Annotated in this window: 93 protein-coding genes and 10 pseudogenes (1 of these 103 running past the window's edge); 58 read left to right on the forward strand and 45 right to left on the reverse strand. The window is 59.2% G+C overall.

Translation table 11 applies throughout. The features are described 5' to 3' along the window. A partial coding sequence (locus tag J6497_RS11755; RefSeq protein ID WP_225704436.1) for a transposase occupies positions 1-283 on the forward strand: 283 nt, incomplete at its 5' end. A gap of 467 nt (positions 284-750) precedes the next feature. On the opposite strand, the gene J6497_RS11760 is transcribed toward J6497_RS11755, so the two are convergent. From J6497_RS11760 to aepX, 11 genes are all read right to left on the reverse strand, one after another. Further along, positions 751-1,119, reverse strand: a complete 369-nt coding sequence (locus J6497_RS11760) for a Rid family hydrolase (protein ID WP_225704437.1) — start codon at positions 1,117-1,119, stop codon at positions 751-753. A gap of 50 nt (positions 1,120-1,169) precedes the next feature. Further along, on the reverse strand, positions 1,170-2,276 hold the full coding sequence (locus tag J6497_RS11765) for an aminotransferase-like domain-containing protein (protein ID WP_225704438.1): 1,107 nt from the start codon (positions 2,274-2,276) through the stop codon (positions 1,170-1,172). A gap of 63 nt (positions 2,277-2,339) precedes the next feature. Continuing rightward, complete coding sequence (locus tag J6497_RS11770; RefSeq protein WP_225704439.1) at positions 2,340-3,140, reverse strand: class I SAM-dependent methyltransferase; 801 nt, start codon at positions 3,138-3,140, stop codon at positions 2,340-2,342. Between the two features lie 32 nt (positions 3,141-3,172). Continuing rightward, complete coding sequence (locus J6497_RS11775; RefSeq protein ID WP_225704440.1) at positions 3,173-4,324, reverse strand: NAD(P)/FAD-dependent oxidoreductase; 1,152 nt, start codon at positions 4,322-4,324, stop codon at positions 3,173-3,175. Positions 4,325-4,352: 28 nt separating this feature from the next. Beyond that, entirely contained in the window at positions 4,353-5,153 is an 801-nt protein-coding gene (locus J6497_RS11780; protein WP_225704441.1) for an SDR family NAD(P)-dependent oxidoreductase, read from the reverse strand. Continuing rightward, on the reverse strand, positions 5,150-6,748 hold the full coding sequence (locus J6497_RS11785) for a hypothetical protein (protein WP_225704442.1): 1,599 nt from the start codon (positions 6,746-6,748) through the stop codon (positions 5,150-5,152). Before J6497_RS11785 ends, J6497_RS11780 begins: the two co-directional genes overlap by 4 nt. After that, positions 6,745-7,350 carry a CDP-alcohol phosphatidyltransferase family protein gene (locus J6497_RS11790; protein ID WP_225704443.1) on the reverse strand — a complete coding sequence of 202 codons (606 nt, stop codon included), beginning with the start codon at positions 7,348-7,350 and terminating at the stop codon, positions 6,745-6,747. The genes J6497_RS11785 and J6497_RS11790 overlap by 4 nt, the downstream gene beginning before the upstream one ends. 30 nt (positions 7,351-7,380) lie before the next feature. Continuing rightward, complete coding sequence (locus tag J6497_RS11795) at positions 7,381-8,169, reverse strand: phosphocholine cytidylyltransferase family protein (protein ID WP_225704444.1); 789 nt, start codon at positions 8,167-8,169, stop codon at positions 7,381-7,383. 34 nt (positions 8,170-8,203) lie between these two features. Beyond that, the gene (locus J6497_RS11800; protein ID WP_225704445.1) at positions 8,204-8,584 is read right to left on the reverse strand and encodes a hypothetical protein; all 381 of its coding nucleotides are present in this window, start codon (positions 8,582-8,584) and stop codon (positions 8,204-8,206) included. A 25-nt stretch (positions 8,585-8,609) separates the two neighbouring features. Beyond that, the gene (locus J6497_RS11805; protein ID WP_225704446.1) at positions 8,610-9,800 is read right to left on the reverse strand and encodes an aminotransferase class I/II-fold pyridoxal phosphate-dependent enzyme; all 1,191 of its coding nucleotides are present in this window, start codon (positions 9,798-9,800) and stop codon (positions 8,610-8,612) included. A gap of 369 nt (positions 9,801-10,169) precedes the next feature. Next, positions 10,170-11,108: a phosphoenolpyruvate mutase gene (aepX, locus tag J6497_RS11810; protein WP_225704568.1), complete on the reverse strand. Its 939-nt coding sequence runs from the start codon at positions 11,106-11,108 to the stop codon at positions 10,170-10,172. Positions 11,109-11,840: 732 nt separating this feature from the next. Between aepX and tssA the strand changes: the two genes are divergently transcribed. The 16 genes from tssA to J6497_RS11890 all read left to right on the forward strand — a co-directional run bounded on the left by tssA (position 11,841) and on the right by J6497_RS11890 (position 31,587). Continuing rightward, positions 11,841-13,553 carry a type VI secretion system protein TssA gene (tssA, locus tag J6497_RS11815; protein WP_225704447.1) on the forward strand — a complete coding sequence of 571 codons (1,713 nt, stop codon included), beginning with the start codon at positions 11,841-11,843 and terminating at the stop codon, positions 13,551-13,553. Positions 13,554-13,587: 34 nt separating this feature from the next. Next, a complete protein-coding gene (tssB, locus tag J6497_RS11820) occupies positions 13,588-14,079 on the forward strand; it encodes a type VI secretion system contractile sheath small subunit (protein ID WP_225704448.1) in 492 nt (163 codons plus the stop codon). Positions 14,080-14,113: 34 nt separating this feature from the next. Continuing rightward, on the forward strand, positions 14,114-15,598 hold the full coding sequence (gene tssC / locus J6497_RS11825) for a type VI secretion system contractile sheath large subunit (RefSeq protein ID WP_225704449.1): 1,485 nt from the start codon (positions 14,114-14,116) through the stop codon (positions 15,596-15,598). Positions 15,599-15,613: 15 nt separating this feature from the next. Continuing rightward, positions 15,614-16,030 (forward strand): type VI secretion system baseplate subunit TssE, encoded by a 417-nt coding sequence (gene tssE / locus J6497_RS11830; protein WP_225704450.1) that lies wholly within the window; start codon positions 15,614-15,616, stop codon positions 16,028-16,030. A gap of 4 nt (positions 16,031-16,034) precedes the next feature. Beyond that, positions 16,035-17,783, forward strand: a complete 1,749-nt coding sequence (gene tssF, locus J6497_RS11835) for a type VI secretion system baseplate subunit TssF (protein ID WP_225704451.1) — start codon at positions 16,035-16,037, stop codon at positions 17,781-17,783. Then, a complete protein-coding gene (gene tssG, locus J6497_RS11840) occupies positions 17,747-18,733 on the forward strand; it encodes a type VI secretion system baseplate subunit TssG (protein ID WP_225704452.1) in 987 nt (328 codons plus the stop codon). Before tssF ends, tssG begins: the two co-directional genes overlap by 37 nt. A 650-nt stretch (positions 18,734-19,383) precedes the next feature. Continuing rightward, positions 19,384-21,132: a type VI secretion system-associated FHA domain protein TagH gene (gene tagH / locus J6497_RS11845; protein ID WP_225704453.1), complete on the forward strand. Its 1,749-nt coding sequence runs from the start codon at positions 19,384-19,386 to the stop codon at positions 21,130-21,132. Beyond that, positions 21,132-21,641, forward strand: coding sequence for a type VI secretion system lipoprotein TssJ (gene tssJ / locus J6497_RS11850; RefSeq protein ID WP_225704454.1), 510 nt, complete (start codon positions 21,132-21,134; stop codon positions 21,639-21,641). The genes tagH and tssJ overlap by 1 nt, the downstream gene beginning before the upstream one ends. Before the next feature lie 74 nt (positions 21,642-21,715). Beyond that, positions 21,716-23,056: a type VI secretion system baseplate subunit TssK gene (gene tssK, locus J6497_RS11855; protein WP_225704455.1), complete on the forward strand. Its 1,341-nt coding sequence runs from the start codon at positions 21,716-21,718 to the stop codon at positions 23,054-23,056. Between the two features lie 93 nt (positions 23,057-23,149). Continuing rightward, positions 23,150-23,929, forward strand: a complete 780-nt coding sequence (gene icmH / locus J6497_RS11860) for a type IVB secretion system protein IcmH/DotU (protein ID WP_225704456.1) — start codon at positions 23,150-23,152, stop codon at positions 23,927-23,929. Between the two features lie 96 nt (positions 23,930-24,025). Then, positions 24,026-27,544: a type VI secretion system membrane subunit TssM gene (gene tssM, locus J6497_RS11865; RefSeq protein ID WP_312010282.1), complete on the forward strand. Its 3,519-nt coding sequence runs from the start codon at positions 24,026-24,028 to the stop codon at positions 27,542-27,544. Then, on the forward strand, positions 27,541-28,092 hold the full coding sequence (locus tag J6497_RS11870; protein WP_225704457.1) for a hypothetical protein: 552 nt from the start codon (positions 27,541-27,543) through the stop codon (positions 28,090-28,092). The genes tssM and J6497_RS11870 overlap by 4 nt, the downstream gene beginning before the upstream one ends. Positions 28,093-28,130: 38 nt before the next feature. Continuing rightward, a complete protein-coding gene (locus tag J6497_RS11875) occupies positions 28,131-28,976 on the forward strand; it encodes a serine/threonine-protein kinase (protein ID WP_225704570.1) in 846 nt (281 codons plus the stop codon). Continuing rightward, positions 28,915-30,498 carry a type VI secretion system Vgr family protein gene (locus J6497_RS11880; RefSeq protein ID WP_225704458.1) on the forward strand — a complete coding sequence of 528 codons (1,584 nt, stop codon included), beginning with the start codon at positions 28,915-28,917 and terminating at the stop codon, positions 30,496-30,498. Before J6497_RS11875 ends, J6497_RS11880 begins: the two co-directional genes overlap by 62 nt. 22 nt (positions 30,499-30,520) lie before the next feature. Then, positions 30,521-30,880 (forward strand): hypothetical protein, encoded by a 360-nt coding sequence (locus J6497_RS11885; RefSeq protein ID WP_225704459.1) that lies wholly within the window; start codon positions 30,521-30,523, stop codon positions 30,878-30,880. A gap of 194 nt (positions 30,881-31,074) precedes the next feature. Further along, a complete protein-coding gene (locus J6497_RS11890; protein ID WP_225704460.1) occupies positions 31,075-31,587 on the forward strand; it encodes an Hcp family type VI secretion system effector in 513 nt (170 codons plus the stop codon). A 1,719-nt stretch (positions 31,588-33,306) separates the two neighbouring features. Here J6497_RS11890 and J6497_RS11895 read toward each other — a convergent pair. Continuing rightward, on the reverse strand, positions 33,307-33,531 hold the full coding sequence (locus tag J6497_RS11895; protein ID WP_225704461.1) for a hypothetical protein: 225 nt from the start codon (positions 33,529-33,531) through the stop codon (positions 33,307-33,309). A gap of 861 nt (positions 33,532-34,392) precedes the next feature. Here J6497_RS11895 and J6497_RS11900 point away from each other — a divergent pair. The 7 genes and pseudogenes from J6497_RS11900 (at position 34,393) to greA (ending at position 40,809) form a co-directional block, all read left to right on the forward strand. Further along, a complete protein-coding gene (locus tag J6497_RS11900; protein WP_225704462.1) occupies positions 34,393-34,596 on the forward strand; it encodes a hypothetical protein in 204 nt (67 codons plus the stop codon). A gap of 239 nt (positions 34,597-34,835) precedes the next feature. After that, positions 34,836-35,229, forward strand: a pseudogene (locus J6497_RS11905) (2-oxoadipate dioxygenase/decarboxylase family protein). 105 nt (positions 35,230-35,334) lie between these two features. Beyond that, positions 35,335-36,901, forward strand: a pseudogene (gene amaB / locus J6497_RS11910) (L-piperidine-6-carboxylate dehydrogenase). Positions 36,902-36,914: 13 nt separating this feature from the next. Then, the gene (locus J6497_RS11915; protein WP_225704464.1) at positions 36,915-38,162 is read left to right on the forward strand and encodes a pyridoxal phosphate-dependent aminotransferase; all 1,248 of its coding nucleotides are present in this window, start codon (positions 36,915-36,917) and stop codon (positions 38,160-38,162) included. Continuing rightward, a complete protein-coding gene (locus tag J6497_RS11920; RefSeq protein ID WP_225704465.1) occupies positions 38,162-39,445 on the forward strand; it encodes an NAD(P)/FAD-dependent oxidoreductase in 1,284 nt (427 codons plus the stop codon). Before J6497_RS11915 ends, J6497_RS11920 begins: the two co-directional genes overlap by 1 nt. A 573-nt stretch (positions 39,446-40,018) precedes the next feature. Then, complete coding sequence (locus tag J6497_RS11925; RefSeq protein ID WP_225704466.1) at positions 40,019-40,330, forward strand: helix-turn-helix domain-containing protein; 312 nt, start codon at positions 40,019-40,021, stop codon at positions 40,328-40,330. Continuing rightward, complete coding sequence (greA, locus tag J6497_RS11930) at positions 40,327-40,809, forward strand: transcription elongation factor GreA (RefSeq protein WP_225704467.1); 483 nt, start codon at positions 40,327-40,329, stop codon at positions 40,807-40,809. The genes J6497_RS11925 and greA overlap by 4 nt, the downstream gene beginning before the upstream one ends. A 376-nt stretch (positions 40,810-41,185) precedes the next feature. Here greA and J6497_RS11935 read toward each other — a convergent pair whose 3' ends face one another. The 3 genes from J6497_RS11935 to J6497_RS11945 all read right to left on the reverse strand — a co-directional run bounded on the left by J6497_RS11935 (position 41,186) and on the right by J6497_RS11945 (position 43,437). Beyond that, complete coding sequence (locus tag J6497_RS11935) at positions 41,186-41,833, reverse strand: tetratricopeptide repeat protein (RefSeq protein WP_225704468.1); 648 nt, start codon at positions 41,831-41,833, stop codon at positions 41,186-41,188. Positions 41,834-42,205: 372 nt separating this feature from the next. Next, positions 42,206-42,862 carry a DUF3540 domain-containing protein gene (locus J6497_RS11940; protein ID WP_225704469.1) on the reverse strand — a complete coding sequence of 219 codons (657 nt, stop codon included), beginning with the start codon at positions 42,860-42,862 and terminating at the stop codon, positions 42,206-42,208. Positions 42,863-42,879: 17 nt separating this feature from the next. Continuing rightward, positions 42,880-43,437, reverse strand: a complete 558-nt coding sequence (locus J6497_RS11945) for a hypothetical protein (RefSeq protein ID WP_225704470.1) — start codon at positions 43,435-43,437, stop codon at positions 42,880-42,882. Positions 43,438-44,420: 983 nt separating this feature from the next. Here J6497_RS11945 and J6497_RS11950 point away from each other — a divergent pair. Continuing rightward, positions 44,421-44,612: a hypothetical protein gene (locus tag J6497_RS11950; RefSeq protein ID WP_225704471.1), complete on the forward strand. Its 192-nt coding sequence runs from the start codon at positions 44,421-44,423 to the stop codon at positions 44,610-44,612. A gap of 1,183 nt (positions 44,613-45,795) precedes the next feature. On the opposite strand, the gene J6497_RS11955 is transcribed toward J6497_RS11950, so the two are convergent. Continuing rightward, positions 45,796-46,317: a hypothetical protein gene (locus tag J6497_RS11955; protein WP_225704472.1), complete on the reverse strand. Its 522-nt coding sequence runs from the start codon at positions 46,315-46,317 to the stop codon at positions 45,796-45,798. Between the two features lie 1,681 nt (positions 46,318-47,998). Between J6497_RS11955 and J6497_RS11960 the strand changes: the two genes are divergently transcribed. Further along, positions 47,999-49,720, forward strand: coding sequence for an outer membrane protein (locus J6497_RS11960; protein ID WP_225704473.1), 1,722 nt, complete (start codon positions 47,999-48,001; stop codon positions 49,718-49,720). A 384-nt stretch (positions 49,721-50,104) separates the two neighbouring features. Here J6497_RS11960 and J6497_RS11965 read toward each other — a convergent pair whose 3' ends face one another. Beyond that, complete coding sequence (locus tag J6497_RS11965; RefSeq protein ID WP_225704474.1) at positions 50,105-50,347, reverse strand: hypothetical protein; 243 nt, start codon at positions 50,345-50,347, stop codon at positions 50,105-50,107. Positions 50,348-50,349: 2 nt separating this feature from the next. Then, positions 50,350-50,586 (reverse strand): annotated as a pseudogene (locus J6497_RS11970) (transposase domain-containing protein); the annotation flags it as partial. A 299-nt stretch (positions 50,587-50,885) separates the two neighbouring features. Here J6497_RS11970 and J6497_RS11975 point away from each other — a divergent pair. After that, positions 50,886-51,065: a hypothetical protein gene (locus tag J6497_RS11975; RefSeq protein ID WP_225704475.1), complete on the forward strand. Its 180-nt coding sequence runs from the start codon at positions 50,886-50,888 to the stop codon at positions 51,063-51,065. After that, a pseudogene (locus J6497_RS11980) lies at positions 51,052-53,015 on the forward strand (recombinase family protein). The gene J6497_RS11975 and the pseudogene J6497_RS11980 overlap by 14 nt, the downstream one beginning before the upstream one ends. Before the next feature lie 24 nt (positions 53,016-53,039). Here the strand turns inward: J6497_RS11980 and J6497_RS11985 are convergent. Both J6497_RS11985 and tnpA read right to left on the reverse strand, forming a co-directional pair. After that, positions 53,040-53,582 (reverse strand): annotated as a pseudogene (locus J6497_RS11985) (IS66 family transposase); the annotation flags it as partial. A gap of 15 nt (positions 53,583-53,597) precedes the next feature. Beyond that, positions 53,598-53,966: pseudogene (gene tnpA, locus J6497_RS42435) on the reverse strand (IS66-like element accessory protein TnpA); the annotation flags it as partial. 303 nt (positions 53,967-54,269) lie between these two features. Here tnpA and J6497_RS11995 point away from each other — a divergent pair. From J6497_RS11995 to J6497_RS12005, 3 genes are all read left to right on the forward strand, one after another. Continuing rightward, complete coding sequence (locus tag J6497_RS11995) at positions 54,270-54,479, forward strand: hypothetical protein (protein WP_225704476.1); 210 nt, start codon at positions 54,270-54,272, stop codon at positions 54,477-54,479. A 141-nt stretch (positions 54,480-54,620) separates the two neighbouring features. Next, positions 54,621-54,845: a type VI secretion system contractile sheath domain-containing protein gene (locus tag J6497_RS41910; protein ID WP_225704571.1), complete on the forward strand. Its 225-nt coding sequence runs from the start codon at positions 54,621-54,623 to the stop codon at positions 54,843-54,845. A 630-nt stretch (positions 54,846-55,475) separates the two neighbouring features. Continuing rightward, positions 55,476-57,293 (forward strand): hypothetical protein, encoded by a 1,818-nt coding sequence (locus J6497_RS12005; RefSeq protein WP_225704477.1) that lies wholly within the window; start codon positions 55,476-55,478, stop codon positions 57,291-57,293. 220 nt (positions 57,294-57,513) lie between these two features. Here J6497_RS12005 and J6497_RS12010 read toward each other — a convergent pair whose 3' ends face one another. The 6 genes from J6497_RS12010 to J6497_RS12035 are packed head-to-tail and all read right to left on the reverse strand — an operon-like array spanning position 57,514 to position 65,535. Further along, positions 57,514-59,289: a tetratricopeptide repeat protein gene (locus J6497_RS12010; protein WP_225704478.1), complete on the reverse strand. Its 1,776-nt coding sequence runs from the start codon at positions 59,287-59,289 to the stop codon at positions 57,514-57,516. 5 nt (positions 59,290-59,294) lie between these two features. Continuing rightward, positions 59,295-59,957: a DUF3540 domain-containing protein gene (locus J6497_RS12015; RefSeq protein WP_225704479.1), complete on the reverse strand. Its 663-nt coding sequence runs from the start codon at positions 59,955-59,957 to the stop codon at positions 59,295-59,297. Positions 59,958-59,977: 20 nt separating this feature from the next. Further along, positions 59,978-60,994: a hypothetical protein gene (locus tag J6497_RS12020; RefSeq protein ID WP_225704480.1), complete on the reverse strand. Its 1,017-nt coding sequence runs from the start codon at positions 60,992-60,994 to the stop codon at positions 59,978-59,980. A gap of 34 nt (positions 60,995-61,028) precedes the next feature. Continuing rightward, entirely contained in the window at positions 61,029-61,436 is a 408-nt protein-coding gene (locus J6497_RS12025; RefSeq protein ID WP_225704481.1) for a DUF4150 domain-containing protein, read from the reverse strand. Positions 61,437-61,439: 3 nt separating this feature from the next. Further along, positions 61,440-62,516, reverse strand: a complete 1,077-nt coding sequence (locus J6497_RS12030) for a pentapeptide repeat-containing protein (protein WP_225704482.1) — start codon at positions 62,514-62,516, stop codon at positions 61,440-61,442. Further along, a complete protein-coding gene (locus tag J6497_RS12035) occupies positions 62,506-65,535 on the reverse strand; it encodes a DUF2169 family type VI secretion system accessory protein (protein WP_225704572.1) in 3,030 nt (1,009 codons plus the stop codon). The genes J6497_RS12030 and J6497_RS12035 overlap by 11 nt, the downstream gene beginning before the upstream one ends. On the opposite strand from J6497_RS12035, the gene J6497_RS12040 reads away from it, so the two are divergent. Both J6497_RS12040 and J6497_RS12045 read left to right on the forward strand, forming a co-directional pair. Further along, positions 65,425-65,652: a hypothetical protein gene (locus J6497_RS12040; protein WP_225704583.1), complete on the forward strand. Its 228-nt coding sequence runs from the start codon at positions 65,425-65,427 to the stop codon at positions 65,650-65,652. The two genes, J6497_RS12035 and J6497_RS12040, sit on opposite strands and share 111 nt — an antisense overlap. 695 nt (positions 65,653-66,347) lie before the next feature. Next, a pseudogene (locus tag J6497_RS12045) lies at positions 66,348-67,721 on the forward strand (alpha,alpha-trehalose-phosphate synthase (UDP-forming)); the annotation flags it as partial. 1,341 nt (positions 67,722-69,062) lie between these two features. Here the strand turns inward: J6497_RS12045 and J6497_RS12050 are convergent. Beyond that, a complete protein-coding gene (locus J6497_RS12050; protein ID WP_225704483.1) occupies positions 69,063-69,245 on the reverse strand; it encodes a hypothetical protein in 183 nt (60 codons plus the stop codon). Between the two features lie 335 nt (positions 69,246-69,580). On the opposite strand from J6497_RS12050, the gene J6497_RS12055 reads away from it, so the two are divergent. Beyond that, a complete protein-coding gene (locus tag J6497_RS12055; RefSeq protein ID WP_225704573.1) occupies positions 69,581-70,306 on the forward strand; it encodes an autoinducer binding domain-containing protein in 726 nt (241 codons plus the stop codon). Positions 70,307-72,142: 1,836 nt separating this feature from the next. Next, complete coding sequence (locus tag J6497_RS12060; protein WP_376708198.1) at positions 72,143-73,213, forward strand: cytochrome-c peroxidase; 1,071 nt, start codon at positions 72,143-72,145, stop codon at positions 73,211-73,213. Positions 73,214-73,892: 679 nt separating this feature from the next. Here J6497_RS12060 and J6497_RS12065 read toward each other — a convergent pair. After that, positions 73,893-74,633 (reverse strand): outer membrane protein, encoded by a 741-nt coding sequence (locus J6497_RS12065; RefSeq protein ID WP_225704484.1) that lies wholly within the window; start codon positions 74,631-74,633, stop codon positions 73,893-73,895. A gap of 405 nt (positions 74,634-75,038) precedes the next feature. On the opposite strand from J6497_RS12065, the gene J6497_RS41915 reads away from it, so the two are divergent. Next, complete coding sequence (locus J6497_RS41915) at positions 75,039-75,341, forward strand: N-acetylmuramoyl-L-alanine amidase (RefSeq protein WP_225704485.1); 303 nt, start codon at positions 75,039-75,041, stop codon at positions 75,339-75,341. On the opposite strand, the gene J6497_RS12075 is transcribed toward J6497_RS41915, so the two are convergent. The 7 genes from J6497_RS12075 to J6497_RS12105 all read right to left on the reverse strand — a co-directional run bounded on the left by J6497_RS12075 (position 75,250) and on the right by J6497_RS12105 (position 81,767). Beyond that, a complete protein-coding gene (locus tag J6497_RS12075; RefSeq protein WP_225704584.1) occupies positions 75,250-75,468 on the reverse strand; it encodes a hypothetical protein in 219 nt (72 codons plus the stop codon). The two genes, J6497_RS41915 and J6497_RS12075, sit on opposite strands and share 92 nt — an antisense overlap. Positions 75,469-75,647: 179 nt before the next feature. Then, on the reverse strand, positions 75,648-75,956 hold the full coding sequence (locus J6497_RS12080; RefSeq protein WP_225704486.1) for a hypothetical protein: 309 nt from the start codon (positions 75,954-75,956) through the stop codon (positions 75,648-75,650). 894 nt (positions 75,957-76,850) lie between these two features. Then, the gene (locus J6497_RS12085) at positions 76,851-77,141 is read right to left on the reverse strand and encodes a hypothetical protein (RefSeq protein WP_225704487.1); all 291 of its coding nucleotides are present in this window, start codon (positions 77,139-77,141) and stop codon (positions 76,851-76,853) included. Between the two features lie 393 nt (positions 77,142-77,534). Then, on the reverse strand, positions 77,535-77,966 hold the full coding sequence (locus J6497_RS12090; protein ID WP_225704488.1) for a hypothetical protein: 432 nt from the start codon (positions 77,964-77,966) through the stop codon (positions 77,535-77,537). A 206-nt stretch (positions 77,967-78,172) separates the two neighbouring features. Beyond that, on the reverse strand, positions 78,173-79,207 hold the full coding sequence (locus J6497_RS12095) for an LLM class flavin-dependent oxidoreductase (RefSeq protein ID WP_225704489.1): 1,035 nt from the start codon (positions 79,205-79,207) through the stop codon (positions 78,173-78,175). A 295-nt stretch (positions 79,208-79,502) separates the two neighbouring features. Further along, the gene (hisC, locus tag J6497_RS12100) at positions 79,503-80,621 is read right to left on the reverse strand and encodes a histidinol-phosphate transaminase (protein ID WP_225704575.1); all 1,119 of its coding nucleotides are present in this window, start codon (positions 80,619-80,621) and stop codon (positions 79,503-79,505) included. Between the two features lie 432 nt (positions 80,622-81,053). Continuing rightward, positions 81,054-81,767: a MerR family transcriptional regulator gene (locus J6497_RS12105; protein WP_225704490.1), complete on the reverse strand. Its 714-nt coding sequence runs from the start codon at positions 81,765-81,767 to the stop codon at positions 81,054-81,056. A gap of 395 nt (positions 81,768-82,162) precedes the next feature. Between J6497_RS12105 and J6497_RS12110 the strand changes: the two genes are divergently transcribed. Next, complete coding sequence (locus tag J6497_RS12110) at positions 82,163-82,324, forward strand: hypothetical protein (RefSeq protein ID WP_225704491.1); 162 nt, start codon at positions 82,163-82,165, stop codon at positions 82,322-82,324. Between the two features lie 385 nt (positions 82,325-82,709). Here J6497_RS12110 and J6497_RS41225 read toward each other — a convergent pair whose 3' ends face one another. The 3 genes from J6497_RS41225 to nodD1 form a co-directional block, all read right to left on the reverse strand. Then, positions 82,710-82,838, reverse strand: coding sequence for a hypothetical protein (locus J6497_RS41225; protein WP_283844415.1), 129 nt, complete (start codon positions 82,836-82,838; stop codon positions 82,710-82,712). 873 nt (positions 82,839-83,711) lie between these two features. Continuing rightward, positions 83,712-84,656 carry a LysR family transcriptional regulator gene (locus tag J6497_RS12115; RefSeq protein WP_225704492.1) on the reverse strand — a complete coding sequence of 315 codons (945 nt, stop codon included), beginning with the start codon at positions 84,654-84,656 and terminating at the stop codon, positions 83,712-83,714. A gap of 776 nt (positions 84,657-85,432) precedes the next feature. Continuing rightward, positions 85,433-86,377 carry a transcriptional regulator NodD1 gene (nodD1, locus tag J6497_RS12120; protein WP_225704493.1) on the reverse strand — a complete coding sequence of 315 codons (945 nt, stop codon included), beginning with the start codon at positions 86,375-86,377 and terminating at the stop codon, positions 85,433-85,435. A 482-nt stretch (positions 86,378-86,859) separates the two neighbouring features. On the opposite strand from nodD1, the gene J6497_RS12125 reads away from it, so the two are divergent. The 10 genes and pseudogenes from J6497_RS12125 to J6497_RS12170 all read left to right on the forward strand — a co-directional run bounded on the left by J6497_RS12125 (position 86,860) and on the right by J6497_RS12170 (position 97,312). Beyond that, positions 86,860-87,261, forward strand: coding sequence for a response regulator (locus tag J6497_RS12125; RefSeq protein ID WP_225704576.1), 402 nt, complete (start codon positions 86,860-86,862; stop codon positions 87,259-87,261). Continuing rightward, positions 87,258-87,890, forward strand: a complete 633-nt coding sequence (locus J6497_RS12130; protein ID WP_283844416.1) for a NodA family N-acyltransferase — start codon at positions 87,258-87,260, stop codon at positions 87,888-87,890. Before J6497_RS12125 ends, J6497_RS12130 begins: the two co-directional genes overlap by 4 nt. Beyond that, positions 87,887-88,546, forward strand: a complete 660-nt coding sequence (nodB, locus tag J6497_RS12135; protein ID WP_225704494.1) for a chitooligosaccharide deacetylase NodB — start codon at positions 87,887-87,889, stop codon at positions 88,544-88,546. Before J6497_RS12130 ends, nodB begins: the two co-directional genes overlap by 4 nt. Positions 88,547-88,560: 14 nt before the next feature. Then, on the forward strand, positions 88,561-89,916 hold the full coding sequence (nodC, locus tag J6497_RS12140; RefSeq protein ID WP_225704495.1) for a chitooligosaccharide synthase NodC: 1,356 nt from the start codon (positions 88,561-88,563) through the stop codon (positions 89,914-89,916). 24 nt (positions 89,917-89,940) lie between these two features. Further along, the gene (nodS, locus tag J6497_RS12145) at positions 89,941-90,540 is read left to right on the forward strand and encodes a nodulation methyltransferase NodS (RefSeq protein WP_225704496.1); all 600 of its coding nucleotides are present in this window, start codon (positions 89,941-89,943) and stop codon (positions 90,538-90,540) included. Between the two features lie 42 nt (positions 90,541-90,582). Beyond that, positions 90,583-92,292, forward strand: a complete 1,710-nt coding sequence (gene nodU / locus J6497_RS12150; RefSeq protein WP_225704497.1) for a nodulation protein NodU — start codon at positions 90,583-90,585, stop codon at positions 92,290-92,292. 9 nt (positions 92,293-92,301) lie between these two features. Then, entirely contained in the window at positions 92,302-93,216 is a 915-nt protein-coding gene (nodI, locus tag J6497_RS12155; protein WP_225704498.1) for a nodulation factor ABC transporter ATP-binding protein NodI, read from the forward strand. A gap of 3 nt (positions 93,217-93,219) precedes the next feature. Continuing rightward, the gene (locus tag J6497_RS12160) at positions 93,220-94,008 is read left to right on the forward strand and encodes a nodulation factor ABC transporter permease subunit NodJ (RefSeq protein WP_225704499.1); all 789 of its coding nucleotides are present in this window, start codon (positions 93,220-93,222) and stop codon (positions 94,006-94,008) included. Positions 94,009-94,417: 409 nt separating this feature from the next. Continuing rightward, positions 94,418-95,182 (forward strand): annotated as a pseudogene (locus J6497_RS12165) (sulfotransferase). A gap of 84 nt (positions 95,183-95,266) precedes the next feature. Further along, complete coding sequence (locus tag J6497_RS12170; protein WP_225704500.1) at positions 95,267-97,312, forward strand: carbamoyltransferase family protein; 2,046 nt, start codon at positions 95,267-95,269, stop codon at positions 97,310-97,312. A 155-nt stretch (positions 97,313-97,467) separates the two neighbouring features. Here the strand turns inward: J6497_RS12170 and J6497_RS41230 are convergent, their stop codons facing one another. Next, positions 97,468-97,893, reverse strand: coding sequence for a sulfotransferase (locus J6497_RS41230; RefSeq protein WP_312010283.1), 426 nt, complete (start codon positions 97,891-97,893; stop codon positions 97,468-97,470). A 365-nt stretch (positions 97,894-98,258) separates the two neighbouring features. Here J6497_RS41230 and J6497_RS12180 point away from each other — a divergent pair. The 7 genes and pseudogenes from J6497_RS12180 to J6497_RS12210 form a co-directional block, all read left to right on the forward strand. Then, positions 98,259-98,464, forward strand: a pseudogene (locus J6497_RS12180) (LysR family transcriptional regulator); the annotation flags it as partial. 596 nt (positions 98,465-99,060) lie between these two features. Beyond that, a complete protein-coding gene (locus tag J6497_RS12185) occupies positions 99,061-99,897 on the forward strand; it encodes an SDR family NAD(P)-dependent oxidoreductase (protein ID WP_225704501.1) in 837 nt (278 codons plus the stop codon). A gap of 216 nt (positions 99,898-100,113) precedes the next feature. Next, the gene (gene nifA / locus J6497_RS12190; protein ID WP_225704502.1) at positions 100,114-101,937 is read left to right on the forward strand and encodes a nif-specific transcriptional activator NifA; all 1,824 of its coding nucleotides are present in this window, start codon (positions 100,114-100,116) and stop codon (positions 101,935-101,937) included. Between the two features lie 764 nt (positions 101,938-102,701). After that, on the forward strand, positions 102,702-103,544 hold the full coding sequence (locus J6497_RS12195; RefSeq protein ID WP_225704503.1) for an electron transfer flavoprotein subunit beta/FixA family protein: 843 nt from the start codon (positions 102,702-102,704) through the stop codon (positions 103,542-103,544). Between the two features lie 17 nt (positions 103,545-103,561). Then, positions 103,562-103,978: pseudogene (locus J6497_RS12200) on the forward strand (electron transfer flavoprotein subunit alpha); the annotation flags it as partial. Between the two features lie 82 nt (positions 103,979-104,060). Beyond that, entirely contained in the window at positions 104,061-105,359 is a 1,299-nt protein-coding gene (locus tag J6497_RS12205; RefSeq protein ID WP_225704504.1) for an FAD-dependent oxidoreductase, read from the forward strand. A 370-nt stretch (positions 105,360-105,729) separates the two neighbouring features. Next, on the forward strand, positions 105,730-106,053 hold the full coding sequence (locus J6497_RS12210; RefSeq protein ID WP_225704505.1) for a hypothetical protein: 324 nt from the start codon (positions 105,730-105,732) through the stop codon (positions 106,051-106,053). 168 nt (positions 106,054-106,221) lie between these two features. On the opposite strand, the gene J6497_RS12215 is transcribed toward J6497_RS12210, so the two are convergent. The 5 genes from J6497_RS12215 to J6497_RS12235 all read right to left on the reverse strand — a co-directional run bounded on the left by J6497_RS12215 (position 106,222) and on the right by J6497_RS12235 (position 110,026). Continuing rightward, entirely contained in the window at positions 106,222-107,577 is a 1,356-nt protein-coding gene (locus tag J6497_RS12215; RefSeq protein WP_225704506.1) for an MFS transporter, read from the reverse strand. Between the two features lie 44 nt (positions 107,578-107,621). Next, positions 107,622-107,819 (reverse strand): hypothetical protein, encoded by a 198-nt coding sequence (locus tag J6497_RS12220; RefSeq protein ID WP_225704507.1) that lies wholly within the window; start codon positions 107,817-107,819, stop codon positions 107,622-107,624. Between the two features lie 181 nt (positions 107,820-108,000). Next, a complete protein-coding gene (locus J6497_RS12225) occupies positions 108,001-108,864 on the reverse strand; it encodes an NAD(P)-dependent oxidoreductase (protein WP_225704578.1) in 864 nt (287 codons plus the stop codon). A gap of 61 nt (positions 108,865-108,925) precedes the next feature. Next, the gene (locus J6497_RS12230) at positions 108,926-109,606 is read right to left on the reverse strand and encodes an HAD family hydrolase (protein ID WP_225704508.1); all 681 of its coding nucleotides are present in this window, start codon (positions 109,604-109,606) and stop codon (positions 108,926-108,928) included. A gap of 54 nt (positions 109,607-109,660) precedes the next feature. Continuing rightward, the gene (locus J6497_RS12235) at positions 109,661-110,026 is read right to left on the reverse strand and encodes a hypothetical protein (RefSeq protein WP_225704509.1); all 366 of its coding nucleotides are present in this window, start codon (positions 110,024-110,026) and stop codon (positions 109,661-109,663) included. Between the two features lie 742 nt (positions 110,027-110,768). On the opposite strand from J6497_RS12235, the gene J6497_RS12240 reads away from it, so the two are divergent. From J6497_RS12240 to J6497_RS12255, 4 genes are all read left to right on the forward strand, one after another. Next, complete coding sequence (locus tag J6497_RS12240; RefSeq protein ID WP_225704510.1) at positions 110,769-110,942, forward strand: hypothetical protein; 174 nt, start codon at positions 110,769-110,771, stop codon at positions 110,940-110,942. A gap of 368 nt (positions 110,943-111,310) precedes the next feature. After that, positions 111,311-112,446 (forward strand): IS3 family transposase gene (locus tag J6497_RS12245; protein WP_225704511.1). Its coding sequence is split into 2 segments (ribosomal slippage): positions 111,311-111,569 and positions 111,569-112,446, totalling 1,137 coding nucleotides; the frame shifts between segments, so codons are not numbered across the junction. A gap of 328 nt (positions 112,447-112,774) precedes the next feature. After that, a complete protein-coding gene (locus J6497_RS12250) occupies positions 112,775-113,953 on the forward strand; it encodes a GFA family protein (protein WP_225704512.1) in 1,179 nt (392 codons plus the stop codon). Between the two features lie 46 nt (positions 113,954-113,999). Then, positions 114,000-114,665 carry a 2OG-Fe(II) oxygenase gene (locus tag J6497_RS12255; RefSeq protein ID WP_225704513.1) on the forward strand — a complete coding sequence of 222 codons (666 nt, stop codon included), beginning with the start codon at positions 114,000-114,002 and terminating at the stop codon, positions 114,663-114,665. A 353-nt stretch (positions 114,666-115,018) separates the two neighbouring features. On the opposite strand, the gene J6497_RS12265 is transcribed toward J6497_RS12255, so the two are convergent. Next, positions 115,019-115,343 carry the 3' end of a M16 family metallopeptidase gene (locus J6497_RS12265; RefSeq protein WP_225704514.1) on the reverse strand. The gene runs 1,049 nt beyond the window's last position, so 325 of the gene's 1,374 nt are visible here — the last part of the coding sequence; its start codon lies off the right edge, out of view; it ends in the stop codon at positions 115,019-115,021.

Here is a 115,343-nt window from a genome sequence, read left to right on the forward strand (position 1 = left end):
TCTCGGCCTAACACCAAGACGTCATCAATCCGGTGAGATCGATCGCACTGGCCGCATCTCCAAACGCGGCGACCACCAGGTTCGAACTTATTTGTTCGAGGCCGCGAACGTCCTGCTGACCGTTGTCAGACGAGGTTCTGCGCTCAAGCGCTGGGGCAGCAAGCTGGCCAAACGCATCGGCGCCAAAAAGGCGAAGGTTGCCGTCGCGCGCAAAATGGCTGTCATCCTCCATGCCATCTGGACCGATGGCACCGAGTTCCAGGCAGAGATGCGCACCGCATGAACCAGTCTTAAACAAATCCAGATCCGCCCTCGGCGGAACATGCGTCCCTGCCGGGACGAAGGTGTTGGCAATCTCGAAGTCGTCCCTGCGGGCGGTTACGCGCACCGCGCTCTTCACATCGAGATGCCGCGCCTCCTGAACGCCACCATGCGGCGCTCCTGCATAGAGACGACCGCGGAAAGAACCATGAACCCGGCAGTGGATCATTTTTGTCTATCGGGGTTGACACCGTACCCGCGATTAAAGAACGGGCGACTATTAGTGCCCGACATGGGACGCCTAGGATATCACGCCCTGACGGCATCTCGGTTTAGAAAGAAAAATACACAGCAATTGCGAAGTTCGCGCTGCAACGATGGCAATGCAGGACACCTGCCGTCGTATCATCGCCGTTGGGGGCGCGTAGCCCGTTAAGGGGGAGTCCTTGACAATCAAGGAAGAGAACGCAGATTTCTCCGGTAAGTGCCTCAAACGAGCTTTGCAGCGACAACCGAGATCTCAACCAGAGTACCCGGCGACAAGGTCGCACCAACACACGCGCGCTGCGGCCAGTGATCCGGACTATTTCCAACCCAGTTTTTCCACTCTAGGTCGAAGTCCTTCTTGTCATCGAGATTTGAGAGCTGGACATGCGCGGACAGGAGATACCGCTTGTCCGTCTTGAAGTGCTCCAATACACGTTCAAGCTTCGCGAAGCTGGCAGATGCCTGACCTCTCAAATCGAGGGATTTATCATCGGACGTTGCCACAGCCCAGACTAAATTGCCAAACGCGGAGCCGGAGCTCCTACCAGGAGCGACTCCTGGAGTGCGCTCAATTGGAAAAGCTGTAATCATTCGCTCTCTTCCTCGAAGATACGTCTGCCGGTTCTGCGCGGACCAGCTCTCTAACACTGTGCGCCTAGACCGGCATTCAATTTGCGAAGACCAGTTCGCAGCGCCTCTTGGTCGCCAGCTGTCAAGGAAACACGAGCACCGTGTGGACCGCCGCTGTCAGCAACTTGAAATTCGTTCCACCCGCGAACGATCACGCCGCGCTGGCTTGCCCACTCGCCGATCGCTGCGGCATCGCGTAAGCCAGATGCCCCTTTGACCCAAACGTGAAGACTATTTGGGCTTGATTGGTACGAGACGTTGGTGAGTTCGTCCCGAAGGATTCTGTGCCGCTCCGCCATCTCGCCCCGAATTGCAGCCAAGATGCGATTGGCGGTTCCATCGGTAATCCAGCGCGTCGCGAGGATCGCAGTAATCGGCGAAGAAAACCACATCGACATCTTCTTGAATCGCGCATACACATTTTCCAATTGGCGTAAATCTGGCGCGACGAAATAGCCAACTCTCAGTCCGACGGAAGTAGACTTCGACATAGTAAGTACATACCACGTAGTGTCTGGTGCCAATGACGCAATCGGCGCATCCGCGTTTGGCGGGAGGAAGGCCTGTGCTTCATCCTCAATGATAGCTACGCCATGCTTTCGAGCAATCGCTACAATTTCGTGCCGTCTGTTGCTGGGGAGGATCGTTGCAGTTGGATTTTGTACAGTTGGAATCAGATACGCCGCCTTCGGCCGGTATTCCTCACAACACCGCTTGAAATCATCGGGAACCACGCCAAGTTCGTCAAGCTTGACAGACCTGGCCGTCGCGCCTACCAGATTGCAAAGTGTTCCGATTTGTGGATAGCTCAAAGCTTCCGTTAGCAGAACGCTACCGGGTGGCACTAAAGATGCGACGAGCATAAGTAGACTGTTCTGCGTTCCGTTGGTCACGACCACTCTACTTGGGTCAACCGCCGTACCTAGCCGTCCTTCGCACCAGATTGCGCCCGCCTCCCTATCTGCAAGGTCGCCTCCAAATCGGTGCTTGTGAAATGCTACGCCGGTCCTCTCATCCTGAGAAATCTCACGAAGGGATTCACCTAAGATATCCGAGACCGCTGTAAGCACTGGTGGGGTGGCGCGCACCAACTCCACCGTGTTATGTGAAATGCTCATCTGTTCCTCCGAAGGGTTCGAGGCGGCGGCGCGTCGTTCCTCTGTGCCACGTGGTCGCGGTTGCTACGGTCGAGATACGATCCGAGAAGTAAAACAGAACGTTCTCATGTTCATCGGTACCATCGTCTCGCCTTTAACGAGGTCGTATATTCTGTTCATGATCGTGTTGTACTCGTCTTTCGTCGTCTGCGCGGCAAGATCACGAACAGTTCGCCACGCGCGCACGTAATCTTCTGGGGTGTACCATCGTCGATGCGCAGCCTCGAGCCTTATGCAATCCCTGAACTCATGCCGCTCAAGGACTTCGTCCAGGTCCCGCATCAACTCCCGAATAATGGTTGGTGCTCGTCCTAACCCGGGCCGTATCTCATGAATGATCGCCTCGATCGCGCGAAAATGCGGGTCACGCTCTTCATCACGCAGATCCCACAAGACGGATATGGATCCTCCCGGTCTCAAAACGCGACGCGCTTCTGAGAGCGCGCGCGTTGTGTCCGCCCAGTGCAGGGAACTACCAAGGCAGACCCAATCGACCGCGGCGTCGTCCAAGCGAGTGTCTTCGGCTGTTCCCTTCATCCAGGTGAAATCAAAGCCCTTCGCTCTTGTTAGTCTCTCGCCTTCATCGCGCATTGCATCATTTGGCTCGATTGCGAAACCGCTTGCGCCGAGCTCTCCAAGCATCTCGGTAAGCTTTCCAGATCCGGCGCCTATGTCGGCGACTCGAGTACCCTGGATGCAAGCGACGACCATGCCGAGCGCGCGGACCAACCAATCGGCGTAGTTTGGGTAGATGTGATACTCAGCTGCGATCGATGTATAATCGGCCCATTGATGGTGCAAAGTTTGTGATTTGGTGGTGATCATCACCTATGATCCTTCACACTCGTGTCAGGTCTTCAATTCGCGACGTCTGCCGATGGAATGCGTTGGCCCAGCACGCCAGCGACGGACCGAACGGCCGCCTTTGAAAATCTCACATAGGCATAGCGCCCGAGGCGGGGATCGGTCCGCCCGTTGACCATTTCGTCTGCCAACAAACGTCCCACTAAGGGGCCAAGCGTCACGCCGCCGTGCATTACCGCGATATGAATTGTCGGGCATTCATCATGTTTTCCGAGGATCGGGAGGCCGTCTGATGGCATCGGTCGCGCACCGACCATCCATTTCCCATGCATCTCATCGAAGCGCCTTAGCCATCGGCGCCCCGCGCCGATAAGATCTAGGCGTTCCTTCTCCAAACGTTCATATAACGGCGCTGCGTCAGTGGCGGGGGCGACACCTGCCAGAAAACCTCCATGGTCTCCTGCCTTGATATGAAGATTATCGGCATAGATAACGTGGCGTTGGGTCTCGTCGCTCTTGGGAAACGATAGTTCAACGAGTGGTCCGGGCTCGGTTGTCAACGGAACCGGGCTCATGCCCGCCGATGTTAAGAGCGCATTCGTCTCATTGCCGACCGCCAATACGAGTCGATCGAATGCTGCCGTCCCCATGAGATGGGACACGACCAGCACCTGTGTAGCGTTGGCTCCAATTGCCAGAATTCGTTCGCGCCTAAATTCGACTGAGAAGCGTCTCTCGGATACACGCGCGAGGTGTTCACAGAGTGTCTTTGCTTCGATCCATCCCTCCTCGGGTATGAATACACAATCGGTCGCCAAATGCGTATTTACCAGCGGGGCGAGCTCGCCTGCGGATGAAGCCGTGAGATGTTGGGCGAGGCTGCCATTTTCACCTATGCATTTCGCTCTTTCGGCCAGTCTAGCGGCGCCGTTGTCGGAGGAGGCAAAGCGCAGTGTTCCAGTCACGTGAAGAAGCTGCTCACTTCCGACCTCGCGGGCGATCGTGCTGTGATACCTGATAGCGTCGAGCCGGAACTGCAGGTCGGGTTCAGGTTGGCCGAATGCATTCAAGCAAGCGAAGCATGTCGAGGAGACACCGTTACCAGGACTACCGATATCGAAAACCGTGACCTGCGCGCCCGCCTTACCGAGGTGATAAGCGATGGAGGTCCCAATAATGCCAGCTCCGACTACGCCGATTTTCATTGTCTTCTCCTTCCGACAAAGTGCTTTCTCAGGCGCTGGCTGTAAGCCCACCGTCCACATAGAGGATCTGACCGGTTACGAACCGCGACAGAGGCGATGCGAAGAAGTGCACCGTGCCAGCAACGTCGGCAGGAGTTGCCAAACGTCCGAGAGGAATATCCGCGACAGCCCGTTGAAAGGTCGCTGCGTCCTGAAGAGCCTTGTCGTTCTTCTGAGTGCGCACGGCGCCTGGCGCGACACCATTTACGGTGATGCCGTACGGCGCCAACTCCGTTGCCAGTTGCTTCAACAGAACAGCGAGCCCGCCTTTCGCGGCGCAAAAGGCGCTGTAGCCGCGGTTTCGGAAGCCGATCGATGACCGAACCGAGAGGAGGTGGATTTGGCTGCCGCCCGTTCCGGCTGTAACCTGCTGCGCAGCTACCGCCTGAGAAAGAAACATTCCGGCGCGCAACGTCCTGGTATAGACCTCATCGAAGGCGTCCTCCGTCACATCGAGCAGCTTCTGCTCCTTATTGAAGCCGACGCAATTCACCAGAATGTCAATCGAACCATATTGCTGCTTCAGAGAAGCAGAGAGATCTCGCACTGCGCCGACGTCGCACGCGTCGAGCTCGACACCTTGGACAGAGCAACCTTTGTTGCTTAGTTCAGCGGCAAGAGCTCGCGCCCGGTCGCCACTTCGTCCTGCAACAATGCCAGTTGCGCCCGCAATGGCCAACGTTTCGGAGATTGTTGTGCCAATCGCTCCGTAGCCGCCGACGACCAATGCCACTTTGCCGAGCAGGCTCATCGAATGCTTAAGCTGTATATTCACGTTCTGAACGGTCATTCCAGCCTCGCATGGGTTGGCGCGACAGCCGGCGTGATGCCGATTGACCCATCCCGGAACAGGGGGATACGTCTCGCATGCCATTCCGCAGAACCGTACTGTCCCTTGAAGACCGGCCCGAGATGCTCCTTTGCCGTGCCGCCGAGCCTGACCGCTCCGCTGATGGAGCCATCCTCTCCGACTTCCCCCTCGAACCCGTAGAAAAGCCAAATCGGTACCCGTTCGTGCACAGACTCGAAACGGAGTTGGCGGCCATGAACTTCACCGGATACAAAGCCGGAGGATGATCCTGTGTGATGGACGCCAGATATGAGCTCGCCGTTCTGCTGAGCGTCGAGATGATGCGTCGCCGAACCATGAAGGAATTGCATTTCGACGCACCAACTGCCCGAGATATCGATTTCTGCACGAAGCTTTGAGACAGGTTGAGCGATCGACTGGGGCTGACGAAATGCGGTTGCCAAAGCGCGACCGACGATCTCCGCCTCGTCATCGGAGAGATTCACGGGATCTAGTATGATCGAGGTCGGCGTGGACCAAAAATCGTGGATCAGGATCCGCGGTCGTTGCTGCAACAGCGCAAGCCTCAGGTCTTCCGCATCAAACGGAATAACACCTGCGTCCCAGATCACCTTGAGCCGAATAGCTGTCACAGAACCGGCCCAGGACAGCACTTCAGTCGTAACGCCTGGCAGCAAGCTGAGGTGGGCCTCAATCCGCTTCAATCGTGGAAGCCACTGGTCGCGCTCGTCTGTCGCCGATTGAAAATTGATCCAGCGATCGAGCGCGAGCAGGGCGCCGACCACCTCCTCCTTGCCCACCTTCATTGACCGGCCAAACGCTTGGTGAGGCGCTCCATTCCACCAGATCGCCTTGCAAAGCCGCTCCTTGCCAAGCACGATCGCAGTGGATTGTGGCGCACGGATATATTTGCCACCTGCGTAAACCACTAAGTCGGCTCCGTTCTTTATCCAGCGATCCGGCTTTCCAGGCGAAAGGCCGGCGGCATCGACAAGAATGGGCACACCGTGTGCGCGCGCGAAGGGGAGGAGCGAGCTTAGTGGCAATGCCGACGCATTGTCCTTGCGACCGAGCAGGCAGATCATCGCGACCCTTCCATCCAGGGCCTGCGCCAATTCCTCTGCCGTCGCAATGCTGACGATCTCGGCGCCCGCGACCCGGATCGACTGTTCGTAGGCAAAGCGTTGATCGGCCGGGATCAACACCTTGTTGCGTAGATCCGATGTTTCCGGCAACCGCAGCATCAGCTCCGGATTATTCCCGGCAATGCAAGCTGCAGTTGCTAACGCCAGCGTCGCCGCAGTGCCGGCGGTGATGACACCCCACTCGGCGCCGGTGAGTTCAGCCATCCTTTGACCCGCGGCTTCAGCGAGCTCGTCCATATCGACGAATGCTTCGGCAGCCGCGTTCATTCCGGCGATGACCTCGTCGCTCGGATTGCTTGCTCCATAAATCGTGCGGACACCGGCGCATTGAATAAACGGCTCGATGCCGAGCTCGCGATAGATCGAGCCAGGACTGCGGTGTCGCCCGGACAAATGGCGCGGTTGTGCGAATTCAGGCAGCCTATTCATGCGAATCCCCTCATCGCAAGTACGACGGATGCACCAACACAAAAGGCAGTGACGACGAGGTACATGAGGCCAACCGTCTTCGGCACTCGGACAGGCGCAATGTGCAGCACAGCGAGCACAACGAGGGCGAACGCGAACAGGTTCGGGAAGATCGCCTCAGGAATGTGCGGACGGAGTAAGAATATGATTGCCGTCAGCGGTACCGCATAAGTGGTCGGCACTCCGATGAACCGGCCGTTAGGAGATCCGAATACGTTGAAGTAGCTTAGCCGCAATGCACTGGCGACAACGAGAACGGTTCCTGCGGCAACGGAAATCGTTGAGCCATGGCCGACGATTATTGAGGTTACTGCCGGAAACACACCGGCACTCACCAAATCTGCGAGCGAGTCCAGATTTTTGCCGACCTGTCCTGTCTCTGCCGGGCGGTGTTGCGTTCGCTTGGCGACAACGCCATCGAGGTGATCGGCCAGCAGCGCCCAGAGCACGACGGCTACCCCGATCTCCGAACGACCGACAGTGGCATATTTGATACCCACAGTCGAGAGTGCAAGACCTGTTACGGTTACGGCATTGGCTGGATCGACAAGTTGGCGCAACATTCGAACCTCCCTCATCAAACAGTCCGATGCTCAAACGGCCCGGCTGACGAGGGGCGATGCGGTTGCGAACATGCGTTCAGCGATTCGCAAATCCTCCGTGCTGTCGATCTCATACCAACGGAGATCGTCACAACGCGCCGCGGCGAGCTGTAGCCCGCGCATTTCGACGAGATAGGCGAGTAGCTCCTCGGTGTACGCGTGTGTGGCACCCGAACCGATGATGTCATCCAGCGCAGGGACAATCATCGTTCTCAGCGTAACTGAACTGAACCGCAATATATTCATTGTTTTGAAGAGCGCCGGGCCGTCCCCGTGCAGGTCCGCAGCCGTCTGCTTCATCCGGAACGCAGAAATAAGTCCGTTCTCTGAGAGCACTACGGCCGAACCTTGCATGCTGGAATCGAATGGTGCAACTGCGGCAACGTCGACAGCATCGGCAACGTTGAGATAGCGGAGCGCGTCCTCCTCAAAGAAGACATCACCTTCCAAGAGGTAGCAGTCTCCAGAAAGAAGCGCTTCACGCGCTAGCCATAGCGAATAGGCACTGCCGGTGCGGTCGAAAACGGTTGACTCGACATAGTCGATTTCAAGCCCGCGGAAACGTCTGCCGCAGGCATATTGAATGGCGTCCTTGCGATAGCCGACGACGATCGTCACCTCTTCGACGCCAACTGCTTCCAAGTTTCGCAGGGCATTGTGGAGGATGGGTGTGCCGTTGACCTCGACCAGGGGTTTCGGCCGCAGATCAGTTAGCGGTCGCAGGCGAGAGCCGAAGCCGGCGGCGAGAATGACGGCTTTCTTGGGAGCATTGGTGGTCATTTCATTTCCGATCATCGTTGCGCGATACCCGTCGTCATTCTGAGGCGTTGCGGAACTGGACGAGCCGGCTCAGGCTGATCTCGAGCTTTTCGGGTTGAATCCCGTATGAGAGGAGAGAGGCTGCGGAGTTTCGAATTCGATGCCGGATACGGCCGCGCCGCCGGCTCAGGCACACGGCGTAATCACGATTTCGTCGCCTGTCGTTGAGGCTCTGTCTGCGAATGTCGTCGCAGCAGATCGGAAAGCTCATGATAGGAGTAGAAACCTGTTGCTCATGGAGCAGGGGAATCCGCGCCAGCGAGGAAGGGACGATGAAACCGACCTGTGAACGAATCTTGCTCTCACAGCCCCCCGGCCGCAGGCGCCAGCTGAGCCGCGCTGCAAGGATGATGGCTTGGCGTGGAATGTGAGGCATGATGTGAACCCTGCGGCCCAAAACTTCAGTTCCACGTATTCAGAGCGGCGGTCAGACGTCTCAAGCCTTTGTCGAGTGACTCAAGATCGATGCCGTAGGAGAGTCTAACCCCGGCGGGGTCTCCAAAGGCTGTGCCGGAAACCGTTGCGACACCAGCGTCCATCAGCAAGGCGTTAACGATGTCATCGGGGTTGGATTTGCGGCCAGTACGATTGGCACGTCGCTGCAATTCGGTAAGATCAAGATAGAAGTAAAATCCACCCTGGGCAGCGGGCGTGGGCACCAATGTCAGCGCTGAAAGGATCGATAATCCAAGCGCTCGCGCATTGGTGACCTGGCGCTGCAATTGCAGTTGGAAGACTGGATCGCCGGACTCCAGGTGATGGAGCAGCGCATGCTGTGCAATGACATTGGGATTGGAGGTCGTATGGCTTTGTAGCGCCTTAACCGCGCTGATGACAGTCTTGGGTCCGGCGAGATAACCAATCCGCCAGCCAGTCAGGGCTAACGACTTGGAAAACGAATTGACGATCAAAGTACGATCGCGTGCTTGGGGCGCGACCGAAATAATCGAATCATGGGTATGCGGGGCATGGGCGAAAGCCCCGTAGCATTCATCGAAGATGATCCAGAAATCCCGGTCAATGGCAAGTTGGGCAACGCCAGCCAGAGTGTCGCGGTCGTAGATCGTGCCGGTCGGATTGTTTGGCGTGTTGACCACAATCGCCTTAGTCTTTGATGTAACCGCCGCCGCGAGGTCCGTAAGCCGCGGCACATAGTTACTATTCCGGGTCTCGATAAAGACGGGCGTACCGCCAGCAACGACAATCTGGGCCGGGAAAGTAGTCCAGTAGGGGACGGGGATCAGCACTTCGTCGCCGGGATTCAGAAGAGCCATGGCCGCATTGAAGAGCGCCTGTTTGGCGCCGTTCGTCACCGCGATCTCGTCTGTCGACCAGGGTTGAGCGGTGTCGGCGGAAATCTTGCCAGCAAGTGCATGGCGCAACTCTAGCAGCCCGACCGTGTCGGTATAGCGGTTGAGATTGCGATTTATCGCGGCGATGGCGCCATTGCGCACCGAAGGCGCTAGGTCGCTCCAGATCTCTCCAGCGGTCAAATCGACGATGTCCTTGCCGCTCGCGGCAGCTGCTTTGGCGGCGGTCCTCGCCGCGGCGGTGCCCGACGATTTGAACAAGGCTGTCCGCTGCGCCAACATGAGCGCGCTCCTCTCCAACAAGTCGCTTATGGTTGCTGCAGTGACGTGAAATCGGCCTCGCTCATTCGAAAGGAGAGCGTACGGCCTACCAGAGACAAGTCACCGTCCGCGTCGGCGGTTCTCGGTGAGAGAAATGAGCTCGTAGCTCTTCTTCGGTGCCTGGCCATCGAAATAGATGAGCTGTTAGAGCCATGATACGGCGGTGGTTGAGTAAGGGCTATCGCGCTGTCGTGCCACTTGATGACATCTCCAGTATCAGGAAGCCAAACAAATGCCTTGTTCGAGATTTCGTTGGAACGCGACGATATTTGAGAGGGGTGCATGACAGTAGTCCGTCCAAAATGAGTATGTTGCCGGATGAATGAGAAGCTATTGCTGTAGGTCAGAGGGGCGCAGATATCGCGCTTCCGCACGGGCGAGTTCGTCGTATCCCAACAAGTCGAAGACCTGGTCGAGCGTCGCGATATGTGGCTCGATGCCGGCAATGCTTTCCTCAGCGATGATGCGGCCGCACACGTGCCGCATTGCCGCTATTGCAGCTCGCATGGAGTGGTTGGCCCAGATCACTGTGGAGATGCCGGCATCACGATATGTAGAGACGGGTGTTCGATAGTATTTCGTCGGAACGATTACGACAGGCAGGCGGCTCTGCCAGGAATTCGCGAACGAGAGGATCTCGTCTGCGGTGCTCTTACGCGAGTGAATGAGGATGGCGTCAGCTCCCGCTGCGGCGTAAGCGCTAGCACGTAGAAGCGCCTCGTCCATTCCATGGCCGGCGATCAGCGCTTCGGTCCGAGCGACGAGAACCAAGTTGTCCGCGACTGTATCTTTCACTGCTCGCAGCCGGGCCGAGAATTCATCGACATCGGCGATCGGATGCCGATCGCCAACGAACGAGTTCATCTTCGGAAAACAGCTGTCCTCCAGCGCAACGCCGGCAGCGCCACGCTGACGGAGTTTCCGCGCCAGCAGGCGCGCATTGTTGAAGTTCCCGAAGCCACTATCGCCGTCAACGAGCACAGGCAGCTCGGTCGAGTCGACGATGCGCTCGACCACGTCGACGATTTGGCTCCACGAAGCTTCGTTGGCATCGCGGTAGCCGAGAGAGGAGGCAATTGACAGGCCCGACGCCCAGATACCTTTGAAGCCTGCGCGCTTGGCGACGGCGCCGGAGAGAGCATCATGAGCCTCCATGAGGAAGGTGAGGTCGCGGTCGGAGCAGATGGCAGCTCGCAGCCTTTCTGCAAATGAGAGGTCAGCACATCGATCAGGGCCTTTGGCGAGAAAAGATTGTGATTGATCTTGCATGCCTGCTCCTTGGGGGCCCGTTTGACCGGCCAGACATTCAGGGCGTGCGCCGCCCAGTTCTTGATGGAGGCCATGCCGCTCGGCCAATGTCGCAGCTTTACCTATAGGTGACATGCGTCTGTCATCTAGATCAATGACTAGGGTTGGTAGTTGACCGGGCTGCAAATTGTTGCCTATCGAGATGCCTCCGGCTGGCCAAGCCCCGACAATCACAAGATGTTCGATCATTGACGCAGATTCGAAGAACGCTGCGTTCGCCCAATGCCCCTCGAGTTCATCGCGCTGCGTCGTTGATCTTTCAATCCTCCGCGCGTTGCTGAGACCGCGCGACGCGCGCTAAGGGTTTTTGGTGACTCGTATTCTAAGCACCCTTCGGCCTGCTAAAGGCGTTCGAGGGTGGAATCGGGATCGTGGCGCTGCCGCCGTCGACCGGATTACGAGGGCAAGTTTAAGTCGGACGAATGCGTTTCTTCGGTGGGCAGTGTTTCAGCAACGGATTCCGACAAGCAAGAAATCCTCGATGCTAGGGAGCTTCGATAATCGTTCTGGGCAAGCACTGGACATCGAGATCATGCGTCTTTGATGCTAACAGTCCGATTTGCGACATGCTGTCGGAGCCACGACACGTCCGCTTGAGCAAATAGCCTTACAAATCAGACTCTCGCAGTTGGCACGAGCCTTGATAGGGAGATGTCGTGCAGCGTCGCCTGCTCAAGGAGTCGCACTGATGGCTTGCAAGATTATCGCTTCTCAGTTCGCTTTATGCGGCGGGTGCGAATTCGACTGCCCAAACGCCGCTATCCGTCTCAATGCGCGTCCGCGCACGATTTCGTGGCCGTGATCGACCACGGGGTCGCGATTCGAGCCGACACCGATGCGCGCGCGCTCTACGGCGCCGCGCCTGTGCCGGGCGCTATGCCCGCCGGAACCAATGTCCGTGATGCGGCCGAATTCGAGCAGCTCGAAGCCGAGGTGCGGCGCATGGATGCCCACGGACCAGCTGCGGTTGATTGGCGGAAAGTCAGTGCGCAGTCCCTTAACATCCTGACTAACCAATCAAAGGACGTCCTGGTTGCCTGCTGGGCGAGCTATGCTCTGTTTCGCACCGAGGGATATCGGGGCCTCGCGGTGGGTTTAGCAATTTTGGGCGGCATGGTGGACGCGCATTGGGAAGGGCTGTTTCCGCCGGTCAAGCGGGAACGTGCGCGGGTCGGAGCGGTCGATTGGCTCGTCGGCCGCGTTGGACCGGCAGTGGCTGACAATCCACCCACTGAGGCCGATTATCCGGCGGTACTCGCCGCCTATGATACGCTTGATGATCTCGATCGGCTGCTCGGCGAAAGGCTGGTCAAAGAACAGGTCGCTTTGGGTGAGTTAGCTAGGGCGCTGAGATCGCACTACGAAGAAGCCAAGCGTGCGAGCGCCGCTGTGGCTGAATCCGCGGGTGAGGCGGCCTGTGCTGCTGAGCCGGCCGTGGCCGCACCGGCAGAGTTCGCTCCGCCGATTGACCAGCCTCATCCGGCGGTGATGGGTCCAACGGTACTGTCTGCCGCCGATGGCGACCGGGCTGGCTTGGCGGAACGCTTACCGGATATGCTGCGGCAGGCCGCCGCCGCCCTGCGCGTCACATCTGGCGCAGACCCGAAGGTCTATCTGCTCAATCGCGTGGGCTCGTGGATGCGTTTTGACGCGCTGCCGCCCGATACCGCAGGCCGCACCAACGTGTTTCCGCCCGCCGATGACATCGTCGCCTTAGAAGCAAAGGTGGCAGCCGGTCAGCACGCCGATGTCGTGAATTTGGCCGAAGACATCGCTTGGACCGGACCGTTCTGGCTCGACGCTCACCGGCATGCTGCCAAGGCGCTGGCGCAGATGGGGCGGTCATTTGAGCCGGCGGCCGCGGTCGTGCGCGCCGCGGTAGCCATGCTGGTCACACGCTATCCGCGGATCCTGGAGTTTCATTTCAACGACGGCCGGCCGTTCGCAGACGATGAAACGCGTGCTTGGGGCGCCGTCGGTGCAGCAGACGCGTCGATCGGCCGTGATCCTGTGCAGGAGGCAGTCGCCGAGGCATACAAGCTGATCGGCGGCGGGCAGCCGCAGGCGGCGCTCGAGAAGCTGTCGCGTGCGCTGGATGGCATGACCGGCGAACGTGCGCGTTTCGTCGGCCAGCTTGCGCAGGCACGTTTCTGCATCGAGACTGGCTTTGTCACGACCGCCGTGGCGCTGCTGGAGCACATGGAAGGGGTTGTCGCCGAGCGCGAACTGGAAAGCTGGGAGCCCGCGCTTGCGCTCGAAATTGCCGAACTGCGCTTCCGCGCGATGACCCATTCCGACTCGCAACAGATGATCGACGAGCCTCGCCGTCGTCTCGCGCTCGAGCAGATCCGAACGCGGGTCGCACGCATCGACATCGCACGTGCGGGCCGACTCGCTCGCCACTGATTTCGCCAAAGTCAAGGTCTTAACGGGAGCTCATATGGCAAAGGAAAGCTCGGTCGCTCCGAAGGAGCGTATCAATATCCGCTTCAAGCCCGCAACCGGCAACCTCAAGGAGGATGTCGAGCTCCCGCTCAAGCTCTTGGTTTTGGGCAACTTCACCGGACGGGCCGATGACCGCCCGGTTGAGGAGCGGGAGCTCGTCAGCATCAACAAGGATAATTTTGACGAGGTGGTCAAAGGTAAGGAACTGAGCCTCGATATGTCCGCTGAAAACAAGCTCGACGAGTCGGCCGAGGCCGGCAAGCTGTCCATATCGCTCAAGTTTGAGAGCCTGAAGGACTTCGAGCCCGAGCGTGTTGCACAACAAATCTCGGAACTGCGCGCGTTGACCGAATTGCGCGCGGCTCTCATCGCACTTAAGAGTCCGCTTGGCAACGTGCCGAGCTTCCGTAAAGCCATCCAGAACCTGCTCGAAGACGACGGCTCGCGGCCGCGCCTCTTGAGCGAGCTCACCATCAAGGACGGATAAGCGGATTGATAAGCGTTCAAGGAGCGAAGGCGCTATGAGCGATACAAGCGCGCAGCAAGTGGCCGAAGTCATCACAACGACAACTGACCTTACGCTGCTGGATCAGGTTCTCGTCGAAACCAAGATCACCCCACGCGACGAGGGTTACGACGTCGCCCGGCGGGGTGTCGCGGCTTTCCTCGCCGAGCTCACCAAACCGGGGCGGGCCGAGGAGAAGGTCGACAATGCGCTTGTCGATCGGATGATCGCGGAGATCGATCGCAAGATCTCAGCACAGCTTGACGCCGTGCTGCACACCGACGAGTTTCAAAAGCTCGAGTCGGCCTGGCGCGGGCTTAAGTTCATGGTCGATCGGACCGATTTCCGTCAGAACATTAAGATAGAAATTCTCAGCGTCAGCAAGGATGAGCTGCTCACCGATTTTGAGGATAGCCCAGAAATCGTCAAGTCCGGCCTGTACAAGCACGTCTACACCGCCGAGTTCGGCCAGTTCGGCGGCGAGCCCGTGGCGGCCATGGTAGCGAACTATGAGTTTAGCACCGGCAGCCAGGACGTTAAGCTCATGCGCTACATGAGCGCGGTAGGCGCTATGGCGCATGCGCCGGTCATTGCCTCTGCCAGGCCGGACATGTTCGGGGTCGAATATCATGAGGAGATCGCAAATCTCCGGGACCTGCAATCAATCTTTGAGGGGCCAAAATACGCCAAGTGGAATTCGTTCCGCGAAAGTGAGGACGCACGCTATTTCGGCCTGACGCTACCGCGTTTCCTGCTGCGCTTGCCCTATGGGCCGGATACGGTTCCGGTAAAGAGTTTCAATTACCAGGAAGCGTCGGATGGCGAAACCGACAACTATTTATGGGGCAATGCCATTTTTGCCTTCGCAACGCGCCTGACCGAAAGCTTCGCCAAGTATCGCTGGTGCCCGAACATCATCGGCCCGCAGTCGGGCGGGGCGGTGGAGGACCTCAATCTGCATGTCTACGAGTCGATGGGACAGTTGCAGTTCAAGGTCCCGACGGAGGTCCTCATCTCGGACCGACGCGAATTCGAACTCGCCGAACAGGGCTTTATCGCGCTGACCATGCGCAAGGGCTCTGACAACGCCGCTTTCTTCTCGGCCAATTCTGTGCAGAAGCCGAAGTATTTCGGCAATACCCAAGAAGGCAAGACAGGCGAGCTGAACTACAAGCTCGGCACCCAGTTGCCGTACATGTTCATAATCAACCGGTTCGCGCACTATATCAAAGTGCTGCAGCGCGAGAACATCGGCTCGTGGAAGAGCAAGGAAGAGCTGCAGAGCGAGCTCAACGACTGGATCCGCCAGTATGTCGCTGATCAGGAGAGTCCGTCAGCAGACGTACGTTCGCGGCGGCCCTTGCGGAAGGCGGAAATCACAGTTGAGGATGTGGAAGGTGAACCGGGCTGGTATAGCGTCGGCATAGCTGTCGTTCCACACTTGAAGTACATGGGCGCGGATTTTGCCTTGACCTTAAAGGGTAAGCTCGACAAGCAATAGAGGGGTAGGCAGGCGATGTTCGACCGCAGCCTTATTGAACGCTTGGAAGACGCAACAGCGACCATGGTCCCGTTGCAGAAGCAGGGTTCGTTCGACCGTATCCAGGTGAGTATCCTGGAAAACCTGCGCCGGATCCTGAACTCCCGCCAGGGGTGCTGCGAGGCACGGCCCGACTTCGGTATGCCAGATCTCAACGATGCGATCGGGCAGGGTGCCGAGGCGGTGCGCGCGGTCGCACATTCGCTCAAGCAGCAGATCGAAATGTTCGAGCCGCGCCTCAAGAATATTTCAATCCGCTTTCATGCCGATCCTAACAACCCGCTGCAGCTGGCTTTCCACATCAACGCAATGCTGAATTGTCCTGACCAGGTGGAACGTGTCTCGTTCGATACCATCTTGGGCGACGACAAGCGCGTCCGAGTGAGGGGCTGAATCGATGGCCCTTAACCCCCATTACGAGGATGAGCTGTCTTATTTACGCGAGCTCGGCCGCGACTTTGCCCAAGCCAATCCGAAGCTTGCGCCCTTTCTCGGGCGTGACGCCACTGATCCCGACGTGGAGCGGCTGTTGGAAGGCTTCGCCTTCCTTGTCGCGCGGCTGCGCCAGAAGCTCGACGATGAATTCCCAGAGTTCGTCCATGACGTGTTGCGGATGGTATGGCCGCAATATCTTCAAGCCCTGCCGCCGATCACGACGCTGGCCTTTGCCTTGAGGCCATCGGCGAGTGCCGCGAGCCTGAGCGTGCCGGCCGGCACGAGCGTCCGCTCGCGTCCGATTGAGGGAACCAATTGCGTGTTCGTCACCTGCTACCCAATTGACGTGCTGCCGCTGGAGATCAACGACGTCCAGCTCGAGAACCGGACGACTTCGGCTCGCCTGACCTTGGGTATCAAAGCGACCGGTCAACAAAACCTGTCATGCCTTCAGAATGGCCGGCTCCGCCTTTTCTTCTCGACGGAGCGAGAGCCGCAAGTGGGGCGCTGCCTATTGACCTGGTTGTGCCGTCACGTCACGCAGGCAACTGTTACCATAGCGGATCGACAGGTCGCCGCTATCGGTTCAGCACAGATCGCGCCAATCGGGTTTGGCGATGACGAGGCGGTTTTGCCCTGGCCACGCAATGGGTTCTCAGGATTCCGGATCATTCAGGAATATCTGAGTTATCCGTCGAAATTTCTCTACGTCGAACTGTCCGGTCTCGAGCCGGTCGGGGCCCACACGGAGACACAGTGCAGGCTCAGCCTCGAGTTTCAGCGTCCGTTCCCCGCGCAATTGCGCGTGGACAAGGGCCAGATTCGCTTGAACTGCACGCCAGCCATAAATGTCTTCAGCCACGAGGCGTCGCCGATCCGTCTGGAGCGGGCGAAGACCGAATACCGCGTCCTTGCCTCCGCAGGGCCGAACTTCAGCGTCCGTTCCGTCGATCGCGTGACCGGGCACGTGCAAGGGCGCCCCGAACGCATCGACGTTGAGCCATTCGAGCTGTTGCGCCACGATCTACCCGGCGCTGAGCGCAACCGCACTTACTTTCGCCAGCGTATCCGCCCCGCTGTGGTCGGCCGGGGCGTCGATCACTATGTAAGCTTCGTCGATCGGCTCGACATCAGCCAACATCCGCCGATCGAGGTCGCCTCCTTGCAACTGGCCTGTTCCAATGGACCTATCGCCGACCGGCTGCCCGTTGGTGCAGTCGATCTTCCGAGCTCCGACACGCCTCGTTCGGTCACCTTCTCCAACATCACCGCGGTCGTCGCAGAGGTGCCGCCACCGGTCAATGACGGCCTGTTGCGGAGACTAACGGCCAATCTGGCACGCAATTACGGTGGCGTCGGCAATGTTGACACGCTGCGCACCGTGTTGGCCAGCTACGATTTCCGTGCGGTTTACGACGTTCAGGCGCGCCGCCGCCTGGAGTTGTTGCTCGAAGGCCTCGACCAGTTCGTGACTACCGACACCGATCACGTGATGCGCGGTGCGCCGATCCGGATGCGCAACATCGAATTGGCCATAGTCGACAGCAAGATCGGCGGTGAGGGCGAATTGTTCCTGCTGGGCTCGGTGCTCGAAGCGTTTTTCGCAGCTTTCGCCGGCATCAACATGCTGCACCGGTTTTCGGTCCGCGGCACGGAAAGCAACGCGCATTATACATGGCCAACGAGAACCGGATCGATCACACCGTTCTGACCGCGCCTCATGATCTCAACGAGCTCGCAGCCTACGGCTTCTTCTCGCTCGCCGCACTCCTCGAACACCGCTTCAGCGACGCTCCTCCCATCGGATCCACTGACAATCCCGAGCGTGAGGCGGTTCGCTTTCGCGCCGCTTCGATGCTCGGCTTTCCGGCCGAGGAGATCGCGGACGTTAGACAGGTCAAGGCCGCCGGCGAACGGCTAGAGGTGTACGTCAATTTTTTGGGGCTGCACGGCCCCTCGTCGCCGCTGCCGCCCTTCTACACCGAACGCGTGATGCACGTCGACGGCACAGCAGCGCTCGCCGATTTTTTCGATTTTTTCAATCACCGTCTGATCAGCTTGCTGCTGCAGATTTGGCGGTACTATCGCCACCATTTGCGGTTCGCGGCGGGAGCAACCGACGCGATCTCGGTGCTCGTTGGTGCGCTCTTTGGGCTCATGCCGAGGGAAAGCACAGCCGACGAACGGGAATGGCGGGCGCGGCTGCTGCCTCATGCCGGTGTCCTTGCATTGTGCAGCCGGTCGGCGCGGCTCATGGCCAGCGTGATTGCCAGCCATCTGGATCTCCCGGCCCGGGTCGAGGAATTCATTTGGCGCGAGATCGACATTCCGCCGGAGGCGCAGTGGCGGCTAGGCCGGCCTGGTCTACAGCTTGGCGTTGATACCCTTGCTGGTGAAACCATGCCGGACGTGGTGGGCAAATTCCGCCTCTGCCTTGGGCCGCTCAACCAGCGGCAGTTTCGCTCGCTGCTGCCCGGCCGCGAGGCCCACGCCATCCTTTGCCGTCTTATCAATGTCATCTTGCGCGAACCGCTGGCCTGGGATCTCAAGCTAGAACTGGGCCCCGGGGAGACGCCGGAATGGGCTCTGGGCGAAGGAGAATTGGGCTGGACGACATTGATTGACCCGCCCAAGGGGACAGGGAGCTCAGTCCTATTGTGATTGCCATCGATGGTTCACGCGTCAGGTTCGATGGATTGAAGCCGCGAGTTGCTCGATCTAGCAGGCCTTCTTTGACGCGTTGAAGAGCGAACCCAAAAATGTCGGACCGCCGGCATCTAGTGGCCGAAGTGGCGGTTACCGGGCTCAGCAAGGATGAACAACACCGGCGGGATGAGGCGACACGACGTCATATCCGGATCAGACCGGTTGATGCTTGTCCGATGTCTGACAGCCGCACCACCTTCGTCACGTTCAGAACACCTGCCGTCATTTGACAAGCCGCAATTCTTCAAGCCCTCATCAGTAGTTTAAATAGCGAGATGACATTGGCACGACCGTTGCTAATGAGTTGCCAATGAGATGCGGCAACACTGAGTGAGGGCTGAGTACATGAAGACACGCAAGACGAGCGATGCTCCCTTGAACCCGTGTGCCTCGTTTCTGAGAGGGAAACCAAGCACGACCTCCACTGCACCTATAGAGCGCACGAAAAGACCTCCTCTTTCTTCCTGCACAACAGGCGGCGAGAGCCGGTCGATCGGCCTTCCAATATGGTGCGAAAAAGGCAGCAAGACTGGCGCCGCACGCAAGTCTCTTGCGAGGCTCGGATACTGACGCGTGCCGGTGAGCAAGGCTGAACAAGGTGTCGGATGCATGTCATACTTGGAGTCGTCGGAGCGAACGCTGAAGCCTTGGGCCGTAACGCACAAAAGGCGTTCGGACCGGAAGGTGGCGCCCTCGGGCGCGGAGCCAGCTGCCAGTGGCAGCTTCCAGATCCAACCAACACGCTGTCGGCCCGGCACGCGTTGATCGCATTCAACGGCATCGGCTTCACGATCACCGACACCAGCACCAATGGGGTCTACATCAACACCGTGGACACGCCGTTGGGACGCGGCAATGCGGCGCCGTTGACCGACGGAGATACATTATACATGGCGAGTTACATCATCTCAGTGATGATCGAGAACGATCCGGTCGAGAAACATCAGCGGCTCGGGTTGACGGGTTCGAACGCCGTGCCCGTCGGCCGTGTAGCGCCGGCCGAGTCGTCGCCTTCACTCGCCCAAGAGCTTCCCGATGCACTCATTAGGACTGCCGGACCGTTGGGCAGCGATACGAATCTTCAACTCGATCCGTTACGGGCGGTTGGGGGGCGCCAGTCGTCCTCCCATTCGCCTGCACAAGAAAGGCCGCAGGCCGTCGTTCCACCACAAACGCGCGATCCCCTGCTTGAAGACGAGACGCGCGGCAAAGACCTGGGCTCTGCCGAGCCAAATCTGCTAACAGGTTTTCCTCGAACGGCGCAATTGTCGAACGCGACCAAGGCGCAGGCGCCGTCCTCGCACGCGCTGCTCGGCAAAATGCCATCAACTCCGGTGCCCTCGGTGGAGCCCCCATTCGTCGAGCCATCGCATCGGCCGCCCTTGGCACTTAACGATGGCGGTGGTGGGCCGTCGAATGGCCATCCTGCACCGATCATTCCAGAGGACCTCGACCTCGACGATCTGTTGCCGGGTGCGGCCTTGCGCGGAGCGCCGCCTGCGCCACCGCAGCGAGCGAATCCGAGCCTCGGTGCGCCAAGCGCCGCGCTTCAGGTCGCGCGTAAGCCGCGCGCTCCCGCTCTGGCCAATGATTTCGGGCCATTGCGCGCACTCGGCGAATCGGCGCCGCCGCTTGGAGAGCGCGAGCTTAATCGGTTAGCGGTCCTGAAGCAGCAGGATGCGCAGCCGGTGGTCGGCACTCCGGAGCTTGACGATGCGGCACCCATCGCGGCCCCGCTTTCCCCCGCGGCCTCGCCGCTCAACCCAGACGAACTGCAGGAGTTCTGGAGCGCCCTCGGATTGGATCCGGACCTCGTGCCGCTGGCGCGGCGGCGGGACGTCTTCGCCGAACTCGGCCGCGCGCTGGCCGAAATGGCCCACGGCCTGCATTCGATACTCGCGGCGTGGGCTATGGCCAAGAAAGAGTTCCAGATCGAGCCGAGGCGGATACGCGCTGGCAACAACAATGTCTTCAAGTTCATGAAAAGCGGTCATGGCGCGCTGCGCGAGGCGCTCGAAAAGCATCACGGATTCCTGCCGCTTTCCCGGTCGGTGCGCGAAGGCTTCGACGACATCAAGGCGCATGAGGTCGCGGCCATAGCAGCGATGCGCAATGCAGTCAGCAATGTGCTAACGCACATGAGCCCGCAGCGAATCGAGAGCGACGGCGCCAATAGCGGGCTTTTCGGCGCCCACATCAGAAAGGCCAAGTTGTGGGACCGGTTTGTCGAATTGCACGCATCGATGGTCAATGACATCGATCAGACCGCGCGCAGCTATATCGCGGAAGAGTTTGCCCGAAGCTACGAGTCGCAGCTCTCGGTGCTCGGCCAGGCTGAAAAGAAGACGAAGTGATGGTTCCACCGAACACGCGTCAGCGGTTGTCCGTGGTTAGCGGCGCGCTGCTAGTGGCTACCGCAGCGGTCAGTTGCGCGACTGATAAGAGCTCGAAAACGACGCCAATCAAATTCGTGATCCAGGCCGATCAGCTCGTCAATCCAAACGCGCGCGGCGAACCGTCGCCGGTTGTCGTTCGTATCTATGAGCTGAAGTCGACGACCAATTTCGTCCAGGCGCAGTTCTTCGAGCTGTTCGACGATGACGCCAAGCGTCTCGGCGCTGATCTGGTCGCTAAACGCGAGATCGAGCTGCAGCCTGGCGCGAAAGTCGATTTCGAGCGCAACGCGCCGGTCGAGACCAAAAATATCGGCGTGATCGCCGGTTTCCGCGGCGGCGATGATGCGCAATGGCGCTCGACTGCCAAAATCAAGCCCGACCGCGACAACACGATCATGGTGAAACTTACGGCGCAGGCGATCAGCATTGAGGAAGAGGCCAGCCGAAACTGGTGGAAGGTCTTCTGATCACGCCTGCTGCGGTCGTGGCGGGCCGCCAGGCGGTTGGTCTTTCTAAGAATAGAAAAAAGGCGACTGAAGCGGTGTCTGTGACAAGCAAACCGATCTGGTCGGAAGGCATGTTGGTGCGGCCGCACCACTTGCAGCAATACGATCGCTGGATCGAGCAACTGCTCGAGAACCGCCTCGTCGGTCTGGTCGGCCACGGCTGGGGCGTTCGAAAAATTGCCTTTGATCGCGACCTCCTGGCGCTCGGACAAGTCGCCCTTACCGAACTCGAGGCCATTATGCCTGACGGTACCGCGCTGCGCTTGCCGGAGCATGCCCGCCTTCCGGCCGGACGAAGCCCTCCGGCGGCGGCGAGGAGCCTATTGGTCAAGATTGCCGTGGGTATACGCCGGCACACCGGCAGCAATTTCTCTTCCGGGGATGCACCTACGCGCCGCCACGGTGAGGAGGTCTTGCAGGTCCGGAATGCGACCGCGCCGGAGAAGCTTCCCGTCGATATTAATGTTGCGGCGCTGCAAACATATGTCCTATTCGACGGCGAAGCGCAGAGCGATCTGATCACGCTGCCTATTGGCCGCATCCGGGACATCGATTCGTCCGGCGCGATCACGTTGTCCGACACCTACCTCCCGCCGGCCATCGACATCCACGCGATCCAGCCGCTGATCGCACTGCTGAACGAGGTCAGATCGCTGTTGCGGACGCGCGCTGACGCGCTTGCTGCGCGCGCCGATCCGTCGCGCTCGACGCCAGATGGCGCGGGACTGATCGATCTTGTCACGTTGTCCATCGTGAACGGCGCCGAAGCCGTTTTCGACCATTTCGCAGCGACACGCGGGCATCATCCTGAAACTCTCTTCCGCGCGCTGCTTGGCCTCGCAGGACGGCTGTCGAGCTTTGCCGGCGATCGCCGCAAACCGGAAGATATGCCCGCCTATCGGCATGAGGATCTCGAGAACAGCTTCACGCCGCTCGCAGGTGTTCTGCGCAGGCTGTTGTCCGTTGTCGTGCAGAGCGCTGCAATATCGCTCCCGTTGCAGGATCGCGGTTACGGCATCCTCATCGCCATCATCGTCGATCGCACCTTGTTCCAGGACTGTCGCTTCGTTCTCGCCGCTGTGGCGAGCGTACCGACCGAGACGTTGCGCAACCAGCTTCCGTCGCAAATGAAAATAGGTTCGGTCGAGCAGATACGCGATCTCGTCAATCTTCAGCTCCCGGGGGTTCCCATTCGCGCGCTGCCCGTTGTGCCACGCGAGATGCCCTACATCCAGAATGCCGTCTATTTCGAGCTGGACAGGTCGGTGGAGCTGTGGCGCACCCTGCCGCGCTCGGCGGCCTTTGCGTTCCACGTCAGCGGTGACTACTCGGATCTGCATCTCGAATTCTGGGCCATCCGAGCCAAACGTGCGTGACGAAGGCTGAAACACATGGATGAGCCGACAGTCATTGCACGCAGACCAATCGGTCCGGCCCGACGCGGGCAACCTTCCGGTGGCGTTTCGCCGATGGCCGCCGCCACAGTCCCTTCCGCGCCATCGCCAGCATCTCAACCCGGCGAAGTTCGGGCGGCCCATGATGCCGAAATGGTCGCGCAAAATCTCTTTGAGCCAAAGGCTGCGGACGACGTGTTAGTTGCGGCCGCGGCACCGCTCTTTTTGGTCGTCGCGCAGCTTCGAGTCGTCGAGAACGCCGATATAGGCGCGCTGCGCCGCGGAATTGGCGAGCAAATCCGCCGCTTCGAGGAACGCGCCGTCAAAAATCAGGCGCGTAGCGGCGATGTGAGCGTCGCCCGTTACGTGATGTGCGCGCTGCTCGACGAGGCGGTGATGACCACGCCATGGGGCAGCGACAGCGCCTGGAGCGACAACAGCCTGCTCAACCAGTTCCATAACGAGACCTGGGGCGGCGAGAAGGTCTTCCAGATACTTGAGCGCGTCGAGGGCGAGCCGGCCAAATATCTCGGGCTGCTTAAGCTCATTGATCTCTGCTTGCTGATGGGCTTCCAAGGAAAATATCGCGTGGTGGAAGGCGGCCGCGAGCGGCTTGAAGACCTGCGTTCAAACGTGGGCCGCCTCTTGCGGGAATATACAGGCGCGCCGCCTGCGGAGCTATCGAGCCAATGGCGCGGCATCAGCGCGCGCGCCGGCGTGCGTAGCTACATGCCGTTGTGGATTGTCTTCCTGGCTGCCGCCCTTGTGGTGATCATCGGCTACAGCTTCATGCGGTGGCGCCTCTCGGCCGAATTACAGACCGTCGAGCAGTTGCTCGATTTGATCGGCCACTGAGAGGCGCAAGAGGAGGCGCAGGTGTTCAGAGCTCAATTCGCGGCGCTCTTCTCGGTTAGAGGCATCATCACGCTTGCCGGCTTGGTGGCGATCAGCGTGCTCATTTGGTTCGGCGGCCCTTATCTCGACCTGTTCGGTCGCCATCCGCTCGATTCGGTGACCGTTCGCGCGCTCATAATCGCAGGCCTCGTTTTTTTGGTCGTGCTCGTCGCCCTTGTCCGCTATTGGCTGGCGCGCCGCGCCAATCGGCGCGCCATCAAGTCGCTGATGGAAGGCGAGGGCCTCATCGCGCCCATCAACGATCGCAGCCACGAAGAGCTCGAACTGATCCGTAGGCGCTTCGAGGACGCCCTGAAGGTCCTGCGCGATACGGTGTTCGCCGGCAAGCGCGGACCGAGCTATCTCTTTGAGCTACCCTGGTACGTCATCATTGGCCCGCCCGGCGCCGGCAAGACAACGATCTTGCGCAACTGCGGCCTGGAGTTTCCACTGACCGAGCGGCTTGGCATCGACCCGGTCGCGGGCTTCGGCGGCACACGAAACTGTGACTGGTGGTTCACCGAAGAAGCAGTCTTGATCGACACGGCAAGCCGTTACACCACGCAGGATACGGATCCCGAGGTCGATCGTGCGGCTTGGCTCGGCTTTCTTGATCTTCTCGCGACACATCGGCGCCGGCGGCCGATCAACGGTATCTTAGTTGCGATCAGCCTGTCCGATCTCTTGCTGTCCGACGAGAACGGGCAGCGGCGGCACGTCGAGTCAATTCGTTCGCGGATACAGGAGCTGCTGACGACCTTCGGCATGCGCATTCCAGTCTATGTTTTGGTGACAAAATGCGATCTGGTGTCCGGCTTCGCTGAGTATTTCGACAATCTCGACAACGAAGACCGTGCCCAGGTTTGGGGCAAGACCTTTCCCCTTGGGGGAACTGGTGAGCGCGTCGACGACGTCGTGATCCTTCAGATGCAGGAGCTTGCCGAGCAGCTTGAGGCAAAACTGCCTCTGCGCATGCATGACGAACGCAATCTCAGCCGTCGTGCTGTCATGTATGCGTTCCCGAAAGAATTCTGGGGCATCCGGACCGCAATCGCCGGCTTCGTTAGCGAGGTCTTCCGATCGAGCCGCTTCGAAGTGCTACCGATGCTGCGCGGCGTCTACTTTACCAGCTGCACCCAGGAGGGAACACCGATCGACCGGATGGTCCGTGCGATCAGCGGGAATTTCGGTCTGCAGCCGGCCCCACGCATATCCTCAACCGGGACGGGGAAGGCGTTCTTCATCAAGAGGTTGCTGACCGACGTGATCTTCGCCGAGCAAGGACTGGTCGGCCGCAATTTCAAACTCGAACGCAAGCTCGCGCTGGTGCACGGCTCCGGCTATGTTGCAGCAATTGTGCTGGCGGTGGTCGCATTGACGCTGTGGTACGGCGCTTTCGCCCGCAGCGAGGCGCGCATCGCTGAAACCAGGATGGCCGCGCAGATAACGTATGCGCGCCTGCAGGACATACGCGGACCGCTGGACCTGAAGACGGTCTTGCCGACCCTCAATGCCGCGCGCCAGCTGCATCTGGCGACCGGCGAGGACGGCTGGCTTGCGTGGCTTGATGGCGTCGGCATGTCGGCGACCCCGGCGCTCGCGCCGGCTGCGCAACATGCCTACGACCACATTCTGCTCGATCGGCTGCTGCCGGTTTTCGCGAACAGCCTCACCGTCCGCATCGATATGCTGCTGGGTACCGGCAATGACACTTTGCTGGACAAGGTCAGGGACGCGTTCCGCACGTATTTGATGCTGAGCGATCCCGGGCATTTCGACCGCGGCAAAGTCGAGCAGTCCGCGCGCGATGAAGTCGCGCTCGCGTTTGCGCTCGATCCGACCTCAGCGGGCGAACTAAACCAGCATTTTAAGCGCCTCATCGAGTTGCTGCCGAAGCCCATCAATGTCGACCAGCAATTTGTCATGGCGGTGCGGGCGCAGCTGACCAAGCGCTCCCCCGTCGAGCAGGTCTACGCGCGTCTCTTACTTGAAGGCGAGCAGAACACGCGGCTGCGGCCGATCAACCTGGTCAGCCTGCTGGGCTCCGGCCAGCTTGAGATCGCGCAGATGCGCACCTCTGCGATTGCCTTCCCCGCAATTGGTCAGCAGGAGCGCGCTTATGCAGATGATGCCGCGATGATCCCGGGCATCTTCACGCGTGAGGGGTTCCTTAATTTCGTGCTGCCGCGCCTGCCGCTCATCGTCCGAGAAGAGCAAAGCGCCGACTGGGCGCTCGCCGGTAGCCGGTTGGACGGGGCGGATACGCAGCAGGTCACCCTCAAGGTCATGGATCGGTATGTTGCCGACTATATCCGCATTTGGACAAATGCCCTGCGCAGCATCCGCGTCGTCAAGTTCGATGATATGCAGCGCGGCTCAGCGATCCTGCGCGGGCTGGCCGGCTCGCAAAGCACGCTGCAGCAGATCATTTCCTTGGTGCACGACAATACTAACCTGCCGTCGCCCGGAGAGGACCTTGCTGCAAAGGCCCGCGGTGCCCTCGCCAGGGTCGGCGGTCCCCCGGCCATTTTGCCGCCGGAGTTCGGCGACACGCCTTGGCCGGGAAGCCGGATCACTGAAGCGTTCCGCCCTCTGGCTCAACTGGCCATAGCCGGGGGGGCGGGACAGTTGGCAGGCATGGATCACATCCGCGATCTATTCGGCGGCCTCTATGCAGCGATGGCCAACATCGCGACCGCGCCGGATCCAGCCGAGGCCGCCTTTCAGCTCGTTCAGCGGCGCGTCAAGGACCCGAAGAACGATGCCTTCGGCGCCTTGCGCGCCGACTCGGCGCTGCGGCCGCAGCCGCTCCGCACCATCATGAACGACATCGCGCTCGCGGCATGGCGCGCCTTGCTCAAACAGGCGCACGACTATGTGGATGCGGTCTGGGCGCGCGAAGTGGTTCCGGTCTGCCAGGCTGCCATTTTCCAACGCTATCCATTGTTCGCATCGGCGACCGAGGATGTGACTCTCAAGGACTTCGGCGACTTCTTCCGTCCAGGCGGCGTCGTCGACGATTTCTTTCAAAGATACTTGTCGCCGCTGGTCGTCGAGCGCCGCGCCGGCCTTGCGCCGGCGACCATCGATGGCGCGGCGGCGCCCATCCGAGCGGATGCGCTGGCTCAATTTCAGCGCGCGCGGGAAATTCGCAAGGCGTTCTTCAACGGCTCGGGCTCGGCACCGGCCGTCAAGTTCAGCATCAAGCCGGTCTTTCTCGACCCCAACCTGCTGCGTGCGACGTTTGCTATGGACGGCAAGGAAATCATCTATCGTCACGAGGCGCCGCGTGCCTACGACCTCGAATGGCCGACTCGAACCGATGCAAGCACGACCTCCGTCACCCTCATCGCCGGGGATGGAACCGAGGAGAGGGTCGAACGCTCAGGCCCATGGGCACTGTTCCGGCTCGTCGATACATCGCGGCTTGCCTCGCGTGGCACTTCCGATCGTTTCACCATCACCATCGGCAAGCCTGACAAGCCCAACGTAACCTACGAACTGCGCGCGGCAAGTGTGAACAATCCGTTCAGCCTGAGTGTCCTTCGTTCGTTCCGATGTCCGGATAACCTATGACAGCAGCCGTCAAAGTTCTTTCCGTTATTTCCGAACCGATGGTGACGAATGCCGCCGTCGTCATGTCGAGGCGGCAGTGCTTTTCCGTAAATGACGCCCTATGGCAACAGGTCGCTTCGTGGCTGGGCAATGTCATCATCGGATCAACCCTGGCCGCGATCATCATGAACGAGCATTCCGCCGTGTGGCTTTTTAGCAGCTGCGCGAGCGTCTATCCGCGGCGGCAGGGTGAACTCTATCGGCTCACCAAAAAACACACGCTTGAGGCCGAGGAAGATATCGATGAGGCCGACGGCATCCTGACTCGGGCGGTCGATTCGGCCAAGACGCTGGTGCTAAAACCGCAGGTGAGGGCGATCAAGCCCAGCAACACGTCCCTGGCGTGCAGCGACAGCATCAAGAAGGTGATGTCGCATCAGGAGCCGAATGGATTTCTGACCGAGCCTCTTGAGGGCCTAGCTGCGGGGGTGTTGGCTCGCGGCCTCGCAAAGGGAGCAACCGATGATGTCAGTGCGATTGTCTTCCACTTGGATGGTGCCGGACCGTGAGCGCGTCTTCAAAATGTTCGGTCGTACCCTTGGGATACGTGCTCGGCGGCCGTTTCGACCTAGTGGAAGTGATCGGCGAGGGCGGCATCAGCACCGTCTATCGTGCGATAGATCGGATCGGCCACTTCGCGCGCGAAGGTGATCCCGAAGTGGCAGTGAAGGTCATCCGACAACGTCCGAGCTTGCGCCAGGAAGTCGTCGAGCTGCTGCACCGCCAGGCACGCCTTTTGCGTGACCTGGTACACCGGAATTTGGTGCGCACATATGACTCCGATTACGACGGAAAGTACCACTACCTTGTCATGGAGCTTCTAAAGGGCCGCTCGCTCGCGCAGATCCTAGCCGATCGTCAGGGCCGGCCGCTGTCAGCCGATGTGTCCTTTCGTGTGATCCGCGCGGCAGGGCAGGGACTCGCCCACATGCACCGCCTCGGCATCGTCCATGGTGATCTCAAACCGGCAAACATCTTCATGACGTCGACAGGTGAAGTCAAAATTCTGGACTTTGGGACGGTGCTGATGCTCGACGTTTCGTCGCTGCGCGACAAGGCCGTGCTCGATCAAATCGGCCTGCTGACGCCGGCTTATGCTTCGCCAGAGATGCTGATGGGCGAACCCCCGGGAGAAACCGACGACGTCTATTCTCTCGCGGTGGTAGCCTATCTCGCCTTGACCGGCACGCACCCATATGCGCCGCGGCAGGCCGACGAGGCGCTCAAGGAGAATCTGACACCGGCGCCGCCGCCGACCATTTCGCCGGCGCAATGGCGGGTGATCGCTTCAGGGCTTGCCCTCAACCGCCGCGACCGCATCCAGACGGTCGGTGAGTTCGTCCAGCGTCTCGGCCGCCCGCCCTGGTTTTACCGGTTGTGCGGCCAGCGCTAGCCATGCGGCCGTCGTAAAACGATCAAGGAGGTACCATATCGTGACCAACAACTGCAATCTCAGCCTTAACCTTGACATTCTCAGCAAACCCGACGTCAAGCTCGACGTGCAAGGGTTCGAGGGCACAGAGTGCATTTCCCTGCCGTTCAGCTATCTCGTTTACGCCACGACATCGAGCGATGCCGACATCGGCTCCTTGATCGGAGAGCGTGCCAAGCTGACGGTCATGACCGCATCCGGACAATGGATGACCTCGGGCCTCTGTGCCCAGGTCGAGGAAATGGATCCCGTAACTGAACTCCGCGTGCTCCAGTTCGTTCTGCGCCCGCGCTTTGCCGTCACCGAGCTCTCCATCGCGAGCCGCATTTATGGTCCCGGCGAACCAGTGGGCGTCGATGCCATCCTCAAGCAGGAGCTGAATAAGGCGACCATCAGCATTCCTACCGAATACAATCTCGAGAGCTATCCGAAGCGAAATTATGTCGCGCGATACAATGAAAGCGATTTTACTTTCATTTCCCGCCTTTGCGAGCGGAACGGAATTTTCTATTTCTTCAAGCAGGAAGACAGCGGTGAGACTATCGTCTTCGGCGACAAGAATCTGGCCTTCCCAAAGGTCAAGTTCGGCGCCAACTCGGCGATCCGCTATTCGCACCAACGCGACCGCAACATGCCGCGGCGCCTCGACGAAAGCGCCGTTCTGTCATTCCGGCAGCGGCGGGTTCTCTCGACAAAGACGATCACACTGCGCGATTACAACGAAACGGTGCCTTCCGTCATATCCGTCGATAAAGAGGTCGGCCAAGGCAGCGGTTTTTTGGGCAAGACCGAACGGTTCGGCGGGCATTTTGCTAACGAAGCAGAAGCAACCACGCTGGCCAAGATCCGTGCCGAGCAGATCGGCGCCAGCCAGACGATGTCCATCGCCCACAGCGACGCGCCAGAGCTGCGCGCCGGCGTCATTTTCGCTCTGCAGGGCCATCCACGGTTCGATGGCGAATATCTCGTCGTCGCCGCCGATCACTCGGCTTACCGGCCGGCTCCGACCGGATTCCACGCGTTGCCACACAACGGGCGGGCCTACTACAACATGGTCCACTGCATCCGCTCGGACGTGCCTTACCGTCCGGTCGTTATGACGCCTGTCCCGCTCGGCGTTGGCCTCCACACCGCCAAGGTCGATGGGGAAGCGTGGAACGAGCGGGCCGAGATCGACGAGCACGGCCGCTACAAGCTGCAGTTTACGTTCGCCGACGAAGCGGCGCCGAAAGGACGTGGCAGCGACTACGTGAGGAAGCTCGAAGCCTATGTGGGCCCGAGTGAAACCGGGCTTCATTTTCCCCTGGTCGCTGGAACTGAAGTTCTGGTTGGCTACATGAACGGTGATATTGACCGGCCGGTGGTGGTGGGCGCGGTGCACAATCCCGATATGAAGGGAGTGGTGACTTCCGAGACGCACTTATTCAATCGCATCAAGTCGCAATCTGGCGCCTTGATCGAGATCTACGACGGGCCTGCGTGATTTCTTCACTTCGTGACGCTTTATGACTCTCTGGCAACCTGCGACCCACGAAATCGACCCGTTATTGGAAGCGGTCGCCAACGCGGCGCGCGCGACCATCCTGCCGACAGCGTCGATCAACGCACCGCCGCCGTCAGGCGATGGCATTTGCTCGAACCGGCTTCGCGACGGACGACAATTGCGCCTGCAGCTATCCGCACAATGTCTGGAGCAACGACAACGCGGCCCTTGCACGGTCGTTGTCTATGCGGTGCAGGGCAATGCCGTTGTCGACAACCGCATGGGTTACCAGGTGACGGGGCGGGCTGTGCTCGACCTTGCCACCCGTGCGTTTCTTGATGTCGAGTGTCGACTGGAGTCAGTCGGTACTGTCCCGCTGTGACGGCTCGCCATCACAATTGCGCAGATGACCTTGCTTGACGGTGTCGGAGCGCGACAATCTGCGCAGCGCTATTTGACCGTCATATCCCCAAGACCCGGAATATCAATGCTCCCCGCGCGCACGACCCTTGGCACGGATGTTGCGAGTCTGTCGTGCCGGTTTGTGCCGGCGTATGCCAGACGATGGAGACAAAAGTGTCACTTGAAGCCTACATGACAATCAAGGGGAAGAAGCAGGGCGACATCTCCAAAGATGCGTCCAAGCCAGACAGCATCGGGCAGGTCGCCAAGAGCGACTCCGGCAACCAGTCGAAGATCACCGTCGTCGCGTTCACCAGCGGCATCATCGTTCCGCGCGATATGACGAGCGGCGTCGCCACCGGTGCGCGCAATCATCAGCCGGTCGTCATCACCAAGTTCTTCGATCGCGCCTCGCCGCTGCTCTGGCAGGCGCTGGCCACCAACGAGGTGCTCGAAGAGGTGGTGTGCGAGTTCTACCGCGCCGATCCAGGTGGCATGCCGCAGCCGCAAAACTTCTTCAAAACGACCTGGAAGAACGCGACCTTGATCGAAGGGAAGTCTTATGTGCCACTGACGATCAACCCGCAGAACAACTTCTTCCAGAACATGGAAGACTGGTCGTTCACCTACAAGGAAGTGAAATGGGAACACGTTCCTGGCAGCACCAGCGGCGAAGACAAGTGGTGACAACGTCGTGACTTCGCCCTGTCCCCGTTTGTGCGGAGGCGGGGATGCATTCCAGCTCGCAGCTACACAACAGATCGTGGCACTGCTCCCTCGGTGGCTGCCCCGATCTCAAGCAATTGCTCGGGCGACTTACTGCCTATGGTCTCAGCCTCCAGGCGGCTACAGGCTTATGCGTTTCGCGCGGCAATTTCGTGGGTTTCGATCTCGTCATGCAGTATGGATTGCAGGGCTGTGCGGGCGATTTCATCAAAGTCGACGAGCATGCGTCGTTGGTCCACGGTCTTCGATTGCATCACCCTCGAGATGGCTAAAGATCAAGTGAATTCCTGACCACCTCAAGGAGGATGGGGTGGATAGGCTGCAGCGACAATCTTGAAGGTATAGGAGTGGCATCATCTCCCATGACCAAAAAAATCCGCAGCGCGTTCAGCGGGCCTTTGCGCATTCTTTGGTTGCAATCGCAGGAGTCCGGTTCGCTAGCCAGCGTTCACGCCGAAGGAGCGGGCCGTCTAGGTGTTCAGTCCCCGTTCGGCATCTGACATAGCCGAGCGCGGCCTTAAGGCCTAGCCGCCTCATTGCCTGTTGGCCAAGCGTGCCGGCTATCGACCTTTGTCGGCAGTGCAATCTTGGGCAGCAAGCGCAGCGCCCAACAGACCAACCGTCACTCACGACTTCAGCGAACGCGACGCACGACTGTCATGTGCAATACGGCCCTGCTCGAGCGCTTCCCAACCTGGGGCGGCAGCGTGCCGGGAAGTGCGTCCAAGCCAGCACACGCACGTCTATCGGGGGTGACACCGTGCCCGCGAGACTACCTCCCATATCCCGATGCGAAAAGGCCGTCCGTTTGAGCCCTTCGCCGTAACCTCATCGAACGCCAACGTCCGCGACTTGTATGCGGCGATCATGTCCTTTGGCCCATTTGCTGTCCGCACTGCCACCACATCGGTGTAGGGCAACGTCATTGTCTCGAGTCCACCAAACAATGGCTCGGTTGACCCAATGCCTCTGGTGCAGGTTGAGGGTGACCCCAGACCAAGCGACCTGGTCCTTGACCGGTTTCTGACAGTGTCGCAACGCTTGTCTGGTTCGAGACACCGGTCGGCGTCTGCCGCGTGCGATCTGTTCTAAGCCAAACTCATTCGGACGCCGCTGGCACGGCCCTTGCTGCGAAGTGCAGCAAGATTGAGTGGGGGCTGCGTGCATTCTCTTGACGAGAAAGTTATTGGCTACTTCCAAGCCAGGGCAGTTCCTGAGCTCCAGGCCTTGGTAGAGCCGCTGAGAAGATTTTGCGCCTGGCTTCGCAACACTCGAAGGCGGCCACTGGCCGGTCGGTTTCTTGAAGAGGAGGAACTGAATAGGGATTTGCAGGCCTATGCGACAGAGCAGCCGAATGAGCGGGACTTGGTTGGAGTTGCAATCGGACAGCTCCGGGCACTCGCTGTGAGAACGGGGAACCAGGCCGCTCCCTTCGACATAGACGAAGCGCTTATCTCGCAGTTTCAAGACGGAGCCGAAGCAACTTTTGGTAGAACGCCCGGTAGAAAGCAAAGCTATGGCCGGGGGCTAGCGGACGCCCTGAGGAGGTTTAGTGCCTGGCTTGGCGACAATGGTAACCGACCAATGGCCGGTCGATTTCGCGCATTGGATGCGGATTGTGAGGCCTATCGCAATGCGGCGCCGCGGTCCGCGGGGTACGTCAGACCAGCATTGACACACTTACAGGGGCTCGGTGAAGGACACCCGGTGACTCACAGAGCGGTCGCCGCCCGCGCCGGGCTTGCTGAAGACACCCGGCTTGTTGAGAGCTTCGCGAAGAAATTGCGTGACCTCGTCAACAGGCACGCAGAACTTCTTTTCAAATTCATTCGGTGGCTCCATCAAATGGACAAGGCCCCCATGGACGGCCGAGTGCACGACGAAACGCTGGACAGGGATGCTCATGAATATGCTCGTATTGAGCCTGACATCATTCAGGCAGTGGAAAGCCTTCGGCGGGCGTTCCCCTCGCGTGAGGAAGCGGGGCCGTCAGCCGGAGCCGGCGCGCCGCCGCTGGTGCAGACGGCTGAAATCGTGCCGCCAAGGCCAACACTGTCTTTATTCCCTGAAGCACCGTCGTCTGCGAGGGCTGAACCGTACTCGATCTACGGCGCTCCTGCAGCGCCCATACAGCACGGTGGGGCTTTGAGCCAGGGCGCTCCGCCGGTGGTGCAGATCGGTGAAATCGTGCCGCCGAGGCCAACACTGTCTTTGTTCCCCGAAGTACCGTCGTCAGCGAGAGCTGAGCCGGACGCGTTCTTCGGTGGTCTTGCAGCGCCCACACGGTCCAGCGGGGCGCCCGCGCATAATCTCGGCCTATCGCTCTCAGGCGATAGCTCCCAACCTCGCATGTCAGCGCCTGATCTCAGCCCTTGGCTCGCCTTGGGCTTCGAGCACAGCGTCCGATCGGTTCCGGCCTCCGTGATGGACGCACTGGTCAGAGACGGCAGCCAGCCGGGGAGCTCGCAGCCGGTACGTGTGTACGCCCACGGTCGGCCCTATGCACCGGAGTGGCAGGCAACGAGGGATGTTACCCCAACCAATCCGCTAGGCGCTACCATTGCTCTTAGCCATCCAGTTGCCACGGAGCCCTACTGGTCAGCAAGCACACGCGTCGCAGCCTCACTGGCGTCTGCGCAGGGGGCATCGTCGTCTGCCAGGGCTCGGCTGTCGTCCGGGCCATCACCGTCCCCCGAGCGAGGGTACGAAGCCCGCCCCCCGTTGGCCGGGCCCGGGGAGGAGGAGGAGCTGCCGGATTTCGGAAATATGGTCGGCAACATCTGGACCCACAGCGACTGGGACGATGGCAACAAAGAGGTTCCGCCGCGCCTGGAGGACGCACTACGTGAACGACAGCGCCTGCCGAGCGCGCGCGGCCAGGAAATTACGATTTTCAAAATCCACAGTCACCTCTACACGGCCGAGTTGAGAAATGGTCGCTCTTATCTCACGCATCACACTAGTGACTGAATCGGCGACCATGGCCGACCGCATGAAGGAGCACGGTGGATGGGCTGCCAGCGAGACCTTGAGCGATCGGATCACACATATGGACCCCAAACCATATTGGCCAAGTGTTTGACGAAGTGTCTTCCTGCAACAGTCCCGCAGGAACGCGAGAGGGGCATCATCTCCCGTGACCGAAAAATTCAGGGCACGTTCAGTAGGGATTTGCTACCTGGGTTCAAGCTGGGACCCGGGTTGCGCAGTTGTCCCGGCAGTTTGCATCGTTTCCCGACAACTGGGCCGAGCTCCGCGCCAAGGCGCTGGCTTTCTTCCGCTATTCGGCGACGGACGACGAGCGAGACGTTCGGGTCGACAGCGACGGTGGACGAACTGGTCGAGAGCGGCCTTATTCGTTTCGATCCGATCGTCTACGAGGACTTCCTTCCGGTCAGCGCTGCCGGCATCTTCCAATCCAATCTTGGGACCGAGGAGCAGAAAAACTACGCTGAGCGTTCCAATCGCGCTGCGTTCGAGGCAGCCCTTGGCGCTGCCGTTCACGACGAGCTGGCGCTTTATGCGCAAACCTCGCGAGCCTCGCTCGACCATGCGCTGAAGCAGCCCGGCTCTTCCCGATTTCGGCTCCGGGCGACGGTCTGACGAGGAATAAGGATTGACGAAAGCACCACTTTAGTCCGATCAAGGGCCGTCGCGCGCGAATAATTGCGAACGACATTCAAATCAACCCATCTTCGGAAAACCACCATGTCCGCCACATCCGCTTCGAACGTCCACGCTCACAACACCGATCTTGCGGTCGAAGCCGACAAGCTCCTCACCGCGCTCGGCGTCAGCCGCACCAGCTACACGGACGGCATGCTTGCCGTTCAAACGCCGATCACCGGAAAGACCATCGGGCGGGTCGAGGAAATCAGCGTTGGCGACGCGACGGCCGTGATTGAAAGGGCCCACGCGGCATTTCTTGAATGGAGATTGGTGCCTGCGCCGAAGCGCGGCGAATTCGTGCGGCTCCTCGGCGAAGAGCTGCGCGTCAACAAGGAAGCGCTGGGCAGGCTCGTTTCGATCGAAGGCGGCAAGATCACGTCCGAAGGCCTCGGTGAGGTCCAGGAGATGATCGACATCTGTGACTTCGCCGTCGGATTGTCGCGTCAGCTCTATGGTCTGACGATCGCAACCGAGCGCGGCGAACATCGGATGATGGAAAGCTGGCATCCGCTCGGCGTCACCGGCATCATCTCCGCGTTCAATTTCCCCGTGGCGGTGTGGGGCATGGAACGCGGCTCTGGCGCTGGTTTGCGGCAATAGCATCGTCTGGAAGCCATCCGAGAAAACGCCGCTCACCGCGCTTGCGACCCAGGCGTTGTTTGACCGCGCGCTGGCGCGCTTCAAGCAGGAAGGTGGCATTGCACCGGAAGGGCTCGCAGCCGTATTGTTCGGCGGTCGCGATATCGGCGAAGCACTTGTTGACCACACGAAAGTCCCGCTGGTCTCGGCCACTGGCTCGACAGCGATGGGCGATGCGGTCGGCCCGCGGCTCGCCAAGCGGTTCGCGCGCGCGATCCTCGAACTCGGCGGCAACAATGCGGCGATCGTCACAGCGACAGCCGACCTCGATCTGACACTGCGCGGTGTCGCTTTCGCCGCGATGGGGACCGCCGGCCAGCGCTGCACGACACTGCGCCGCCTCTTTGTCCACGAGAGCGTCTATGATGGCTTTGTGCCGCGGCTGAAGCGCGCCTACGCATCGGTGACGGTCGGCAACCCCCTTGTTGGCGGCACGCTGGTTGGACCGTTGATCGATGGCGCGGCTTATCGCGCGATGCAAAGTGCCCTCGAGGCCGCAAAGGCTGCGGGAGGCCAGGTTCACGGCGGTGATCGCCTTGCCATCGAAGGGGCCGCTGACGCCTATTATGTCCGTCCGGCCCTCGTCGAGATGATGGCACAGACCGGACCGGTCGAGCACGAGACCTTCGCGCCGATCCTCTACGTGATCAAATACAGCGATTTCGATTCCGTGCTCGACCTGCACAACGCCGTTCGGCAGGGGCTCTCGTCTGCGATCTTCACCAATGATTTGCGTGAAGCCGAGACATTCCTGTCGGCGCGCGGCTCCGGTTGCGGAATTGCCAACGTCAATATCGGCCCGTCCGGCGCCGAGATCGGCGGGGCATTTGGCGGCGAAAAGCAAACCGGCGGCGGACGCGAGTCCGGATCCGACACGTGGAAGGCCTATATGCGTCGCGCGACGAACACCATCAACTATGGCCGCACGCTCCCGCTCGCCCAGGGCGTCAAATTCGACGTGGTGTAAGAGAGGACCAGGCGTGAACACTCCTGTGCAAGTGGGCTCTTCGCTGTTTCGGCCGTCGAGCCGTCTTTCGGCGATCGGCGTCTCGGAGATCCTGAAGATCACCGGCCTTGCCACCGAGCTGAAGCGCCAGGGCAGGGGCGTGATCGTGCTTGGCACTGGCGAGCCCGATTTCGACACGCCCGATCACGTCAAGGACGCGGCGGCGCGCGCCATGCGGTCCGGCGCGACCAAGTATACGGCGCTCGACGGCACACCGGAGCTGAAGGTGGCGATCCGGGCGAAATTCAAGCGCGACAACGGCCTCGACTTCGCCCAGGACGAGATCACCGTTGCGGCCGGCGCGAAGCAAGTTCTGTTCAACGCCATGATGGCGACGCTCGACGCCGGCGACGAGGTCATCATTCCGACGCCCTACTGGGTTACCTATGCCGATATTGTCCTGATCGCAGGCGGCAAGCCGGTGCTGATTCCCTGCCAGGACGCCAACGGCTTTCGTCTGAGCGCGGACGATCTTGCGCGGGCGATCACGCCGCGGACCCGTTGGGTGGTGCTGAACTCGCCATCCAATCCGTCCGGTGCGGCTTATTCGGAGGCCGCTTACCGGCCCATCCGGGACGTGCTGATCGCGCACCCGCATGTCTGGCTGATGGTGGACGATATCTACGAGCATATCGTCTACGACAATTTCCGTTTCGCAACGCCGGCTGCAATCGAGCCATCGCTGCAGGATCGCATCCTGACCGTCAACGGTGTCTCCAAGGCCTACGCCATGACGGGCTGGCGGATCGGTTATGCCGGCGGACCGAGCGCGCTCATTCGCGCCATGGCCGTCGTCCAGAGCCAATCGACATCGTGTCCGTCGTCGGTCAGCCAGGCCGCCGCCATCGCGGCGCTCAATGGCCCGATGGATATCGTGAAGGAGCGATGCCGCTCCTTTCAGGCGCGGCGCGATCTCGTCGTGGCGGCGCTGAACAATATCGACGGCATTAGCTGTCGCGTGGCGGAGGGAGCCTTCTACACCTTCGCCAGCTGTGCGGGACTGATCGGCCGCACCACACCCGACGGCCAGCGCATCAAGAGCGACACCGATTTCGCCGAATATCTTCTGCGCAGTGCTGACGTTGCCGTCGTGCCGGGCTCGGCATTTGGGCTTGCGCCGTACTTCCGGATATCCTACGCCACGTCGGCCCTTGAACTTGAGGAGGCCTGTCGACGCATTGCCGACGCCACGGGCCGGTTGCAGCCGAGGGAGTTTACCTGATGCAGGGCGATCCGACATCGCACGGACTCTGGGAGCTGACGGCTCCGCCTGCGCCTCAGATCGGTCCTCTGACCGGCGAGGTGGACGTCGATGTCGTCGTCATCGGTAGCGGATGTACCGGGCTTTCGTCCGCTCTCCATCTCGCAGAAGGAGGGGCGCGCGTCACCGTGCTGGAGGCGTCTGAAATCGGCTTCGGTGGCTCGGGACGTAATGTCGGCCTCGTGAACGCCGGCATGTGGGTGATGCCGGACACGCTTGCGGCGACGCTGGGACCAACCTTTGGGGAGCGCCTGATCGAGCTGCTCGGCCATGGGCCGCAACGGGTGTTCGATCTGATCGAGAAGCACGGCATTGAATGCGAGCCGGAGCGCACGGGCACGCTGCATTGTGCGGTCGGGCGCAAGGGACTGGAAGAGATCGAGGCGCGTGCCGGACAATGGCGGCGGCGTGGTGCCCCGGTCGAGGTTCTCGATGCCGAGGAGACGCGCCGGAAGATTGGCGGTGGCGACTACGCCGGTGCGCTGCTGGATAAACGCGCTGGCACAATTCAGCCGCTGGCCTATGTTCGTGGTTTGGCACGTGCCGCGCTCGCTGCGGGCGTGAAGATATTCACCCAGAGTGCTGTTCTCACCGCCAGCGACGGTGGTTCGCGCTGGAAGGTCGATACGGTAGCGGGATCGGTGCGCGCAGATTGGGTGATTGTTGCCACCGATGCCTACGCGCGAGGACCGTGGTCGCAGGTCCGGCAGGAGCAGATCCAACTGCCTTACTTCAACTTTGCGACCCAACCTCTGTCGGACAATTTGAGAGCACCGATCCTGCCCGAACGCCAGGGAGCCTGGGATACGAAGCAGGTGCTCAGTTCATTGCGCTTCGACCGTGCAGGTCGGCTCGTTTATGGCAGCGTCGGTGCTCTTGAGGGGAGCGGTGCAGCAGTGCACAGGGCGTGGGCGATCCGCTCGCTGGGCAAGCTGTTTCCTCAGCTCGCCGACATCGAATTCGAGGCCGGTTGGTTCGGGATGATCGGTCTGACCTCGGACAATCTACCCCGCTTTCACAAGCTGGACCGCAACGTGTTTGGGTTCAGTGGATACAACGGCCGCGGAATTGCGCCAGGCACGGTGTTCGGCGGCCTGCTCGCGTCCTATGTGCTCGGGCACGTTGCGGACAAAGATCTCCCGCTTCCGCTCGCGGTGGTCGAGGAGCCGCGCTTCCGCGCCGCGCGGGAGTCGCTCTATCGCACCGGGTCGCAGCTCGTTCATTTGACCGAAGCCCGGCTCTGATCCGTCGGCCGTCGTAGTCAGCGAGCTCCACGCAACGCGCGTGCGTCGTTCCCGCGGGCTTCCTTGCTCTCGTCAGATCACGATGATGTCTCATGGCCGGCCTCCGGACCGGGAAAAGTTCTGTGCCGCTCCTGCGCGCGCCGCCGTCGAGATCGCGCGGGTCGGGGCGGAGAAACGGCCTTCAAGTCGAACAAAGAAACCGACAGGGAGGGCTAACCCGGCGGCCATATCCATGGCATGAAACCTGCCGGTGTAGCCGTCCACGGCTTCCGGCTCCGCCTCCGCAATTCAACAACGAAGGCGACAGATCACGAGCTACAAAAACACGACAACTTCACGCGCTATGGACAGCCTGCGAACGCCGATCGCTTCGACCGCCGCGGCCGGTTCAGCGTCAACGATATCGGGGTCGATCTGCTCGACGGGCGCGCACGGTTCTACATCTGCGCGTCCGACGCCATGAGCCGTTCGTAACGCTCCCCCGCTACGGGCCGCCACTTTCCTGCGCCAACCTACGATTTTTTGCGATTTCGCGCACTCGAAGATAGCGCTTAGTCGCCTCGAGGTCAGCCGTTGGAGGTCAGGCTTGCGGGGCTCTCGCAATCCGAGGTCGCCGAGGTGGGCGGCGTATCAGTCCCCACCTTGAAACGAGCGGAAGCCGGTGGCCCTATCAAGGTCGCAAATGACACGATCGAAGTTATAGTTGCCGCCCTTGAGAAGGCCGGCGTCGGGTTCATCCCGGAGAATTGTGGCGGAGCCGGCATGAGGATGAGAGGCGAACGAAGAAATAGAAATAATGTCGCAATGCAAGCCCGTGAATTAGCCGCAACTCGAACCTACATGAACGAGGTGTATCGTCTTCCCTTCGATGGAGTTCCAGATTGAGCGTAGCGTTTACCAAGGAAGAGAGCGCCGAAACCGCGTCCGAGACGCTGTTACCGAATCGTCCAATTTCGTCTCACCACAACTTGGTGACTGAAGCAGGATTGAAGGCCCTGGAGCTTCAGCTCCGGGAGGCGCGAGAGGCCTACGAGGCCGCACAGCGGATTGAAGATGTCAATGAAAAGCGGCGGCAGGCGGCAATCCCCTTGCGTGATATCCGCTATTTCGTGGAAAGGCTCCGCACGGCTCAGGTGGTTGCTGATCCGGCGTCAACTGACACAGTGGCCTTTGGAAGCACCGTGACTTTCAAACGTGCTGATGGGCGTGTGCAAAAATATCGCGTCGTGGGAGAGGATGAAGCGGATGCCAGAGCCGGCTCGATTTCCTTTGTGTCTCCGGTAGCGAAGTCTCTGATGGGGAAAGCCGTGGGAGATGTCGTCGGTTCCGGTAGTCAAGAACTTGAGATTGTCGCCATAGCTTGAGCGGTGGACCTCCGCCGCGGCCAAGTGAGACGCGGTGTTCTGTTGCCCCTATTTCATCTCATCTCCGTAATCGACCGCCAGGAGCAAAACGGACTGACCTTAGGGAAAGCCCGTCCAAGGCAATTGAAGCGGCCGCACACCATCTGTCTGCGAGATAGCGAGCCGCCTACAATAGTGCCGTATCTTTGTCGCTGAGTGTCGGTGTTGATCAGGTTTGTCTGCTTTCGCGCTCTGAGCTTGAGATCTTCTCTGGCGGAGCGGGCAGTATTTTTGGAACGTCGGTAGGACCGCGGGCTATCCTCGATGCGTCAGGGCTTGTCGGGCCTCGATTTGTCCGAGCGCGCGCGACAAAATCGCTTGAAAACCCGCTAGGTGTTTAGTCCCGCCATTTGGCAAAGCGCCCTGATTCGGGCCGCAGGTAGGGAATGCCTTCGGCAATGTTGCGGGCGTCGGTCGCCCGCATGCGCAGTAACGATTGCAGCGGAGTAGCCGATAGCCCAGGCATCGGCTCGTCCGAGATGACCTGCCCAGCCAGGCTGGTAAGAAGAGCCTGGTAATGCGGCTCCGCGACGGCTCGCGTGACTTGCCGGCTCGCCAGCCAACGCAAAAGACGAACGAGCGCCACGATTTCGAGCGCGCCGGGTCGTCGGCGGCATGAAAACGTCACAAGCGCCAAGGCGACCAGCTCGGCCGTCGGGAACCGACCAAGCGTCCGTTCAAGCGTTGTCTTCAGAGACTTGGCCGCTTCATCGTCGGGTCGCGTACGCGCGACGTGGCTGGCAAGCGCGAGGGCTTCATCAAACCGGCCGACAAGCTGCAGGACGCGCGCCAGAGCAAGCGCGGCGGAAGGATCCGATTTGCGCGTGCGTACGAACTGCGTGAGCTCTGCAATGCCCCGATCCACCTCACCATTGGCAATCCTAACGCGGGCCAGGATTTCGCGCGCGCCAAGATGCGCTGGCGCATAGGCGAGCAGATTGTTGCAGCTGGCCTCCGCTTCCGGCCAGAGTCCGTCCCGCGCCACGGCAACGGGCCAGATGCAAGAGCCTCTGCTGTGTCGAGCGGGGCGCGCAGATGCGCGCGTTCCGCAAGGTCGAGCGCCTCGTCGAAGCGGCCGAGCAATTCGTCGGCGATGCCCAAGATCAGTGACGAGGCCAGCGTGCTCGGGATAGACGGTCGCCGGTTCCGCCAGCATCTCGAACGCAAACTCGGTCCGTCGCCGCGCGAGCGCCAGTGTGGCCTTTTGCATTGAGCGTATCCGGATCGTTCGCTCCGACACTGATATCATTCAGCACCGCCTCCGCCTTATCTAGACGGCTGGCGGCAAGGAACTTCTGCGCCGTTCTCAAACGGTCTTGCCAGGTCGGAGCTGGAATGCCAGTGGTCAGCATGCGCGCTAAGCGACCGTCACACGCTTGCCGTCGAGGCGGAGATCCTCGCTGACGGCGATGACCTTGCTGTGGGCCGTCTCGGAGGCAATGCCGGTGACCTTAATCGCCTGGGTTTCGGTCTGCAGTGAGTCGATACGGTCGATGATGGCGATACGGTCTACCGCCTTTACCGTAAGCAACTCGGCGCTTGCTTCCTGGATCCGCGCCGAGCTGCGGAAACGCTCCGCGATCAAACTGTAAAGCTTGCCGATCCAGGTGGCCTTGTCTGCGAGCACGGCAAGCAGTTTAGCCTGCAGATCGATAGTGTCTGCGCGCAAGGACATGCGCCGGCGCCCGGCGATAACGATGGTTTCGCCCTCGATCGACATATTGCCACCTCCGGGTAAAGCGACCTTGCCCCAACTGGCAGCCGTCCGCTCGAGCACGGCCAGGACGAAGGCTTGCCCCGCATCGCTGAAGAGCAACACGAGGTCCTGTGGAATCGGCCGAACGAGACAGCCGACAGCCACCGCCGCCGTGTGACGAGTGCCGGCGACTTCGACCTCTGCCGCCGCGCCATTTTCGTCGACTGCCGCGACACGGGCGGTGTGATGCCCAGCGTCAAGCAGGCGCTCGGTTGTCGCCAAGAGGTCAGCGTTTGTGGCACGGAAGGTCATTGTCATCTTCGTACTCCAGCCGTCTACAGGCACAGCACCGCACGCCAGTTTTCTGCCTTATACCGGCCAGTGGCGGTCTCAAGCTCACGTACTTTAGTCACAGCCCGGAGCTGATCGGCGCTTAATTGGCCGGTTTCCACTTGTGCATCTGCCACTTGCACGCTCGTCTCGCACCACGTTCCATCGAACTTGAGGCTTTTCACGTCGGCATCGTCCACCACCTTCCACTTCGCAACCCCTATTATCCAGCATTGACCGAGTTGCGAATTGACAGGCTTTTTGATCGAGGCTAGCAAATTCCGTTCCACCGGCTGCCGCGACAATTGCGCGAAACGACGTCTTTTCGCGCGCAAACAACCGCTGGTCCTGGTCCGATTTTCTGACAGCCGCACAACGCCTGTCGGGTTCAAAACGAAGACCGCCGTTTGCGAACACGGGGGCACAATAGTTTCGAGCACAGCTTCCTCTGGCGACCCCGCCGGGCCCAGATTTCCGTCGCGGTGCTTGGCGCCTGTCTCTATCTCCGCGCCAACCGCAACAAGCACTCCGCCAGGGAGAGGCTGACTAGGGTCAGAACTCATCAATTTCTCCGCACTGACAATATGATCCTGCTTCGCTTTTGGAAGCAGCTGGGATCGTGCGAAAGAATCTATTTGGCTGAACGACGTACGTTGTTCGATTTCTGGCAGCGGGACGACGCCTGTCGGGCTCCAGACACCGGCTGTCGTCTCCCGCCTGCGAATTGTTTCAAGTGTAATCAGCCGCTTAAACGGGGCGGATGCCGTTGGTGCGGCAATTTTTCGCTCATAGGAGGAAGACGCGGCTGCTTACTTCGTTGCTGTCCCCGGAAAGCGCGAATGCGAGCACCTGCCCGTACCGTTTTGCGGGACCCCTGAGCGAGCGCAATCGCCAAAAACGTACCGCCGGTCCAAGCGGCAATCAAGGGGCCCAACGATCGGCGGCAGGCGATTCAAGCTGGGCGCGTGTCGCGCATGATGCGGCGGCGGCAGCCGCCGGTGACGTGAGACCCCAGCGTGATTTTGCTAGCGTCTCGAGTCACAACTTCGCAATCTTAGATTCGCTTCAGGTTCGCGTGACTGTGCCAGGGGTGGAGGCAAATAGCGACGGAGCATCTAATGGCGGTCTAGCAATTTGCCCCCTGACAGTGAGCGATGATGAGCGCGCCGAACTGAAGTCGCTGAGGATGCGGCGGAAGACGGCGCCCGCGCTGGCTCTAAGAGCCCGGATCGTGCTGACCTGCGCGGCAGGTGCTCAGACATTTCAAGTTGAACGAGCAGGCAATGGGTTCGAGAACTGCTCTGGATTGGGCCACTCGTTCACGTCCGCCAACGCGGTCGCCTGTATCAACCACGCGCGCTTGATGAGTGGCAGCAGCGCCTCTTAAAGGAAGAGATCATAGCAATCGCAGTGTGCCTCAATGCTGTGTACGACGACGCGAGCTCGATCCGGCATACGCTCCACGAGGTGGCGCGCGGCTGCTTCGCCGGCGCTGGTTAAACTATCGAGGACGCGGATGAGTTCTACGCGGGTATCTGCTTTTGCGATGTTCGATCTCTACAACCCGGGCGAGTTCATCACAAGTTCGTTGTCATCGACGCAGAGGGCGAGAACCCGATTGTACCGGGTCGACAAACGTCAGCGGGAGCACGACGACGAAAACTTACTGGAGATCTCGAAGTGCCCGCGCATCGCAGGCATCTGCATGGCCGAGTTCCTGCGCCTGTACGAACATTAGCGGGTGCGCGTTAAATAAGACATCAAGACATTCAAGCTCACGCCTGGCTCTGCAGTCGCAAGGTCCTTCAAGCCGGGCGCTCCTTTAGGCCAAGGCGCGGTCTTGAGCAGCTGTCGGGGCTGCCTCCAATCAGAAGATGATGCGTTAGCAGGAACCCTTGCGCTTGCAGCTGCCGCGAGTGAGTCAACGCATGACATCAGCCCAAAGAACCCTTCGATGTCCTGCCATTTGCGACAACTGCGGTCGTAACTGTCGCTCCGACTTGAACTGCCCAACGCCCCATATCCAGCAATCTTGAAGGCGTGCGTTGTTCAGCCGCCTTCAAATCCAGCAACCAGAGTCATGATAAGGCCTAGCGAATTATTCGGGGTTGCCTCCCCTCGTCCGGCGCCCAACTGCGCCGTGTAGGGCCGAGCGCGGATGTACAAATTTGTCGGCTGGAACGGCCTCGGCAGGACGCCGATTCTGCTCAATGCGCCGATCAGAGCGTCGGGAGCCGGTTGGAGCCCGTGGTCCCAGCCCCCGCCGACGACACGTCCGAAATCCCACATTGACCACCGACCGCCGAAATCCGAGCGCGATTTCGAAGCCCCGGCAAACGACAACGTCGAGACTTCTAACTCCAGACGATGGTGGCCCGGCTTCATTATCTGCTCGAGCGTGGCTTTGCAGCCCAAACCGCGTTGTTCAACGAGCTTGAGGTCGATGCATCATAAGGACGCTCCCTTCTGGTCCCCATTCGACCGTGTAGGGTTCACCATGTATGTAAAACATGGCATTGGGACCACCTGGGTCGGCAAAAGCCCGAACTCTCCCAGTATGCCGAGTAGGAAGTGGTCGGCCGCTCGGGGGCCGTGGGTCCAGCCAAAGCCGACTCTCTCTCCGATATCGGGTAAATACGGTCGCTGGTAATGTGCCCCTGAACGGCCTACCGCGGATGGTGTTTCCCGAGGCCTAGCAGACGACGATGGCCCCACTTCATTCATTTGCTCAACTCGAAGCTCGGGCTGCTGCCCTAACTCGCTGTATCCAGGGGTTAGGATAAAGTTTTCGCCTTCCGGATTGTTCGGGGTCACGAGCCATCGCCCTGGCCACAATATCGCGGCATAGCGCATACCGTTGATAAGCACACTTCGCGGCCGCAATAGCGCCGGCAGAAGGCCGCTTTTGCGCAATTCCGCAATCAGTATGTCCGGGGCAGGGCCGCCCAATCCGAGGGGACGTAAGCTCCGAAATCACGCTTTGCCAGCCCAGCCCCCGCGCCGGCTGCAAAGGTCCCGAAATCCGACGGCATAGTGGGTGCCAGTGGTAATGAGGATGGCCCGGCTCCATCGAAGTCCTGAAACATCACGCGGCTCTCTCGGGCCCAGTTCTCGAAATCGAGGTCCCGAAGCATGTCTCGCAAGTTCAGGAGACGGTTACGAAACCCACCAATCGCGGGTACGTCGCGCCCTATATAGTCGGCGGCATAGGCTTGCACATCAGTATCCAACGACGGCAGCGCAATCCGGTCGGCCATTGCGGGCCTGTTGGTCTCGCGGATCCACCCGAGGAAATCGTACATATCGCCTGCGGCAATCTCGGCGCCGCGGGAGCGGCGGTTCGGGAGCTTCTCACTAAGCCAGTTCCAGAAGTCCTCACAAAGCTGCCTATCCACGTCATAGGGGCCGGGCACCTCATTGGAGCCGCCGCTGCTGTCACTCACGCGAACCTCCGTTGAGAAATCCGATTGCAGCCTCAAGGCGCGCTCGCTTGATCCGCAGCGCGCACGTCGCGTGAGTTCGCTTGCGGCCAGTATCCTTCGAATTGAAACCCAGCCGCGCGATCCACTGCTCCAGCCTATTTGCGAGCAATCCTCCACCCCCACAGTCCGCAAGTCGTTAGCGCCACAAATGCTGCGATGACCAAAAGGAATCTGACGACGTTCACCATCAAAACGTCTCGACAGTCGTTCTCGCATTCGCTCATAAAGGCAACTCTATTGGAGAGACAGCTAGTCGATCGGCTGCCGAATAATCCTGGATGGAGCTGTTAGAAACTCAAATCGCCGGCTCATCTGTGCCTCCTCTGCTCGTCGCGCCCAAATTTCTTTCCTGGTTTGCTCGCGGATCGGAGCCCATGTCTGTTCTGCTGCTCGCGTAATCTCGGCGGCGCTCTCGATAGCTCCGGGCCTCGGACTCGCATCCAAGACCACTTTCAAGCAAGAGCCACAGTCTTCGGTGCCGCGTCTGGCCCTGAAGTGGTCATAACGCGCCCGCTCTTTCCAGCGCAAGGCGCGTCGAGCTTTTCTGAGACGCTGAGGTTAGAAGAGGCTGGGGTCACTTTGAGCACAATGCCAAAAAGTGAACGGACGGATCTGTCACGTTAGTTCGGTCACAAACACATTTGTTCGATGGTCCACATGTTTGTTTGCTTCGCCGGGGCGGTCTGGAAATCGGTATCCATTCGGCGCAGGCCGCAGGGGCACCCGGTGAGCAGTCCACGACTTTCTTTGTAGAACCTGATCGGCTCGATCAGGCTTTCGATTGCGAAGTCCGTGAACGCCTCGACGCCGTCTTCGCCGAAGCCATAGACTCAGATCACCGCGTGCTCGGTCTCCATTTCAATCGAGATGTAGCCAATCTTCGTCTTCACCGAGGTCCGACCGGAGGTGATGGCGTGATGGACCTTGTTCACGTGCGTGGTCATGCCGCTCGAGCGAAGAGCGTTGATGCCAGCGTCGAATTCCAGGGCGGAAGCTCATCTAGCCGTGAGCTAGGTGGGCGCCGATGCGAGTAAGGACACCGGCCAGCCAAGCTTGTTCGACGCCGTTGATTTTTGTCGTTTATGCCAACCTCCCGAACTCTCCCGAATGGCTTTGACAAGAACTCATGGTTTGCACGCACTTGCGGCTGGTCAAGCGGGTGTCGTCCCAAATCTATAGTCAAGAAGTCATAGCCGACGGCTACGTGCGAGAGGATATGATCTATGGCGATCACGGCCCTGAGTTCGTTAACGGCTCGCCCCCGAAGCGCTTAGTCATTCAGGTTGCGTGCCCCCCGAACGGAAGTTCTCATTAGCGGCCTTGGCCTCCGAGGGCTCGCTTTTCCCTCGTGTAGCACAACGCAATAACATTGCACGGTTGCGAGGAGAGACGAACCAATTCGCAAATGATCAGAATCGCCGAGCATGGGCACGCGCTTTGTGTCCGTCTTCAGACGCATCGCGTTTCAAATCCGTCAGCCTTGAGAGCAAAGACGACATCGCCAGCGAAAAACCGCAGACAATGCACGTCGCGTCCACTGGCCTAGATCCTGCAACCGTAAGCGCGTGGAAGCGGCGCCAACAACATCGGCCATTCGGGCTTCGTTCCAAGATGGCGCGCGCGTTGTGTTTCGTGAGGTGAGATGCGATCTGGAGTTCTTTGTTGGGGTGCAGCAACAGCTGCGCTCGTTGCAAGCGGTGCGGTCAATTCGACAGATCTTAAGCCCGCAGTAAAAATCCCATCGCTGCTGTGGAGCTGGACCGGAGGATATTTCGGCGCGCACGTCGGCGGGGGCTACGGCCGGACATCATTCACTGATCCGTACGGTTCGTCAGTCTATGGGGATGTCGTCGATACGCCAGTGTTCCTGCTGGGAGGCCAGATCGGCTACAATTGGCAGAAGGACAGCTGGGTTTTTGGTGTTGAAGTGGACGCCAGTGGGGCTGCGTCGGACGGTACAAACACCTGTCTTGCCGCCTCCGGATTTGTCGTGAGCGCAAACTGCAATGCGAGTCCAAACGTCTTTGTCACCGGGACTGGTCGCCTGGGTTATGCGTTTGGCTCGCAGGGCCATACGCTTGCCTATCTCAAAGGAGGCGTGGCCTGGCAACACAATCAGGGCAATGTCGTCAACAACGATGAATTTCGTGACGAAGAGCGCCCCGATGGCTGGGCGCCACAGAATGCCACCCATTTTGAGTATGGTCGGCTCGGCGGCACAATCGGCGCGGGCGTCGAGCAAGCGCTCACGCCTGCATGGTCCGTCAAACTTGAGTACGATTATCTGTGGTTCGGCGGACCAGGGGTGGCAACCCCTCCGACTGTACGGCTTCCGTTGGCAACGGTCCCAGCCGACATCACCAGCCTGTCCAGCAGCTATCACATCGGCAAAATCGGTCTGAACTACCATTTTGATGCCGACCCGCGGATACCAGGATGGTCCGATACGCCGCTATACGCGGCAACGCCACCCGTCAGCGCGCCGCCGGTTGCCTTCACTCGCGGATGGTCGCTGGAAAGCGGCACACGGTTCTGGCTGAGCCGAGGAAGGTTTCAATGGGACCACGGGGGCGAAGTCACAGGGAGCGATCTCCTATCAAGGCTCACCTATCACAAATTGGATGGAATCTCCGGTGAGTTGTTCGAACGTGTGGACAGCCCCTGGGGGATATTCCTGAAGGGCAATATCGGCCTCGGGCGCTTCAACAACGGAAATATGAACGATGAAGATTGGGGCGTTGCTGATACCCTCGCCTATTCCAACACGACATCGGGCCAGACGAACGGAAGGTTCATGTATTACACGGCCGATGCGGGCTACGATTTCTTGCGCGGCACCGCCTTCAAGGTCGGTGGGTTCATGGGCTGGACCTATTACGGCCAGAAATCCGACACGACGGGATGCGCGCAGATCGGCTCCTCGTCTCCAGCGCCATGCCACCAAACAGTCGGCGGTGACACTGTCATCGGCAGCCAGGACACTGATTGGAATGCGCTGCGCATCGGCCTCAACGCTGAGACCATGTTGCTCGATCGTTGGCGCGTGAGCGCCGATGTTGCTTACCTGCCTTGGACGGATTTCCAGGGTCGCGACAACCATCTCCTGCGCCCTGACACGACCTTCGCCGATCAGCGCGGGAGTGGTGGCGGCGGTGTGCAGGTCGAAGGAGTCCTGTCCTACTTCATCACCGACAATTTCAGCGTCGGTGTTGGGGGTCGCTATTGGGCAATGTGGACTCCAAGATACAGCAAGGCAACCTGCACCGGCTGCGATGGGGCGGGCATCATTACTGAACCTCTCCCTGGGAAGTACAGCATGGAACGATGGGGCACGTTCCTGCAGGCCTCCTACAAGTTTGACTGAAACTGCTCGCTCGCCGGTCTAAGCTTCGGAAGCCGCGACTATAGATGACGAAATCGCGGATCGTGGGGCTCGAGTCGGGCGAAACCGAGAATCAAGCTGCGAGCTTTCGGGCAGTTCCAGCCAGAAAGCTTGCATTGATTTGCTGAAGCTGAAGACCGGGCGCGTGGGGCAGTGTAGCGTTCCAAACCATCGTTTGATGTCAGAGCGCCCGCCGCACTTCGGACGTCACTAACTCTCTGCAAGGTGGAACGTCTGACGCAGTCCTGCCATTTTCAGGTGCGATTTGTCTGCCACAGCCCGCCAATTCCTAGCGATTGGAAAGGATCATCTCGGTCCGCTCAGCGTTACCTTCGTATCCATCCGAGCTAGGCCGCGGAGAGGGGCTCACCGATTCCACCGCTTGAGGAGTTCGGGGTCTTCCTTGTGCATCCTGATGAGCTCCGTCAGGTTTTCGATGCCGAAGTCGGTGAACGCCATGACCTGGTCGTCACCTATGCCGTAAACCCAGATGACGCCATCCTCTGTGTCCATTCCGTTGGCCACGTCCCAGAGCCAGTCCTCGTCTTCGCTGAGGTCTTTTGCGACGCGAGCGATGGTGAAGACGGCGTGAACCTTGTTGACGTGCATGGCTACGGCGCCTGGGCGGAGGACCTTGACGCAGGAGGCGTCCAGTTCCAGGGCAACAACTCGTGCAGGCGGTTCTGCGGCATGTCGGCGATGCGCGCGAAGACGTCGGCAAGCCAGGCTTTCGGGTCGATGTCGTTGAGACGCGCCGTCATGATAAGCGTGGCCATCACGGCAGCCCGCTCGGCGCCGCGATCAGAACCGGCGAACAACCATGCCTTTCTTCCCAGAGCCATCACCCGTTCATTCTGCCCATGTGGGGCAGGAGCTGGAAGTTCATTACCGCTGGCATCCCTATTTTGGCTGCAAAGTCGGCATCCGGCGCGTAGCGCAGCGAGCAACCGGTCGAGCGTTATGGGTCCGGCGGGCGTGGTCGTTACCATTGCCGACTGGATGCTCGATCCCGTCATTTGCGCCGGGATGCCCGTGGGGACGCCGCGCGTGGATCTTGCGGCACTTGTTGAGCTGAAGCGGCTGTTGATGGGCGCCGCCAACACGACAGACTCCCGGGGCGATTCCGAAATCGTTCAGGAGATTCACCATGACGTATCCCAAGCTGCCGTCGACAACAGCGAGCCGGCAGATGAACCTGCTGTTCGACGCCAAACGATCCGAAGGGCTGAGTCGCGCGGAGCAAGACAGAGTCGTCTTGATACTGGCTCAGATATTGATGCAGGCGGCCGGCCTCAACGTCGAGGAGCTTGAAGATGACAAGCTCTGAGCTGATTCCTGCGGCCACTCTTGAACGCAAGGCAGTCGTATATGTGCGCCAGTCGACGCAATCCCAGGTCATGACCAATCTCGAGAGCCAGCGGCGCCAATATGACCTGGTTGACGTTGCCCGCCAGCGCGGATTTGTCGACGTAGAAATCATCGATGACGATCTTGGCCGATCGGCAAGCGGGACGGTGGCGCGGCCCGAGTTCGATCGCCTGGTCGCATGGCTCTGCGCCGGCAAAGTCGGTGCAGTCTTGTGCTTCGACGCGTCGCGGCTTGCCCGCAACGGTCGCGATTGGCATCACCTGCTCGAGCTGTGCGGGCTCGTCGATGCCCGCGTCATCGATCTCGACGGCTCGCTCGAAGGCGAGCCGGGGTGAGCTGCGACTGTCAGTTCCGTTCGGCTATGTCTGGCATCGCGAAGTTGGACTTGGTCTTGATCCCGACCTCCGCCTCCAGGAAGTGATTCGACTCGTCTTCATGCGCTTCCGCCAACTTGGCAGCGCGCGCCAGGTGCTGCTTTCGATGAAAACGATCAGATCCATTTCCCCAGGCCCTCCGATGAAGGCTGCATGACCAGCTTCGAATGGATGCCGATTCGTTATCGCAACGTCATCGCGGTTCTCAAGAATCCGTTCTATGCAGGAGTCTATGTTTACGGGAAGAGCGAGAAGCGCACCGCCATCGTCGATGGGAGGGCGCGGCGAAGCTACGGGCACAGCAAACCCTTTGGGCCGTGGGAAGTGATGATCAAGGATCATCACGAAGGCTACATCACCTGGGACGAGTTCGAACGCAATCAAAAGCAGCTCGCCCTCAACAATTACGGCCGTGCCGGTGGTGTCAAGACCGGGCAAGGCGGAAGAGCGCTTCTCTCAGGCATCATGACCTGTGGACGATGCGGACGGAGGCTCGGCGTCGCGTACACCGGCAATCCACAAAGCCGACCGGTCTATCGCTGTAACAAGCCAAACCTTATGATGGGCTTGCCTCGGTGCATGACCTTCGGCGGTCCGCGGGTTGATTCCGCGATCGCGAGCGAACTGTCGGGCTGTGGAACCAATGGCGATCGACGCCGCGTTCAGGGCGGAACGGATGTATCGAGAACAAGAGGAAGACCAAAAGAGAATCCTGGATCTGGAACTGCAGCAAGCGCGCTACGAGGCAAGCTTGGCCGAGCGTCGCTATGCCTCTTGCGATCCTGACAATCGCCTCATCGCGGCACAGCTGGAGAAGAATTGGGAGATCGCGCTCCGCCGCGTCCGCGATCTGGAGGAACGTCGGCCGGCCACAAAGCAAGCAGAGATCGGAGTCAATCCGAATGCGTTTGCCAATTTGGCAGAGAACCTCTCTGAGGCGTGGAATGCGTCAGGCGTTACGATGCGTGCACGCCAACAATTGCTGCGGGCTTTGATCGTCGACATCATCGTCGATGTCGACGAAGAAGCGCGTGACGTCGTGCTTACGATTCACTGGCGCGGCGGCCAACACTCCGAACTGCGCGTGCGCAAGCCGCCAACCGGAGAACATGGCTGCGCGACGACCGAAGATGCGCTGGCCGTCATGCGCAGCATGGCCGGTCGCTGGTCAGACGAGCATATCGCTGCTTCGCTTAATCGGATGGGCCTCCCTACCGGTCAGGGCAAGTCCTGGACGGCGCATCGTGTCTCTTCAGTTCGCCGCGTGCGCGGTATCCATGCCTACCGATCTGCGGAAAAGGATGGCGAATGGTTGACCTTGACCGAAGCGGCTGCGGCGTTGCGCGTCACAAGTCACACGATACGCCGTCTGATCAAATCCGGTGTACTGCCGCGGTGCAGGTCGTTCCGGGCGCGCGATACCAGATTCGCGCCGACGACTGGCGTCGGAATCGGTCAAATCTGCCGTGGCCCGAAAAGGTCGCCCGTGTCGCGTCGACGACACGGACACGATTCCAATGTTTACAGACACTTGATGAAGGAATGCACAATGGCTCAGACATCGCAAAACCGCGCAACGCTCGCTCTGCTGCATTGTTCGTCATGCAGATCCTTCCGTCGTGGACAAGGCGGGCAAAGCCCTCCCAACGGTTGAGCAGATAGTTGATCGGCTTAATCACGTTGGACGAACGCGAGAGCCGGGCAGATTCCGCCCGGAGCCAAGCCTCAAGGTCGGTCAGCAGTGGCGCGCTTCTCTCCCGGCGGATCTGCAGCCGCTCCTCAGCGCTGAGCCCATAGATGTCGCGCTCGATCTCGAACAATTGCTCAATCCGACGAACCGCTTCCAGCGCAACGGGCGAGATCGCCGTCGCCGATCTTCCGCGGCGAGCGTTCTGGGCGATGTCGGCAAGTTCGAAGAACGCCCTCCGGCCATGTGCCCAACAGAAGGCGGGTGTGGCCGGCAACGCCTTGCGTCCGGGATCGAAGAGAGCGTTGAACCCGCTATAGGCATCGGCCTGCAGGATCCCAGCGAAGTTCTGAAGGTGCCGCGCGGGATGCTCGCCGCGCCGATCACGTGAGGCGTAGAACAGCGCCGCCGGTGGATCTCGCCGAAGCGCCTCAATGTCGACGCCCGCATCGACAATGACGCGCCGCCTGCCGGTTAGCCCGATCTCGATCCGACGCTCCGTCGAATGTGCGGTCCCGCTCTCCGATGACGCCGCCACCGACGCCGCGGGCACCCCCTCGGCCACAACTGCCCTGACAAAGCCAGCCTCGGATTTGGTCCGAATAGCCGCGAAGGCTCTTCGCCAAGTTACCAACAGAGAACGCGACAAGCCGTATCGACGCGCTGTCGCCGCAACCAGGCGCGGCTCGGATAGGCTCTCCAAAACAATCCGCGCCTTCTCTTCCTCAGACCAACGCCGCCGCCGGCCTGTATCAACCACTTCCAGTCGATTCAGTGTACTGATCGTATGGCTGTCCATACGTACAGTTCTCAACCATCAGGCCAGCCCGCCGCAAGGCGTCTCCCCTCGGAGGCCTACGGAAATCGGACCACTATTTCCGATGCTGTAGCCATCGGACATCGGCCGTCGATGGCCTATCTTCGGCAGCTTCGGCGCGGCACGCCATTTGCTGACATCTTGGGCGATCGTTCTGAGGGTAGGTCTACAAATAGCTAACTTCTGGAGCGACATGCGTCGGCTATGCCTCAAGCAAAGTGGCCCTTAGCGAGATCGGTTACGTGGGCGGCCGAATTCGCCGCCGCGGCCACTGGCTCTTCGCTGTTGAATCAGATCCTCTTCGAAACCAAGATCACACCTCGCGAGGAGGGCTACGACCCTCGCCCGCCGGACGTCGCAGCTTTCGTCACCGAGCTCACCAGGCCGAGGGACTTCGAGAAGGTCGACAATGCGTTTTGTCGATCAGATGATCGCGGAGATCGATCGGAAAATTCCAGCCCGCTCGATGCTGTGCTGCACACCGACAAATTCTAGCAGCTCAAGTCGGCCAGGCGCGGACTAAGTTCCTGGCCGATCGCACCTATTTTCGTCAGAACATTAAATTAGACATTCTCAGCGTCAGCAGAGATCGACTGACCAATTTCGAGGACAGTCCGAAGATCGTCAAGTCCGGCCCTGTACAAATATGTCTACGCCGCCGAATTCGGCCAATTTGACGGCGAGTCGGTAGCGGCAATGACATCAGCCTACGAGTTTAGCATTAGCAGCCAGGACGTCGAGCTTATGCGGTATATGAGCGCTGTGGACGCCATGGCGCATGCGCCAGTCATCGCCTTCCGTTTGCGCAGGAAATGTTCGGCGTCGAAAAACATGAGAAGATTGTCAATCTCAACGACGTGAATCGGTCTTCGAGGCGCAAGGTGCGCAAAGCGGAAATCGTTCCGGGCTCAGCTAGGATGGTCGATCGGGGAATGAAGCGAAAACACCTCATGTCTGGGCTCGACCGGCTTGACTTGTCCGGTGTCTGACAGTCGCGCCGCCTCTGTCAGGTTGAGAACACCTGCCGTCATTTGCCGAACCTGACTTTTTTCAAAACCTAATTCATAGCCTGAATGAGGAGACGCCATTGGCACGGCCATTGCTATTGAGATGCAGCAACACTGATTGGCTGAATGCAGGTAGAAGTCCTTCCCTTGAACCCGTGCGCCGCGAGAAACACAGCGCATCCCTCCACCGCACCTGAGAGCGCACGAATGACCTTCCTTTTCTTCGCAACAGGCGCGTGACCCAGTCGACTTGGACCTGTGGCCGGCGCGGGTGATTTCATCATCGTCGACGAGTACCCATCGTTGGTTAGCGGCCCTGTTTCGACGCCCGAACTGAATTGTCATTCTCCTCGCATCGAGCCTGACGGGCCTGTGATTGAGGCTAGTAAATGCCGTTTCGCCGGATGCCGCGACAGTCGCCTGAAACGAGTGTTTCTTGCGCCGAACGACCGTTGATCCTTGCTTTCTGACACGCGTATAAATAATGCCCGTCGGGTTCAAGACAGCTGCGGCCGTCTGCCGCGTGCAAATGCTCGAAAGCTTGGTCAGCTGCTCAAATCGGGCGAACGCCGCTGGTATGAAGGTTGCTATTGAGGTGGCAGCAACACTGAGCAATGCATTCGAGCCTGCATCGGGATGTATTATGACGGGCAGTCCACCGCACAAAAAGCAAAAACTCAGTCGCTCGGAGGAGATCGAGCAACCGGGTTGGTCCGCCGCGGAACAGAGTATGGAGCAAATCCCCGAGACATCGTCGGCTGTCAACGCTGCGTCTTCCTCGATCTTCATCGCGCCGGCGCCGAACGTTTGGGAGACTGCTGCCGGAAGCGTGGTGACTCGCCGCCCCCACGCGGGCGGCTATTTGGAAGCGAAGTGTGCAGAAGACGACGAGCTTATTTCCAAGTTCAGGACAATATCGAACTTGGCGGTGCGGCCTTTGACGGTTCGGCAGTACGCAGCGTCTCTTCGTAGGTTTAGTGACTGGCTCCACGACAGCAAGAAGGAGCCTATAGCTCGCCGACTCCATGGCGATGGGCTGACGTTAGATGCTAACGCGTTTAAGGTTGTGGATAACATGATCCAAGCCGCGTTGACGATGCTTAGGGAATCGGTGCGTGAGCAAACGGGACGGCCCGCGGAAGGCAGTTCGCGGCAAATCGCCAGGGCATCGCCTGCCAAGGCTGCGTCTTCCTCGACGTTCGGCGCCCCGACGCCGAACGTCGGGGAGGGCGCTGCGGAAAGGGCCGTGACTCCCCGTGCGCACGGTAGCCGCTATCTCGAAGCGAAATATGCTGAGGACGAGGATCTCATTTTCAAATTCAGGACAACACTAAACTTGAATCTGCAGCCGGTGACCATCCAGATCTACTCAACGGCACTTCGCAAGTTCAGTGACTGGCTTCACGACAGCGAGAACAAACGGCCTATCGCTGACCGACTGTACGACGATCAGCTGATGGAAGATGCTAAAGCGTTTAGAGATGTATACAAAGATCACCAAACGATTATCACTGCGTTGACCAAGCTTCGGGACTTTTGGTGCGAGCAAGGAGGGACGACAGCTCGTGTGGGCGCTCCGCACCCCGGCACGAGGCAGGAGCAGCCTGCCGATGAGCCAGAATTCCCGAGCTCGACTCCGCCGGACGTCGCCCGGCCATCGTCGGCCAGCTGGGCTGCGGAGTTGTCCCAAGGTTTCGCCGCTCCGTGGTCGGTGCCGGAGCTCGGACATAGCGTTGGCTTGGGCTGGAGCCACGGCCGCCAATCGGCCCCGGAGTCCCTGATTAGCGCGCTGAACAGAAGCGGCGTCCGGCTGAAGCAGTTTCAGTCGACAGATGTGTACATCCGTGGTCGGCCCTACAGGGCGCAAATGGAGCCTGGGAGAGCGGAGCGAACCCCCAATAATCCGCTGGGCGATAAAATCGTTCTCAGCCCTCAACTTGGATCAGCAGGGGAGCGCCTCCAAGCCTTCCCGCCGTCCGCGGGAGAGGCATCCTCCTCTGCCAGGGTTCGCGAGCCCTCCTCAGCGCCCGGCGGTTCAGCAACATATCGCGAGTTAAATGATTTCCGAGCGGCCGTCGGCCCGAACTGGATCCATGGCGACCAAGAGGCTCCACGCCGCCTGTTGATGGAATTACGCAACTGGGACCAACTGCCGAATCCGTTCCGGCGAAGCATCGATCTCTTCATATATGGTGAACGCTACACGGCCGAGTTCAGAACGAGGGAAAGGGATCCGAACCGGATCCTAGGCTCGCAGCAGAGCGGCTTCGTTTATCTCATCCATCAACCTCGACCCCGCTGAACGACGCGTTTGGGCTGGGACCTCAGCCGCCAGAGGGGTAACTGGTCCACAGCCCGGCTGTGGCTTCGAAGGGCGAATAATATAAGACGCTCGCGGAGGGAAATTGGGGGCGTAAGACCCTTCAACTCAAACCCAGAGAGTCTACATCATCGGACGTACCGAGCTGCCGCCACGCTACCGCAAACGTAGCCTTCCAGATGTGATCGTAGGAGCGCGCCGCTCAATCGATCGTTGGTGCGCGTAGCAGTGCCTCGAGCCGGTGCTGACCTTCCTTGATTGCTCCAGCCCAGTCACCGAGCCGTTCCTGCACGACGACTTCGAATGATGGGTACCACAATGGCTTTCCGTCGGCCTGAGCCCAGTACCAAGGATAACCGCGCGGCACGAAGACGACGCCCGGAACGCCGAGCGCCCCGGCGATATGGATGGCGAAGCTGTCGGGGCCAACCACCGCATCGAGATTGGCGATCGCTGCGATCAATTCCGCAGGGCACTTGATATGCGCACCAGCATCGATCGGACGGCTCCATCGCTTCATGTCATGCCGTTGCGCGTCGGCCATCAAACTGATCGGCGTCACGGAGTGGGGAACCACAGCGGCGATCTGCTCCATCGATAGGCCGAGAGCGCCGCCCTCCCATACAATGCCCACCAAAGGCCTTGCGAACGCTGCTAGGGCATCCCGCCATTTGGCGACGAGCTTGGCCTCGGGGCGCAAGTAGGGAATGCCATCGGCAATGTTTCGGGCGTCGGTCGCCAGCATGCGCAATAACGATTGCAGCGGCGTTGCGGAGAGCTTTGACCTCGGCTCGTCCGGAATGACCTGCTCAGCCAGGCTGGTAAGAAGAGCTTGGTAATGTGGTTCCGCGACCACTCGCACAACTTGCTGGCTCGCCAGCTGACGCAGGAGACGAACGAGTGCCACGAATTCGAGTGCGCCGGTTGTCGCAGGTACGACGACCCGCGTCACGAGCGCCGGAGCGCCTGCCTCTGGCGTCGGAAAGCGACCGAGCGTCAGTTCAAGTGTCGACTTCAAAGACTTGGCGGTCTCGTCGTCGGGTCGCGTATCTGCGACATAGCTGGCGAGCGCCAGGGCTTCATCAAACCGGCCGACAAGCTGCAGGATGCGCGCCAGGCCCAGAGCGGCGGAAGGGTCAGATTTGCGCGCGCGTACGAATCGCGTGAACTCCGCAATAGCCCGATCCACCTCGCCCTTGGCAATCATGACGCGGGCCAAGAGTTCGCGCGCGCCGAGATGGGCCGGCGCATAGGCGAGCAACCTCTTGCAACTGCCCTCCGCTTGCGGCCACTGTCCGGTCGCCGCATGGCAATAGGCCAGATGCAACAGGCCGGCTGTATCGAGCGGGGCGCGCAGATGCGCGCGTTCCGCGAGATTGAGCGCCTCGTCGAAGCGGCTGCGCTCGAGCATGAGCGCCGATAAATTGCGCAGCGTATCGGGATCGTCCGGCGCAAGCTCCAGCGCACGGAGCAGGCCAACCTCGGCGGACGAACGGTCACCTAACGCGAGATCGATGGTGCCGAGTTGGAGAGCGGCGCGCGCATTGCCTGGCTCCTGTTGCACAGCTGCCTCCGTAATCGCGCGTGCTTCCGCAACGTCGCCGCGGCTCAGCAGGGCATGAGAGAGCGCAAGCTTGATCTCGCTGTTGCGCGGGGCGAGGGCGGCCGCGCGTTGGAGGCAGATGACCGCCTCGTCAAGGCGGTGGAACAATTGGTGGGCGATACCCAAGTTGGTGGCGAGGCCAGCGTGCTCGGGATAAACGGTCGCCGCTTCTGCCAGCATCTCGAACGCAAACTCGGTCCGCCGCCGCGCGAGCGCGAGTGTGGCCTTTGCATTGAGCGTATCGGGATCGTTCGTTGCGACGCTGACCTCGTCCAGGAGCGCCTCCGCCTCGTCCAGACGGCCGGCGGTAATGAACTCCTGCGCTGTTCGAAGGATATCTTGCCGGGTCGGGGCCCGAGTGCCAGTCGTTAGCATGCTCGCTATGCGACCGTCACGCGTTTGCCGTCGAGGCGGAGATCCTCCGTCACAGCGATGACCTTGCTGTGGGCGGTTTCTGAGGCAATTCCGGTGACCTTGGTCGCCTGCATTTCGGTCTGCAGTGAGTCGATACGGTCGATCACGGCGATACGTTCGACCGCGTTTATCGTAAGCGAATCGGCGCTTTCTTCCTGGATCCGTGCCGAGCTGCGGAAACGGTCCGCGATCAAACTGTAGAGCTTGCCGATCCAGGTCGCCTTGTCTGCGACCACGGCGAACAGCTTGGCCTGCAGATCGACACTCTCGGCGCGCAAGGACAGGCGCTGGCGCACGGCGATGGCAATGGTCTCGCCCTCGATGCACATAGGGCCACGTCCGGGTAAGGCGATCACGCACCGATTAGAGTCCGCCCGCTCGAGCACGGTCAGGACGAAGGCTTGCCTCGCATCGCAATCGCAGAAGAGCAGCACGAGGTCCCGTGGAATCGGTCGAATCAGGCAGCCGACAGCCAGCGCCGCCGCATGACGAGCGCCACCGACTTCGACCTCCGCCGTCGCGCCATCGTAATCGATTGACACGATACGGGCGATGTGATGTCCAGGGCCAAGCAAGCGCTCGGTTGTCATCAAGAGATCGGCCCTTGTGGCACGGACAGTCATTGTCATTGTTGCACTTCTGCAGCAGCCTACATGTACAGCACCTGATCCCATGTTTTCGTCGTACGGTTGCCCGTTTCGGTGAAAAGTTCGCAGGTTCTGTCCACAATATTCCGCTTTTCGGTGCTCAGTTCGACGTTTGTAGTTTCAGACTCTGCCACCATCACCTTTTTCTTGCAGCGCGTTCCATCGAGACCGACCCACTTCACGTCGTCCCCGGAAATCTTCTTGAAGTAGTTTTTGGCATACTTGGCGTCAGTTCCACTGACGATCTGCACGTTAGATCCCTGGACGTTCCTGGTAAGATTGCCCTTCACCATCCTGAACTCGTTACCGACTGTCAGGGTATTTGCAGAACCGAAGCTGATTGCGCAGTTGCCGCCAAGGCTGATTGAAAGATCGTAGCCGAGCTTGGCGCAGACCGCCCCGCTGACGAACAGCGAGACGGTTGCGCCAATCATGCAGGAGAGCTTGGCGCCGCAGAAAAATTCCATTGCTTCTCCTACCGTACGCTTTTCCGAACGGCCATGGGTGACCTCCGACAACGGGCCGTAGGCGGTCTGATTGATGTAGCCCGAGGCGGTCAGGCTGATGTTGGCAGGCGTGCCGTTGGCGCCGGCGCGGATCGATACCCCATTCTCCGCCGAGATCTCATAGGTGCCCTTCGAGACGGTATATTTCGCGTCGCCACTGTTGACCTCAGTGGTGTCGCCGAGACCGATTTTCGTCAGCGCTGCGCCTTTGACGTTCGTCTGAAAGTCCTTGTTGGTGTAGACAAGTACGCCAGCGTTGTCGGTCTTGCGCATGCTGGTCTGCGTGGTCGTGACCTCTTCCATTTTTTGACCGAGCGTGCTGAACACGCCGGCCTTATGCGCGTCCGACTCAGCCTTGATACTCTTGACCGAGCTTTGGCTGCTACTTGTCTCGAGGCCAGTTACAAGCGTCGACTCATCGCTCGAATAAGCGCCGAGGCGCAGATAGCTTGAATCGGGCAGGGCAGAGCCCGTTGTGTCCGGAACGGAAAATCGCGTGTAGGCATTCGGCATAGGGAGCTCCTCAATCGTTTGACCTCTCGGCGCCTTAGCGCTGCGCCATCAATCGGATTTGAGACGGCGACGTCGAGGTTCCGAACGCGTTCGGGCTGGTGCCGTTCTGCTTGGTCGGCATTCCCATCTTGGTTGCCGGTGGCCCTCCGATGAACAAATTGTCCGATCCGGTTTTGGCGCGGCCCGGACCCATGACTGTGCCGGACATGACGCCGAGGTTGACACCAGCGTTGTCGCCACTCGACATCGATCGTTCCGTCGTCATGTTGTGCGCTGGCATACTCATGATAAGGAAACGAGACTGCGTCGGATTGGCCATGGTGCTCATGTTGACGTTTGGATAGGGATTTGGCGTCACGGCAGGACCGGCCGGCGTGTTGCACACGTCGGGGAAGGCGTGATCCTCCGCCACCATCGGGCCATTGGAATTGACATAGGACATGGTTTAGCACCCTCCGTTGAAAGGAATGACACGGGTTGTGTCGTAGAGCTCCGCGACAGCGCGTTCAGGCACAGTTTGCAGGACGCTACCGTGCTTGGCCAGGAACAGGCTGCCTTCGGTTGACGCGCAATGAAAATCAGTGCGCAGAAAGCGCGTGCCCGAGAAGTCGCTGCCATCGACTTTGGTATGGTGCATCAGGGCATAGGACATGTCGGCGCCGGCAAACGAGACGGCGTTGGCCGACGCACGGGTAAACACGGTCATCCCCAATTTGGCGCCGGAGAGATCGCAGCCGTCGAGGCGCGCGTCCAGAAAGATGCATTGCTTCAAATCGGTGCTGCGCAGCCTTGCCGCTCGCAGGTCGGCCCTCGCAAACAATGTATTCACAGCCGTGGCGTGCGAGAGGTCGGCTCCCAAGAGGCTGGCGCCCGCCAAGATCGAGCCCGAGAGGTCGACTCCGGACAAGTTGGCGCGGTTCAGCTTGGCACCGCTCAAATTCGCTCGCGCTAGCAACAAGCCCCTGAGGTCCCGTTCCGACAGATCACATTCGGAGAGCAGGATGGTGTCGCATCGCATTCCTGTTAACTGCGCACTACGCAAATCGGCCTCCGTGATGGCGGCGTTCAACAGCGTGGCGCCATCGAGCACAAGATCGGTGAGCTCGCAGTCCATGATGGCGCTTTGTGACAGAGTGGCGCCGCGCAGGATGCAGCACGCCAAGACGCAGCGCATCGCTGTCGTTTGGGTGAACCGCGTGTCGCTGAGGTTGCTTCGGCCGAGATCCGATTCCACGAAGCTAGACCGGGCGAAGGTCGCCCCTCGCCAGTCGGAGTCACCAGCGCGGCACTTAACGAATGTGCACTTTTCGAAGGACGCGCCGGCAAAGCACGCGGCGCTAAAGTCGCAGTTCTGAAACACCATGCCAGTCAGAGCGGCCCCTGTGAAGTCGCTGTGGCGGAAGGAGGAGCGCAGCACCACGCCGTGGTTCAGGGCCAGTCCAGACAGTGTCTCGCCATCGAGGTTTGCGTCGCGTACCGGAAAGCGGTGGGCGATCGATTGTAACAGGAGATCAATTGACATGGCGTGGGACCATCAGGATCGTGCGATTGATATTGGCGTTGCTCAAATCCGCGGCGACCAATGCCGAGTCCATCAGGTCGGCACCGTAGAGATTCGCATGGCGCAGACTGGCGCCGGCGAGGTTGGTCTGGTTGAGATGCGCCTCGAGCAGGTTGGCAGCGTAGAAGTCGGCGCCGCGCAGATCGTTGCCGGACAAGACCGCACCTTTCAGCGAGGTCATTCGGAAGTTCGCACGCGACAGAGCCGACTTGCCGAAATAGATACCGTTGAGCTGAGCCATGCTGAAGTCGCCACCGCTGATGTCGGCGCCCTGAAAGGAGAGCGCGTGACCGCTGCTGCGATCGAAGCGGGCATCACGCAGGTCGATATCGCCGATGAAAGCGACTTGGTCGAATTGCGAAGTGTTGAGATCGAGTTGCGGCGCTGCCACCTTCAGGAAGCAGGTTTGCTCGAGGCGCGCGCCGGCAAAGGCCGCACCGGACAGCGATAAGTCCATGAATTGGGCACGCTTGAGAACGGCACCTTGCCATAGGCTGTTATCGAGGGCGACTTGAATGAAACAGCATTGACGCAGCTGCGCAGAGCGGAACGTAGCCCCGATCATCGGCACACGCAAGAATTGCAGGTCGGCGAGCTGCGCTCGGTCAAAGGACGCGCCCACCATGCGCGCGCCGAGAACATTGGTACGCACAAGCCGGCCGTCCAAGAAACGCGTTCCGCGGCAGTCGCTCTCACCAAGGTTGGCTTCAGTGAGGTCGGTCGCGCTTAAATCAGCGTTGACGAGCGCCGCGCCGGCAAGCGTGGCCTTCATCAGTTTTGCACCGGCGAGGTTGCTCCCGTTTAGCTTCGTGCGTTCGAGAAAGGCGCCCGAGAAGTCCGCGTTCGCGAATTGCCGCCCGGAGAGGTCGGCGCCGGCCAAATCGCGACCGGCAAGCACACCGCCGCGGCGGTACTCCTCCTCCACAAGCTCGCCCAGCGCGCGCGCCACAGCCGGCGCCAGCACCGTCTCAGGCTTGAGCGGCTTGGGTGAGGCGAGCCTCGCCGCGGCCATGCCTGCCGTCAGCTGACCTTCTGCTTTATCGATCTCGGTCTGCAGGGCGGCCAATGCTTGCTTATTTTCGTTTGTGGCCGCGGCCATCGCTGCGTCGGGCGTAACGGCGATGGGCGACTCGTTGGTCGCGGCCAAGGCCTCGAAGGGCGCTCGGCCGTTGGTAGCTAGTCCAGGCAGGGCATTTCTGAGCGCCGCTTCGGCATCGGTGAGCGCGGTGCGCAAATCTTGCACGGCTTCAGGAGGCGTGCCGGGGCGCTCGATCTGCGCCACTATGTCGTCAATCGTCAGGTGCGACGGCGCGTTGGGCTCGACGCTTTGCGCTTCCTCCGGCAGCAGAAGCGCTGGAATATCGGGCAGTGAAAAGGCATCTTCCGACATGGCCTTGCGTATCGGCTCGAGCGGTCGTCCAGCCGACAAGCCAAAGAAGCGGGCATGCGCAAGTTCGAATTGTTCTTGCTCGTCGACCAGCATCGTTGCCGCGCCAAGGATCTCGCCACGCCAGTTCTTCGCCCGCGCGAGCTTGGCTTCGAGATCGTCCATGACGTCTGGATCAGCCTCCGGCGGCAGGACCGGCAAAGGCAGAACTTGCTCCAAGCTTGCGTCAATCGACTGCGCGGCGTCCTTATCGCCGATCGCGGCAAACAAGGCGTCGATATCGGCCGACGCGGCATTTCCGCTGGCAATCTTTTCATAGGCCCCGCGCACGGGCTCATTTTGAGCGGCGATCCTGTCGATGTTGGACTGGGTTTTGGCTTGGACCGTCTCCAGAGCATCGAGAATCTCGGCTAAATCGATTTCGCCGCTCTCGAGTTCTTCCGGCAACAGTTCCGGAATGCTCGACGGCTCGATGGGTGGAATTTCGATTGCAGGGCGCAGCGAGGGCGGAAGGTCGAGGCGCGCGAGTTCCTGATCGAGCGCCCAGCGCATGGAGGCCAGCTGGCGCGCTGCGCGCTCTTCGGCCAATTCGCGCCGCCGCGCCGCGCGCCGCGCGCGCTCAGCCGTCGAAAGCTCGGGTACAAGTTGGTGTTCTGAAAAGGCGTAGCGTGAGGCGGTCGTCGGGTCGAGCCGTAGCCGCCGAACGTTCAGATAATGATCCAACGGCCGCGCTAGTTCGCTCTGCCGCTCGTAGGCGACCATGACGTCGGCAACGTCGCTGCCGTCCAGTGTCGCCAAGCCGATCGTGGCACGATAGATCATGACGCCGCGGCAGGCACCGGCGAACAGCCATAGCGTATCAATCTGCGTCTGCAGTTCCGTTACGCAACGCGCTGCATCGCTCCAGCCGATGAAGCAGCGCACGCGAAAGGCCGGCAGGCGACCTTCAATCAGCGGATGCGCCGGGGAGAAGTTCTGCAGCGCGTACGGTTCTGCGCCGGAGAGAAAGCCGGGCATGCGCTGATCTGGCGGTGCGAACAGGAAGAGCCGCGGATCGGCATTGCTCGCCAATGCTGGTGCGACCGATTTCAGCCAAGCGGTGTCGTAGGTGCCGGCGTATTGCAGCCGCTCCTTGTCATCGAGCGCCATTGGTCCGAAGGCCGCCGGCGGGGCCGTGGTTTCGATGAACTGGATCGCGTGCTCGGGGCTTTCCACGTTGGGCAGCGCTACCAACTCGCCCGCCATGCTGCGACGAAGAGCGTCGTGGCCGGCGCCAGCAGGATTTGCGGCATAGCCGGGCCCGCCGAATGCGCGTTGCCGCGTTAGCGGCATTTGGCGGAATGGTTGAGCAGCTGTCGGTCGCCAGCCGGAGGCGGTCATCTGCCAATAACGGTCGCCCGTCACCAGAAGCTGCTTCTGCATCGGTCCAAGCGTCCAGCCTAACATCATGCGCTGGACCGGTCGTCCCTCAGGCGCCGCTGCATGTCCGCCGATGAGCACTTCGGCTTGCGGCTTGGGCATGCAGATGTCGAGCGGGCTACCAGGCGGAAGCTCCTTCGCGGTCATCAACCAAAGTCCCTGCTCGCCTTCCAGACGGTCTGCGTCTGGGTTGGCGAGGTCGAACATCGCGAAAACGGAAATGACGAGGCTTGCCCCGGCAGGACGGCGCTCGCATTTATTCAGCAGACCCAGCGTGCGTGGCTTTATTAAAACAGGCATCAGACGACGCGATCAAATGTTTCGCTTCCTAACCATACGTCTCCGGAGTGACAGAGTTGCGAACTGATGTGCGTCCCGCCTGTGCGGTCGCGTCTTTTCACCTACCAAATTGGGGAGGCGGTCAGTCGGCCAGGGTTATCGTACATGGCCGATCCGAACTCCAACATTTTGGTTCGCGACGATGTCGTCGAGAATCGCGACCCTACTTGCGCGACGGCTTCCGCGGCCCGGTTACAGGCACAAGACCCGTGCTCCGCTGTCCTTTTGAAAGCTCGCTCGGGAAAATGCTGAGCTGTTCGTACGCTGGCTTTGGCGTGGCCAGATTTATTTGCCGGGTCGCAAAGAGGTTGTGCGGCGCCGTATCAAACCGACACGTTGGTCTTGTCGATAGCAGTCGACGAAGCGCGCGCATGAAATCGTTGATCCCGGTCGGGCGTCAGGTCGCGGTTCACCGGCCGATAGATCAAGCTTGCTAAGTAGAGTTCGCGATGAGCTCATGTGAGAGTCTCACTATCTCGCCGCAGGCCCGCACCCGCGCAGCGTGCGTGCAAAGCATCCTTGATCGAATTGTTTGTTTCCAGCGAAAAAGCTGAATTCCTACGTGCGCCTGCTGGTTTCGTTGGTTGAACAATGATCAAGCCATACGATGAACAAGGTAACCGGACAATAGAGGGAAAGGATGACTTGTGACCCTTGTCGTCGTTTCGAATCGCGTTGCGCGCGGCAAAGCTAATGAACCAATAACAGGCGGCCTTGCCGCGGCGCTGCTCCCCGTGGTGGAACAATCCGGAGCTATTTGGGTAGGGCTCTTGGGCCTAGAGGGCGACGGCCATCAGAACGAACCATCTGCCGAGATGCTCGGCAGAGGCAAGCTTGTGAGTCTGGATCTGCCTGACGAACTATATCGCGGTTACTATGAGGGGTTTGCCAATTCGGCACTGTGGCATGCCTTGCATTCGCGCCCCGACCTGATCAAGGTCTCGGAGCGAGATTATGCCAGCTATCGCGAGGTCAATGCCGTCACGGCGCGCAAGCTGCGCAAGTTCAAAGAGCCGGCCGCGTTCTGGGTGCATGATTATCACTTCCTTGCGCTCGGCGCTGAGCTGCGGAACGTCGGCATCGGCCAGCCGATCGGTTTCTTCCTGCACACGCCATGGCCGGAGCCTGCGGCGATGCGGAAGGTGCCGCATCATCGCGAACTGATCGAGGCGATGCTCGATTACGACCTGATCGGCTTCCAGACCGGGGAGAGCCGGCAGCATTTTCTAGACTATGTCGGTACCGATCTGGGACTGACCATCGAGGATGGTGTTGTTATCTGGGGCCACAGCCGGACGCGATGCCGGGTGTTTCCGATCGGGATCGATGTGGACAAGTTCGCAAAAGATGCAAAAGCAAGCTTCGCCCCCAGGGTCTCGCGGCTACTGAGCACGCTCGATAGCCAGAGTCTTGCGATCGGCGTCGACCGGATCGATTACAGCAAGGGCCTCGACAAGCGCATTTGCGCCTTCGATCACCTGTGGACCAAAGAGCCGCGTTTCGTAGGCAGCCTCTCGTTATTGCAGATCGCCAATCCGTCGCGCAGCGCCATCGAGACCTACCGCAATCTGCAGGACCATATCCGCGGTCTCGTCCGGGAGGTCAACGGCCGCCATTGCAAGGACAAATGGACCCCGATCAGTTATCACGAGGACGGCTTCAGCCAGGCTGAGCTCGCGGTCCTCTACCGGACGGCGAAGATTGCCGTGGTTACGCCGTTGCGTGACGGCATGAATCTGGTGGCGAAAGAATATGTCGCTGCGCAAAACCCGGACGATCCAGGCGTGCTGGTCTTGTCGAAATTTGCCGGCGCGGCCAAAGAGCTCGACGGAGCGCTACTCGTTGATCCGAACGACGTCGTGAATATGGTGCGCGCGTTTTCGAGAGCGCTCTCGATGCCGCCCGTCGAGCGCCGCTCACGCTGGACGGCGATGATGGAGAAACTTCGAGACTATCCCATCCAGCGATGGACCTCAGACTTCATGGCGGAGCTAAAGAAAAGCCGGCCAGAGAAGATCGCGAGTGAGTTCATTCCGCGGGATTTGGGCGCACCCAGTGGCTCAAGGCAATCGGGGGGCGAGGACGACTCGGCCGGCGCTTCGAGCCACTTAGACCAGCCACGGCAATTTGTAGATCCGGCAATCGACCTACGGGCCGGGTTGCCAGCGAATGATTTTGGACATCTCGTCGACTTGGGCTGGAAGCACGGTCCCCAACCGGCCCCGGACGTCCTGTTCGGTGCACTGAACAGAATTGGCGCCCTCCCAAGGCCCTGCCAGCTGACGACACATTTCTACATCCACGGTCAGCCCTACACGGCGCAGTTGGGGGCAGGGAAGAGGGAGGGGACCCCAAACAATCCGCTGGGTATTGATGTCATTCTCATCCCTCGAACTAGAGGCGGCTGAACAACGCACTTTGACTGGAACCCGCAAAAAGATCGACAGGGGTCGGAAACCTAGCAAGCTACACGTAAAGGATGAACTCTCTCCGTCGTGCTTGCAACGGCCGCTTCGCTGGGGGCTGCTCACCTCGATTTACGCGCCCGCTCTCGCCGTAGATGAGGCGAGCGACACGCATCCCGTTTTCGGCCGCGCTCTTCGTGATCTATATCAACTTAATGTCGTGGCCGCTGCAAACGGCTGTGTTGCATTTCCAACGAATGTCGCAATTGCTGCGATCGCCTAACGCGACGCAATCGATCGCAATTTCCTCGAGCGTTTCTGTTCATGCCTGATTGGGGAAGCGCCGCAACTGGTACGAGACTTGCTGTCCTCATCCCAGGTTCTCGGAACTTGTGGAGTACCGCATGCAAGGTATCGTCTCCATCAAGCAGGCTTCCGACTTCGCGCAAATCCGCGCGCGGCCCGTGGGCAACAACTACGTGCGTCAAGGGGAGGCGAACCATTATCAGCTCCTACGATCTGCTCGCGATGCGAGCAGTACCGGAGCTAAGCGAGGAGTTCGGCGACGAGCTCACCGTCCTCACCATGGGACTCCAGATGCCGCCGAGTCCTGTACGGCAGTGATCGTCGGCGCTGATTTTAGCGCTGACACCCGCGTTTTGTGCGCGTCTGCCGCTGCATTGGCGCAACCGGATCGCGGGCTAGAGAACGTTATCACGATCGAGGTAAAACGCGACGCCATCTTGGTTGGCGCCGGTAATGCCGCCGCCGAAACTGTAGCCAAGTGCGGCATGAAGATGCTTCGGCCGGAGCGCCTTCGTATTCGCTCCGGCCTAGTACGCCCGCGCACGATTCGGAAAAGCGGGCACCTGGTTTCGGAAAGATCACAGCTGAACAAGAAACTGACGCGTCGCACTGGATACCAAGTACGGAGGCCGAAACATGAGCGTCGATTTCTCACTGTACATCGAGCAGGATCTGCTCGACAACCGCTGCCTCGCCCATGTTGGTCATGCGCATATCAGTGTGCGTGCGCACACCGCCGCCGCCGCAACTGCTGCTTCTCTCGTGAAAACCCGCCCCGCGCTGCTGCGAGCCGACGGACAAGTGCAAGGTCGAGATCAGCCTCGACAGCTGCATCAAATGGGGCATCCATGGCGTCCTCCGCGAGCCATCCACCGACAAATATGAAGCTATTCGCGCGACAGTTATGGGCTGCTGTTCGAGTTTAGATGGCCGCTGCACCTCCGCTGCTTGATCGGCGTGCCGCGCGGGTTTCGGCGCACCCGTTCCTTCTGGGCGCACGCTGGGAAAGGTCCACCAATTCGGGAAGGGGGTGCCGCAGCGCGCGAGTGTTCAGGCTGCACGATGAGCGAAGCCAAAGGCTTAGGTGAAGCGGAATGGAACTAGCCTCAACACACGCTCAATCGAACGGCTCAAAGCCGGCCTTTTCGGCCGGTCACCTGACGCGCCACATGGATCTTTTTAGCTTCATCGAATGCGCGAAGCGAACGAACTCTATCAAAGCGCTGTTCGACCTTCTTGTGAGCTGTGCGAGCGAGGAGGGCTTCGGTGAAGTCGCTTATGGAGCACTCACCTTCGCGGAGCCGCCTCGTCTCCAGGGGTATCTACCGCGCGCGGTGACCGTGAACTTCCCGGCAGACTGGTGCCACCGCTATTTTGACCGCAATTACCATGTCATTGACCCAGTGGTTCGCCGGACACCAATGCTTCCGGGGCCCTTTCTGTGGGACGAACTCGCCAAGCAATATCAGCTGCAAGCCGCCGAGCATGTCGTCCTCGACGAAGCCAGAGAGGCAGGTCTGAAGCATGGCATGAGCATACCGCTATTTGGACCCTTCGGCCGAGTATCTGTGGTATCCTTTGCATCTCCCTTCGACGATGCGGATCCTCAGTATCGTATGAGCCATCTCAACGCACTGGCTTGGCATTTCCACGTCGCATTTGCCGAGATCGCGCGTCCCTCGGATATCAGCTGCAACGGAAAAGTTACGATATCCGAGCGCGAAAAAGATTGCCTGCGGTGGGTAGCAGAAGGCAAATCGTCCTGGGAAATCGGGATGATACTGAGGGTTAGCGAGAATACAGTCAATTTCCATCTTAAGAACGCGATACGAAAGTTGGGTACGACGAACCGTACCCAGGCCATCGTCAGGGCGATTCGCCTCAATCTTGTTTGAGTTCTAAGCGGCGATCGCCCTGCCAGCGCCTATGCCGGGTAATGGAGCGTGTTCGGAGCGGGCCGCATTCGCAGCAAAGTAAGGTCGGCTACCACGACATCTGAGGTCTCGCAATGTCCTCAAGTTCTGGAAGGTGCCGCGGGGATGGCGCATACGAGCCCTGGCGACTAGCTCCTCGGCTATGGCGTGGGCGTTGGCAGGATGCTCATCGGTGTTGCGCGTTTTGAAGGCGGAGCAGTCTAGCATCCTCTCCTTGGTGAAAAGAGGAGTCTCTCTTGCGCCTCGTGCAGCACCACTTGGAGTCATGGCAATTGCCGGCGCTTTGACGATAGTGAGACTGTCGCTGCTGCGCGAGCGCGAGCACGTTTCACCGGCTTCTCGACCCTCCGGCCGTCACAATCGGTGCATTGTTCCGCAGACGAGATTGCAATATCCGGGCCGTGGCAACTGACCCGAGATTATCGGATTACGTTTTTAGCGCAGGAGCGTTCGCAGCAGGAGAACCGTCGCTTCGGTTGTGTCCCTAACCGAGCCGTCGCTGTCGTGAACACGACGGTAAATGGCAGTCAAACGCCTATCCTCGCGCGGTCGGCACTTTCGCACCATCCTCGTCCGGCGTCGCCAAGTCATGTGTTTCGATATCTTGACCATGAAAGGCAGTGCCCCGCAGGTGATAGCGTCACCGCCGACAATGAACGCCGACGGTGGTGGACAGCGTTCAATCTTCGATACCGATCGCATTGTCGCGCTTCGCAAATCGCGCCCGATCAGTCCGCTTCGTCGCGAGCAGTATCCGTTCCAGCGACCAGGTAAGCGACTGAAGCGAAAGGTCGTAGTACGTGGCCAGTCCAGGGCTGAGCCTTGTCTGGCTCGCGACACCGCACGGCTTCTGAGTTTAAGACACAGATGCTATCCGCTGGGCTCCAATTGAAGAACCGATCAGAACGTTTTGTGCGGATCGCCACTGGCACGGTGGTTGCTACAAGAGATAGCAACACTGAGTCAGGATTGACTGCAGGGCAGACGCGCAAGACGGGCGATACCCTCCTTTGGTGGCCAGTGCCCTGAGAGAGAACCGGCTTGCGGGAGAACACGTCCTTGCGAATAGTTGACGGAGCAATATGTCTTCGCCTAGACAGGTCGCACTTTACAGACCGAAGGTTGTCAGGAGACATCATTGGAAGAAACTAACGTCAAAAAGTAAGCTCTCCATGCTGATCGCCGTAGCTCTCATACTGGCACCAATTTCGGTTGTTGCGGAACGCGTCGGCACTCGTCCGCCGCCTAAGCATGGAAACCCGGCCGCTGCTTCAGCTGCCGGGACCCGAAAGCACCGCTACTCAAACGTGGAGCCCCGGACCGGTCATTCATCAGGCAGCGTGGGCAGTCCACCACCACCCAAACCTGGCGCCCCGGCCGCAACAGGCGACTAGCACGCGAAACCGAGTTCGTTTTTCAAGAGCGGCACCATCGTCAGAGTCACCGAAGCTCCGTATTTGCAAGTCGACCAACCGCCCAGAACTGTAGCGAGCCGCCATAATGGACCACCGCATCCTGATCGTTAGCGGCGATTCCTGCGGCGCGGCGATCAGGATGGAAGCGCGTCCCACCCAGATTGTCGCGCTATAGCGATTCCAGCCGGACCGGACCCCACCCGTGCCACATGGCCAAGCAAAGGGCACGATTTAGGGCTCCACAGCGGGCGCCGGCAGTGGTGAGGACCTCGATTGAAGTACCGCAAGAGTAGCGGCGTGGAGCTCGGCGATCGGGTGCCGGTCGCGGCCTTGTGTCCCTCGAGCAACATTCTGGAGCATCAACGTGGTGCGTGAGACCTACATGGAGAAGTCAGAGATGCGGGAACTTCGTCTTGTGCGCAAGTCATTTGTTGCTGCCGTAACGATGCTTGCCTCATCGGTATCTGGCGCGGATGATGATTTGATGAGAGCCGCTAGACAGATATTCAAACCGATCCCCTCGGTCATTCCGGCAGTGAAGGACAACCCGATCACTCACGAGAAGGTCGAACTCGGCAAGATGCTGTTTTTCGATCCGCGGCTGTCCGCCAGCGAGATCATTAGTTGCAACACCTGCCATAATCTTGGCACGGGCGGTGTTGATGCCGGTCCAACGTCGGTCGGTCACGGCTGGCAGCGGGGACCGCGTCGGGCGCCAACCGTCTACAACGCGGTGTTCAACCTGGCACAGTTCTGGGATGGACGCGCGGCAGACCTCAAGGCGCAAGCCAAGGGACCCGTGCAGGCGAGTGTCGAAATGAACGCGACCCCAGATCACGTGATCAACACGCTAAATTCGATGAGCGACTATGTCCTCATGTTCAAGAAGGCATTCCCGAACGAGGCCTCTCCGGTCACCTTCGACAACGTCACGAAGGCTATTGAGGCTTTTGAAGCCACTCTCATTACGCCCGCTGCTCCCTTCGACCAGTACCTGGAAGGCGATACGACCGCTCTCAATGATCAGCAAAAGGCAGGATTGAAGCTATTCCTGGAAAAGGGATGCTCCTCTTGTCACAACGGGATCAACGTCGGTGGACAGGACTACTTCCCGTTTGGTGTGGTCGAAAGGCCGGGCACAAACCTGCTTCCGGCCACCGACAAGGGCCGGTTCGAGGTCACCAAGGCACCCGGCGACGAATACGTCTTCCGCGCCGCGCCATTGCGCAACGTCGCATTGCGAGCTCCATACTTCCATTCGGGAAAGGCGTGGAGCCTTAAGCAGGCGGTTGGCGTGATGGCCAAAGTCCAACTCGGCGCCAAATTTAGCGACGACGAAGAGAACGATATCGTGGCGTTTCTAAATTCGCTGACCGGGCAGCAGCCTAAGATCGATTATCCGATACTGCCGACGCGGACCGACGGGACGCCGCCGCCCTCGTTAGGCAGATAGCATGCACTGTAGCGGCATTGCGCGTTGTTAAATACCTTGCAAATGCGGCGCGGGCTTCTGGCGTCGACAACTCATGAAGCCGCAGCGCCGATGGGAAATGAGAAGTTCAACTATCGGTCCCACGGGCGCGTTCTGTACTGCGGCGGGGTTCGCTTAATCCGGCAGACACCGAGCCCGAGCAATACTACAGCATGATCCGGAAAAGTGGATACCGGTTTTCCGAAAAGATCATGCTCAAACAAAGAGCTGAAGCGGGATGACGATTCGAAGAAAAGTCATCGCGCTTTAGACCATTGGTGATACGGCCGCGCGAGTGAATCTGAAACCTGATCCGAGCTTCCAAGCGCGAGATGCGCAAGTAACCGGGGCTTTGCTGAACGAGGGAGGCACAATTGAAACGGGGCTGGCATTCCTGCCGGCTGCGCTGCGTGCATCACCATTGTGCCGGCGCCGTCGGCCAGAGGAGACGCCATTCCCATTTTGGCCGCTCGCGTTGGGTAGTGGTCATCTCGAACATGGTACGCCGACGAGGGCTCGCCGGGCAGAGCGGGACGGAAATGAGAGGCGGCACTCCCGGAAAACACGGTGCATAGGTGACCGTTGCGGAGCAGAGGTATGGCTCGAGAATGAGCCCCGGCCGAGGCCGGGGCTGTCGATCTGCCCTTCAGGCGCGAACAGATCAGTATCTGAAAGTCAGCGGGCCGCTAAACTTGTAGTTGATCCGCGCAGTCAGGAGATCGAAATCCTGGTTGATACGATCGGTGCCTGCAGCACCAGTCGCAGAGGCGAAGTTCACGTTGCCTTCTTGCCTAAACAGGTGGTCGTACTCGACGCCGAGCGACCAGTTGGGTGCAAAACCGACTTCCACGCCAACGCCTACCGTGCCGCCCCAACGCAGGCTGTCTGTGCTCGCCAGCAGCGCCCCGGCGGAGTTGACCTGATATGTGTTGCTCGTCACCGCGGCACCGCCCTTGACGTAAAGCAATGTGTTGTTGAAAGCGTAGCCGATCTGACCAGTGAGCAAGCCGAACGCATCGGTCTTGGTGCGGTTGAGGTCAGCTGGGAAGGCGAGGCTGACATTGGAGCCGCTGAAGTCAGCCCAATTGCCCTGGCCTTCGATACCGAACACAAACGGCCCGGATTGCCAGCGGTAGCCGATCTGACCGCCCAAAGTGCCACCGCTAGGATCGTGGGAGCCCTCAGGCGTGACTCCTCCGAAATCCCAGGAGCTATGGCCCAACCCTAAACCACCGTTTGCACCGATATAGAAACCGGTCCAATCGTAGATCGCGACTGTTGCCGGCGGTGGTGGCGACGGCGCCTTGGTGTAGACCGGCTGTTCAGCCAGATCAGCGCCGAATGCGGGCGCGACTGCGCCAAGTGCGAGCATGCTCGCCGTCAGAAGCAACAAGTTTTTCATTCGAGTGCGTTCCTTTAGATGTCCCCCACGCCGCCCGCGTCTTAACAGCGACGTGGCAAAATGCTGTACCTGCTGCGCAACACTCAGTTCAGAAGAAGTCCTTGAATCGCACGTGGCGTCAGGTTGTAGGCTTGCAAAACATGACCAACGTTACACAACACAAGCGTCGATCGCGTATCGGATCTGGAAGCGTGCGCGTCAATGCCAACGTCCGCGCGAAGCGGTTTGAATCGCAGCTCGCTGATATAGGCGGCGTTGCCACGAGTATCTTCGTTTCGCTGCATGCGGACGCCTTACCCGATCAAGCCGATCTGAGGCGCAAGCGTCTGCACCTTATCTCTCGAACCATCGGATCGACAGTGTGATGAGCTGGCGCGGCTAGAGAATAGTGTCGATCCCACCGCCATGGAGGAATACCTGAAATATTCTCCTGACATTGCGAATATTCTGGCAAGCTTTGCCGAGCGGGAGACGCGTCATTTTTACATTCAACTGCGAAGGGGTCTCGTCCGAACTCTTTCAGAGCATGTTTTGATGCTCCGCAACCCGAAGCGTCGAGCCAACGTTGCTGTGCTGCGTTCTTTCGATGCGCCGAGTGTTCTAGTCGAAATGGGCTTCATGTCGAATGCAGCCGATGACGCTCTTGCAGTCGGCCCGTCATCGCGCCCACCCTTTGCACAGGCATTGAGACCTGCATGGGTCGTTTAATCATGCCGGATAAAAGCCGGCTGACGTTGAGGCGCAGATCATCGAGCGGCCTGTACGTCGCATCGCGGACTTCCGGTGGCAAATCAGGATTCGCGTCGATCGCAGCGCCGGCGTCGGTGATGATCATCTCTTTCGCCGGTCTCAGCGGCGCTGTGTCGGTCGCGCGCCGCCTTGGCCTCGTTCAACTCGTTCAGTTTGCTACAGTACGCCTCTTGCAACTTGGCAAGCGCACGCCTTTTGCGAGCATACACTGCTGCCATCTGTCGAAGCTCCGCCTCGATTTGTGAAACCCTTTCCATGATTTGCCTATATCGTCTCAGGTTGATGCACGGCTAAACCGCGCAAATTGTGCTTTTTCACCCACCAGCGACCGCCGCGCTGCTCGGCATGTGGCTTCCCCAGCCGAATGCGGGAGAGCACCGCCTCGGGGCTCGAGTGATTGATCTCCGCGAACAGCTGAATATTGATGTAGTCCCCATCGGAAGGTGGGGGCGCTATAATGCCGTTCGCGGCGAGCTGCATGCGCAGCAACGCGACCTCCGCCACCACCATATCGAGCTTTCGCGCGATGTCCTCGATCTTGGGCGAGTGCGGGCGCGCCCGGGAGCGCGTCATGACGCCCCGATCGCGGGATGATCCGCATGCTGAACTCCGGCGCGAGGTCGCGAACCTTCAGCGGCAAGTCGGGATGAGCGTCAACTACCGCCCGAGCGTACGCGAACCGCTCCTCGGCAATGGCAAAGGCCTCAGCACCTGAAACCGCCGCTGGGATGCTCATCGTCGTTGCGTCTCCTTCTTCGTAGTATGGTCGAGAACTCTCGCCCTCGCCAAAACAAGATCCTCATCGAGCAAAGCGTGCAGCGCACCCCGAACGCAAGGGGAAATCGAATTGTCAGTATCGATCATTTGCCGAAAGTTTCGAAATACACGATCGATTCTCGCGATCGAGTCGCCTGCTATAATTATTCGCCGCTCGGACACGGTGATGGTCCTCCTCGTCGTCAGTAGTAGTGATTGAAATCGGCATTCCTGCGTCCTTCGGCGAGCCGAACGAGATCGTGAAAACGTTTGTTCAGCGCTCGAACACTATCGCGGCGCACTTCGACGTAATGCCGGATCCCGTTGCAATAATCGAGAGAATCGCGAGATGTTGGCGTCTCGCTTCGGCGCCTTCACGCGCTTTGGCGGGTCGCGGACAAATTCGCCGAGCAGGTAGCGTCCGTTCCGCTCGCGCCTGAAGTAACTGGTAGGCGACGATCCTGATTGGATTTGTTGTCTCTCACGATGCCCGCAAAGTCTGTCGACGAAAAACCTCGCTATCGTCATCTACGTCCATTTAGTTTTAGAGTCCGTCGTTGAGATGCAAATACAACAGATGGGTGCCGCATCTCAAATATGCAAATGATGCAATGGTGCGAGGCTCGCGCGAGTTGATGTCGTCCGTGCAAAACGCTGCAATGTACGTAAGAGTTCCCGATAACGAGCGCTGCGCAAATAAGGGCGCCACCGTCAGTGGCGCAGCCACGTCCAAATAAGCGTGCGAATTTCCCGCTCTGCTCGCGCGAAGTTGCCGACGTTGAAGCGAGTGCGCCGATACGCAGCGACGCGTTCCGCTCGCGACGCCATGATGTCAGGACACTCCCGCTTGTACATCTCGTCGCGTGCTTGGCTGAGTGCGCCGCGCACGGCCTGTCGGATTTCCCCTTTGATTCGAGGAATTGTTGTCGCGGTGGGCCGAAAACTAGTTAGCAGTTGCAGCGCGCGAGCCTTGATCTCCTCGAAATACGGACTAACGCGCACTTACGGTTCTCCTCTGGCGAATGATGAGACTGCATCTACGCTCCTGATAGCTCGGTTAATGGCATTGCTATGGCAATCCGAAGTTTTGTGGATGAAGAGGGCGGTCGCGGTGGTAGCTTGCTCATCGCGCATTCTGCGCATTGCAGCTCAAGGTTGCGCGGACGTCACAAGCAGGTCGTCAAGCCAATTTATGGGACCGATGTGTCGACTTGGGCAATAAGTTCGGGACCGCATTTGCGGGCGCCTGGCCGGGCGCCCATGCCGTGCCTCGCGCGTTTTCTAGATTCGGATCCGTGCCCCACGCTGGTCGTATCCGCGATGGTGAAGACGAGTTCCGCGACTACTCGTTGCGGCGCGATACGCCGCAACATGGTCAGTGGATGCTCTAACAGATCACCGCTGTCTCACCAGGCTCCATCTCTTGACCACCGCTTCGCTCATCTGCCCAGCATCCTCAGCGCAGGCGATTTCGTCGACCTTCACCGAGATTCTCTTGCCGACCAGTGGCTTCAGCTGACTGGCGTGCTCCTCACCGGTTGTGAGAAGCTGAAACGTCACCGGTCCGGTCTCTAGATTGCACAGCGCGTTCGGCTCCGGCAGCCGTCGCGGGGCGGTGATGATCTGGTAGGTGACATTCATGCGGTTGCCGGCATCGCGTTTGCGCAACGCGTAGAGCTCGCCTGACAACACGTCGCCGGTACTGATCACCGCGCCGGCCTTCAGTCGTGCGTACGCAGGCTCCTCCGCGCGGGCTTCGGCTCCAGGAAAGCTCGCCAACAGAAATAATGCAAGGGCCAAGCTTATGGCCAAACGGTCGTTCGTCATTAGTCAGTGTTCCGTAGGTGTGGTGGCTAAAAAAGCGTGCGCTGCCCGATCGCGGCAACAGCGCACCTCGTCGACCCATGGACGATTCGTTGATCGTGAGCGCATGCTGCGCGCTCGCGTCCGCTTACTGTCAGTGCGCGCCGACTGTACGGGAAGCGGGTAGCAGCTCAGTCAGAACGTTTGATCTCCAAACTCCGACGAACGAATCATTGTCTGCCAAGTCCACCCATGAGTTCGGATTGGATTGCGGTTGCGGTGCATAGGGAAGCATCTAATGGCAGATTTCCAAATGCGAGTTGACAAAGAAGGTAGTTGGCACCCGCCTCTTCCAGCTGATTAAGAAGGATTTGTCGCACAGACGCGGGCGAGCCGACGACGCACAATTCACTCTCTATTGCCGCATCGAAGGTCAGCGGCAGGCTTGGTGGTGTCGGGATGGCATTGAGCTCGTAAAGGAACTTGAAGCTTTTGAGCCATTGTTCGTAAGCAGATGCCGCGAGCAAGTGAGCACCTGTGTCGGAACGCGCAATCACGACCATGCGGAGCAATCCAAGAAATGACGTTTGATCGTGAGCGTCGCCGTTAGGCTCTCGATGAGCGCGGTATGCATCCATAACTTTGCGGGTAGCAGAGGAGGGGCCTACGCACGCGAGATTTGCGCCATTGGCAGCGGCCCAAGCCGCGGACTCGGGTCGATTGGTGGCAATCCATGTCGGCGGCCTTGGACGCTGAAGAGTCTTTAGCGTCAATGGTACGCTATTTAGCTCAAAATGGTGTCCGTGATAGGATAGCGTTTCTCCTTTCATAGCACCGATAAGGATTTCGCTGGCTTCTTCATAACGGTTTGGCGCCGCGTCAGCGGTGATGCCGAAGTAGCCCAATTCAACCGGAAGAGAGCCGCGTCCGATACCCACCTCAAGCCTGCCACCGCTCAAGTGATCGAGCATACAGATCTCTTCAAACGCGCGCAGCGGATGATAGAGGTTAAGCAGCATCACCAATGGCCCAATACGAAGTTGCCGTGTGCGCTGCGCGACGCTCGACAAGAACAAATTCGGCGACGGACCTCTCCCATGCGGCGTACAGTGGTGCTCTGCCACATGATATGCATAGAAGCCGAGGCGATCGTAGGCCTCTGCAAGCACGAGGCGATCTGCGTATTGCTGCGCGACGTCCCGGCCGTCCTCGTCCAGGTGATCGAAGATGCCGAAAGTGAGTTTTGAAGGAATGACGTCTTTCACTCGATTGTCTCCAATTGTAGGTGTGAAGGAAGGAAGTCCGATTATTGCCGGCATCTGAGCCGGTCAAAGACGCCGACGTCTTCTATTGCGGCCACACATTGGGTTCTCCTCTGCTGCTGTTCGTCACCCTGAACACGAAACGATTGTCCGTTCCCCTTAACGCCTAAGCACCCTTGGTAAGGAGGGTCGATCGCCTGCCACTGTTCGTTGCTCAGTCACAGCAGATCTCCGCCATTGGCGGCAACGCTCTTGTCTCTCCCATGATACGTTCGCCTGCGTAACGCAAAAGCAGATCTTAACGCTGCTCAACTGGCGATCTTCCCATCTTTAAACTGGCAGAAATATCACTGACGGCAGCCAGAAACGCATCCATTTGCGCCTTTGTCCCGATGCTAACGCGGATGCAACTTTCAAGACCTTTATCGGGAAGGAAGGCAACAAGTATCCGTTGCCGTTCCAAAACGGCCTGCCACCATCTACCATCGTGCCCCGCAGGCACACGCGCTAACAGAAAGTTTGCCTGGGATGGCGTTACCGAAAATCCAAGTTGCGACAGTGCGGTCGCAACTCGCTGTCTTTCATGCCTAATGTGTCTATGGTTCTCTTCGTAGACGGCGCGGTGGGCAAGAATGCTGATGCCAACCGCATGACCGACCACATTCATGTTGAACACGTTCTGGATGTTACGAAGCCTCCCAATGAGCTCGGGATGGCCGAAGCCGAAGCCGATGCGAATGCCGGCGGCGGCATAGCTTTTCGAAAGTGTTCTTAAGAGCAGAAGATTCGGATAACGGCTGAGGAGGCGTAGGCCATTATCAGGCGCAAAGTCGACATACGCCTCGTCCAAGACGATCAGGCCGTCCGATTGGGCCAGGAGTCGTTCGATATCGGCGACCGGTATGAACGTTCCGGTCGGATTGTTCGGATTAGCTAATAGAACGAACTTGGCATCTTTTGCGGGCCCAAAGAGCAATTGCTCTATCGGCAAGGACTGAGGCTCGTTACATCTGATTTCAACAAGTTGAGCGCCTTGCATCACAGCAAGTTTGCGGTTGAATGAGAATCCTGGCGACAACATTGCCACGCTGTCGCCCGGGGCAAGAAAGGCTCTGTAGATGAGCCCGAGAAGCTCAGATGAACCATTGCCGGCAATCACATGATCCGTCGGGACGCCGTAGGCGTTGGCAGCTGCTTCCCTCAGGCTAATGTTGTCATCTTCTGGATACAGATACTGCCGCTCAAGCGCCGCAATTGCGCTTTGCCATACGATTGTTGGCAAGGGAAACGGGTTCTCGTTCGTGTTTAGTTTGACGTAACTAGCATCCGGCGCCGGCCGGCCGGACGGCAGAGCATCTAACTGTCTCGCCGCCTGCGAAAGAGAAGAGAGCACATTTTGCAATTTTGCATCCGTCATAGTGTTCTCCCTTTTGAACCGCCGAGGGCAGTCGCAATTATCAACATGGCAGTCGGTCAGGCAGGCAGGCAGTTGGTCGGAGGAGAGAGTTCGAATTCTGCTAGGACCAGCAAGGGCGGCGGCCATCCAAATCTCCCGTCCCGCTAATCAGAGCTGTCCCTGCATCGTGTTGCCAGGGACTGCGGCCACCTACGCAGATCCTACAATTTGACGCTACGTACGATTCAAGCCCATTCGGGAGACTCGTCTCATGAATGTGTCCAAAGTCGCGTCTCGAAGAAGGAGCGACGATGCAAAACTCCGAGAAGAGCACCACGGGTCCGCAACCATCTGACGCGAACCACAACCGGCGCGCTGCCTGGCGCTAAAGGACTCATCATTCTCATCTAGATGGAGAACAAGGCAGTGGTGCACGCATTATGCCGGGCAGGTTCAGTGTGGTTCATCCTTCAAGGCGGCAAGCGCGAGGTCGAGATACTGCACTAGGCTGGGATCCCAACCAGCCATATTACGTGGCGCGCTCAATCGCGCAAAAACCTTCAGTATCGTTGAAACGGTCGAATCAAATCCTGCGACTTCAGTGATTAGGGTGCGTGCTTGAAACGCCACAGCATTTGCCCGTTCGCTGCAGGGATCCTCGCCCCGATCCACGCAATCGCGTAGCTCGTCGCGGACCTTCCGCCACCGCTCCTCTCGATCTGCGTCTATGACGCATGTGCATCGGAGCTCCTGAGCGCGTTCCTCAACACGCGACATTGCATTTAGCGTGGCAGGTAGCTCATCTACACTGACATGTGTCTCACGGTCCGTCGTCATGTTGCGCAAACGGTCTCGCACCAAGGTTGCGCGCGCGACTTGAAGTTCGATCCTCTCCAGATGCTTGCGCAATAGGTCAGTAAGCGAGGTTTGGCCGTCAATCGCTCTGCGGATCTCGTGAAGCGAGAAGCCAAGCTCACGTAGCGCTCGAATTTGATCGACTCGTTTGATGCTTTCGCGGTCGTACATCCGGTGACCGCCGTCGGTGCGCTCCGACGCACGTAATAAGCCCGTGTGCTCGTAGTGATGCAGAGTGCGTACCGTCACCCCGGTAGCCTCTGCGAGTTCGCCAATGCGCCATCGACGCCTTCGTGGTGTAGCTTTTGTCATGGTTCTCCATCTTTCAAGCCTACAACCTGACGTCGCGTGAGAATCAAGCTATTTCAATGGTCTACATGAACCTTCCTCGATTCAGGCGCCCGCTAGAGTCCTCGTCTGGCGCCAGCAAGGGTGCGTGCTCTCCTCAGAGCGCGCTTGATCAAGCGGCAGAGGCAATGGCGCCCATCAAATTCATCAGGACGCCAACTCGGCCTCACCGGCGACAGCACGTTTCAGAACAAGCGTGGCGATTGCCGTTCGATTTTCAGGAGTGCGCATAGAAGACGGTAAGCCGCGACTGCTTCATTAAAAATGCTCCCAAGACCGTGAGGTCTTCAGATCGTAGACACCGCTGTATTGCTGCAACATTTGGCTCCGTGATTATCATCGCGCTAGGGCGGCCGCACGTGGCTAAGACGTTTGGCCAAAAGAAGACAGACCCGGTGGCGTACAGCGATGAAGATGTGGTATGCGTTGAAGTGATGCCGTTGCGCAACACAGTCGCGCTTTGCTCGGGCGATATCGGCCAACTGTTCTCTGAACAATTTGCGAGCACCCGCAGTGCCTAGGTGCAGCAGGATTGGCCGGACGAAGAAGACGGATACTCACATTCGGGGCGCCGCTATTCTGAGCCGTGGCTGCAAGAAAGCGCGGAGCCGTCACGAGCGGTGATCGGCAGCCGATGCTGATCCAACAACGACAGTATCAGCATTTCTCGGCTGGGCTCCAGGTGCCTCAACGTCTATCGCAAAGCGGCAGCTGGTCTTTTGCGTTCGGGTCACAACGGATCGGAACACGGTAGATGAGGCATGGCGCGAGGGGGTACGTGATCGGACAGCGGCGACGCTATCCGACATGCTCGCGCATGGTATACGAAATAATAGCCCGCTCGCGCGGGCAATGCCCTCCCAATTTAATCGATGGCAGTGCGCTGAGCGCAGCTGGGCCGATTCGCTAGTCCCACTGTGCTTCGCCACCCTGCTGGCGAAGGTCGAGTTCTGCCGATATCAGCGCGCTTGCAAGTTCGGTGAGCAATGGAGTCGGCTGGCGCGCGCGCTTGCCTTCGCTGATCGGTCCCGTCACTTTGCAGATCGATGCGCTGCTTGAGGTACTCGATATGGGAATTGCAGCAATCAAGATGCTCATTGCGGATCAGCGAAGGTGAAGCGCCAGCAGGCGATCGCCGGAGTCGATCAGGATCGCGAGTAGATTGATGAGATGCTGGTCGATCACGGCCCGGGCAGACTCCAGTTGCTTGATGGGCCCTCCGGTGAGACGCAGCGAATTTGCGGTGTGTGCACCAATGCCGCGCCTGGCATCAAGTGAAGGGTCGCCAAACGTCGGGGGCGGAGATCGGCGCGCGGCACGGCGGTTGGGACCTTCAGTACGCTGAGCGGCGCCGGGCACGACGGCCGAGCGCATAAAGCAAACGGCTGGGCACGATCAGGGAAGGCCCTGGTTTGCATCGCACATCTTTGCCGTCTTGCCGAAGCGGACTTCGGTGAGCGCGGGCACTGTAATCATGAAGCATTCTTCCTTGGGCGGGAGATGGCGTTCATGCCTCCTGTAGGTCGTCAAGACATTGCGGGGGAGGGAGATCGGTCCGAGGGACCGGCGCAGCCCTGGAAGTCATGAACTCCGAGGAGACGAAGGGTCTCTGCTGTTCGAGCAGGCCCGACTGCTAGCTTGAGACCGTTGCGCGTGTGGCACGTTCGATAGCCATTTGCAACAGGCTGCTACGCAAATTGTCGCCATCGAGCTCGAGAGAGCAATGGCGTCAAGCCGAGAGGAGCTCAAATATTTGACGCGCGGGAGGCGGCTGGAATATGCGTCCGACCATAAGGCATGTGGCACTCTTTGAGAATCCGCGCTTACGATGAGCGAGGGCCGGTTCTCACGAAGGATCTGGCGTAACCGGATTGATGCGAAGTGGACGATGAGACGCTTTGAGTGAATTTAGGGGCCCCTGGATCTTGGCGTGGCCTCAGGCGGAGGCGCCATGCGGGACGCCTCTTCCAATAATATCTCCCGCATCCAGATGCTTGCCGGATCCCTATTGTGAAAAGCGGGCCATTGGATGGCCTCGGTAAATGCGGGAAAGGACCGCGCAAGTGCGACGATCTGCAGGGGCATCGTCTTTTCGAAATGCTCAACCAGCCTCAAGGGCATCGTAGCTATGCGGCCAGTGTCCAATAGGACAGGCGGGATCATGCTAAAGTTCTGCACGACGACCTCGATGCGCCTCTTGAGACCATGCTCGAGTAAGAACCAGTCCTCGATGGAGGGCTGTCTCTTACGCCCGAACTTGACCGCAACGTGCCCCATTGACATGTATCTCTCGAATGTGAGCTGCGATGGGACCTGCTTGTTCGTGCGGCATGCGACACACACAAGTCTCTCCTCGATCAATGTCGCCTTAGGGTGCGCGCTCGACATGAACAAATCCGGCAAGATAAGAAAATCGACTTCACCGCGCAGGAGAAGCTCATCGCTCTCATCGGCGAGTGGCAGCAATTCGAAACTGACGGCGGGGGCTTCCTGTGCGACACGGTCCAAGACCTTTCGAAAGAATACGATTGTCATGAAATCGGAAAGGAGGATCCGGAAGCGGCGATCCGATTTGGCAGGATTGAACACGTCCTGGGAAATAATCGAGAGTTGGATGTGCAGCAGAGCCTCGCGAATAGGGGCGGCGAGGCCTTGGGCACGCGGTGTTGGGATAAGTTCCCGGCCTCTCATCGTAAATAGTTCATCGCGGAAATAGGCGCGTATCCGGGCGACGGCAGCGCTCATCGCCGGCTGGCTCAGCTTGATACTGCGTGCCGCCGCGGTGAGGTTGCGCTCGGTCATCAGAGCATCGAGCGCAACAAGAAGATTTAGATCAAGGCCTTTGAAACGCATGTCGTCTTACCCCCGTTGAAAGCCTTTGCGTTTTGCAACAACGGTTACGTCTATGATGGTCCCAGTCTCCCCGCGCGAGTTAGGCTCCTTCTGGGTTACCGCGTGATCGCGAAGAAGGCCCTCGTACTCGGTCGCAAGCATATTGGTTGCGCAACGGAGCGTGCGATTGGGCGTGGTAGTCGCCCGCGCTTGTGAAGTCGGGCCTTTGGTGCGCTCAGTTATCGCGCGTAGCACCACATAGATCAGTGTGAACCGTTGAGAGCAGGGCGCAGTTGCGCACCGTTACGCCAATAACGCCGCAGATGCGCTATCGACGCCCCGCGTCGTAGCTTTGGTCGTCGTTTGCAAGCCTACAACCTGACGCAGCGTGCGCTTCAAGCAATTTCATCGGTGTGGCCGAACATCATTTCATTCGCAAAATGCATCTTCTCGCAATATCTGGGCCGCCTCGCGAACACAGGTGCCAAATGCAGCCCGCCGCAATTGCGAAAAAGCCATTCCGCTGCGCTCTCCGGCTAGTTCCGAGAATATCTTGCGGCGGTCCTGCCAGGCGCGGGCGCGAGAAGAAAAGATCAAATCGCTAGTTGATCAAGCGGCACTCAAGCACGCCAATTCGCGCGCGCTGCGGCTGAGATCGAATTGCAGCATTTCTTCTGCATGCAGAAGATGGCGAACCTGCCGCATTGCAGGACAATGAGATCGGCCCGAGCGACCAGGTGCTCTTGAAGCATCTGGAGAGACGCCGAGAGCAGGTGGTAAGACGCCTGGGGCAAAACCTAGCAGCGCCTGCGATTTCGGGTAGTCTCACGCGGAGAAGCCATGCGGGACGCCTCCTGCAGCAATATCTGCCGCATCCAAATGCTTGCCGGATCAGTATTTTGAAGGGCAGGCCATTGGATGGCCTCGGTGAATGCGGGAAGCGGGAGCGGAGTTTCGACGATCCGGAGCGGCATCGTCTTTGCGAAATGCTGGGCCAGCCTTGAGGGCATCGTCGCTATCCGCTCAGTCCCCGATAGCATAGGCGGGATCATGGTAAAGCCCTGCACAACGACCTCGATGCGTCTCTTAAGACCGTGCTCAAGCAAGAACCATTCCTCAATGTTGGGCCTCAGCGCCCGCCCGAACCTGGCCGCAACGTGTCCCATTGACATGTATTTCTCGAACGTAAGCTGCCGTGACAGCTGCTTGTTCGTGGGGCAGCCTACGCACACGAGTGTCTCCTCGAACAGTGTCGCTTTAGGATGCGCGCTCGACATGAACAATTCCGGTAAGACAAGAAAGTCGACTTCACCGCGCCGGAGAAGCTCATCGGGCTCATCGACAAATGGCAGAAATTCGAAGCTGACGGCGGGAGCTTCCCGGGCGACACGGTCCACGATCTTTCGAAAAAAAACCAGTGTCATGAAATCGGAAAGGAGGATCCTGAAGCGGCGATTCGATTTGGCTGGTTTGAACGTGTCGCGGGAAATAATGGAGAGCTGAATGTGCACCAGAGCCTCGCGAATCGGTGCGGCGAGCCGTTCCGCTCGTGGTGTTGGGACAAGCTCTCGGCCCCTCATCGTAAATAGTTCATCGCGGAAATAAGCGCGTAGCCGGGCGACGGCCGCACTCATGGCCGGCTGGCTCAGGTTGATGCTGCGTGCCGCCGCGGTGAGACTACGCTCGGTCATCAGAGCATCGAGCGCGACGAGAAGATTTAGATCAAGGCCTTTGAAGCGCATGGCGTGGAGTTATCCATCCTGTGGATGTGTTCAATAAAAACAATCGATTTTACCAATTTTGCGGAATGGCGGATAGCAAAGCCGTCGGTCGGGACAAATAAAAGTCGGGCATATCAGGAATGGTTACCAGTCTTTGCTCTGCGTCCGCGAAAAAGTCTCAGCTGCACCCCGAGCGGCGAGCGAAGCGCATGTCTACTCCGGCCAGAGTTTTCAACGGGTTGTACAAGCTGCATCGCAGTGGCTTGACGCGACAAGCGTGCCGCAGGTCGCGTCGGCGCTCACTACCGGTAAACGTTCGTATAGCTTTTCCAACCGTATCTATATTCGCCGCTTACCTCCGTAGAGTTGAGCCAACCCTCGACTTCGCCTTAAGAAGCTGCCGATTGCAGGCGCCAAATGTCTTTGCGACCCGGCCAAATTTATCGCGTGTCGATAGCAGTCGAATCGTACGGAAAATGCAGGAGAAATCCCCAGTGGATCTGATGCGAATGCCACATACGCTCGACGTAATCTCCGTCGTGGATAACAATGCATCGGTCCGTGAAGCGCGAACAGGCGTGCTCTTTTCGACAAGCGACAAGCCCGAGCCTGTCCAGTGTGCAGATGAGTTGTTGAAATCCAACCGTCCTGTCAGCACGGCCTGCTTGATCGCGGATATGCAGTTGCCCGGAGTGACCGGGCTCGAGCTATACCAGCATCTGGCAGCATCCGGAAAGGCCAATCCCGCCATTCTGCTCACGAGCCGTCCCGGCGACAACCACTGGCTGCGGGCGCTGCGAGCCGACGTTTCCTATTCCCTGGTGAAGCCATTCATCGATAGCGAACTGCTCGCGGGCATCAAGTCCACCGTCAAAAGCCAGACTGTGCATGGGAGGCAATCATGAATATTGCCGTATCCAGCTCTACGACAGGTCTGACCATGCGCTCTCGGGTGCGGTGGAGGGTGGCCTGGGAGAATGAACTAAGCCTCGCCGAGCATGTCGAACTCTCCGACTTCTTCCGAAAGACCTATGGTCCCACCGGGGAATTCAATGCAAAACCATTCGAAAACGACCGAAGTTGGGCCGGCGCGAGACCTGAGCTTCGTGTAATCGGCTACGATGCGCGCGGCGTAGCGGCTCATATCGGCGCACTACGCCGCTTCATCAAGGTCGGAGAGGTCGATCTACTAGTGGCCGAACTAGGATTGTACGGGGTACGCCCGGATCTTGAGGGACTCGGAATCACCCACTCAATGCGCGTGATGTATCCGGTACTGCAGAAGCTTGGCGTTCCATTCGGCTTCGGTACGGTTCGTCATGCGCTGAAGGAACATATTACAAGGTTACTGGCCCGCCCCGGTCTGGCGACCGTTATCTCTGGGGTTCGCGTGCGGTCCACCCTTGCGGATGTGCATCTGAACTTCTCGCCCACGCGCATCGAGGACGTTCTTGTCCTGGTTCTGCCGATTGGACAGTCGATCAGCGATTGGCCGACCGGTACGACAATTGATCGGAACGGGCCAGAGCTGTGACACACCTCGACCACTTCTGCGAAGCGCGCAGCGAATACGCTGACCGCACTGAAAGTCGCGGCGTCTATCTGACGTTTGACGACGGCCCTAATCCACATTGTACGCCGGATGTCCTGGATGTGCTGACGGAACACCGAGTGCCTGCGACCTTCTTCGTCATCGGCGCGTACGCGGCGGACCAGCCGAAACTAATCCGACGAATGATCGCAGAAGGGCACGAGGTCGCAAACCACACGATGACTCATCCGGACTTGTCCAGATGCGAACTCGCCGAAGTGCAACACGAAATACTGACGGCGAGCAGGGTCGTCAGAATGGCCTGCCCCCAGGCCGCGCTGCGGCACATACGTGCACCCTATGGCATCTGGACCGAAGAGGTGCTCACTACGGCAGCGAAGGCTGGACTGGTTGCCCTGCACTGGTCGGTAGATCCGCGAGACTGGTCTCGTCCCGGCGTTGACGCGATTGTCGACGCTGTGCTGGCCTCTGTCCGGCCCGGTGCAATCGTGCTCTTGCACGACGGATGTCCTCCCAGCGAGTTGGGACGGGCCACTCATGCTCGTCTGCGCGACCAGACCGTCTTGGCGCTTTCCCGCCTGATTCCAGCATTGCACGGCCGCGGACTTTCAATCCGCTCGCTTCCTCAACCTCACTGAGCAAACCGAGACCTATGAACCTGCTAGCCACGACCAGCACTGTCGCTATCTCGTCTTATGCGCTGCTCTTGACCGTCTATAGAAGCGCACAGGTGCTTTATGCGCTGCGGACAAACATTTCATCCGTATCGGACGACGTGGTCGACTCGGATGCTCTGCCGAGCGTGGATGTCATCGTCCCCTGCTTCAACGAGGACCCGCGCACGCTCTCGGCGTGTCTGAAGTCCATTGCAAGCCAAGACTACGCCGGAAAACTGCAGGTCTATGTGGTTGATGACGGTTCCGGAAATCTCGGCGCTGTGGCACCTGTTCACGACACCTACGCGCAGGACCCGAGGTTCAACTTCATTCTGTTAGAAAAAAACGTCGGAAAGCGGAAGGCACAGATCGCCGCGATACGCCAATCATCTGGAGATTTGGTGCTCAACGTCGATTCGGACACGATAATCGCCGCCGATGTGGTCACGAAACTTGCACGAAAGATGCAAGATCGAAAGATCGGAGCGGCAATGGGTCAATTGACGGCGAGCAACCGAAACGACACCTGGTTAACCCGGCTGATCGACATGGAGTACTGGTTGGCTTGCAACGAAGAGCGCGCGGCACAGGCGCGCTTCGGTGCCGTCATGTGTTGCTGCGGCCCATGTGCCATGTATCGCCGGTCCTCGCTCCTTTCGCTGCTAGGTCAGTACGAGACGCAATTTTTTCGAGGAAAGCCGAGCGACTTTGGTGAGGATCGTCATCTCACGATCCTCATGTTGAAAGCAGGATTTCGAACGGAGTACGTTCCCGACGCCATCGCGGCAACAGTTGTTCCGGATAGGCTAGGGCCGTATCTGCGTCAACAACTGCGTTGGGCACGGAGCACTTTCCGGGACACGTTGCTTGGGCTGCGCCTGTTGCCCGGACTTGATCACTATCTCACGCTGGATGTAGTCGGACAGAATATCGGCCCGCTACTTCTCGCCCTGTCATCGCTAACGGCGCTCGCGCAGCTCGCGCTCACAGCCACAGTGCCGTGGTGGCCACTACTAATCATCGCGTCAATGACCGTGGTTCGCTGCGGCGTCGCAGCGTTTCGCGCTCGCGAAGTTCGATTTCTCGGCTTTGCACTGCACACACTCATCAACATCTTTCTCTTACTCCCCGTGAAAGCCTATGCCTTGTGTACGTTGAGCAATAGCGATTGGCTGTCGCGCAAGTCTGCCAAGGTATCAAACGAGGGTGAAAAAAAAGTCGTCATCCCAAACCCGATCGCTGGATCAAATGCTACAGGAGGTTCGGCCATTGCTGGGTCAATTCGTAGGACGGATCTTTCGCGCGGTTCTTCGAGGTTCGTGACGTCGAACAGTATTTGTAGCGGCGAGTGACCTTGAACATACGTAGGTGCACAAGTGAGCTTGGATAAGAAATATCAACTGTTAGAGCAGGAACTGTCTAGCGACGATCCGTGGCGGCTCGACGGTAATCCGTTCGAGCGGGAGCGTCACACGCAAATGCTCCGGCTGTCGCTTTCCCAAGGGGGCATTACAAATGCTCTCGAAGTCGGGTGCGCAGCCGGTGCATTCACAGAAATGCTGGCACCCCACTGCCAACGGCTCACAGTGGTCGATGTTATGCCACGAGCGATTGGTCGAGCGTGCCAACGGACGAAGAGGTGGTCGCACATCACGTGGATAGCGTCCGACATTCAACAGTTCTCGACCCCAGAGCTGTTCGATCTGATCGTCGTAGCGGAAATTCTCTATTACCTCGAAGACATAACCGAGATGCGCGCGGTCATCCGCAATCTGATGCGGATGCTGGCGCCAGGTGGGCATCTGGTTTTCGGATCGGCGCGTGATGCCGCCTGCAGGCGTTGGGGGCACGCTGCTGGTGCCGAGACGGTCATCGCCATGCTCAATGAAATGTTGAGCGAGGTCGAGCGCGTAGAGTGCCAGGGTGAGTCGGCCAACGAAGACTGCTTGCTCGTCTACTTTCGGAATCCGAGTTGAGTTTCGATGAAACCCAATTGCCGACCTTGAGATGGAGACACTATGCGCATCTGCGGCATCAAGCTGACGCATGACGGGGCGATCGCTCTTGTGGAGGACGGACGGCTGGTCTTTTGCGTCGAGCAGGAGAAACGGGGCAACAATCCGCGCTATCAAACCATCGACAATCTTGACGCAGTTGTTGTCGCTTTGGCGGAGCATGGTCTGGATCCGCAGGATGTTGATCAGTTCGTCATCGACGGCTGGGACGGGGAGGTCGAGTCGCAATTCCAGGTCCTCAGTGGGGCGGCACCTATGACCCTGAAAGGGGCGCCGTACGTTGAACGCCATGCCGACGGCCTTCTCACTTCGCGCGACGGCTTTAACCTCATGCTCGACGGCAGGGTCTTTCCTTATAAAAGCTACCCCCATATCACAGGCCATGTGGCCGGCGCATACTGCACGAGCCCTTTCGCCAAAGCCGGACAACCCGCCTTCTGCCTGGTATGGGACGGCTGCATCTTTCCACGTCTCTACTACGTAGACCCCCGCGGCGCGCGCTTCATCGAGTGCCTGTTTCCGATCATAGGCCATGCTTATGCTGTCGCGGGCCATCACTTCGGACCTTATAGGCAGGCAAGCCGCACCAGCTGGGACCTAGGTGTTGCCGGCAAGCTGATGGCCTATATCGCGCTCGGGTCTGTTGATGAAGACATCGTTGCGGTGTTTCAGCAGCTCTACGAGGAGCGCTTTACGGCCGACACGGAGCATGCTCGCCGTTACCGTGCGGAGATCAACAACGCGGAGTCCTCACTTGAGGCCATGCACGACTTCTTCGACGCGAGCGCGCTCCGATTGAAGGCCAAGCTGCCCGAAGACGTACTTGCATCGTTTCATATTTTCCTCGAGCGTCTCGTTATCCGGGAAATGGCCATTGCTTTGCAGCGGCATTCGTGTTTTCCGGGGCCGCGCAATTTGTGCATAGCCGGTGGCTGCGGTCTCAATATCAAATGGAACAGTGCACTACGTGCTACCGACCTGTTCGATGATGTCTGGGTGCCGCCCTTTCCGAATGACAGCGGCTCGGCAATCGGTGCCGCTTGCTCCGCAATGGCGGCGGAGAAGGGCTTCGTGCCGCTGCAATGGTCGGTCTACAGTGGCCCGGCCCTGATACGCAGCGATGTCTCGTCCGAATGGGACGCTGCGCCATGTAGTATGCGTGAACTTGCTACCATTCTCGCGAGCAACAAGCCCGTGGTTTTCCTCGCCGGCCGCGCCGAGCTTGGACCACGGGCATTAGGTGGCAGAAGCATTCTCGCAGCCGCGACATCGGCGGGAATGAAGGATCATCTCAACGACATCAAACTTCGCGAACACTTTCGGCCAGTGGCGCCGATATGCCTGGAGGATCGTGCGCCGGAAATGTTCAGCCCCGGAACGCCAGATCCTTACATGCTTTTCGATCACCAGACACGGGCAGAATGGCGGGACAGAATCCCCGCCGTTGTACATCTCGACGGATCTGCGCGATTGCAGACCATTCCCAGAACATCTCAGCACAAAATCGCCGAGCTCCTCGTCGAATATGAAAAGCTCACGGGCATTCCGCTGCTTTGCAATACGAGTGCCAACCACCATGGACGTGGATTCTTCCCGGATGCCGCAGCAGCCTGCCAGTGGGGACGCGTTGAACACATATGGTGCGACGGCCTGCTGTGGACCAAAACGGTCGTAAGTGAGCGATCGCCGGCCGAACGGCTTCTTTCAGGCTAAGATCAACCTATGTCCACCGTAGCAATCGACCTCACCGGCGTAAGGAAGTCGTTTGGCGACAAGATCGTTGTCGACGGGCTGTCCTTTTCTGTCGCGTCGGGAGAGTGCTTTGGCCTTCTCGGACCAAACGGGGCGGGCAAAAGTACGATTGCGCGTATGGTTCTCGGCATGGTGGCGCCAGACAGCGGCAAGATGACGGTGCTCGGCGAGACCGTGCCGGCGCGTGCTCGGCTGGCACGCATGCGCATCGGCGTGGTGCCGCAGTTCGACAATCTTGAACTCGAGTTCACCGTCCGCGAGAACCTGCTGGTATTCGGGCGCTACTTCAACATGAGCGCGCGCGAGGTCCAAGCAGTTGTGCCAGCATTGCTCGAGTTCGCTCGCCTGGAGAGCAAGGCGGATGCTCGCGTCGCCGAACTATCCGGCGGCATGAAGCGGCGGCTGACGCTGGCGCGTGCGCTGATCAACGACCCACATCTGCTGGTAATGGACGAGCCGACCACCGGTCTCGATCCTCACGGGCGCCACTTAATCTGGGAACGCCTGCGATTGCTGCTGGCGCGAGGCAAGACGATTCTCTTGACCACCCACTTCATGGAAGAGGCCGAGCGATTGTGCGATCGGCTGTGCGTGCTTGAGGCAGGACGCAAGATCGCAGAAGGCAAGCCTCGCGAGTTGATCGATGAGCAGATCGGCTGTCAGGTGATCGAGATCTATGGCGGCGATCCACACGAGCTATCTGCTCTGATCAGGCCGTATGCGCGGCATATAGAAGTGAGCGGCGAGACGCTGTTTTGCTATGCGACAGATCCAGAGCAGGCGCTCGTGCAGCTGCGCGGGCGCGCAGGTCTACGCCTTCTGCAGCGTCCTCCGAATCTCGAAGATGTCTTTTTGCGGCTGACCGGGCGCGAAATGGAGAGATGAACGATGCGTGAAGGTTACGCCGCGGCCATGCCCGCCAACGCGTACAACTGGGTCGCGGTATGGCGTCGCAACTTTCTGGCGTGGAGGAAAGTCGCGCTTGCATCGGTTCTCGGGAACCTCGCCGATCCCATGACCAATCTGTTTGGCCTCGGCCTTGGCCTTGGAATTATTGTTGGGCGCGTTGACGGCACTTCATACATCGCGTTCCTGGCTGGTGGGGTTGTCGCGACTAGCGCCATGACCTCCGCGACTTTCGAAACGATGTATGCGGCGTTTGCTCGCATGCATGCTCAGCGCACTTGGGAAGCAATCCTGTGCACACAGCTCACGCTTGGCGACATCGTTCTCGGTGAATTGGCGTGGGCAGCCACCAAAGCCGTTCTGGCCGGAACGGCAATCGCAATTGTAGCCGCGACGCTGGGCTACGCAGCGTGGGCATCCATCCTCTACTTGATACCAGTAATCGCAATCACTGGCTTCGTCTTCGCGAGTCTAGCCATGGTCGTCATAGCTCTTGCACCCAGCTACGACTATTTCGTGTTTTACCAGACGCTCGTCATCACACCCATGGTGTTCCTGTGCGGCGCAGTCTTTCCGGTGAACCAGCTGCCCAGCGCATTTCAGCACGTGGCGGGCTTATTGCCGCTGGCACATTCGGTCGACCTTATCCGTCCAGCGATGCTTGGGCTCCCGACCGGCGGCATCGGCCTGCATATCGGTGCGCTTTGCATGTACGCGGTGTTGCCATTCTTCCTCTCGATCGCGCTGTTTCGTCGGCGACTGATGCGTTAACGCTACATTCCGCAGAAGCGATCGCGATACACGATGCAGTGTCGAGAACTGAACCGCAGCGGCCTAGAGGTGAGCGTGCTCGGCTTGGGTACTATGACTTGGCGAGAGCAGAACACGGAAGCCGAGGTCCCACAGCGCAATTGTGAAGCACCCGTGGACGCCGGCAAAAACATTAGTTGGTACCGCCGAGATGTATCCTGTTCCACCCCGCACCGGGACATAAGGGCACGCGCGTTGGCATTCGTCAACAGTCAGGCCATGCGTTGCGAGCACGCTCGTTACCCCCGTTACGAGAGCTCCTCGATGGCATTTTGTCGATCTGTCAGCGCTTTGGAACGCCGGCAGCATGATTCGACCGACTCCACCTGGCTGATCCAAGCCCGAACCATCACGACCTAAGGCACATGCAATGACGCGCGCGACACAATCACCCGAGCCATTTGTGATTCTTGCGATGCCGAGGACCGGCACGCACTATCTGGAAGCATTGTTGAACGAGCATCCGAACGTGCTGACCAATGGTGAGCTGCTCAATTCTTGTGACACCAATTGGCCAGATAAGGATCGCCTGCGACTTGGCGATCGCGAGCTTCTCGCGCTTGCCTACCTGCGCTATCCCACACGGAGCGACAAGACTGAGGTGACGCATGTTGGCTGCAAGATCAACGAACCGCAGTTTCACGATCGTCCGGACTTATTGCCGAGCTGGCGCGTTGGGAACGTCTCAAGGTTATCCTCGTGCCTCGCAGAAACACTTTGGAATCACTTCGATCGCTGGTGCAGGCAAGGCAAAGCGGTCAATGGTTGAAGGTCAGTTCGGAAAACGACACGGCTCCGCCGCCGCGTGTCAAACTGTCAATCACCGCTTGTGAGGCCTACTTCAAGAGGCGCGGACGATTTTCACGCTCGGATCGTGCACTCCTTCGCGCCGGCCAACCTGCTTGCGATCGAGTACGAGAGCGTTCTTTGCGAGCCTGCCGCTTGCTTGGTAACGATTTGGCAGTTCCTCGGGGTTCCCGCACTTCAGCTTTCTGGTCGGCGCACTCTTCAGCGCCAAGAAACGCGACCGCTGAACCAAACGGTGGAAAACTTTCATGAGTTGCGGCGCCACTTCGCAGGTGGACCTTACGGGAAATTTTTTGAGGTTGGTGAGGACTGGTTGGCGTTCGCATAGGCACGCCATCGTGCAGCCTAATCAGGTGAAATGGTCTTGAGCCAGGTCAATTGGGCCTTCGTGTCACGATAAATGGAGAATGAGATGTTCTGTTTAGGAGTGAGCGGCGGGCTAGACAAAATCTGTGAAAATGCACGTGAGCTTTCGAACACATTTCTGCACGAGGGCGCTGCGGTGCTCGTCCGGGACGGATGCGTGATAGCGGCCGTTGAAGAGGAGCGCCTCAATCGGATCAAGCACTCCAACAAATTCCCAAGCCGTTCGATACAATGCTGCCTTGCAGCCGCAGGGATCCAGCTCAGCGATGTCGATCGTATCGCGTTCCACGCGACCAAGGCCCATTGCAACGCTATGCTCGAAGGCCAGTTCGGGTCCCAGCCGGACGTCTCCATTCCTTTGGATGCCAAACTGTTGATGCTTAGCTTACTAGCTCTGGAGCTTGGTACCGAGGTCGACCCGTCGCGTGTGTCTTTCGTAAGTCACCATCAGGCGCACGCCGTGAGCGCCTTTGCGATGTCGGGCTTCGAACAAAGTCTAATCCTCGCGATAGATGGCGGTGGTGATTTTCGCTCCGGCCTCTTAGCCCTGGGGTCTGGAACCGAGGTTGCCCAACTTGCGACTTTCCCGGAGAATAATTCTCTAGGGCTATTTTATCTCGAGACGATCCGGTATCTCGGCTACGGCTTGTTCGATGAATACAAGGTTATAGGGCTTGCCCCCTACGGGGATCCGGCTCCCCATCGCGAGGTCTTCGAGCAGTTCTACGAACTGTTAGACAATGGTGGCTACCGCGTCTACCTCGACCGAATCGGTCCGACGTTACTGCGGAGCATACAGGTCCGGCGAAAGGGAATGCCATTCACGCAACAGCATCGAGATGTGAGTGCTTCATTGCAGGAGGCCTTGGAGCGGATCGTGTTTCACGTTCTCCGGCATCATCGCGAGGCGACCGGTATGAAGCGGTTGTGCCTGGCTGGAGGGGTAGCCCACAACTGCACCATGAACGGTAAGCTGCTGTATTCTGGGCTTTTCGAAGACATCTTCGTGCAACCCGCGGCGCATGACGCTGGTTGCGCATTGGGCGCAGCACTAATGATGTCTAACGAGTTGGGCCGACCCGCGCCACGTGAGCGGCTGCAGGAGGTCTATTGGGGTCCTGATCTCGGGAGCAAGCGCGCCGTGGGGCGGGAACTGAATGCATGGGCCGGACACCTTGACGTCGAACGCAGTGACGACGTGGCAGGTAGGGCAGCGGAATGGATGGCTAATGGCGCCGTGATCGGCTGGGTGCAGGGTCGTTCGGAGTTCGGGCCACGTGCGCTTGGCAACCGCAGCATTCTTGCCGATCCTCGGCCTGCCGCAAACAAGGACCGGATCAACGCGATGGTCAAAAAGCGCGAAGGCTATCGACCGTTCGCGCCTTCAGTGCTGGAGGAGGATGCGAGCGAATTTTTCGACCTCCCGGACAGTACGCGCGAATTTCCCTTTATGAACTTCGTAGTTCGCGTGCGCGACGCCAAGCAAAGCGTGCTCGGCGCCGTAACGCACGTCGACGGTACTGCGCGGCTGCAAACAGTATCGCACAAGACAAATCCCGCCTACTGGGAGGTTATTCATGAGTTCAAGAAACGGACGGGCATCCCAGCTCTGCTCAGTACGTCCTTTAACAACGACGCCGAGCCGATCGTCGATTCGGTTGTAGATGCGATTACCACATTTCTGACGACAGAGCTGGATGGACTTGTGGTCGGCCCGTTCCTCGTGAAGAAGCGGGCGGCGACGTTGGAGGATTGGACTGCGCTCGCGGTTTCATTGCCGCCTTATGCACGCCTCCATCGAGTCCGCGTTTACACAGCGCCAGATCGCCAGGAGACGGTGTACGAAATCCGTACGGGGCACTCCAGCCGTGACAGGGTGCGTATTTCGCAGGATGTGTTCGATCTACTGATGCTGATCGAGGGCGAAGCCGTGCTCGGGGATCTCCTGGATACAACTACGTTCGATCAGGCTAGACGTGAAGCTCTCTTGAAGGAACTGCGGGGATTATGGGAGCAACGTCGCCTTCGGCTGCATCCTTCGCACGCTGCTCGCGCGCATCAAGACTGCGATCAAATGCTGGAGAAAGCATAACAGGCACTCATGAATATGGCCGTGTGCATGTCTCTAAATGCGGGGAGCAGCTGGGCCCCTGAGGCGGAATATCCGGTGGCTGGCTCATGGTTGCAGTCTCGGGCGCTGTGCCACAGCAGCAGCTCTGGACGGCAAGCGCCCCAGCACCAAAAGTTCTATTCGACATGGTACATGCCGGAAAGTGCTTCGAAGAGCTGTTGCAACAAGGCGGATACGACTGCCAAATGCCTCACGTGCCAACATTTACCAGGGCTCAGGCGGGCCAGTATATCTGGGTGCTGCTGGAGCAAATGCGCCAGCAGCGTCGTCCCCGACCGGGGAAGGCCGAGCAGAAAGCAGACCACAGGCAAATGGTTAACACCCCCGGCTCGTGATTCCACCCCCTTATGCCTGGACAAAGCGAGCGGCCGCCCGAAACCCTTCATCCGGTTGAAAGAATAACCGCAACCCTGCTGTTCCACATAGGTTGTGACCGCTTGCGTAGCATCGCCATATGAGAAGGACTTCGTCGGCATCTTCCCTATGATCTGAGTGCAATGGAGATCGCTCCATTTGGCCGGATCGCGGAAAGCATTTGGCACCTGCAATCGGCAGCTCCCGATTGCTCGCAAAGCAAAGGCGAAGTCGAGGGTTGGTTCAGTTCTAAGGAGATAAGCAGGTGACGTGAAGCAGCTTGCGTGGCCGCCGAAGAAGGGGGCCGCAATGGACTTGCGCCTCGGTTGATGCTCACCCGTGCACCTGAGAATTCTTCTCAGAGCCGGGGCAAAGATCAATAGCCATCCTGGTATGCCTGAATTCATTTATCCAGGTGGCTTTTTGCTATCCGTCATTCCTAGAATTGATAAATCGATCGTTTTGATCGAATGCATCCACACTCTGGATAAGTCCAGATCATGCGTTCAGGGGCCTCGATGATCTAAATCTGCTCGTCGCGCTCGACGCTCTGATGATCGAACGTAACCTTACCGCCGCGGCACCCAGCATGAACCTGAGCTAGCCGACCATGAGCGCCGCCGTCGCCTGGCTACGCGCCTAACTCCGCGATGAACTATTTACGGTGACGGGCCCGAACTTGTCTCGATATCGCGTGCGGAAGGGCTCGCCGCCCCAATTCGAGAGGCTCTGCTGCAGATCCAGCTCTCCATCATTTCCCGGGAGTGTTCAACCCAGCCTTGAATGCGTCGCTCGAAGGAGGCTGCCGACAATATCGCCACTCTCAAAGAAGACTGAGATGGCGGAGGCCGCGAGAAACGCCTGCAGGGTAAGGTTCGCTGCCGCCGATCCTGAGACCCAGTTCGATCACGAAATGATGAATTGGAATGACGTGGCCGGTAGCCTGGTTCTCAGGAGGGGCGGATTGCTCAACAGCAATACCTCATTCCTCCGCATCGAAGGGTGTCAGAGCCAACTAAACGAATTCGCCAGCGGTTCTGATATGCGCGCAATTTTAGCTGACGGACCTCGCCGACCGCATTGATAACATTTGCGACAAACCAGCCGCGCACTAGGGTCATGGAGCAAGAGCCGAGCCAAGTGGGCAGTGCCGTGCACGTCTTGCGGGACTCGAACATCGGCTTGTGCACCAGCGTTTGCTACTGTCCGAAAGCAAACACGTTTGACGACTGGAACCCGCCAAGCTGTTGCGAACACGACATTGGGCCGCAAAACGCGCGAGCGTTCCTCTGCATCGCACTGGCCCAAATCCTGCACCGCGTTCGCGGGCGAAGGCAAGAGAATGGAGGCGCGTTTTGACTCTCGATCTGAGAAACGAGGATGCGGTTGCCGGTCCACCGAAGGCGGCCGACGTGAGCTGTCCGTTTCACTCCGATAGAGCCCGCATCCAGAAGGGAGAACGGAAGACGGTGGTGCTGACCGGGGCATCGCGCGGCATCGGTCACGCCACTGGAAAGCTGTTTTCGGAAGCGGGCTGGGGCATCATCTCTTGCGCGCGCCAACCGTTCGATGCCGGGCAGTGCCGTTGGGAGTCAGGGGCCGACAACCATATCCAGGTCGACCTCAGCAACCATCGGATGCTGCCGCGCGTCATCGCCGAGGTCAAGGAGCGCCTCGCGGGCGCGCCATTGCACGCATTGATCAACAATGCCGGCATTTCGCCGAAGACGCCGAATGGCACACGACTGACGTCCTTGACGACGTCAGTCGAAACCTGGATGAGGGTGTTCCACCTCAATCTGGTGGCGCCGATCCTGCTCGCGCAAGGCCTGTTTCACGAGCTGAAAGCAGCGTCGGGATCAATTGTCAACGTGACCTCAATCGCAGGCTCGCGGGTGCACCCGTTTGCCGGCAGCGCCTATGCGACGTCGAAAGCTGCGCTCGCGTGTCTCACGCGCGAAATGGCGCACGACTATGCACAGGCCGGCATTCGCGTGAACGCGATCGCGCCCGGTGAGATCAAGACGGACATTTTGTCGCCGAACACGGAAGCGCGCCTTGTACCAAGTATCCCGCTGCGCCGGGTGGGCACGCCCGAAGAAGTCGCTAAGGTCATCTTCTTCCTATGCTCGGATGCAGCAAGTTATGTCACGGGCACCGAGGTGCCCATCAATGGTGGCCAACACCTTTGATTCGCTAAACCTCAGTCGAAAATTCGCAGCTGATGCTACATCAATGGAACTCGGGCTCGGCATGAATCCGCGCGACGAGTACGGAAGAGCAGAGAACAAGCAAATCAAAGCACTGAAAGTTTACTGTCGCGCGGCGCCGCAAGTTTATCGTCGTGCCATGAAAAGGAGTTATGTCTTGCGGTCGCCCCCTGAAATTGGGGCGAGATCGAGGATGACATGCAACACAATATCCGCAAATCCGAACAGGATGATAGGGAGGATGCTCATAACGACGGAGACATCGTGATGCTGCATATCCCTTCCGTACGCGAAAGGCCTAACTCAAACTCCGAGACGGACGACGCGGTTCCCAATGTGCCGTCGCACGAGAGCGCGATTATCGGCATCTTCGAAATATCGAAAGTACTCACCGCCCCCTGCCGGCTCGAGGTCACGCTGACCAACGCTGTCGATCTTCTGCAATCGTTTGTGCAGATGCGGCACGGTATCGTCTCTCTGTTCCACGATGATAACGTGCCGGACATTACCGTGGGCGCCGGCTGGAGCGACGGCAGCGACGAGTGCTACCGGATGCGCCTGCCGCAGAAGGCAATCGACGAGATCGTGGCATCGGACAAGCCGCTCGTCGCCGAAAACGTAGCAGTGCATTCGGCCTTTAGTGCTGCGGAGATGGAGGTGCTCGGAGCCTCCGACGACATGCGAGTGTCGTTCATCGGCGTTCCCATTCGCATCGATGCGAATGTCGTGGGCACGCTGACGATCGACCGCGTCCTGGACAACGCGTCGAGCGCCCGGCTCGATCACGACGTACAGCTGCTCACCATGATTGCCAACCTAATGGGGCAGACGGTGAAGCTGCATCGCTTGTTCGCGTGTGACCGCGAGCGACTGATGGCGGAGAAGGACCGGCTGCAAAAGCAATTGTCCGAGCTCAAGCAGCCTGCGCGGGAGCGCAAGAAGGTTCATGTCGAGGGGATCATTGGCGACAGCCCGGCGCTGCGCGGGCTGCTCGAGAAGGTCGCGGTGGTGGCCAAATCAAACAGTACGGTGCTGTTGCGCGGCGAGTCTGGTACCGGAAAGGAGCTGGTCGCCAAGGCCATTCACGAGCGGTCAGCGCGCGCCAAGCGACCCTTCATAAAGCTCAATTGCGCGGCGCTCCCTGAGACGGTACTGGAATCCGAATTGTTCGGTCATGAGAAGGGTGCCTTTACCAACGCGTTCAGCTCCCGCAAGGGCCGCTTCGAGCTCGCCGACAAGGGGACGCTATTTCTGGACGAGATCGGCGAGATCTCGGCCTCGTTCCAGGCAAAGCTACTGCGCGTCCTGCAGGAGCAGGAATTCGAGCGCGTCGGCGGCAACCAGACCATTAAGGTCGATGTTCGCGTGATTGCCGCCACGAATAAGAACCTGGAAGAGGCGGTGGCAAGGAACGAGTTCCGCGCCGACCTCTATTATCGCATCAGCGTGGTTCCATTGCTGCTGCCGCCGTTGCGCGAAAGGCGCAGTGATATTCCGCTCCTCGCGACCGAGTTTCTCAGAAATTTCAACAGCGAGAACGGCCGTACGCTCACCTTCGATACGAGTGCGATTGATGTACTGAAGAACTGCGGCTTTCCCGGAAATGTCCGCGAGCTCGAGAATTGCGTGCAGCGGACCGCGACCATGGCACCGGGACCGTCGATCGTGAGAGACGACTTTGCCTGCTGCCACGGCCAGTGCCTTTCCGCGATGCTGTGGAAAAGCGGATCGGACGAGATGGCGCTGCAGTCGGGGCCGATCGTACCAATGCCCGTCAAGCCGGCCACGTCGCCGGCTGACGCCGGTACGTCGGTCCCGCCTTGCGGCGGCGAGCTGGCTCCGCTAGCGCCAGCCGGCGCAGCCCTCGTAGGTGGTGCGAAGATGACAGATCGCGAGCGTCTCATCGCGGCCATGGAACGGTCCGGCTGGGTGCAGGCGAAGGCGGCGCGCGTGCTTGGACTGACACCGCGCCAGATTGGCTACGCCCTGAGGAAATACGGCATCGAGATCAAGCATTTCTGAAAGGACTGTCGGACTTGCGGCGTGTCGGGGCCGTGACCATCGGCGTTGGGACGAATAGCTGGAGAAATAAAGACTTGGTGGTTTGGCGCGACCTTAGACCCGATCACGACCCCCGCGTCGGCGCAGAGTCTGCCATCATCGAAATCAGCCCGCCCGACCACGGGCGGTCGGCATGCCCACTAAGGTGGTGCGAACGCGGCGCTGTCATCGCGATTCCGTTGGCGATGTCGCTATCGACCATCAGCTCACGCCCGGATACAGTCAGGGAGGCCATCGCTTGCCGTTCGACCGCGTTCAATTCTGGACCCACGCCCGGCGTCATATCCAGCGACCGCTGCGCGATGCGGGCCTGCGCGCGAAGGGAACGCCGGGTGCCTCGCGATCGCAGGCGCCACAAGCTTATTGCGGCGGCGCCGTTGCTCCTGACGATGCGAAGCATCGTCCAGTGCAAATCGGCTCAGGACCTACGCTCCCTCGGGAGCGTAGCGGCCGCTGCGGAGACTCGGGATCGCGTATGGATCGACTCGAGCAAAGCGCATCCCGTTTTTGGACCGCCCTCTTTGATCCAGATCAACGACAAATCACGCCGCGAATCGAGCTGTCGTAGTCACGACGAATGTCGCAATTCCGTCGTCGGCGAACGTCAGGCACAATGGCATGACGCTTCCCAAAAGCCATTGTATTGCTGCCTGATTTTGAAATTCGCGCAATGGTACGACACTTGCTGTTCTCTTCGCCAGCCGTTGCAACGTCTGGAGAAGCACATGCACAACGTCGTCTGCGTCAAGCAGGTTCCCGACTCCGCGCAGATCCGCGTGCACCCCGTGACCAACACGATCATGCGTCAGGGCGTGCCGACCATCATCAATCCATACGACCTCTTCGCGCTCGAGGCCGCGCTGGAGCTGCGCGATAAGTTCGGCGGCGAGATCACCGTCCTTACAATGGGGCCGCCGTCAGCCGAGGACTCATTGCGCAAAACGTTGACCTTTGGCGCCGATCGCGCCGTACTGCTCACCGACCGCTGCTTCGCGGGCGCCGATACGCTGGCAACGACTTACGCGCTGGCGACCGCCATTCGCAAAATCGGCAAGGAATATGGCCCGCCGGACCTCATCTTCACCGGTAAGCAGACCATCGACGGCGACACCGCGCAGGTTGGGCCCGGCGTCGCGAAGCGGCTCGGTGTGCTGCAGCTTACCTACGTCGCCAAGATCAGGGCCCTGGATCTCACCGCACGCACAATTGAAACGGAACGGCGCTCCGAAGGTGGCGTCCAGGTGCTCCGCACCAGGCTGCCGTGTCTCGTCACCATGCTGGAGGCAACCAACCAGATTCGCCGCGGCGCCATGGCGGATGCATTGCGTGCCGCCCGGGCGCCGATCGGGAAATGGAGCGCGCAGGACGCCGGCGTCGAGGACATCTCCAAATGCGGTCTCAAGGGCTCGCCGACCGTCGTCAAGCGAGTTTTTGCGCCCTCTGCGCGCGCCGAGAAGGCGGTGCTGGTGGAGGCCGCCGAACAGCCGGCGCAAGCGTTGATCGATGCCATCTTCAAGCACCAGCCCAAGCTTGAAACCGACCTTGCGGCCCTAGCCCGCGAGGCCTGATCTGAAGAGCCTTGGTGATGAGCGACGTGATACGAGCCTCCGCGTTGCCTGCGGAAGGGCGCGCCGCCAAGAAGGCGCTGCCGGGCATTTCAACGCTGACAAGCATGTCAGGGTCTTCATCGAACTGGAGCGGCGGCAAAGCGGTGGCAGGTGCATCCGGTCTCCTGTGGCTGATGGACGCGGGCCGCAAGTTCGCCGAGAAGCTGAAGGTTGATCTCGCGGCGGTCGTGATCGGTCCGGAGGGCGAGGCGACGTGCAGCGCCACGGTCGAATTCTTCTACGGTGCCGACCTTGTCTATTTCGTCGCCGACAACATGCTCGCAGATTACCGCAACGAGTCCTACACCATGGCGTTCACCGATCTTGTCAACACCCACAAGCCGGAGATCCTGCTGTTGGGAGCCACGATCTTGAGCCGTGATCTCGCCGCCTCCGCCGGTCGCCGCATTCACGCGACCGCGTCGCAAGCTAGGATACGTTTCGAGAACATGCGCCACTGAACAAAGGAAAGGCCTCATGATCGAAGAGAGGTTCGATGCCATCGTGGTTGGCGCGGGAATGGCCGGCAACGCGGCGGCGCTGACGATGGCCAAGCGTGGCATGAAGGTGCTGCAGCTCGAGCGCGGCGAATGTTCCGGATCAAAGAACGTGCAGGGTGCAATCCTCGATGCGGACATCGTGGAACAGCTGATCCCCGATTTCCGCAAGGACGCGCCGCTCGAGCGCCGCCTTGTCGAGCAGCGCTTTTGGATAATGGATAGCCGCTCCCATATCGGGCTGCGCTACCGTTTCAACGACTGCAACGACGAGCGACCGAACCGGTATATCGTCATCCGCGCCCAATTCGACAAATGGTTCTCCCGGAAGGTGAGGGAGGCCGGCGCCACCGTCTTGTGCCAGACTGCCGTTACGAAGCTGGCGCAGAACCGCCGTGGCCGCGTCATTGGTGTGCGTACTGACCGCCAGGAAGGCATAATCCACGCCGATGTAGTGGTGATCGCCGAGGGCGTCAATGGCTTGCTCGGGACGTGTGCGGGCTTGCGCGAGCGGCCGACGCCCGACCAGGTTGCGTTGGAGATCAAGGAAATGCACCTTTTGCCGCGCGAGACGATCGAAGCCCGTTTCAAACTCAAGCGCGACGAAGGGGTCGTGATCGAGGCCGCCGGCACCATCTCGCGCGGCATGACCGGGATGGGTTTCATCTATGCGAACAGGGAGTGCATCTCACTCGGTATCGGCTGCCTCGTCTCCGATCTCCAGCGAACGGGCGAAACGCCTTACGGGCTACTCGACCGCTTCAAGCGTCATCCATCGGTGGTGCCGCTAATCAAGGGCTCAGAGCTCAAGGAATATTCCGCGCACCTCATCCCGAAATGCGACTACAACACCATACCCGAGCTCTACGGCAAGGGCTGGGTGGTGGTCGGGGATGCCGCCGAACTCAACAATACCAGCTATCGCGGGCGTCTGAACGTTGCGATGATCTCTGGGAGAATTGCCGCGGAAGCGATCTTCTCTGTCAAGTCGCGCGGCGGTCGTAGCACGTCGAAGAGTTTTTCACTGTACAAGAAGATGATGAGTGAGTCCTGCGAGGATCCGAAAAAGAAGGATATGCCGGCGCTGATGCATACCCAGCCGGACAACTTTCTCCTCACCTATCCGCAGCTCGTCTCGAAGGCGATCCTGAACTTCGCTCGCATCGGCGGCAGGCCAGAGGCGGAGGAGGAGAAGTCGGACGCAAAATCATTTGGCGATGTGTGGTCATGGACCGGACTCTTCGGCGATGGCTTTCGCTTCCCGCGCGCCTGGCGCTGAATCAACAGTAACTCAAGCAGAAAACATAGACGCCAAAATACGAACTTGGAGCATTCGGTGCGCGTCAAGGACGATCTGTTCTATAGCCGTTATTTGGCCGACGCCGGACCTGCCTATATCAAGGGGGGCCTCACGAGCGAGCCCGTCACTGCAATTAGTCGCTCCTGCTGAAAGCTGCGTCGCGATCGACCTGACAATGCCGGCAGCGCTACGCATGCTTGTGGCGGAGCAGAGGATCTACATGGCGCCGACGCCCGTCCCGTGGATCATCCCAAGGTGGCCGAAGCGGCAGTTACCTCGTGCAGCATGGAGCGCCTGATGCGCATTTGTCGTTCTCGCCTGAACGGGATGCGAAGAAGAGCGAACCGCGATGAATATGTTTGCCATTTCAGCTGCCATCACAACCACTGTGCGCGGCATCGTTGGCTTGGCTACGGTTGGCCTCGCCATTTATTCGTTCTTCAATAAGAAGGCGAGGCTGAGACATTTGGCCGAGTTGAGAAAGACGCTCTATCTTCTTAAGCTCTCTGATCCTGAATACGGCGCGGTTAGGGCACTTTACATCTCGATGGATGCAGAGCGATGGAGTTTTCCTTATTTCGATGCTGGATTAAGCAACTATAGCGGGAGCGCTAATCACAGCGGCTGTGACCACGTTGGCGATCATTCTGGTGGAGGCGGAAATCACCACTGATCATGTGTAAGAACCGGACCGAGCACAGATATTGAATCTCGTTGTCGAGGCGCACCTTCCATTAATGGAACGGTCCGGCCTTGCTCCCGCCCTGCCAGCAACGAATGCTGGCAGGGGCACCGAAGACAAGGCTCGATGCTTCGCCCGGTCAGCGGTTGGGACCGCTGGCTAGTACGGTGTGGCTTGCACGCTTAAAACGCTGTTGGGCCGCTCAGGCCGCGACGGCTTCGCAACTCTCGACGGCTTGGCGGTCCCGGGATAGACGGTGAGTGCCGCGATGATGCCGAGCAAGGCTGCGAACATCAGCCAAAGGCCCGGTGAAGCCTTGTCATCGGTCCGGTCGATTAGCCAAGTCGAGGCGAGTGGCGTAAAGGTGCCAAACAAGGCGGCCGCGAGTGCGAAGGCCAGGGAGAAGCAGGTTGTGCGCACATGCTTCGGCACGATTTCGACAAGAGCGGCCAGCATAGTGCCGCTATAGATGCCGAAGTAGAACGAGAACATCATAGCAACCACCAGCATCTTGCCGAAAGTGGGGGCGCTTACCAGCCAGTGCAATGCCGGATAGGCGGTCACTAACGCAAGGCCGGCCATGGCCAGCAGAACCGGCTTGCGGCCGATTCGGTCAGAGACGGCGCCGCCAATTGGATTCCAGATGAAGTTGGTCACCGCGACCAAGAGCGTCACCAAGAGCGCGTCCTGGGAGGACAGCTTCAACACATTCTTCCCGAATGTGGGCGTGTAAACGGTGACGAAATAGAAGGTCGTTGTGGTCAGGGTCGCAATCATCATGCCGAGGATGACGATACGCCAGTTGGCGAGTGCCGAGGCAAAGACCTCGCGGGCCGTGGGATGCTTCTTCATGGCCAGAAATTCCGGCGTTTCCTCCAGCGTCCGGCGCAGCAAGAAGATAAGCGGAATGATTAGGCAGCCGAGAAAGAACGGGATGCGCCAGCCCCAGGCGGCTACCGTTTCGACCGGCATCGATTCGTTCAGCACGTAACCGACGATCGCCGCGACAAAGATCGCGACCTGCTGGCTGGATGACTGGAACGAGGTGTAGAATCCGCGCTTGCCCGGGGTTGCGATCTCCGACAGGTAGACCGAAACGCCGCCGACTTCGACGCCGGCGGAAAAGCCCTGCAGCAACCTTCCGAGCAGCACGATGATGGGGGCAGCAATGCCGATTGTCGCGTAACTGGGACAGAAGGCGATGATCACGGTGCCTATCGCCATGATTGAGAGCGTAACGATCAGGCCTTGCCGACGGCCGATTTCGTCGATATAGGCTCCGAGCACGATGGCGCCGACCGGACGCATCAAGGCGCCCAGCCAGAACACGCCGAAGGTGTTGAGCAGCGAAGCAGTTTCGCTCTCGGACGGGAAGAACGCCTTCCCAATGGCGCTGGCGTAAAAGCCGAATAGAAAAAAGTCAAACTGCTCGAGGAAGTTGCCGCTAGTCGCACGCAAAATCGCGCCGATGCGCGATTTGACCGTTGGTGCGCGCGGGATGAATGTTTGTGACACTGTGAGTTTTCTCCCTGTCTGAAATGGCCGGTTGCGGAAAAACCTCACGCCAGCCCAACTGCAATTTTAGGCCGGGAATCTGCCATCATAGACGCTACCGACCAACCCGAAAGCGCCTGATCTTTTCGGCAGATTTTCGGCGACTGCCGCACCGTTGCACAGATTTTCAGGATTTGTTGTTCAGCCAGGAGCCAATCGCGGATTAAACGGAATTTTGGCCGATCTTCGGCGACAACACCCATCTGCCGCCAGCGCAATCTTCAAGGCCGCTACACCGGTATGGAAGGAGAACGACCGACAGTCGAAACACAAAATACGCGGTACCTTCGGCGTCACGAACAACCGCCGCCTATCGAAATCGCGACGGTCATCAAAGTGTGCAGCCCACCAGTTTTTCCGGTACTTCGGGTGCCGTTACCACTGTTATCTGTTATCCTCAGGGAGCGCGAGATGAGGTAAGGTGAGTTCACCTTTTCCTTCGGCAACAGCGGTATGTAATTTTTGCGCGGCGGCAGTCAGAACCGGCACGGTTATCGCGGCTTCGCCTGCTAACCGCACGGCGCAATCAATATCCTTTGCCGCATTGGTGATGGATATTGCTAAAACATCCGGTTTTTCGCCCGATACAAAGGCTGCGAAGTTTTGGAATATTCCGCTGTTGGTCGCGCCGCGACTGACCAACGAGCGTAAGGTTGCAAGATCAATGCCGAGGCCCTTGGCAAACTGGCAAGTTTCGGCAGCTACCGCCGCCATGCCCATCGTCATGCTGTTATAGACCGGCTTGAGCCTATGGCCTTGCCCAATATCGCCGACATGGACGATGATCTCGCAAAACACAGCAAGAATCCCGGCAGCGTCATGGAAATTGTTCTCATCCGACCCAACAATGGCGTTGAGACGCCCTTGCTCCGCATGTTCAGGGCTTCGTGTGACGGGGGCATCTATGAAGGGTAAGCCATGCTTTTGAGCCTGTTCGGCCAAAACGAGCGTTGAAGCAGGATAAGACGTTGTGCAGTCAAGTATCAGACTCCGTCGGGGTAAATGCGCGAACAATCCGTGTTGCCCAAGACAGACTGCCTCAACCTTGCGGCTTGAAGGCAAGGACAAAACGACGACATTTACATGCCTGGCCAATTCAGCAATGCAAGCGTGTTCACAAGCACCCATGCCGATTAAACGTTCCGCGCCCGCACGGTTTTTGTTGGCTTTGATATGCAGTTCGGCGCCATGACGCAAAAGGCTGATCCCTATGCCGGTTCCCATACGTCCTGCGCCGATCAGGCCGATCCTTTGTCCCGCTAGTGTAGGCGTTGCGGTTGATAACGGATTTCAGTCATGCTCTCGGCCACTATGCATTTCGAAAAAAGCCGTGCTCTTGCAGAATGCGCAGCAGCTTATGATGGTTATCAATGAGGTAATCCGGCTGCGCCGCCTGTAAACGCGAATCGGAAACAAATCCGCCTGTGATGGCTATGCTGATCAAGCCAAGATTGCGTGCGATATCCGTTTCGACCGGCATGTCCCCGATGATGAAAGTTGACCCGGGGTTCAGACTGTGCGCTTGCATATAAAGGCGAAGCCGTTCGCCTTTGCTCATGCTTTTGTATTGAATAGCGCGGCTTTCAAAGGCCAGAACGTCGTTGACGCAATCGTCGATTCCAAGTCTTCGCAATTGGGCACGAAGAGGTTCGACTATATGGTTGCTGAGAATGATGGTTGAAGCGGCCTGTTGACGTGCCGTTTCCAAAATGCGGCGGGCGCCTTCGCGCAGATCGGCTTTGCTGGCCAGCGGTTCGTAGGTGTCGTGGAAAATAGCGCTGCCATCGCTGTCCACCGTTTCGACGTCGCGTTCCGACATCCCGAGATTGCGGTAAAGGACGGAAAGTGGAACGTCGCACTGGTCCCGAAAAGTTTGCATATCGATGGCAGCGCGGCCGAATCGGCTCAGAATGGCGTTCGTCGTTTGCAGCAAGGCACCGGCATCGTCGAGCAGAGTGCCGTTCCAATCGAATACAAGAGGCGGCTTCATCGTGACCTCGGGCAGCGGATACTTTTGTGAAGGCGAGATCGGTGGTCAAGCTATTCAATCTTTCGTTCGCGCGTTTTTGCCTCCGCAGGAGTTGGCATTTCGAACGTAAAACGGAGATAGATCGATTCCATCATGTCCCTGCGGGAGCAAGGATACGAGAACTTGAGAGGGCAGATAAGTGTGATAGTGGCAGCGCTGATGGATCTGCCCACGATTTTCAACCGCGGGAACCATGTGCTTGAGCTGATCGTAAACCGTCTTTTGTGAACGGCTTGAAGGCAACAGATAAGCGCCTGCAACACCGGACATGAAAAAGAGCTGAGTAGGAGCGAACTGACCTGCGCTCCTGTTGTACGAACGGCCTGTATAGCTCAGGCTGTCTGTAGGCCGGCATTGTTGCAACGAGATGATGTTCGGCATCAAATCCGCCCTTGCATTTTGTCAACCGTGGACGTCGGTTGGACATTACTTTTCTTGCCGTTCCGTGATGCTCAGAGAACCACAAGAAGACTACCATTGATCCAAACAGCGTTATGGGTGCCCAGGAGATCATGAATGCTGTTTGCGAGCAGGTAATTGTACCCTCAATCACGAGCAACGCCCAAGAGCAGAGTAGGAAGCGCTCAGCTTTGATGCCCACTTGTCGCTGTGGCGGCCTGAGACACCCAGGAGATGCCGATCTTCCAGCATCGAGAGCAGACCGGAGATATTTTGATGCAAGAGAGGCACGTGCTTCGTCTCGACGGCTTTCTATCTTGTCGACTGGCTTTAGTATCCTCCGGCTTTCGGGTAAATCTGTGGTGCGATAGTCGTTTTGCTCGACTTACTTGCTTATGGATGTGGGGTTTGTTTGCGCCGAATGATTTCCGTCGCACCATCTTCCACCGAGATCATGGATTCGTTCCAAAGTGCACAATGGTCGCGGCACGATCGAGTGAATGCACGGAACGTCTCGCAGGGGTACTCACTGATCCCTCGATTGTGAGCTGTAGTCCTAATGAGACGGTTCGCTTGCGCGAGATCAAGGCAATTTCCTGAGGACTTCATTAGTGTGGATTGGAGCGAGTGCCCGGGCCGGCACCTGCATTATTCCGGTTGCGAGGTTAGGTACATCGGGTCTCGCTTTCTGCGCTTGACCAGCACTCAACACCGAAGGGAAGATATGCGCGCCTTCACTTTCGCCTGCCCGATCACCAACATGATGGTCCAGAAATGGCTCGATGATGATGCCGACGCGACGGAACGGGAGTTTCAGGGCATTGTTTGCCCCGCTTGTTTGCGGTTGCACTTCATAAGTCGCAAGACTGGAAAGCTGCTGGGACAGAAAGAAGAATGACAGCGCCTCACAGCTCTGGAGTCTCGACTTGTGTGCTTTTCGAGCTGTAGCGGTCACTTCCGTCGCCGAATCCGGTGCAGTTCTTCGGTTCGATCACACGCCTATCGTTCTTGATCCTGTTCGCGGCATTCGGCCTGGCCCGCAGTGCCCCAACATAATTGTAAGCCATGACTGCGACTCCTGAATCGGGCGATGCTGGACAACGGTCGTCTTCAAGCGCCGAGCGTACGAAAGCTAAATTGTAGCGGCTATTTGCCTGACGAACCTGCCGCGACTGAGACTGAGCCGGCTCCGCAAATCTGAACAGGACGATAAGTGGAGTTTCTGCCTGACGGTGGGCAAGATTGGCCCGCGAATCAGGAGAGACGATGAGCAGACGAGCACGCCGGAACCACACGCCGGCTTTCAAGGCGAAGGTGGCGCTTGCCGCGGTCAGGGGCGATCGGACCCTGGCACAATTGGCCGAGCAGTTCGATGTCCACCCCAACCAGATCACCGCATGGAAGGCGCAGCTTGAGGGCGGCGCCGCCGAAGTGTTCGGTCCAGGGGGCGGCAATGCCGCGACGCTACCGGCCGTCGACGTGAAGTCGCTGCATGCCAAGATCGGGGAGCTGACGCTGGAGAACGATTTTTTAGAAGGAGCGCTCACCAAGGCGGGATTGCTGAGCGCAAAGCGATGATCGACCGTGAGCACGATCTGCCGATCACCAGGCAGGTGGAAGTTTTGAAGATCAGCCGCGGCAGCGTCTATTACCTGCCGCGTCCGGTGTCGCCCGGCGACCTTGCGCTCATGCGGCGGCTCGACCGGCTGCATCTGGAGTTTCCTTTTGCCGGTTCGCGCATGTTGCGAGGCCTGCTGGCTGCCGAGGGGTGCAAGATCGGCCGCCGGCATGTCAAAACGCTGATGCGGCGGATGGGGATAGAGGCGCTGTACCGCCGTCCACGCACCACCAAGCCCGAGCCCGGCCACAAGATCTATCGATATCTGTTGCGCGGCATGGAGATCACGCGCCCGAACCAGGTCTGGGCGATGGACATCACCTACATCCCGATGGCGCGCGGCTTCGTCTATCTGGCCGTGGTGCTCGACTGGTTCAGCCGCCGGGTGCTGTCGTGGCGCGTCTCGATTACGATGGAAGCCGCATTCTGCGTCGAGACACTGGAGGATGCCCTCGCTCGCCACGGCAAGCCGGACATGTTCAACACCGACCAGGGTTCGCAGTTCACGGGCGCGGCGTTCACCGGCGCGCTCGCCAGCAACGGCATCGCCATCAGCATGGACGGCAAAGGAGCTTGGCGGGACAACGTGTTCGTCGAGCAGCTGTGGCGCAGCGTCAAATACGAGGAGGTATACCTGCGTGCCTACGACAGCGTGTCCGACGCCCGCGCCTCGATCGGCCGATACCTCGACTTTTACAATGGCCGGCGTCCACACGCGAGCCTTGACGACAGCACACCGGATCAAGCCTACTTCAACCCGCTGCCAATCCGCATGGCGGCCTAACCCCGGCAGACCCTCCACTTATCGGTGCGGAGATTCTGTTCAGACAACCGGGACCAGCTCACTGGCGCAGCCCCAGGCGTGCCGACAAGGACCTTGGTACGAGCCTTGCTTGATGAGGGGAAAGACCATGTGCTTCGCCCCGAGCCGGCGGATTCCTTCTGCCTTGGGGTCTGGCTCCAGACATGGATGTCTTCAACCGAACACGGTTGAACACAACAACACGCAGCGTCAAACGACGACGGTAACGATCGTTGTCTTTGAAGGAGAAATAGCGTCCTCGATCGTTTTTTAACCCAAGAAACTCTCTCTCTGCATAACCGGGGTTCAAATGACGTCTTCCCTTGCTTCTCCCTTTAAATTGCATCAGCCTGCGGAGATACCAGTTGACGAGTGCTTGGCTCACCAAGCTCGGGCTCTGTTCGGCCCCCATCCGTTCGCTGCGGAGATGTCTAAAGATCAGGTTGCCAGCCTGCTACCTGAATACTTCGCGATGTCACAAGCGTTCCCGTACCTGCAAGCGGGATCGCAAAAGGATCTCATATTCGACGCAATACATCGTAATCGGGACCTTCCGAGGGACGTTGAGCTGACCAGTGTGGTCGCAAATTTTATCTGCTGGGATGAGACGGGAGGTCATAGTCGGGTTCTCCAAGGCGGCAATGCTGCACTACCCAATATTCTGGACACAGAAAACTTCCACTCAAAGCTCTTTAGAAAGGATGCGTCGCGACTACTTGGCCGAGCAATACAGCCTAACTACAGCGCCAGAACGGGCCAGTACCTGCGTGCGCTATATCATGGCTTGTCGTCGAGAGACCCGATAGTGCGTTGCGCCTCCATGGTAGCGTTTGAGCTACATGCTGCGGAAATGATCCAGGCACTTTGGATCACGTTGGTCAAAACCTTTGATGCTCGGTCTGACGATCTTGAGTATTTCCGGGTCCATGTGGGCGGCGAGGATCCCGCGGAGAGATATCACGGAGAGATGACAAGCCGGCTTATTAGCGAATTGGTCCCGGCCGACTGCAATAGCCGTTTCTTAGATGAATTTGATCGTGCGTATCGTCTCAGCTTAGAGTGGTGTCGCAATCTGATCCGAACCGCTTCGCTTGACGGAGATGGTCGACCGGAAGTTGAACACCGTGGCCGCTGTCACTGTGGTTCTGTCAAGTTTTACGTCCGAGCGCCAGAGGAGATCTCTGCAGTGAAGTGCAATTGCTCAATCTGCCAAATGTCCGGATTTCTGCACATGCTCGTTCCCGACGACAAGTTCAGGATTGAGTGCGGCGAAGAATTCCTAACTACGTACCAGTTCAATAAGAACATCGCTCGGCACACGTTTTGTCGGGTTTGCGGCGTAAAGCCATTTTATCGGCCGCGATCGAATCCGTCAGGATTCAGCGTAAATGTTCAATGCCTAGATAAAACGACGATCGAAAGCATAAAAATAGATGATTTCGACGGCGAGAATTGGGAGCAGGAGATCCGCTCGCTGCAGGCGGACTAGAAGACCCCTTAAGTTCGAATTTTCGAGTGAAACCGAAAGGCGCACAATGAGTGATAAACTTGGCCTGCTTTCAGAAGATGCCCTCGCGAAGTACCGCTCAGAGTTGAGTGATAAAGGTACGGTCCTGGTTGCCCCCGAGACGCTGTTCACCAAAGATGAGTTGGCTAGGATCGATCAGCTGCAGTCCGATATTCCCGAAGAGGAGGTTCAGAAGGGAGATGCCGGCGATTCTCACAATGTTTTTGTAAAACGAGTGCGGCTGGATCACCCCGGCCGTCATCCTAGCAACGTGAATGGTACAGCTTCAGCGCAGATCATCGAATTACTTGAAAGGACAGAGCGGGTCTCTGCGCTCAGGAAGATCTTTGGATCTTCATCGGAGTACATCATTCGCCGATGCCAAATGCATCGCATGCCGCCTGGGTCCTTTGTTGGCATCCATTTGGATGCTAAGAGCGACCCTGACTTCGAGTATTCTGTGATTGTTCAGCTCGCGAGAGATTTCGAGGGCGGTGAGTTCGTCGTATATCCAACCGAGCGTGAACCCCAAGTGTTTCGCCCACTGCAGGGAACCGTACTTATCACCACATGTAGGTTCCAGCATGAGGTAAGGCAGGTGCACGCCGGGGAGCGTTGGTCACTGGTCTACTTTTGTTCAAAATACCGCGGTGCGAACCGCCGGATGATCGAAAAGCCGGCTGTTGGCGCATGAGGTCCTAGTGTTCTGAACCGGAAATTCGCGACATTACGCCGCCGCTTATCCGGCAAGGGTATCGAGCATGCGCTCGAACTGAAGGGCTGGCTCCCAGCCGCTGTCAAAGCGGCTGGCAGTCGCGAAGCTTCGCCAACAGCGATCGCTCCACGGCCTTGTTGTTTGTCCGCCCGCGCCTGAGGCGCGGACAAAGCCGGTCTCCATGTCGTACTCGTCGACGGCAACGTCTCGGGATATCCGCAGCATGGTGGTACCAGCAATGGGCGCGCCCGGAGCCACCAAGCACGCACGTCAACAGCGCGGCGTCATGACGTCGATGGCCGGGACAAGCCCGGCCACAAGGGTGCGCCTTATCAGTTCGACTTCGGCGCCGGAGCGGCGGCAGGCTGCGCCGCGGCTTGCGGAGCGCGGCCGACGATGACGGTGAGGAGGCCCTGGCCCCACAGCCGCTTCGCCGCCTGTTTCGTATCATCCAGCGTCACCGCATCGACGATCGCGTTGCGCTTCTCGATATAGTCGATCGGCAGCTTGTCCTGCTGATATTGCAGCAGCGCCTGAGCGAGCTTGGAGGAGGTGTCGAGCGCCAGCATCTGCGAGCCCTTGAGGTACGACTTGGCCTCGTCGAGCTCCTTCTGCGTCGGGCCCTCCTCGGCGATGCGGCGCACCTCCTTCTCGATG

This window comes from Bradyrhizobium cenepequi, from assembly GCF_020329485.1.
GTDB classification, from domain to species: domain Bacteria; phylum Pseudomonadota; class Alphaproteobacteria; order Rhizobiales; family Xanthobacteraceae; genus Bradyrhizobium; species Bradyrhizobium cenepequi.

What these genes read in the sequence shown, in the direction of transcription:
- J6497_RS11760 (WP_225704437.1), bottom strand. Translation starts at nt 1,119, where the DNA reads ATGATTACAGCTTTTCCAATTGAGCGCACTCCAGGAGTCGCTCCTGGT.
- J6497_RS11765 (WP_225704438.1), bottom strand. Translation starts at nt 2,276, where the DNA reads ATGAGCATTTCACATAACACGGTGGAGTTGGTGCGCGCCACCCCACCA.
- J6497_RS11770 (WP_225704439.1), bottom strand. Translation starts at nt 3,140, where the DNA reads ATGATCACCACCAAATCACAAACTTTGCACCATCAATGGGCCGATTAT.
- J6497_RS11775 (WP_225704440.1), bottom strand. Translation starts at nt 4,324, where the DNA reads ATGAAAATCGGCGTAGTCGGAGCTGGCATTATTGGGACCTCCATCGCT.
- J6497_RS11780 (WP_225704441.1), bottom strand. Translation starts at nt 5,153, where the DNA reads ATGACCGTTCAGAACGTGAATATACAGCTTAAGCATTCGATGAGCCTG.
- J6497_RS11785 (WP_225704442.1), bottom strand. Translation starts at nt 6,748, where the DNA reads ATGAATAGGCTGCCTGAATTCGCACAACCGCGCCATTTGTCCGGGCGA.
- J6497_RS11790 (WP_225704443.1), bottom strand. Translation starts at nt 7,350, where the DNA reads ATGTTGCGCCAACTTGTCGATCCAGCCAATGCCGTAACCGTAACAGGT.
- J6497_RS11795 (WP_225704444.1), bottom strand. Translation starts at nt 8,169, where the DNA reads ATGACCACCAATGCTCCCAAGAAAGCCGTCATTCTCGCCGCCGGCTTC.
- J6497_RS11800 (WP_225704445.1), bottom strand. Translation starts at nt 8,584, where the DNA reads ATGCCTCACATTCCACGCCAAGCCATCATCCTTGCAGCGCGGCTCAGC.
- J6497_RS11805 (WP_225704446.1), bottom strand. Translation starts at nt 9,800, where the DNA reads ATGTTGGCGCAGCGGACAGCCTTGTTCAAATCGTCGGGCACCGCCGCG.
- aepX (WP_225704568.1), bottom strand. Translation starts at nt 11,108, where the DNA reads ATGCAAGATCAATCACAATCTTTTCTCGCCAAAGGCCCTGATCGATGT.
- tssB (WP_225704448.1), top strand. Translation starts at nt 13,588, where the DNA reads ATGGCAAAGGAAAGCTCGGTCGCTCCGAAGGAGCGTATCAATATCCGC.
- tssC (WP_225704449.1), top strand. Translation starts at nt 14,114, where the DNA reads ATGAGCGATACAAGCGCGCAGCAAGTGGCCGAAGTCATCACAACGACA.
- tssE (WP_225704450.1), top strand. Translation starts at nt 15,614, where the DNA reads ATGTTCGACCGCAGCCTTATTGAACGCTTGGAAGACGCAACAGCGACC.
- tssF (WP_225704451.1), top strand. Translation starts at nt 16,035, where the DNA reads ATGGCCCTTAACCCCCATTACGAGGATGAGCTGTCTTATTTACGCGAG.
- tssG (WP_225704452.1), top strand. Translation starts at nt 17,747, where the DNA reads ATGGCCAACGAGAACCGGATCGATCACACCGTTCTGACCGCGCCTCAT.
- tagH (WP_225704453.1), top strand. Translation starts at nt 19,384, where the DNA reads ATGCATGTCATACTTGGAGTCGTCGGAGCGAACGCTGAAGCCTTGGGC.
- tssJ (WP_225704454.1), top strand. Translation starts at nt 21,132, where the DNA reads ATGGTTCCACCGAACACGCGTCAGCGGTTGTCCGTGGTTAGCGGCGCG.
- icmH (WP_225704456.1), top strand. Translation starts at nt 23,150, where the DNA reads ATGGCCGCCGCCACAGTCCCTTCCGCGCCATCGCCAGCATCTCAACCC.
- J6497_RS11870 (WP_225704457.1), top strand. Translation starts at nt 27,541, where the DNA reads ATGACAGCAGCCGTCAAAGTTCTTTCCGTTATTTCCGAACCGATGGTG.
- J6497_RS11885 (WP_225704459.1), top strand. Translation starts at nt 30,521, where the DNA reads ATGACTCTCTGGCAACCTGCGACCCACGAAATCGACCCGTTATTGGAA.
- J6497_RS11895 (WP_225704461.1), bottom strand. Translation starts at nt 33,531, where the DNA reads ATGAGCATCCCTGTCCAGCGTTTCGTCGTGCACTCGGCCGTCCATGGG.
- J6497_RS11900 (WP_225704462.1), top strand. Translation starts at nt 34,393, where the DNA reads ATGGTCGGCAACATCTGGACCCACAGCGACTGGGACGATGGCAACAAA.
- J6497_RS11920 (WP_225704465.1), top strand. Translation starts at nt 38,162, where the DNA reads ATGCAGGGCGATCCGACATCGCACGGACTCTGGGAGCTGACGGCTCCG.
- J6497_RS11940 (WP_225704469.1), bottom strand. Translation starts at nt 42,862, where the DNA reads ATGACAATGACCTTCCGTGCCACAAACGCTGACCTCTTGGCGACAACC.
- J6497_RS11945 (WP_225704470.1), bottom strand. Translation starts at nt 43,437, where the DNA reads ATGAGTTCTGACCCTAGTCAGCCTCTCCCTGGCGGAGTGCTTGTTGCG.
- J6497_RS11950 (WP_225704471.1), top strand. Translation starts at nt 44,421, where the DNA reads ATGTTCGATCTCTACAACCCGGGCGAGTTCATCACAAGTTCGTTGTCA.
- J6497_RS11960 (WP_225704473.1), top strand. Translation starts at nt 47,999, where the DNA reads ATGCGATCTGGAGTTCTTTGTTGGGGTGCAGCAACAGCTGCGCTCGTT.
- J6497_RS11965 (WP_225704474.1), bottom strand. Translation starts at nt 50,347, where the DNA reads ATGCACGTCAACAAGGTTCACGCCGTCTTCACCATCGCTCGCGTCGCA.
- J6497_RS11975 (WP_225704475.1), top strand. Translation starts at nt 50,886, where the DNA reads ATGACGTATCCCAAGCTGCCGTCGACAACAGCGAGCCGGCAGATGAAC.
- J6497_RS12005 (WP_225704477.1), top strand. Translation starts at nt 55,476, where the DNA reads ATGCCCGTCGGGTTCAAGACAGCTGCGGCCGTCTGCCGCGTGCAAATG.
- J6497_RS12010 (WP_225704478.1), bottom strand. Translation starts at nt 59,289, where the DNA reads ATGCTAACGACTGGCACTCGGGCCCCGACCCGGCAAGATATCCTTCGA.
- J6497_RS12015 (WP_225704479.1), bottom strand. Translation starts at nt 59,957, where the DNA reads ATGACAATGACTGTCCGTGCCACAAGGGCCGATCTCTTGATGACAACC.
- J6497_RS12020 (WP_225704480.1), bottom strand. Translation starts at nt 60,994, where the DNA reads ATGCCGAATGCCTACACGCGATTTTCCGTTCCGGACACAACGGGCTCT.
- J6497_RS12025 (WP_225704481.1), bottom strand. Translation starts at nt 61,436, where the DNA reads ATGTCCTATGTCAATTCCAATGGCCCGATGGTGGCGGAGGATCACGCC.
- J6497_RS12030 (WP_225704482.1), bottom strand. Translation starts at nt 62,516, where the DNA reads ATGTCAATTGATCTCCTGTTACAATCGATCGCCCACCGCTTTCCGGTA.
- J6497_RS12040 (WP_225704583.1), top strand. Translation starts at nt 65,425, where the DNA reads ATGTCCGCCGATGAGCACTTCGGCTTGCGGCTTGGGCATGCAGATGTC.
- J6497_RS12050 (WP_225704483.1), bottom strand. Translation starts at nt 69,245, where the DNA reads ATGCAGCTGTCGAGGCTGATCTCGACCTTGCACTTGTCCGTCGGCTCG.
- J6497_RS12055 (WP_225704573.1), top strand. Translation starts at nt 69,581, where the DNA reads ATGGATCTTTTTAGCTTCATCGAATGCGCGAAGCGAACGAACTCTATC.
- J6497_RS12060 (WP_376708198.1), top strand. Translation starts at nt 72,143, where the DNA reads ATGGAGAAGTCAGAGATGCGGGAACTTCGTCTTGTGCGCAAGTCATTT.
- J6497_RS12065 (WP_225704484.1), bottom strand. Translation starts at nt 74,633, where the DNA reads ATGAAAAACTTGTTGCTTCTGACGGCGAGCATGCTCGCACTTGGCGCA.
- J6497_RS41915 (WP_225704485.1), top strand. Translation starts at nt 75,039, where the DNA reads ATGGAGGAATACCTGAAATATTCTCCTGACATTGCGAATATTCTGGCA.
- J6497_RS12075 (WP_225704584.1), bottom strand. Translation starts at nt 75,468, where the DNA reads ATGATCATCACCGACGCCGGCGCTGCGATCGACGCGAATCCTGATTTG.
- J6497_RS12080 (WP_225704486.1), bottom strand. Translation starts at nt 75,956, where the DNA reads ATGACGCGCTCCCGGGCGCGCCCGCACTCGCCCAAGATCGAGGACATC.
- J6497_RS12090 (WP_225704488.1), bottom strand. Translation starts at nt 77,966, where the DNA reads ATGACGAACGACCGTTTGGCCATAAGCTTGGCCCTTGCATTATTTCTG.
- hisC (WP_225704575.1), bottom strand. Translation starts at nt 80,621, where the DNA reads ATGACGGATGCAAAATTGCAAAATGTGCTCTCTTCTCTTTCGCAGGCG.
- J6497_RS12105 (WP_225704490.1), bottom strand. Translation starts at nt 81,767, where the DNA reads ATGACAAAAGCTACACCACGAAGGCGTCGATGGCGCATTGGCGAACTC.
- J6497_RS12115 (WP_225704492.1), bottom strand. Translation starts at nt 84,656, where the DNA reads ATGCGTTTCAAAGGCCTTGATCTAAATCTTCTTGTTGCGCTCGATGCT.
- nodD1 (WP_225704493.1), bottom strand. Translation starts at nt 86,377, where the DNA reads ATGCGCTTCAAAGGCCTTGATCTAAATCTTCTCGTCGCGCTCGATGCT.
- J6497_RS12125 (WP_225704576.1), top strand. Translation starts at nt 86,860, where the DNA reads ATGCGAATGCCACATACGCTCGACGTAATCTCCGTCGTGGATAACAAT.
- J6497_RS12130 (WP_283844416.1), top strand. Translation starts at nt 87,258, where the DNA reads ATGAATATTGCCGTATCCAGCTCTACGACAGGTCTGACCATGCGCTCT.
- nodC (WP_225704495.1), top strand. Translation starts at nt 88,561, where the DNA reads ATGAACCTGCTAGCCACGACCAGCACTGTCGCTATCTCGTCTTATGCG.
- nodU (WP_225704497.1), top strand. Translation starts at nt 90,583, where the DNA reads ATGCGCATCTGCGGCATCAAGCTGACGCATGACGGGGCGATCGCTCTT.
- nodI (WP_225704498.1), top strand. Translation starts at nt 92,302, where the DNA reads ATGTCCACCGTAGCAATCGACCTCACCGGCGTAAGGAAGTCGTTTGGC.
- J6497_RS12160 (WP_225704499.1), top strand. Translation starts at nt 93,220, where the DNA reads ATGCGTGAAGGTTACGCCGCGGCCATGCCCGCCAACGCGTACAACTGG.
- J6497_RS12170 (WP_225704500.1), top strand. Translation starts at nt 95,267, where the DNA reads ATGTTCTGTTTAGGAGTGAGCGGCGGGCTAGACAAAATCTGTGAAAAT.
- nifA (WP_225704502.1), top strand. Translation starts at nt 100,114, where the DNA reads ATGCAACACAATATCCGCAAATCCGAACAGGATGATAGGGAGGATGCT.
- J6497_RS12195 (WP_225704503.1), top strand. Translation starts at nt 102,702, where the DNA reads ATGCACAACGTCGTCTGCGTCAAGCAGGTTCCCGACTCCGCGCAGATC.
- J6497_RS12205 (WP_225704504.1), top strand. Translation starts at nt 104,061, where the DNA reads ATGATCGAAGAGAGGTTCGATGCCATCGTGGTTGGCGCGGGAATGGCC.
- J6497_RS12210 (WP_225704505.1), top strand. Translation starts at nt 105,730, where the DNA reads ATGAATATGTTTGCCATTTCAGCTGCCATCACAACCACTGTGCGCGGC.
- J6497_RS12220 (WP_225704507.1), bottom strand. Translation starts at nt 107,819, where the DNA reads ATGGGTGTTGTCGCCGAAGATCGGCCAAAATTCCGTTTAATCCGCGAT.
- J6497_RS12230 (WP_225704508.1), bottom strand. Translation starts at nt 109,606, where the DNA reads ATGAAGCCGCCTCTTGTATTCGATTGGAACGGCACTCTGCTCGACGAT.
- J6497_RS12235 (WP_225704509.1), bottom strand. Translation starts at nt 110,026, where the DNA reads ATGCCGAACATCATCTCGTTGCAACAATGCCGGCCTACAGACAGCCTG.
- J6497_RS12240 (WP_225704510.1), top strand. Translation starts at nt 110,769, where the DNA reads ATGCGCGCCTTCACTTTCGCCTGCCCGATCACCAACATGATGGTCCAG.
- J6497_RS12250 (WP_225704512.1), top strand. Translation starts at nt 112,775, where the DNA reads ATGACGTCTTCCCTTGCTTCTCCCTTTAAATTGCATCAGCCTGCGGAG.
- J6497_RS12255 (WP_225704513.1), top strand. Translation starts at nt 114,000, where the DNA reads ATGAGTGATAAACTTGGCCTGCTTTCAGAAGATGCCCTCGCGAAGTAC.